Origin of the sequence: Tenacibaculum soleae (assembly GCF_030549005.1) — a bacterium.
In the GTDB taxonomy this organism is placed as follows: Bacteria; Bacteroidota; Bacteroidia; order Flavobacteriales; family Flavobacteriaceae; genus Polaribacter; species Polaribacter soleae.
The window spans coordinates 288,356-403,698 of record NZ_JAUOSW010000003.1 but is presented as its reverse complement, the minus strand read 5'-3'; the positions used below and the strand labels follow the sequence as shown (position 1 = coordinate 403,698).

General features: G+C 29.6%; 103 protein-coding genes and 1 other RNA gene (2 of these 104 running past the window's edge). 48 read left to right on the top strand and 56 right to left on the bottom strand.

Annotated features, from left to right (window positions below; all coding sequences use genetic code 11):
* The 5 genes from Q4586_RS06375 to Q4586_RS06355 form a co-directional block, all read right to left on the bottom strand.
* Nucleotides 1-99 carry the start of an SMODS domain-containing nucleotidyltransferase gene (locus Q4586_RS06375; RefSeq protein ID WP_303527457.1) on the bottom strand. It extends 870 nt beyond the left edge of the window, so the window shows 99 of its 969 coding nt (coding positions 1-99); its start codon is at nucleotides 97-99; its stop codon lies off the left edge, out of view.
* Nucleotides 100-330: 231 nt separating this feature from the next.
* Nucleotides 331-882: a hypothetical protein gene (locus tag Q4586_RS06370; RefSeq protein ID WP_303527455.1), complete on the bottom strand. Its 552-nt coding sequence runs from the start codon at nucleotides 880-882 to the stop codon at nucleotides 331-333.
* Between the two features lie 148 nt (nucleotides 883-1,030).
* Nucleotides 1,031-2,215 (bottom strand): tyrosine-type recombinase/integrase, encoded by a 1,185-nt coding sequence (locus Q4586_RS06365; protein WP_068705468.1) that lies wholly within the window; start codon nucleotides 2,213-2,215, stop codon nucleotides 1,031-1,033.
* A gap of 95 nt (nucleotides 2,216-2,310) precedes the next feature.
* On the bottom strand, nucleotides 2,311-4,752 hold the full coding sequence (locus Q4586_RS06360; protein ID WP_303527452.1) for a TonB-dependent receptor: 2,442 nt from the start codon (nucleotides 4,750-4,752) through the stop codon (nucleotides 2,311-2,313).
* Nucleotides 4,753-4,757: 5 nt separating this feature from the next.
* A complete protein-coding gene (locus Q4586_RS06355; RefSeq protein WP_303527450.1) occupies nucleotides 4,758-6,449 on the bottom strand; it encodes a M23 family metallopeptidase in 1,692 nt (563 codons plus the stop codon).
* Nucleotides 6,450-6,597: 148 nt separating this feature from the next.
* On the opposite strand from Q4586_RS06355, the gene Q4586_RS06350 reads away from it, so the two are divergent.
* From Q4586_RS06350 to rny, 4 genes are all read left to right on the top strand, one after another.
* Nucleotides 6,598-6,888 (top strand): coiled-coil domain-containing protein, encoded by a 291-nt coding sequence (locus Q4586_RS06350; RefSeq protein ID WP_068705475.1) that lies wholly within the window; start codon nucleotides 6,598-6,600, stop codon nucleotides 6,886-6,888.
* 12 nt (nucleotides 6,889-6,900) lie between these two features.
* Nucleotides 6,901-7,188, top strand: a complete 288-nt coding sequence (locus Q4586_RS06345) for a cell division protein ZapA (RefSeq protein WP_068705477.1) — start codon at nucleotides 6,901-6,903, stop codon at nucleotides 7,186-7,188.
* Nucleotides 7,189-7,243: 55 nt separating this feature from the next.
* Nucleotides 7,244-7,352, top strand: a non-coding RNA gene (gene ssrS / locus Q4586_RS06340) — 6S RNA.
* Between the two features lie 48 nt (nucleotides 7,353-7,400).
* On the top strand, nucleotides 7,401-8,966 hold the full coding sequence (gene rny, locus Q4586_RS06335) for a ribonuclease Y (RefSeq protein ID WP_303527443.1): 1,566 nt from the start codon (nucleotides 7,401-7,403) through the stop codon (nucleotides 8,964-8,966).
* A gap of 92 nt (nucleotides 8,967-9,058) precedes the next feature.
* Here the strand turns inward: rny and Q4586_RS06330 are convergent, their stop codons facing one another.
* From Q4586_RS06330 to Q4586_RS06305, 6 genes are all read right to left on the bottom strand, one after another.
* Entirely contained in the window at nucleotides 9,059-9,637 is a 579-nt protein-coding gene (locus Q4586_RS06330; RefSeq protein ID WP_303527441.1) for a hypothetical protein, read from the bottom strand.
* A gap of 155 nt (nucleotides 9,638-9,792) precedes the next feature.
* Nucleotides 9,793-10,563, bottom strand: coding sequence for a pentapeptide repeat-containing protein (locus Q4586_RS06325; protein ID WP_303527439.1), 771 nt, complete (start codon nucleotides 10,561-10,563; stop codon nucleotides 9,793-9,795).
* Between the two features lie 120 nt (nucleotides 10,564-10,683).
* Nucleotides 10,684-10,956 carry an HU family DNA-binding protein gene (locus Q4586_RS06320; protein ID WP_068705485.1) on the bottom strand — a complete coding sequence of 91 codons (273 nt, stop codon included), beginning with the start codon at nucleotides 10,954-10,956 and terminating at the stop codon, nucleotides 10,684-10,686.
* 187 nt (nucleotides 10,957-11,143) lie between these two features.
* The gene (gene fmt / locus Q4586_RS06315) at nucleotides 11,144-12,088 is read right to left on the bottom strand and encodes a methionyl-tRNA formyltransferase (protein ID WP_176714995.1); all 945 of its coding nucleotides are present in this window, start codon (nucleotides 12,086-12,088) and stop codon (nucleotides 11,144-11,146) included.
* A complete protein-coding gene (locus tag Q4586_RS06310; RefSeq protein ID WP_303527433.1) occupies nucleotides 12,089-13,975 on the bottom strand; it encodes a RecQ family ATP-dependent DNA helicase in 1,887 nt (628 codons plus the stop codon).
* A 4-nt stretch (nucleotides 13,976-13,979) separates the two neighbouring features.
* Complete coding sequence (locus Q4586_RS06305; RefSeq protein WP_068705489.1) at nucleotides 13,980-14,510, bottom strand: AAA family ATPase; 531 nt, start codon at nucleotides 14,508-14,510, stop codon at nucleotides 13,980-13,982.
* Between the two features lie 117 nt (nucleotides 14,511-14,627).
* On the opposite strand from Q4586_RS06305, the gene Q4586_RS06300 reads away from it, so the two are divergent.
* The 5 genes from Q4586_RS06300 to Q4586_RS06280 all read left to right on the top strand — a co-directional run bounded on the left by Q4586_RS06300 (nucleotide 14,628) and on the right by Q4586_RS06280 (nucleotide 18,680).
* A complete protein-coding gene (locus Q4586_RS06300; RefSeq protein ID WP_068705491.1) occupies nucleotides 14,628-14,912 on the top strand; it encodes a DUF493 family protein in 285 nt (94 codons plus the stop codon).
* Nucleotides 14,913-14,972: 60 nt separating this feature from the next.
* A complete protein-coding gene (locus tag Q4586_RS06295) occupies nucleotides 14,973-15,830 on the top strand; it encodes a hypothetical protein (protein ID WP_303527431.1) in 858 nt (285 codons plus the stop codon).
* Nucleotides 15,793-17,172, top strand: coding sequence for a peptidylprolyl isomerase (locus Q4586_RS06290; RefSeq protein WP_303527429.1), 1,380 nt, complete (start codon nucleotides 15,793-15,795; stop codon nucleotides 17,170-17,172). The genes Q4586_RS06295 and Q4586_RS06290 overlap by 38 nt, the downstream gene beginning before the upstream one ends.
* Before the next feature lie 106 nt (nucleotides 17,173-17,278).
* Nucleotides 17,279-18,232, top strand: a complete 954-nt coding sequence (locus tag Q4586_RS06285; RefSeq protein ID WP_303527428.1) for an AAA family ATPase — start codon at nucleotides 17,279-17,281, stop codon at nucleotides 18,230-18,232.
* Nucleotide 18,233: 1 nt separating this feature from the next.
* Nucleotides 18,234-18,680: a YybH family protein gene (locus Q4586_RS06280; protein WP_303527425.1), complete on the top strand. Its 447-nt coding sequence runs from the start codon at nucleotides 18,234-18,236 to the stop codon at nucleotides 18,678-18,680.
* 74 nt (nucleotides 18,681-18,754) lie between these two features.
* Here the strand turns inward: Q4586_RS06280 and Q4586_RS06275 are convergent, their stop codons facing one another.
* Both Q4586_RS06275 and Q4586_RS06270 read right to left on the bottom strand, forming a co-directional pair.
* Nucleotides 18,755-19,642, bottom strand: a complete 888-nt coding sequence (locus Q4586_RS06275; protein ID WP_303527422.1) for a 3-hydroxybutyryl-CoA dehydrogenase — start codon at nucleotides 19,640-19,642, stop codon at nucleotides 18,755-18,757.
* 18 nt (nucleotides 19,643-19,660) lie between these two features.
* Nucleotides 19,661-20,626, bottom strand: coding sequence for a Gfo/Idh/MocA family protein (locus Q4586_RS06270; protein WP_068705501.1), 966 nt, complete (start codon nucleotides 20,624-20,626; stop codon nucleotides 19,661-19,663).
* A 175-nt stretch (nucleotides 20,627-20,801) separates the two neighbouring features.
* On the opposite strand from Q4586_RS06270, the gene Q4586_RS06265 reads away from it, so the two are divergent.
* Nucleotides 20,802-21,443 carry a protein-L-isoaspartate(D-aspartate) O-methyltransferase gene (locus tag Q4586_RS06265; RefSeq protein WP_068705503.1) on the top strand — a complete coding sequence of 214 codons (642 nt, stop codon included), beginning with the start codon at nucleotides 20,802-20,804 and terminating at the stop codon, nucleotides 21,441-21,443.
* A 53-nt stretch (nucleotides 21,444-21,496) separates the two neighbouring features.
* Here Q4586_RS06265 and Q4586_RS06260 read toward each other — a convergent pair whose 3' ends face one another.
* The 9 genes from Q4586_RS06260 to rlmD form a co-directional block, all read right to left on the bottom strand.
* Nucleotides 21,497-21,658, bottom strand: coding sequence for a hypothetical protein (locus tag Q4586_RS06260; protein WP_176714996.1), 162 nt, complete (start codon nucleotides 21,656-21,658; stop codon nucleotides 21,497-21,499).
* Between the two features lie 18 nt (nucleotides 21,659-21,676).
* Nucleotides 21,677-22,537: a substrate-binding domain-containing protein gene (locus Q4586_RS06255; protein WP_303527417.1), complete on the bottom strand. Its 861-nt coding sequence runs from the start codon at nucleotides 22,535-22,537 to the stop codon at nucleotides 21,677-21,679.
* Nucleotides 22,538-23,407 carry a nucleoside phosphorylase gene (locus Q4586_RS06250; protein WP_068705508.1) on the bottom strand — a complete coding sequence of 290 codons (870 nt, stop codon included), beginning with the start codon at nucleotides 23,405-23,407 and terminating at the stop codon, nucleotides 22,538-22,540. It lies immediately after the preceding gene.
* Nucleotides 23,408-24,352 (bottom strand): DUF1835 domain-containing protein, encoded by a 945-nt coding sequence (locus Q4586_RS06245; RefSeq protein ID WP_367997989.1) that lies wholly within the window; start codon nucleotides 24,350-24,352, stop codon nucleotides 23,408-23,410.
* 138 nt (nucleotides 24,353-24,490) lie between these two features.
* On the bottom strand, nucleotides 24,491-24,814 hold the full coding sequence (locus tag Q4586_RS06240) for a translation initiation factor (protein WP_303527413.1): 324 nt from the start codon (nucleotides 24,812-24,814) through the stop codon (nucleotides 24,491-24,493).
* A gap of 2 nt (nucleotides 24,815-24,816) precedes the next feature.
* Nucleotides 24,817-25,764: an isopenicillin N synthase family dioxygenase gene (locus tag Q4586_RS06235; protein WP_303527410.1), complete on the bottom strand. Its 948-nt coding sequence runs from the start codon at nucleotides 25,762-25,764 to the stop codon at nucleotides 24,817-24,819.
* A gap of 60 nt (nucleotides 25,765-25,824) precedes the next feature.
* Nucleotides 25,825-26,523, bottom strand: coding sequence for a DUF6048 family protein (locus Q4586_RS06230; RefSeq protein ID WP_303527408.1), 699 nt, complete (start codon nucleotides 26,521-26,523; stop codon nucleotides 25,825-25,827).
* Nucleotides 26,504-26,983 (bottom strand): DUF6452 family protein, encoded by a 480-nt coding sequence (locus Q4586_RS06225; protein WP_068705517.1) that lies wholly within the window; start codon nucleotides 26,981-26,983, stop codon nucleotides 26,504-26,506. Before Q4586_RS06225 ends, Q4586_RS06230 begins: the two co-directional genes overlap by 20 nt.
* Before the next feature lie 6 nt (nucleotides 26,984-26,989).
* On the bottom strand, nucleotides 26,990-28,441 hold the full coding sequence (gene rlmD / locus Q4586_RS06220) for a 23S rRNA (uracil(1939)-C(5))-methyltransferase RlmD (protein ID WP_303527404.1): 1,452 nt from the start codon (nucleotides 28,439-28,441) through the stop codon (nucleotides 26,990-26,992).
* 169 nt (nucleotides 28,442-28,610) lie between these two features.
* Here rlmD and rocD point away from each other — a divergent pair, with 169 nt between their 5' ends.
* Nucleotides 28,611-29,855, top strand: coding sequence for an ornithine--oxo-acid transaminase (gene rocD, locus Q4586_RS06215; protein WP_068705521.1), 1,245 nt, complete (start codon nucleotides 28,611-28,613; stop codon nucleotides 29,853-29,855).
* 184 nt (nucleotides 29,856-30,039) lie between these two features.
* Here the strand turns inward: rocD and Q4586_RS06210 are convergent, their stop codons facing one another.
* Nucleotides 30,040-33,015 carry a DEAD/DEAH box helicase gene (locus Q4586_RS06210; RefSeq protein ID WP_303527401.1) on the bottom strand — a complete coding sequence of 992 codons (2,976 nt, stop codon included), beginning with the start codon at nucleotides 33,013-33,015 and terminating at the stop codon, nucleotides 30,040-30,042.
* Nucleotides 33,016-33,263: 248 nt separating this feature from the next.
* Entirely contained in the window at nucleotides 33,264-33,980 is a 717-nt protein-coding gene (locus Q4586_RS06205; RefSeq protein ID WP_303527399.1) for an RDD family protein, read from the bottom strand.
* 118 nt (nucleotides 33,981-34,098) lie between these two features.
* Here Q4586_RS06205 and Q4586_RS06200 point away from each other — a divergent pair, with 118 nt between their 5' ends.
* Genes Q4586_RS06200 through Q4586_RS06170 form a run of 7 tightly spaced genes read left to right on the top strand, consistent with a single transcriptional unit; the run spans nucleotide 34,099 to nucleotide 41,426 of the window.
* A complete protein-coding gene (locus tag Q4586_RS06200) occupies nucleotides 34,099-35,073 on the top strand; it encodes a stage II sporulation protein M (RefSeq protein WP_303527397.1) in 975 nt (324 codons plus the stop codon).
* Nucleotides 35,066-35,917 (top strand): hypothetical protein, encoded by an 852-nt coding sequence (locus Q4586_RS06195; protein ID WP_303527396.1) that lies wholly within the window; start codon nucleotides 35,066-35,068, stop codon nucleotides 35,915-35,917. Before Q4586_RS06200 ends, Q4586_RS06195 begins: the two co-directional genes overlap by 8 nt.
* A 52-nt stretch (nucleotides 35,918-35,969) precedes the next feature.
* Entirely contained in the window at nucleotides 35,970-36,656 is a 687-nt protein-coding gene (locus tag Q4586_RS06190) for a DUF4129 domain-containing protein (RefSeq protein ID WP_303527394.1), read from the top strand.
* Between the two features lie 4 nt (nucleotides 36,657-36,660).
* Entirely contained in the window at nucleotides 36,661-37,896 is a 1,236-nt protein-coding gene (locus Q4586_RS06185; RefSeq protein ID WP_303527391.1) for a DUF4350 domain-containing protein, read from the top strand.
* A 58-nt stretch (nucleotides 37,897-37,954) separates the two neighbouring features.
* Entirely contained in the window at nucleotides 37,955-39,031 is a 1,077-nt protein-coding gene (locus Q4586_RS06180) for a hypothetical protein (RefSeq protein ID WP_303527389.1), read from the top strand.
* 59 nt (nucleotides 39,032-39,090) lie between these two features.
* Nucleotides 39,091-40,092: an AAA family ATPase gene (locus Q4586_RS06175; RefSeq protein ID WP_303527387.1), complete on the top strand. Its 1,002-nt coding sequence runs from the start codon at nucleotides 39,091-39,093 to the stop codon at nucleotides 40,090-40,092.
* Between the two features lie 2 nt (nucleotides 40,093-40,094).
* Nucleotides 40,095-41,426 carry a DUF58 domain-containing protein gene (locus Q4586_RS06170; RefSeq protein WP_303527482.1) on the top strand — a complete coding sequence of 444 codons (1,332 nt, stop codon included), beginning with the start codon at nucleotides 40,095-40,097 and terminating at the stop codon, nucleotides 41,424-41,426.
* Nucleotides 41,427-41,478: 52 nt separating this feature from the next.
* Here the strand turns inward: Q4586_RS06170 and Q4586_RS06165 are convergent, their stop codons facing one another.
* Genes Q4586_RS06165 through Q4586_RS06155 form a run of 3 tightly spaced genes read right to left on the bottom strand, consistent with a single transcriptional unit; the run spans nucleotide 41,479 to nucleotide 42,445 of the window.
* Nucleotides 41,479-41,805 (bottom strand): CCC motif membrane protein, encoded by a 327-nt coding sequence (locus tag Q4586_RS06165; protein ID WP_068705538.1) that lies wholly within the window; start codon nucleotides 41,803-41,805, stop codon nucleotides 41,479-41,481.
* A gap of 17 nt (nucleotides 41,806-41,822) precedes the next feature.
* Nucleotides 41,823-42,116 carry a DUF2752 domain-containing protein gene (locus tag Q4586_RS06160; protein ID WP_068705540.1) on the bottom strand — a complete coding sequence of 98 codons (294 nt, stop codon included), beginning with the start codon at nucleotides 42,114-42,116 and terminating at the stop codon, nucleotides 41,823-41,825.
* Nucleotides 42,117-42,121: 5 nt separating this feature from the next.
* Nucleotides 42,122-42,445, bottom strand: coding sequence for a YbaB/EbfC family nucleoid-associated protein (locus Q4586_RS06155; protein ID WP_303527380.1), 324 nt, complete (start codon nucleotides 42,443-42,445; stop codon nucleotides 42,122-42,124).
* 73 nt (nucleotides 42,446-42,518) lie between these two features.
* On the opposite strand from Q4586_RS06155, the gene Q4586_RS06150 reads away from it, so the two are divergent.
* The 3 genes from Q4586_RS06150 to Q4586_RS06140 all read left to right on the top strand — a co-directional run bounded on the left by Q4586_RS06150 (nucleotide 42,519) and on the right by Q4586_RS06140 (nucleotide 46,351).
* Nucleotides 42,519-44,681, top strand: a complete 2,163-nt coding sequence (locus tag Q4586_RS06150; protein ID WP_438273381.1) for a S9 family peptidase — start codon at nucleotides 42,519-42,521, stop codon at nucleotides 44,679-44,681.
* A gap of 112 nt (nucleotides 44,682-44,793) precedes the next feature.
* Nucleotides 44,794-45,792, top strand: coding sequence for a cysteate synthase (gene capA, locus Q4586_RS06145; protein WP_068705544.1), 999 nt, complete (start codon nucleotides 44,794-44,796; stop codon nucleotides 45,790-45,792).
* Between the two features lie 124 nt (nucleotides 45,793-45,916).
* Nucleotides 45,917-46,351 carry a hypothetical protein gene (locus Q4586_RS06140; protein ID WP_068705546.1) on the top strand — a complete coding sequence of 145 codons (435 nt, stop codon included), beginning with the start codon at nucleotides 45,917-45,919 and terminating at the stop codon, nucleotides 46,349-46,351.
* Nucleotides 46,352-46,427: 76 nt separating this feature from the next.
* Here the strand turns inward: Q4586_RS06140 and Q4586_RS06135 are convergent, their stop codons facing one another.
* The 6 genes from Q4586_RS06135 to Q4586_RS06110 all read right to left on the bottom strand — a co-directional run bounded on the left by Q4586_RS06135 (nucleotide 46,428) and on the right by Q4586_RS06110 (nucleotide 53,934).
* Entirely contained in the window at nucleotides 46,428-48,665 is a 2,238-nt protein-coding gene (locus tag Q4586_RS06135) for a M1 family metallopeptidase (RefSeq protein ID WP_303527372.1), read from the bottom strand.
* 168 nt (nucleotides 48,666-48,833) lie between these two features.
* Nucleotides 48,834-50,954, bottom strand: coding sequence for a M1 family metallopeptidase (locus Q4586_RS06130; protein ID WP_303527369.1), 2,121 nt, complete (start codon nucleotides 50,952-50,954; stop codon nucleotides 48,834-48,836).
* 67 nt (nucleotides 50,955-51,021) lie between these two features.
* A complete protein-coding gene (locus Q4586_RS06125; protein WP_303527366.1) occupies nucleotides 51,022-51,513 on the bottom strand; it encodes a DUF6702 family protein in 492 nt (163 codons plus the stop codon).
* A gap of 33 nt (nucleotides 51,514-51,546) precedes the next feature.
* Complete coding sequence (locus Q4586_RS06120) at nucleotides 51,547-52,338, bottom strand: carboxypeptidase-like regulatory domain-containing protein (protein WP_303527364.1); 792 nt, start codon at nucleotides 52,336-52,338, stop codon at nucleotides 51,547-51,549.
* Nucleotides 52,335-53,150: a carboxypeptidase-like regulatory domain-containing protein gene (locus Q4586_RS06115; protein WP_303527362.1), complete on the bottom strand. Its 816-nt coding sequence runs from the start codon at nucleotides 53,148-53,150 to the stop codon at nucleotides 52,335-52,337. The genes Q4586_RS06120 and Q4586_RS06115 overlap by 4 nt, the downstream gene beginning before the upstream one ends.
* A 4-nt stretch (nucleotides 53,151-53,154) precedes the next feature.
* Nucleotides 53,155-53,934 carry a carboxypeptidase-like regulatory domain-containing protein gene (locus tag Q4586_RS06110; protein WP_303527360.1) on the bottom strand — a complete coding sequence of 260 codons (780 nt, stop codon included), beginning with the start codon at nucleotides 53,932-53,934 and terminating at the stop codon, nucleotides 53,155-53,157.
* A gap of 70 nt (nucleotides 53,935-54,004) precedes the next feature.
* Here Q4586_RS06110 and pepE point away from each other — a divergent pair, with 70 nt between their 5' ends.
* Together pepE and Q4586_RS06100 are read left to right on the top strand one after the other, a co-directional pair.
* The gene (gene pepE, locus Q4586_RS06105) at nucleotides 54,005-54,712 is read left to right on the top strand and encodes a dipeptidase PepE (protein WP_303527358.1); all 708 of its coding nucleotides are present in this window, start codon (nucleotides 54,005-54,007) and stop codon (nucleotides 54,710-54,712) included.
* 184 nt (nucleotides 54,713-54,896) lie between these two features.
* Complete coding sequence (locus Q4586_RS06100) at nucleotides 54,897-55,097, top strand: hypothetical protein (protein ID WP_303527356.1); 201 nt, start codon at nucleotides 54,897-54,899, stop codon at nucleotides 55,095-55,097.
* Nucleotides 55,098-55,266: 169 nt separating this feature from the next.
* Here the strand turns inward: Q4586_RS06100 and folD are convergent, their stop codons facing one another.
* The 6 genes from folD to Q4586_RS06070 form a co-directional block, all read right to left on the bottom strand.
* Entirely contained in the window at nucleotides 55,267-56,142 is an 876-nt protein-coding gene (gene folD / locus Q4586_RS06095) for a bifunctional methylenetetrahydrofolate dehydrogenase/methenyltetrahydrofolate cyclohydrolase FolD (RefSeq protein WP_068705561.1), read from the bottom strand.
* A 72-nt stretch (nucleotides 56,143-56,214) separates the two neighbouring features.
* On the bottom strand, nucleotides 56,215-57,543 hold the full coding sequence (ffh, locus tag Q4586_RS06090) for a signal recognition particle protein (protein ID WP_068705563.1): 1,329 nt from the start codon (nucleotides 57,541-57,543) through the stop codon (nucleotides 56,215-56,217).
* 107 nt (nucleotides 57,544-57,650) lie between these two features.
* Nucleotides 57,651-58,175: a DinB family protein gene (locus Q4586_RS06085; protein WP_068705564.1), complete on the bottom strand. Its 525-nt coding sequence runs from the start codon at nucleotides 58,173-58,175 to the stop codon at nucleotides 57,651-57,653.
* A complete protein-coding gene (locus Q4586_RS06080; protein ID WP_068705565.1) occupies nucleotides 58,175-58,729 on the bottom strand; it encodes a DUF1572 family protein in 555 nt (184 codons plus the stop codon). The genes Q4586_RS06085 and Q4586_RS06080 overlap by 1 nt, the downstream gene beginning before the upstream one ends.
* Nucleotides 58,730-58,777: 48 nt before the next feature.
* On the bottom strand, nucleotides 58,778-59,245 hold the full coding sequence (msrB, locus tag Q4586_RS06075; RefSeq protein ID WP_068705566.1) for a peptide-methionine (R)-S-oxide reductase MsrB: 468 nt from the start codon (nucleotides 59,243-59,245) through the stop codon (nucleotides 58,778-58,780).
* Nucleotides 59,246-59,247: 2 nt separating this feature from the next.
* Nucleotides 59,248-60,114 carry an alpha/beta hydrolase gene (locus Q4586_RS06070; RefSeq protein WP_303527349.1) on the bottom strand — a complete coding sequence of 289 codons (867 nt, stop codon included), beginning with the start codon at nucleotides 60,112-60,114 and terminating at the stop codon, nucleotides 59,248-59,250.
* Nucleotides 60,115-60,239: 125 nt separating this feature from the next.
* Here Q4586_RS06070 and Q4586_RS06065 point away from each other — a divergent pair, with 125 nt between their 5' ends.
* Nucleotides 60,240-61,043, top strand: a complete 804-nt coding sequence (locus Q4586_RS06065) for a M48 family metallopeptidase (protein ID WP_271405185.1) — start codon at nucleotides 60,240-60,242, stop codon at nucleotides 61,041-61,043.
* A 74-nt stretch (nucleotides 61,044-61,117) separates the two neighbouring features.
* Nucleotides 61,118-62,413: an MFS transporter gene (locus tag Q4586_RS06060; RefSeq protein ID WP_303527342.1), complete on the top strand. Its 1,296-nt coding sequence runs from the start codon at nucleotides 61,118-61,120 to the stop codon at nucleotides 62,411-62,413.
* Between the two features lie 2 nt (nucleotides 62,414-62,415).
* On the opposite strand, the gene Q4586_RS06055 is transcribed toward Q4586_RS06060, so the two are convergent.
* The 5 genes from Q4586_RS06055 to Q4586_RS06035 all read right to left on the bottom strand — a co-directional run bounded on the left by Q4586_RS06055 (nucleotide 62,416) and on the right by Q4586_RS06035 (nucleotide 69,592).
* On the bottom strand, nucleotides 62,416-64,044 hold the full coding sequence (locus Q4586_RS06055) for an RluA family pseudouridine synthase (RefSeq protein WP_303527339.1): 1,629 nt from the start codon (nucleotides 64,042-64,044) through the stop codon (nucleotides 62,416-62,418).
* Between the two features lie 43 nt (nucleotides 64,045-64,087).
* The gene (locus Q4586_RS06050) at nucleotides 64,088-65,860 is read right to left on the bottom strand and encodes an AMP-dependent synthetase/ligase (protein WP_068705574.1); all 1,773 of its coding nucleotides are present in this window, start codon (nucleotides 65,858-65,860) and stop codon (nucleotides 64,088-64,090) included.
* Nucleotides 65,861-65,933: 73 nt separating this feature from the next.
* Complete coding sequence (locus tag Q4586_RS06045; RefSeq protein ID WP_068705576.1) at nucleotides 65,934-67,706, bottom strand: AMP-dependent synthetase/ligase; 1,773 nt, start codon at nucleotides 67,704-67,706, stop codon at nucleotides 65,934-65,936.
* Between the two features lie 58 nt (nucleotides 67,707-67,764).
* Nucleotides 67,765-68,469 (bottom strand): LytR/AlgR family response regulator transcription factor, encoded by a 705-nt coding sequence (locus Q4586_RS06040; protein ID WP_303527328.1) that lies wholly within the window; start codon nucleotides 68,467-68,469, stop codon nucleotides 67,765-67,767.
* Nucleotides 68,462-69,592, bottom strand: a complete 1,131-nt coding sequence (locus Q4586_RS06035; RefSeq protein ID WP_303527325.1) for a sensor histidine kinase — start codon at nucleotides 69,590-69,592, stop codon at nucleotides 68,462-68,464. Before Q4586_RS06035 ends, Q4586_RS06040 begins: the two co-directional genes overlap by 8 nt.
* Nucleotides 69,593-69,801: 209 nt before the next feature.
* Here Q4586_RS06035 and Q4586_RS06030 point away from each other — a divergent pair, with 209 nt between their 5' ends.
* The 3 genes from Q4586_RS06030 (at nucleotide 69,802) to Q4586_RS06020 (ending at nucleotide 76,198) form a co-directional block, all read left to right on the top strand.
* Nucleotides 69,802-71,478 carry a serine hydrolase domain-containing protein gene (locus tag Q4586_RS06030; protein WP_303527322.1) on the top strand — a complete coding sequence of 559 codons (1,677 nt, stop codon included), beginning with the start codon at nucleotides 69,802-69,804 and terminating at the stop codon, nucleotides 71,476-71,478.
* A 268-nt stretch (nucleotides 71,479-71,746) separates the two neighbouring features.
* Nucleotides 71,747-72,631: an ABC transporter ATP-binding protein gene (locus Q4586_RS06025; RefSeq protein ID WP_303527319.1), complete on the top strand. Its 885-nt coding sequence runs from the start codon at nucleotides 71,747-71,749 to the stop codon at nucleotides 72,629-72,631.
* A gap of 3 nt (nucleotides 72,632-72,634) precedes the next feature.
* The gene (locus tag Q4586_RS06020; protein WP_303527317.1) at nucleotides 72,635-76,198 is read left to right on the top strand and encodes an ABC transporter permease/M1 family aminopeptidase; all 3,564 of its coding nucleotides are present in this window, start codon (nucleotides 72,635-72,637) and stop codon (nucleotides 76,196-76,198) included.
* 707 nt (nucleotides 76,199-76,905) lie between these two features.
* Here the strand turns inward: Q4586_RS06020 and murB are convergent.
* Together murB and Q4586_RS06010 are read right to left on the bottom strand one after the other, a co-directional pair.
* Nucleotides 76,906-77,913 (bottom strand): UDP-N-acetylmuramate dehydrogenase, encoded by a 1,008-nt coding sequence (murB, locus tag Q4586_RS06015; protein WP_068705588.1) that lies wholly within the window; start codon nucleotides 77,911-77,913, stop codon nucleotides 76,906-76,908.
* Nucleotides 77,914-79,104 carry a pyridoxal phosphate-dependent aminotransferase gene (locus Q4586_RS06010; RefSeq protein WP_303527312.1) on the bottom strand — a complete coding sequence of 397 codons (1,191 nt, stop codon included), beginning with the start codon at nucleotides 79,102-79,104 and terminating at the stop codon, nucleotides 77,914-77,916.
* 428 nt (nucleotides 79,105-79,532) lie between these two features.
* On the opposite strand from Q4586_RS06010, the gene Q4586_RS06005 reads away from it, so the two are divergent.
* Both Q4586_RS06005 and Q4586_RS06000 read left to right on the top strand, forming a co-directional pair.
* On the top strand, nucleotides 79,533-79,976 hold the full coding sequence (locus tag Q4586_RS06005; RefSeq protein WP_303527311.1) for a hypothetical protein: 444 nt from the start codon (nucleotides 79,533-79,535) through the stop codon (nucleotides 79,974-79,976).
* Between the two features lie 210 nt (nucleotides 79,977-80,186).
* Nucleotides 80,187-80,531, top strand: coding sequence for a PDZ domain-containing protein (locus tag Q4586_RS06000; protein WP_303527309.1), 345 nt, complete (start codon nucleotides 80,187-80,189; stop codon nucleotides 80,529-80,531).
* 119 nt (nucleotides 80,532-80,650) lie between these two features.
* Here Q4586_RS06000 and Q4586_RS05995 read toward each other — a convergent pair whose 3' ends face one another.
* A complete protein-coding gene (locus Q4586_RS05995; RefSeq protein WP_068705593.1) occupies nucleotides 80,651-81,046 on the bottom strand; it encodes a DUF1573 domain-containing protein in 396 nt (131 codons plus the stop codon).
* A gap of 185 nt (nucleotides 81,047-81,231) precedes the next feature.
* Between Q4586_RS05995 and Q4586_RS05990 the strand changes: the two genes are divergently transcribed.
* Both Q4586_RS05990 and Q4586_RS05985 read left to right on the top strand, forming a co-directional pair.
* Nucleotides 81,232-83,868, top strand: a complete 2,637-nt coding sequence (locus Q4586_RS05990) for a valine--tRNA ligase (protein WP_303527305.1) — start codon at nucleotides 81,232-81,234, stop codon at nucleotides 83,866-83,868.
* Nucleotides 83,869-84,003: 135 nt separating this feature from the next.
* Complete coding sequence (locus tag Q4586_RS05985) at nucleotides 84,004-84,660, top strand: lysoplasmalogenase family protein (RefSeq protein WP_068705597.1); 657 nt, start codon at nucleotides 84,004-84,006, stop codon at nucleotides 84,658-84,660.
* Between the two features lie 45 nt (nucleotides 84,661-84,705).
* On the opposite strand, the gene Q4586_RS05980 is transcribed toward Q4586_RS05985, so the two are convergent.
* Nucleotides 84,706-85,434, bottom strand: coding sequence for a head GIN domain-containing protein (locus Q4586_RS05980; protein ID WP_068705599.1), 729 nt, complete (start codon nucleotides 85,432-85,434; stop codon nucleotides 84,706-84,708).
* A 37-nt stretch (nucleotides 85,435-85,471) separates the two neighbouring features.
* On the opposite strand from Q4586_RS05980, the gene Q4586_RS05975 reads away from it, so the two are divergent.
* Nucleotides 85,472-86,125 (top strand): lysoplasmalogenase, encoded by a 654-nt coding sequence (locus Q4586_RS05975; protein WP_068705601.1) that lies wholly within the window; start codon nucleotides 85,472-85,474, stop codon nucleotides 86,123-86,125.
* On the opposite strand, the gene Q4586_RS05970 is transcribed toward Q4586_RS05975, so the two are convergent.
* Genes Q4586_RS05970 through Q4586_RS05960 form a run of 3 tightly spaced genes read right to left on the bottom strand, consistent with a single transcriptional unit; the run spans nucleotide 86,122 to nucleotide 88,274 of the window.
* The gene (locus Q4586_RS05970; RefSeq protein WP_141677708.1) at nucleotides 86,122-87,198 is read right to left on the bottom strand and encodes a hypothetical protein; all 1,077 of its coding nucleotides are present in this window, start codon (nucleotides 87,196-87,198) and stop codon (nucleotides 86,122-86,124) included. The genes Q4586_RS05975 and Q4586_RS05970 overlap by 4 nt on opposite strands.
* A complete protein-coding gene (locus Q4586_RS05965; RefSeq protein WP_303527296.1) occupies nucleotides 87,182-87,709 on the bottom strand; it encodes a hypothetical protein in 528 nt (175 codons plus the stop codon). The genes Q4586_RS05970 and Q4586_RS05965 overlap by 17 nt, the downstream gene beginning before the upstream one ends.
* Nucleotides 87,702-88,274 (bottom strand): RNA polymerase sigma factor, encoded by a 573-nt coding sequence (locus Q4586_RS05960; RefSeq protein WP_303527293.1) that lies wholly within the window; start codon nucleotides 88,272-88,274, stop codon nucleotides 87,702-87,704. Before Q4586_RS05960 ends, Q4586_RS05965 begins: the two co-directional genes overlap by 8 nt.
* Before the next feature lie 191 nt (nucleotides 88,275-88,465).
* Here Q4586_RS05960 and Q4586_RS05955 point away from each other — a divergent pair, with 191 nt between their 5' ends.
* The 10 genes from Q4586_RS05955 to Q4586_RS05910 all read left to right on the top strand — a co-directional run bounded on the left by Q4586_RS05955 (nucleotide 88,466) and on the right by Q4586_RS05910 (nucleotide 101,494).
* Nucleotides 88,466-89,323 (top strand): hydroxymethylglutaryl-CoA lyase, encoded by an 858-nt coding sequence (locus Q4586_RS05955; protein WP_303527479.1) that lies wholly within the window; start codon nucleotides 88,466-88,468, stop codon nucleotides 89,321-89,323.
* 6 nt (nucleotides 89,324-89,329) lie between these two features.
* Entirely contained in the window at nucleotides 89,330-90,133 is an 804-nt protein-coding gene (locus Q4586_RS05950) for a hypothetical protein (protein ID WP_303527290.1), read from the top strand.
* A gap of 33 nt (nucleotides 90,134-90,166) precedes the next feature.
* On the top strand, nucleotides 90,167-91,717 hold the full coding sequence (locus Q4586_RS05945; protein WP_303527287.1) for a bifunctional metallophosphatase/5'-nucleotidase: 1,551 nt from the start codon (nucleotides 90,167-90,169) through the stop codon (nucleotides 91,715-91,717).
* A gap of 100 nt (nucleotides 91,718-91,817) precedes the next feature.
* The gene (locus Q4586_RS05940) at nucleotides 91,818-92,990 is read left to right on the top strand and encodes a DUF4856 domain-containing protein (protein ID WP_068705615.1); all 1,173 of its coding nucleotides are present in this window, start codon (nucleotides 91,818-91,820) and stop codon (nucleotides 92,988-92,990) included.
* Nucleotides 92,991-93,103: 113 nt separating this feature from the next.
* The gene (locus tag Q4586_RS05935; RefSeq protein WP_068705617.1) at nucleotides 93,104-94,201 is read left to right on the top strand and encodes an imelysin family protein; all 1,098 of its coding nucleotides are present in this window, start codon (nucleotides 93,104-93,106) and stop codon (nucleotides 94,199-94,201) included.
* Entirely contained in the window at nucleotides 94,194-95,561 is a 1,368-nt protein-coding gene (locus Q4586_RS05930; RefSeq protein ID WP_068705619.1) for an HTTM domain-containing protein, read from the top strand. Before Q4586_RS05935 ends, Q4586_RS05930 begins: the two co-directional genes overlap by 8 nt.
* On the top strand, nucleotides 95,536-98,037 hold the full coding sequence (locus Q4586_RS05925) for a TonB-dependent receptor domain-containing protein (protein ID WP_303527279.1): 2,502 nt from the start codon (nucleotides 95,536-95,538) through the stop codon (nucleotides 98,035-98,037). The genes Q4586_RS05930 and Q4586_RS05925 overlap by 26 nt, the downstream gene beginning before the upstream one ends.
* Nucleotides 98,038-98,078: 41 nt before the next feature.
* Nucleotides 98,079-99,116, top strand: a complete 1,038-nt coding sequence (locus tag Q4586_RS05920; RefSeq protein ID WP_303527278.1) for a Fe(3+) ABC transporter substrate-binding protein — start codon at nucleotides 98,079-98,081, stop codon at nucleotides 99,114-99,116.
* Nucleotides 99,117-99,152: 36 nt separating this feature from the next.
* Nucleotides 99,153-100,769, top strand: a complete 1,617-nt coding sequence (locus tag Q4586_RS05915) for an ABC transporter permease (RefSeq protein WP_303527275.1) — start codon at nucleotides 99,153-99,155, stop codon at nucleotides 100,767-100,769.
* The gene (locus Q4586_RS05910) at nucleotides 100,769-101,494 is read left to right on the top strand and encodes an ABC transporter ATP-binding protein (protein ID WP_303527272.1); all 726 of its coding nucleotides are present in this window, start codon (nucleotides 100,769-100,771) and stop codon (nucleotides 101,492-101,494) included. The genes Q4586_RS05915 and Q4586_RS05910 overlap by 1 nt, the downstream gene beginning before the upstream one ends.
* Nucleotides 101,495-101,542: 48 nt before the next feature.
* Here Q4586_RS05910 and Q4586_RS05905 read toward each other — a convergent pair whose 3' ends face one another.
* The 3 genes from Q4586_RS05905 to Q4586_RS05895 all read right to left on the bottom strand — a co-directional run bounded on the left by Q4586_RS05905 (nucleotide 101,543) and on the right by Q4586_RS05895 (nucleotide 105,310).
* Entirely contained in the window at nucleotides 101,543-102,601 is a 1,059-nt protein-coding gene (locus Q4586_RS05905) for an imelysin family protein (protein ID WP_303527268.1), read from the bottom strand.
* A 1-nt stretch (nucleotide 102,602) separates the two neighbouring features.
* Nucleotides 102,603-104,000, bottom strand: a complete 1,398-nt coding sequence (locus Q4586_RS05900) for a di-heme oxidoreductase family protein (protein WP_303527266.1) — start codon at nucleotides 103,998-104,000, stop codon at nucleotides 102,603-102,605.
* A gap of 83 nt (nucleotides 104,001-104,083) precedes the next feature.
* Nucleotides 104,084-105,310: an imelysin family protein gene (locus Q4586_RS05895; RefSeq protein ID WP_303527264.1), complete on the bottom strand. Its 1,227-nt coding sequence runs from the start codon at nucleotides 105,308-105,310 to the stop codon at nucleotides 104,084-104,086.
* Between the two features lie 182 nt (nucleotides 105,311-105,492).
* On the opposite strand from Q4586_RS05895, the gene guaB reads away from it, so the two are divergent.
* From guaB to Q4586_RS05875, 4 genes are all read left to right on the top strand, one after another.
* Nucleotides 105,493-106,968 (top strand): IMP dehydrogenase, encoded by a 1,476-nt coding sequence (gene guaB, locus Q4586_RS05890; protein ID WP_068705958.1) that lies wholly within the window; start codon nucleotides 105,493-105,495, stop codon nucleotides 106,966-106,968.
* 111 nt (nucleotides 106,969-107,079) lie between these two features.
* Nucleotides 107,080-108,936 carry a DNA topoisomerase IV subunit B gene (locus Q4586_RS05885; protein ID WP_303527260.1) on the top strand — a complete coding sequence of 619 codons (1,857 nt, stop codon included), beginning with the start codon at nucleotides 107,080-107,082 and terminating at the stop codon, nucleotides 108,934-108,936.
* A 237-nt stretch (nucleotides 108,937-109,173) separates the two neighbouring features.
* Nucleotides 109,174-111,882: a DNA gyrase/topoisomerase IV subunit A gene (locus Q4586_RS05880; protein ID WP_303527258.1), complete on the top strand. Its 2,709-nt coding sequence runs from the start codon at nucleotides 109,174-109,176 to the stop codon at nucleotides 111,880-111,882.
* A 133-nt stretch (nucleotides 111,883-112,015) separates the two neighbouring features.
* Complete coding sequence (locus Q4586_RS05875; protein WP_303527256.1) at nucleotides 112,016-112,870, top strand: mechanosensitive ion channel family protein; 855 nt, start codon at nucleotides 112,016-112,018, stop codon at nucleotides 112,868-112,870.
* A gap of 14 nt (nucleotides 112,871-112,884) precedes the next feature.
* On the opposite strand, the gene Q4586_RS05870 is transcribed toward Q4586_RS05875, so the two are convergent.
* Complete coding sequence (locus Q4586_RS05870) at nucleotides 112,885-113,190, bottom strand: DUF6787 family protein (RefSeq protein ID WP_068705644.1); 306 nt, start codon at nucleotides 113,188-113,190, stop codon at nucleotides 112,885-112,887.
* A gap of 72 nt (nucleotides 113,191-113,262) precedes the next feature.
* Nucleotides 113,263-113,910 carry a DUF937 domain-containing protein gene (locus Q4586_RS05865; protein WP_303527250.1) on the bottom strand — a complete coding sequence of 216 codons (648 nt, stop codon included), beginning with the start codon at nucleotides 113,908-113,910 and terminating at the stop codon, nucleotides 113,263-113,265.
* A gap of 122 nt (nucleotides 113,911-114,032) precedes the next feature.
* On the opposite strand from Q4586_RS05865, the gene Q4586_RS05860 reads away from it, so the two are divergent.
* Nucleotides 114,033-115,343 carry the 5' portion of a dicarboxylate/amino acid:cation symporter gene (locus Q4586_RS05860; protein ID WP_303527248.1) on the top strand. Its footprint extends 15 nt past the window's final position, so the window shows 1,311 of its 1,326 coding nt (coding positions 1-1,311); it begins with the start codon at nucleotides 114,033-114,035; its stop codon lies beyond the right edge, outside the window.

The following is a 115,343-nucleotide window of genomic DNA, read 5'->3' as shown; positions in this document are numbered from 1 at the left end:
GTCTAAATAGTCTGTTGAAGTTTGAATACTCTCTTCTTGTCTATCTGTTACTGAAACATTATCAATCAGTTTTTTTATCGCTTGTAATACTGTCGGCATATCTTAAAATTTTCTTAAAATGTTCAATTAATATGCCGAGTTTTTATTCAGACATTCTGTCAGTTTGTTGATAGCGAGATGTTTATTCGCATTGCAGGTAACGTTTTTGTGTAAGGAAAGTTGCGTGTTTTAAGTAATAAAGCTAGTAAATAAATCACAGATAGAATGTCCGCGAGGACATTCGTAAGTAGACTAAAACCAGCAATTTTTTTTACACGGTGTTGTACATAGTTATTTTTTCATTCTTAAACCATAAATTATCCCTCCAATTCCTATTATTAGAAATATATAAGAGAATTTTATATCCGTTTTCCTATTTTGATTATAATTTTTTAAGTCAAAATATTTTCGGTTTTTTGAAGCCAAGTATTTAATCCCTACCTCATTTTTAGAGTTCTTAATTGATTTTTCATAAAATTCTCTATCTACTTTCACAGTAACTTCCGACTGATTTGTTTCTGTTTTTTTAAATAATTTTGAATCAAAACTTGGTTTTGCATATCCACCAATTGAAAATTTTATTGGTTGGTTTTTTATTAAAAAAGTCCAAAAATATATTTTTCGAGTTCTACCAGTAGATTCTTGAATTAATTCAGAGTTAAGTTTACCACTTATAGTTAATAATTCAGACTCATTAATGTCTCCACTATTTGTAAATTGACCCAATAAAAAAAATAAAATCATAAATATTCCAAATCCGAAAACGAATGGTTTATCAGACTTTTTGATTTCCTTAACATTCTTTTTTTTTCGGTTATTTCGTATATTTTTTCTTTTACTCACTTTTTGTTTTGAGTTCGGTTTTTAATTATGTACAACTCGTTATATTAAGAGATAAATTCTCTTTAATTCTTTTTATTTCCCTGATAAAAGGAGTTTTTGTTCCTGATTATCGGTTAACAATATATAAAATAAATAAAAAATAGTAAGTTTAAATCTTACTTTTATTTAAAAATAATGGTGGTAACGGTTCTTTTTGTAAATTGATTAAAATTGTATCTAATGGACTCTTTATTTCTAATAAATCTTTTTTAGCAACATGTGTGTAAATCATCGTAGTTTCTGGTTTTGCATGGCCTAATAGTTCTTGGATATGCCTAAGTCCGATACCGTTTTCTAGTAAATGTGTAGCGTAACTGTGTCGAAGTGTGTGCGGAGTTACATGCTTTTTTATACCTGCTAGTCGAGTAGAGGTGTGCAAAAATTTACGAATACTACTTTCGGAGTATCTTTTGCCATTCGGATTTTCTACAAAATATCGTTTTGGTAGGTATGTTTTTAAGTAATTATCTAACAAGGTTAAAAAGCTATCTGCTAAAATAACATATCGGTCTTTTCTACCTTTTCCGTTTCTTATAAATAATTGCCGCCTAGCGATATCAATATATTGTAACTCTAAATTTACCAACTCTCCAATTCGCAATCCAGCAGAATATAATAAGGCTAAAACGGCTCGATGTTTTAAGTTTTTGGTAACTTGTAATAAAGCAATTATTTCTTGTTGTGATAATACTGATGGTAATATTTTAGATCGTTTAGGTCTTTCTAATGAAAGTGAGTTGATGGTGCAATCAGGATAAAAAACAATAAATAATTTTAAAGCGCTTATAAATTGTCGTTGTGAACTAATACTATAATTTCGGGCAATAAAAACAGTTTCAATAAATAGCTCAACATTTTTATTTGTAAGAGATTTTATTGGAGTTGGTTGAGCAAAATTAATAAAATCAGCAATAAAAGTAAAATAGGTCATTATGGTGCTTTCGCTATAACGTTTACCGCGTAAATATTTTACATAATTTCTAATAATTTCTTTATTACCTTCGGTAAGTGTGCGCTCAGTTTTTATGCCTCTGTGATATAGTTTTTTATAAACAGATGCGTCTACTTTTAAATCAGAAACATCTTTTAATAATTGTTGTATTTCACTAAAAGTTTCATCAGTAAAAACACTAACCCAACCACGTAAAGTTTTGCTCCAAGTAAATTTTTTTAAACTTCTTATTTTATTAATAATAACAGTGTCATATTTAAAAGTAAGTAATAAAACTACTTTTTTTCTATGCAATGTTTTTTTAGCAATAACAATAATTTTTTTAGATAGTAACTTTTTCATATCATATCAAAGATACAAAAAAATGATGAGTTAGTGTGTTGATTTTTAATTGAGTATATCTGTGTTTAGTACGCTGTGAAATCAAAAATAGATGCTTAAAATTGCATTTCTATTTTAAGGTTTAATACTCTTCCTGTCATGTAATTTGGTATTCCGTATTGTTGTTTGCTATAAGCGTCTCTAACCCAAGTATTGGTTATAGAGTTTCTGATGTCAAAAATATTAAATAACTCTAAACCAGCAGTTAATTCCTTAAAATCCTTAAAGAAACCTGTTTGATTTTTCTTACTAGCATCGGTAAAAATATATGAAACGCCAATATCGGCACGTTTGTAGTCATTTAATCTATTTTGATATTGATATACATTTGAATAAGCAGGCGAACCTCCAGGAAGGCCAGTGTTGTAAACTAAATTCAAGTATGCTTTTAAATCTGGTAAATTAGGTACATAATCTTGAAATAAAACACCAAATTTTAAACGTTGGTCGGTAGGTCGAGCAATATAGCCTTGGTTATTAATGTTTTCTTTAGTTTTTAAATACCCAAAACTAACCCAACTGTCATTACCTGGTACAAATTCTCCATTTAAACGAATATCTAATCCGTAGGCATATGCATTAGTAATATTGTCTGCCCTGTACCTAATACGAACATTATCTACCGAGTACGAGTTTACATCTGTTAAATCTTTATAATATAATTCGGTAATTAATTTAAAAGGACGTTGCCACATGGTAAAACTGTACTCATTACCAGCAACTATATGAATAGATTTTTGGGCTTTTACCTTCGGATGAATTTGACCATCATAATCGCGTAATTCTTTGTATGATGGCGGTTGTGAATACCATCCACCAGAAATTCTGAAAAGTATATCTTTATCCCAATCTGGTTTTATTGCAAATTGTGCTCTTGGGCTAAAAGTAAATTGATTTTTAGAATTTAAAGAAGCTGATTTTAAACTCCAATTTTGTGTTCTAACTCCAATATTCATCCAAATTTGATGATTTTTCCAAAATGTTTTTCTACTAAACTGTAAAAAGCTCGATATTCGATGAATATCAATATCATTTTCTACTCTGATGTTATTAAAAGGTTCAATAGGATGTGTAAATGGTTGGTAAGGTTGGTTGTTTGAATGGTGTGGCGGGCGCACAGAAAAACCTAACGAATCGATAACTTCCCATTCGCGAATACGATTTTTAATATTTTCAGTTTGGTATTTTACGCCTGCTTTCCATTCATTTTTTCCGTCTTTTAAAGTTGCCTTTAATTGAATATTGCTTATTAGAGCATCTAAATCGTTTCGAGCATGATTTATTTGTGATCCAATACCTTGTGAAAAAGTTACTTCGCCAAAATTTTCTGAACCAATATTACTGTCAACTTCACCTAAATTATATGAAGCAGCAATGTCAAAATATTCTTCTTCTTGTGTGTTAAATGAAGAGATAGTTCCTGTAATTGTTAAATTATCATTTAGTTTATAATCTGTAGAAAATGCACCAAAAAGTGTTTTAAATTGATCTTTTTCTTGTCCTTGATAATAAACAATTAGTTCTAACGGATTTGCAAGTGTACCAAAGCGTGTTTTTCTAGTTAATGGTTCGTAATTGTAATTGTTTAAAGAAAAATTACTTAAAAAATTTAAGGTTAGTTTTTCGTTTGCTTTATATGATAAAAATGATTGTACATCTGTAAACGTTGGTTTAAAATTAACTTCAACCTGTTTGCTATTAACAAACAAACTATTATCACGATATCTAACACCAACAATGGCACTTAATTTATTATTTAAAAAAATATCTTCAAAAGTTAAACTACCGCCTAATAAACTTAAATCTATTTTAGTGTTATTTTTAGTTGGTTTTCGATAAGTAATGTCTAAAACAGATGAAAGTTTATCGCCGTATTTTGCTTGAAATCCGCCTGCGGAAAAATCAATATTTTGAATCATTTGAGGATTGATGAAACTTAAGCCTTCTTGTTGACCTGATCGTATTAAAAACGGACGGTATACTTCAATACCATTTATGTATACTAAGTTTTCATCAAAATTACCACCACGAACATTGTATTGTGTGCTTAACTCGTTGTTGTTACTAACGCCAGGTAAGGTCATTAAAATATTTTCAACTCCGGCATTAGCACCAAGTACATTTTTGACTTTTTGAGTTTTAATTTTAGTAATTCCTTGGGCTTCCTTTTTGCGGTTTTTAACAATAATTTCTTCTAACTCTTGCGATTTAAATTTTAAAGTAGGTGAGAAGTTAAATTTTTTTTTTCCTCGAGATGTAAATTTTTTAGTGACAGTTTTGTAAGAAATATGGCTAAAAGTAACGGTAACAGTTTTACGCATTGGTATGGTAAAAGAATAGTTTCCGTTAGTATTAGTTGTTGTTCCTTCTGATAAAAAAGATATGGTAACACCTTCTATGGGCATATTAAACTTATTGCTGATAACTCCTTTTATAATTGCAGTTTTTTGAGCAAAAACTATTGAAGGAAATAGTATTAATAGGAGTATTTTTTTCAATTTTTTTATTTTTTAAAAAAGGTAGAAGTCATTGTTTTTTTATTACCAACATTATCAGCAACTATAATTTTAAATATATGCTTACTTCCTACTAGTTTATTATCTGAAAAATTATAAGTAAGGATTCCTTTTTTATGATTAAATTCCATTAAAATCCATTTCCCATCAATAGTAGCGGTATAGTTTTTTATACCTGATCCTTTGTCTTTAATTTTTACTTTTAAGGTACTGTTTTTTGATATCCATTGCTTGTCTTTAAAGTTGTAACGATTAATGATTGGTTTAACAGTGTCGTAAAGCAAGGTGTATTTTCCTAATGTTTTAGTTGTTGTATATACTTTATCTATTTTCTTTTTAGTGCTGGTGTACCTTGGGTATTTTGGGTTGGTAACATTTGCGATATATACTTGTTGTTTTTGTTTATCATTTAAAAAAGAAGTACCAAAAGTTAAGGTATACCTTTTATCTAAAGGAACTGTTTGGTTATGAACTTTTACAACTCCATTATTCATAGAAAAATCTAAAAAACAATCGTTATAAAAAGTATTTTTAGGAAAAGCAACTGTAACATTATTTAACGTAAATTTTTGAAAATTTTTAGCAATAATTTTATAATTAGTAGTGTCTTTTTGTTGATAAACTAAATTGCTTGCTACTCCTTTTATAGGTATTTTAATGGAGGTGGTATTGTTTTTTAAATCTTTTGCAATTATTTCAACATTATAATTTAAACCATTTTCAACCGTAATTTTACCATTATTTACTAAATCTTCATATAAACTTAATCGGTTAGCAGTAACTTTGTGTGTTTTTTGAACCCTTTTTTTATAAGTTTTATAATGTTTGTAGTCAATTAATAAATTTATGTATTTGCTTTCGGCAAATGAAAAAGTTTCAACATCATGGTAATACACCCTGCTACCGTTTACTTTCATTTCAAGGCTATAAATTCCATTTTTATTTAAAGCTTCATCTAATCTGTCAAAAACACTTACTCCAAAACCAATAACACCACTTGCGGTAATTTGTTCGCTTATAAAATTATTAGCACTTAATTTCTTAAAGGAAATAGTAGTTTTTAAACTCGAATTATTTATTCTTGATTGTTCGTTTAAAGGATAGGCAATTAGTTTTTGTAGTGTTGGAGGTGTAGCATCTTTAGGATTCATTCCAAAAAATAAGGGATTTATAATATGCTCCGTTTTGGTATCTCTAATTTCATAATGTAAATGAGGTCCGCCCGAACTTCCTGTGTCACCAGTATACCCAATAAGTTGCCCTTTTTTTACAGGGAATTTTTGAGAGTCTGGAAATAAGTTTCCTGTTTGATAGTTTTTCTTCTTATACTGAATATGCTTTACATATTTTTGAATGTTAGGAGCAAATTTTTTAAGATGTGCATACACAGTAGTGTATCCGTTAGGATGTTTTACATACATAGCTTTACCAAAACCGTATTGCGATACTTTTATACGAGAAACATATCCGTTAGCAGGAGCATAAATAGGAATGCCTTGTTTTCCTTGGGTTTTAATATCTATGCCAGAATGAAAATGATTACTTCTTAGCTCGCCAAAAGTACCCGATAAAATAATTGGTATTTTTAAAGGAGAAGAAAAATAGTTTTTAGGATATTGCTTTTGCGCGTTTCCTATATAAAAAAATAGTAAAAAAATAGTAGAAAAGTAAAATTTCAAATCACAGCGGTTTTATACAAAATTACTAAAAATATACGAAATACTTATAAGGTTTAAAATCAGTACTTTGTTAAAAAACAACAAAAGAGTTGCTATTTAAAATCTATATTAATAACTTTGTAAATATAGTTTTATTCTCAAAAAATAAATGAGTAACCCTTTAGAAGCAATTCATTTACTGGAAGATAAGTTAAAAAAGCTACTATCTAGGTACGAGTTTTTAAAAGAAGAAAACCAGGTATTGCTTCAAAATAATGCTAGGTTACACGTTTTATTACAAGAGAAAGCGCAAGAATTAAATACAAAGCATGAACAATATAAATTGCTAAAACTTGCTAAAACTATAGAAGGCAGTAATGAAAATACAAGAGAAACAAAACTCAAAATAAATACATTAGTTCGAGAGATTGATAAATGCATCGCTCTTTTGAATTCATAAAAAGTTCTTTACATGGCAAAAATAAAAGTTAATGTTGTAATTGCAGGAAGAACGTATCCGTTAAGTGTTAATAACACCGATGAAGAGCAAGGGATGCGTACAGCAGCAAAAAGCATTAATGATTTAATTGCTAAGTTTGAGCAAAATTATGCGGTAGCTGATAAACAAGATGTACTAGCAATGAGCGCATTGCAATTTGCATCTAAATCAGAAATAGTATCTTTAAACAATACTAAAGAAACTACCGAAATATTAAATAAAATAAGTGATTTAACTAACTTGTTAGATAAACATTTATAACGTTCTTTAAAATACATTATTAATATACTGCCTACATTAGTACATTGTTTGTTAAACTCAACACTATTTATTTAGAAAGGATGAGTCTTGGTTAGTAAAGCATGCCGATTTAATTTCGGATCCTTGATAAACCAGTTAGTCCTAAACCTGTTTTTTTGGAGTTTATAAAACCCTATTGATGTAGGCTTTTTTTATACAATCAAATTAAAATTATGGATGGAATATTATTTCCTGTGTTGGCAGGAATTATAGGGGTAGCAATAGGTTTTTTTATTGCTAAAATATTAGAAAAATCAAACGCTAATAAATTAATACAAGAAACAAGAAAAACAGCTCGAAATATTGTAAAAGAAGCTAAGATAGAGGCAGATGCAATAAAGAAAGATAAAATATTACAAGCTAAAGAAAAGTTTATTGAATTAAAATCAGAGCATGAAAAGGTTATTTTTTCGAGAGAAAAAAAAATGTCTGATGTTGAAAAAAGAATAAGAGATAAAGAAAGTCAAGTTTCTTCTGAATTAGATAAAAATAAAAAATTAAATAAATCCGTTGAAAAGAAAGCATCAGATTTTGATTATAAATTAGATTTTTTAGATAAGAAAGAATCTGAATTAGAAAAATTACATAAACGTCATGTAGATATGCTAGAACAAATTTCTGGTTTATCTGCTGAAGATGCAAAAACAGAATTAGTATCATCTTTAAAAGATGAAGCTAAAGCAGATGCTATGTCGTTTGTACAAGACACAGTTGAAGAAGCTAAAATGACAGCACAGCAAGAGGCACGTAAAGTTGTTTTAAATACTATTCAAAGAGTAGGAGTAGAGCAAGCTGTTGAAAATTGTGTGTCAGTTTTTAACTTAGAATCAGATGATGTTAAAGGGCGTATTATTGGTCGTGAAGGACGTAATATTCGTGCCTTAGAGGCAGCAACAGGAGTAGAAATTATTGTAGATGATACTCCAGAAGCAATTATATTATCTTGTTTTGATCCTGTTCGTAGAGAAATTGCTCGTTTATCAATGCATAAATTAGTAACTGATGGTAGGATTCATCCGGCTCGAATTGAAGAGGTTGTTAAAAAAACAGAAAAACAAATTAGTCAAGAAATAATAGAAGTAGGTAAACGCACGGTTATCGACTTAGGAATACATGGATTACATCCTGAATTAATTAAAATTGTAGGTCGTATGAAGTATCGTTCTTCATATGGTCAAAACTTATTACAGCACTCTCGTGAAGTTGCAAACTTATGTGGTATTATGGCTGCCGAAATGGGCTTAAATGCAAAAGCAGCTAAACGAGCAGGTTTACTACACGATATTGGTAAAGTACCAGAAACTGAAAGTGAGTTGCCACATGCTTTATTAGGGATGCAGTGGGCTGAAAAATTTGGCGAAAAGCCAGATGTATGTAACGCTATTGGTGCTCACCATGATGAAATCGAAATGAAAAGCTTATTATCACCAATCGTACAGGTTTGTGATGCTATTTCAGGGGCAAGACCAGGGGCGCGCCGCCAAGTATTAGACTCTTACATTCAACGTTTAAAAGATTTAGAAGATATTGCTTTCGGATTTAATGGAGTACAAAAAGCGTACGCCATTCAGGCAGGACGTGAGTTAAGGGTAATGGTAGAAAGTGCTAAGGTAAACGATACTAAAGCGGCAGAATTATCATTTAATATTTCACAAAAAATACAAAATGATATGACTTACCCAGGTCAAGTAAAAGTTACTGTTATTCGTGAAACAAGGGCTGTTAATGTAGCTAAGTAATCATAAGTAAAAAAACCTTATCAAGATGGGGATGATACATTAAAAATAAACCGCTGTAATAAACTGCAGTGGTTTTTTATTTGTAAATAAAATTATTTTACTATTTTTATTAAAGGGTCTATATCTTTTATTAGAAAAGGATTAGGTTCCCAATTTCCCTGTATAAAACTTTGTGGAATTTCTTTTCCGGTCACTTTATCAATGTGATAAATTATAAAATATATATCATTACTAGTTGATATAATGTATTTATTGTGGTCTTCAAAGACTTCATTGTCAAAACCAGGTTTTAGGGTAATTATTTTTTTTATAAAGTTTATTTTTTCTATGTCTTGTTTTGTAGGGGTATAAAATTTAGAGGTTCCAGATATATCAAAATAAGGTATTTCTTTGGTAATTATGTTTACAGTAAAATTATAATTAAAACACTCTCTTTTATAGCCTAAAGGGATGAATTTAAGAGTTTTGTTATAGTAAACTAAAGTGTCATTTTTATTAGCCCAAGCAGTTATTTCATAACTACTTAAGTTAATTTTTAATGCTGGATATTTATTCTTTAAAATAGTATTTGCTATTTTGATTATTGTTTTTTTTCTTGTTTTAATTAAGTTATTTTCTTTTTTATTTTTTTGGCAAAAGACAATATTTGTATTAATTATAAGTATTAACACAAACCAAATTTTTCTTTGTGACAATGTTTTTTTTAAATACACAACAATCTAAATTAATGGCTTTACAAAGTCATTTTAATAAATATAAGATTAATTTTCTTAAAAAGAAAAGCTCACTATAATATAGTGAGTTTAAAAATAAGAAACAATAAAAATTAATCATTTTTTAATGCATACTTACTAAAATTTTTGCCATTTATTTTTGTGTATTTAGCGTCTATATCATAAGCTACATCCATATTATTAATATTAAAATCGCCAGATACTTTAGTGTATTTTATATTTAAATCTTCTTTAAATTTTACATTTTCAAAAGACACTCCATTGTTAAATTCAGTGTATTTAAAAATAGCACTTTCATTAAAGATTGAATTATAAAAACTTACAAACTTTTTAAATTCAGCATATTTAAAAGTTGCTGTTTTATTAAAAAAGGTGTTTTTAAAAGCAATACCCTTATCAAACTTAGCATATTTAAAAGTTGTGTCATCATTAAACTTAGAGTTTGTAAAATCAGTATTTTTATCAAAATAAGAATATTTAAACATTGCTTTTTCATTAAAAGTACATTCTTTAAAAACTACTTCTTTTTCAAAATTAGCTATAAAGGTATAGCCACTTTCTTCGTGCGGTATATAAGCCAAAACATCGTCGTTAAATGTGCAATTAATAAATGAAATTTTAGAGATGATTTGTTTTTCAATTGTATTTGAGCCACCATTATTCCACCATTTTTTTCTTTTAGGTAACTTAGGTAAAGCATCTTTCATAAAAGTAAAATCTAAAACACCACTTATGGTTGCATTAGTAATAGTAATATCCTTACCATTTTTTATGTCTTTAATAATAGTCTTAGCGTCTACAGTTTTTTGTGCATAAATATTTAAGTAAAATAAAAAGGCAATGAACATTATGGTGTTTTTCATGTATTTTGTTTTATGTTATGTTTAATAGACATGCTTTATTTATTTTTGTGACACTTATATAAGTAAAAACAGCATTTAGTTGCCTAAATGCTGTTTTAAATATGTTTAAAGAAGTAAAATTTAGTTTACTGAATCAGCTAAACCAGCTCCTGCTTTAAATTTCACTACGTTTTTAGCGGCAATTTGAATTTCTTTTCCAGTTTGAGGATTTCTTCCAGTTCTAGCAGCTCTTTCAGAAACAGACCAAGTTCCCCATCCAACTAATGCAACTTTGTTACCTGACTTTAAAGACTTAGTAACGTTAGAAGTTAAAGAGTCTAATGCAGCTTTAGCAGAAGCTTTAGAAATTCCTGCGTCAGCAGCCATTGCATCGATTAAATCTGATTTGTTCATAATTTTAATAAGTTTTAAAAATTAATTATTGTTTATTTTGCTAAATAGCTCAACAAATATAGTAGGAATGCGGTACCGTGCAAGTTTTGATCTTAAAAAACACGGTATTTGTTAATAAAATAGGTGCAATTGTTAATAACCACAGTTGTTTTTTATTAAAAAACTATAAAACCTTATAAATAAAGGGCTACAGCGCTTTTGCTTCTTTGTCGAATTGAAAACCGTTTAATAAACTTTTGGCGTCCATTAATTTTTTACCAGAAATCTTAATTTGATCTACAATAAGAAAACCTCCTTTTACTGCAATTTTTAATTCCTTTTTAGAAGTAATAACTGTTCCGTTAATATATTCATGCTCAGAATAGTCTTTTGTTACACCATATATTTTAGCTGAAATTTCCTCCTCGCCATTTTGTATTGTTGTCCAAGCAGCGGGGTATGGGTTTAACCCTCGAATATGATTGTAGATGTCGTTTAAAGACTTAGACCAATCTATTTTACAATTATGTGGGTACAATTTATGAGCAGATTTTTCTTCTAATTCAGGCTGTTTTATTGTTTTTACATCTCCTTTAGCAATTAAATCTAGTGTTTCTGCAACTAAATTTGCACCTAAATACATTAGTCGGTCATGTAATTGGCCAACAATTTCATCTTCTTTTACAGTAACTTCTTTTTGTAAAATAATTTCGCCTGTATCTATTTTATCATCAATGAAAAAGGTAGTAACACCTGTTTTAGTTTCACCATTAATAATGGCCCAGTTAATTGGCGCAGCTCCACGATATTCAGGCAATAAAGAAGCATGTAAATTAAAAGTACCATATGCTGGCATTGCCCAAACAGCTTTAGGTAACATTCTAAAGGCAACGACTATTTGTAAATTAGCATTCCAATTTTTTAAAGCACTCTGAAATTCTTCGTTTTTTAAATTAGTAGGCTGTAGGATTGGTAAGTTTTGAGACAGCGCATATTTTTTTACGGCAGATTCATTTAGCTTACGACCTCTACCAGCAGGTTTATCTGCCGCAGTAATTACGCCAACTACATTATAATCATTTTCGATAAGGTGTTGTAAAATGGTCACCGCAAAATCGGGTGTTCCCATAAAAACGATACGTAAATCTCTCATTTATAATAAAAAATATTTATTGTTAGTAACGCTGATTTTTTCTTCTGATAACAGCTCGCGCAAAAGTATTAAAATGTTTGCTTCTTTTTGATTTAACTGTGTGCAGATTTGTTGTACAGTTAAGGAAGTGTTTTTTTCTAATAGTTTGATAATAATATCGGGGTTGATGTTAATAATTTGTTTTTCATTTAAACAGACATCACAAATTCCACATTTTTTAGTGAATTTTTCATCAAAATAACGCAATAATTGTATACTTCTGCAAGTTTCATCATTTTTAATAAACTGCAACAAATCGTTGTTTTTTTGTTTTTTTTGGTTTAAATAAATTTTAATGTTTTTAGAAACTCGATTTATAGTTTTGTCGTCTTCACGTGGATGTAAAAAAAACAATTCAATATTATTTGTAGTTTTATTATACTCAGCCAAATTATGAGTTACCAAATTTTCAAGTTCTTTAAATACTTGTAAAGAAGTAATGCCTATTTTTTTAGCAATGTAAAATTCATCAATTTTTATTAAATTTTCAAAAACACCACCATATAAACGTAATAACGTTTGAATAAAGTTTTTTGAAGATGAGTTTTGCTGAGAGTATCTTATAACTTGTTTACTTGTTGCAATGAATTGAATGGTAGATTTTTGATTAAAATTTGAGTTTAATTCAATAATTCCATTACTATTTAATAGCTGTAAAATATTGTGACCTTTGTTAGGCACTAATTTGTATTTATTACAAAATTCTAATAAATTAAAACTAAAAGAAGTTTCTATAAATTCACCTTTTGCAATTTGAAAATGTTGATATAATTTTTGATGCACAAATTTTATTTCATCAATAGTAGGTAATGATTTTTCTAATAAATCCTTGCTAAATTTAAGGTCACTTTTGTTTGATAAAACAACAGAAAATGCTTTTTTACCATTCCTTCCACCACGGCCTGCCTCTTGAATATAGTTTTCTATTGATGCTGGTAAATTTAAGTGAATAACAACTTTAACATTAGGTTTGTCAATACCCATACCAAAAGCATTGGTAGCTACTATAATTGGTGTTTTTTCGGTTATCCAATTATCAAAAGAAAGTTGTTTTTCTGTATTTGATAATCCACCGTGGTAATAAGTACTTTTAAAACCATTTACATTTAAATAAGCACAGATATCCTTGGTTTTAGCTCTCGAATTTACATAAACAATTGCAGGAGCTTTTGTTTTTGTAAAAATTTGATGTAGTTTTCCTAGTTTGTCATCCGTATTAAAAATTTGATAGGCTAAATTTTCTCTAAAAAAAGATTTTTTAAAAATTGTAGGATTTTCTATACCTAAAGAAATTATAATGTCATCAATAACTTTTTTTGTGGCTGTTGCGGTTAAAGCAATAATATTTGTTGTTGGGTGTAGTTCTTTTAAAATAGCTATGTTTTGATAGGAAGGACGAAAATCATGTCCCCATTCTGAAATGCAATGAGCTTCATCAATAGCAATTAAATTTACATTTAATTGTTTTATTTTATCTTGAATAAAACGCGATTGTAAACGCTCTGGAGAAAGATAGAGAAATTTTATATTTCCAAACCGAATGTTGTCAAAAAGTGTAATTATAGCATCTTGTGAGCTTCCTGAAGGAATTGTGGTTGCTTTTATACCTTTATTAATAAGGCTATCAACTTGGTCTTGCATTAAGGCAATTAAAGGAGAGATAACAATACAAACACCTTCGTTTACTAATGCAGGTACTTGAAAACAAATTGATTTACCACCACCTGTTGGTAATAAAGCAATGGTGTTTTTACCGTTTAAAACGGTTGTTATAATTTTTTGTTGAGGCGCTCTAAAAGAGGTGTATCCCCAATAATGTTGTAATATTTTTAATGATTTTTCATACATCGTTTTATAACGATTGTAATATAAAGTTACAACGTTCTTTTACTGATCCGAAAGGAACCATTATAATTTCATAACCAATTTCTTCGTAAGCTTCTTTTAAAAAAGTATCAATCTTAACAGCTTGCTCAAAAGTTTCATAGCGCTCGTTATCTGATCTATAAATTTTTTCCCAAGGTGCGCACATAAATACTTTAGTGTATAAGTATTTACTGCTTTTTTCTTTATAAATAGGCGGGTATTCACTTGCTAAATAATTCATGTAAGCATGTACATCAGGAATTCCTCTATCAAAAAAAACAATATCATTATCGTTCTTTTCAGCCTCTAAATACTGCTGTTCTCTACCTTCCAATAACATTTGACTAAAAAGCAAAGGCTGCTCTAAAAACAATTGATCAATTCCATCCTTTTGCGCTTTAAGTGTTACTTCTCTTGAAATTTCAGGCATACAATTATACCCACGTTTTATAAACTCTTTTAAGATTGAAGATTTTCCTGTACCAGGGCCACCTATTAAAACTATTTTTTGTTGCATGCTGCAAAAATATAAGTTTCAAATTATATATGTAATAAATAGTGTAATTTTGTGTTTCATCATTTTAAGTTTTTTTAATGATTATTATTTTTTAGAAAAAAAGAGATAGAAAACATTATGTCAACAGATAGAGAAGCATTTTATATTAAATTAAAAGGACAGTTAGAAGATACTACAACCTTTCCAGCTAAATATTTATACAAGTTTATTGTGCCTACAGATGGAAATCAGGTAGAAGAAGTAAAAGATTTATTTAATAAAGGAGGGGCGGTTATTGAAACAAAAAAATCAAGAACAGGTAAATATAATAGTCTTTCAATACACTTAACAGTTAAAAATGCAGATGAAGTAATCGCTTATTATAAAAAAGCCGAAGCGATTAAAGGAATTATTTCTTTATAAGAAGCAATTTCAATTAACAGGAAATAAGAAAATATTTGTGTAAAATTAATTTATAATAACGTGAAAAAAAGTATCTTTTTATTAATAAGTGTTTTAATAATTTCTTGTGATTTAATTAGTTTAAAAACTGAAAAAGTTACGCAACATAGGCCTATTGCTACAGTTTATAATAAAAATCTATATAAAAAAGATATTGAAGAGTTGTTGCCAAAAGGAATTACAAAAAAAGATAGTTTGGTAATCGTAAAAGGACTAATTAACTCTTGGGCAAAACAACAATTATTATTAGCTAAAGCTGAAGAAAACATATCAGAAGTTAATAGTGAAAGGATTGAAAAATTAGTAAATACATATAAAAAGAGTTTATATATAAATGGCTACAAAGAGCGTTTAATAAAACAGCAACTGGATACTGTTGTAAATCGAGAAGATATAAAGCAATATTATCAAAAAAATAAAGAGAATTTTAAATTAAATGAAGAGTTATTACAGTTTGAATATATTCATTTTGGGAAAGATTTTTTAGATAAGGAAGAAACCATAAAAAGTTTTAAATCTTCTAAAGAAGAAGATCATGAAGATCTAGAAAGGCATTTGTTAAATTTTAAATCATACCGATTGCAAGATTCAACTTGGGTACCATTTTCTTATTTGCAACAAAAAATCCCACCATTTCAATCAGAAACAAAGGAAAATTTGTTAAAAATATCTAAATACATACAAAAAGAAGATAGTTTAGGAGTATATTTGGTCGCTGTAAAAAATAAGTTGTCAAAAAATGCGACAGCACCATTAACATTTGTAAGTTCGAGGATTAAACAAATAATTTTACACAAACGAAAATTAGAATTAATTAGAGAGATAGAAAAAACGCTAATAAATGATGCAATTCAAAACAAAAACTTTAAAGAATACTAGTATACTGTTCACCTTTTTCTTAGCAAGTTTAGGGGTAATAAATGCACAAGAAAATAAAATAGATGGTGTTGCAGTAGTCATTGGTAAAAACATTGTTTTAGATTCTGATATAGATAAATTTAAGCAAGAAGTAGAGTTAAGAAGCGAGGGTAAAATAAAAATTTCTAACTGTGAAATGTTAGAAGAATTAATGCAACAAAAATTACTAGCACATCATGCGGTAATTGATAGCGCCGTAGTATCTCAATCTGAAATAGATAGTAAGGTAGACAGAAGTATTGCTTTTTTTACCAATGAGTATGGTAGTGAAGAAAAGGTAATTAAAGCTTATGGTTTTAATGATATTGAAGACTTAAGAAAAGAGCTAGGAAAAGTTCAAAAAGAAAACCTTTTAATTGAAAAAGAACAATTAAAAATAACAGAAGATATTGATGTAACTCCAGAAGAAATACGCGTATATTTTAAAGGATTAGCTGATAAAAAAGAATTGCCAGAAATTCCTGCAGAAGTGCAAATAGCACAATTAGTTTTAAAAGCCGAACCTACTAAAGAAGAAAACGATCGTGTTATAAACAAGCTTAATGAAATTAAAAAACAGGTTGAAAACGGAGCAAGTTTTAAATTAAAAGCAATTATAAATTCAGACGATCCAAGTGCTGCTCAAAACAGCGGTAATATGGGAGTAATTACTAAAGAAACAGGTTTTGTAAAAGAGTTTAAGGAAGTGGCTTTTTCATTAGAAGAAGGTCAAATTTCTGAACCATTTAAATCTCCTTTTGGATATCATATTGTTTTATTAAATAAAATAAGAGGTAACGGACGTGATGTTTCTCACATATTAATACAACCTGAAATAGCAGACGAAAAACTAAAAGAAACAAAAGAAGCTATAGAAAAACTAAAAAAAGAAATAGAAGAAGGTAAAATTACTTTTGAAGAAGCGGTAAAAAAGTATTCTGAAGAAGAAGAAACTAAAAATAACGGCGGGCTATTAATAAACCCATATACGCAAGAAACCACTTTTGAGTTAACAAGAATGGCTCCTGATTTATTTGGAAGAATTAGTGAGTTAAATAAAGGAGATTTATCAGATGTTTTTTATGATGAAACTCGTGAAGGAGAAAAGATGTACAAAGTGATTTTATTAAAAGATAAAACAGATACTCATACAGCAGATCTTGTAGATGATTATGTAAGAATGCAGCAATTTGCTTTGGCTAAGAAAAAAGAGGAAACAATAACAAAGTGGACTAAAGAAAAAATCCAAGAAACTTATATAAAGCTAGGAAACGATTATAAAGATTGTACCTTTAAAAAAGATTGGAAAAAAGAAAACAAATAAGAACTAATAATTTTAGTATATTGTGATTCCCGCCTTTAGCGGGAATCTTATTTTAGAATAGTTTGTAAAATAAGGTTTTTAGATAAAAACATTTAAAATTTAATCCATGTCAGACGTAGCTGCTGTAAACAGTTTAGTAAAAAAATATAGTCAATTACAACAAGAAATAGGTAAAGTAATAATAGGGCAACAAGAAGCTGTTAATTATACATTGTTGTCTATTATTTGCGGAGGTCATTCACTTTTAATAGGAGTACCTGGTTTGGCAAAAACCTTATTAGTAAACACCATTTCTAGTGCTTTAGGTTTGCAGTTTAATCGCATTCAGTTTACACCTGATTTAATGCCTTCTGATATTTTAGGAAGTGAAATATTAGATGAAAATCGTCAATTTAAATTTATAAAAGGACCCATTTTTTCAAATATTATTTTGGCAGATGAAATTAATCGTACACCACCAAAAACACAAGCAGCTTTGTTGGAAGCAATGCAAGAAAAATCGGTAACAGTTTCTGGACATCATTATAAATTAGAATTACCTTTTTTTGTATTGGCAACTCAAAATCCGATAGAACAAGAAGGAACGTATCCTTTACCAGAAGCACAGTTAGATAGGTTTATGTTTTCTATTCATTTAGAATATCCAACATTTGAAGAAGAAGTAGCTGTTGTAAAAAGTACAACATCTACAATAAATCAAAAAGTAAATGCTGTACTTTCATCTCAAGAAATTATTGAAATACAACAGTTAGTTAGAAAAATACCCGTAGCTGATAACGTAGTAGAATATGCAGTTGGTTTGGTAGGGAAAACCCGCCCAAAATCAGAAAAATCAACAGAGCTTATAAAAAAATATATTGATTGGGGAGCAGGCCCAAGAGCTTCACAAAATTTAATTTTAGGAGCAAAAGCACATGCGGCAATAAACGGAAAATTTTCTCCTGATATTGAAGATGTTCAAGCGGTTGCTATACCTATTTTGTCACATAGAATTGTGAAAAATTACAAAGCTGAAGCTGAAGGAATAAATATTAAAGAAATAATTAAATCCTTATTTTAAAATGAAAAAGTTACTAATAAGGAGTATTTTGTTATTGTTAATTATGATTTCTTGTAAAAAAGAAGTAGTTAAAGTATCAGAAGAAACAGAAAAAAAAGAAATTTTATCAGTAATGAAAGCTCAAGAAGAGGCGTGGTCTAACCACGATTTAAAAGGGTTTATGCAAGGTTATTGGAAAAGTGATTCATTAAAATTTTATGGGAGAAATGGTATTACTTTTGGCTGGAATAAAACCTTAGCGAACTATGAAAAAGGATACCCAACAAAAGACCATTCAGGCGAATTAAAATTTAAAATTAATGATATTTCAAAAATTACTGAAGGAGCGTACTCTGTAATGGGAGAGTATTATTTAACAAGAAAAGTAGGCAATGCAAACGGTGTTTTTATGATTATCTTTAAGAAGATAAAAGGGCAATGGAAAATTATAGCAGATACTTCTTGTTAAAGATAGTTAATAATATAAAAAAAAGGACGTTTTAAAATAAAACGTCCTTTTTTTATGAAATATGATTTTCTTAGTTAAGAAAACATCTTCGCTACTTTTTCAGCTTTTCTACTTTCACTATAATCGTAAAAACCTTCGCCAGATTTTACTCCTAATTTGCCAGCGTTAACCATATTAACTAATAACGGACAAGGCGCGTATTTAGGATTTTTAAATCCGTCGTACATTACATTTAAAATAGATAAACAAACATCTAAACCAATAAAGTCAGCTAATTGTAAAGGTCCCATTGGGTGAGCCATTCCTAATTTCATTACTGTGTCAATTTCGGCAACACCTGCAACTCCGTTGTATAATGTTTCAACAGATTCGTTAATCATTGGCATTAAAATACGGTTTGCTACAAAACCAGGATAATCATTAACTTCTACAGGAATTTTATTGATTTTTTTAGTTAAATCAACCGTAAAGTTCATTACCTCATCCGTAGTATTATACCCTCTAATAATTTCAACCAATTTCATAATTGGCACTGGGTTCATAAAATGCATTCCAATTACTTTTTCAGGTCTGTTTGTAACAGCGGCTATTTGTGTAATAGAAATAGAAGATGTGTTGGTTGCTAAAATGGTTTCTTCAGGGCAAACAGCGTCTAAATCTTTAAATATTTTTAATTTTAAATCGACATTTTCAGTAGCAGCTTCAACAACTAAACTAGCATATTGCACGCCTTCTTTTATAGAGGTATGTGTTGAAATATTGCCTAAAGTTGTATTTTTATCTTCTTCAGATATTTTATCTTTAGCAACCATTCTATCCAAATTTTTGGTAATAGTGGCTAAACCTTTATCTAAAGCAGCTTGCGATATATCAATAAGTTGTACATTGTATCCAAATTGAGCAAAAGTATGCGCAATTCCGTTCCCCATAGTTCCTGCTCCAATTACAGCGATATTTTTCATGTTATTTGTGGTGTTATATTATTTTTTAAAGCAATCGATAATTAAGTGAGCTACACGTAACGCTTCTGTACCTTGGCTTAATGATACGATTGGTGTGGTATTATTATTTATTGCATCTGCAAATGATTCTAATTCATCTAAAATAGCATTGTTTTCAACTACCTGAGGGTTATCAAAGTAAATTTGCTTTTTAACACCTTCAGCATTTTGTAATATCATTGCAAATTCATCAGGGTTTTCAGGAACGTCTTTCATTTTAACAACTTCAGATTTTTTTTCTAAAAAATCAACAGAGATGTAAGCATCCTTTTGAAAAAAGCGACTTTTACGCATATTTTTCATTGAAATTCTACTTGAAGTTAAGTTTGCAACACAACCGTTTTCAAATTCAATACGAGCATTGGCTATATCTGGTGTGTCAGAAATAACAGAAACTCCGCTTGCATGCACATTTTTTACTTTTGATTTTACGACGGATAAAATAATATCAATATCATGAATCATTAAATCTAAAACTACAGGTACATCAGTCCCTCTAGGGTTAAATTCAGCCAATCGATGTGTTTCAATAAACATTGGCGTATCAATCATATCTTTTACAGCTGTAAAAGCAGGATTAAAGCGTTCTACATGACCAACTTGTCCGCGAATGTGGTTTTGACTTGCTAAAGTTCTAATTCCTTCAGCTTCTTGCAAGGTGTTGGTAATTGGTTTTTCAATAAAAATATGCTTTCCTTTTTCTATAGCTTGTTTCGCACAATCAAAATGAGATAAAGTAGGAGTAACAATATCAACAACGTCAACAGCGTTTATTAATTCATCAATAGAGTTAAATAGTTTGTAGCCAAATTCATTGGCTACTTTTTGTGCGTTTTCGGTAAAAGGATCATAAAACCCTACCAGTTCATATTTTTTTGATTGTTGTAACAAACGTAAATGAATTTTACCTAAATGACCTGCTCCTAAAACTCCAGCTTTTAACATAGTATATTTGAATTTATTTATCATTTTTATATAAAGAGTATCAAAAAATAATCTTTAAATAATCCTGTTTTTAATCGATTTAGCCATTCTTTTTTAGTTAGAAAAGCAATGCTAACAAAGATACAATTTTATACAGATTTATTACTACTTTTGATTTACCGAAATTTTATTATTTGTGATAGATACTACCAAACACCAAGGACTTAGAAATCAATTAGCTGCTGTTTTACAAGCTAAGGGTATTGTTGATAATAACGTGTTAAATGCGATACGTAAAATACCAAGACATTTGTTTATTGATAGTAGTTTTGAAGCACATGCATATCAAGACAAAGCGTTTCCTATTGCTGCTGAACAAACAATTTCTCATCCGTACACGGTAGCTTTTCAATCTCAGGTTTTAGAAGTTAAACATGGAGATAAAGTATTAGAAATAGGAACAGGGTCAGGATATCAAACCGCAGTTTTATTAGAACTAAAAGCAGAAGTATATTCTATAGAAAGACAGCATGAACTGTTTAAAAAAACTTCACGATTTTTACCTAAAATAGGGTATAGGCCTAAGCGATTTATTTTTGGAGATGGCTATAAAGGGTTGCCAGAAGAAGCGCCTTTTGATAAAATTATAGTTACAGCAGGTGCGCCTTTTGTGCCTAAAGCGTTATTGGGTCAAATAAAAATAGGTGGAATATTACTTATTCCGGTAGGAGATAAAGAACAAATAATGACATTATTTATTAGAAAATCGCCAAAAGAGTTTGAAAAACACGAATTGGGTGATTTTAAATTTGTACCAATGTTAGAGAAGAAAAACTAAAAAATCCGCTTGAGAAAGCGGATTTATTGAATTTGAATAAAAGAAACATCAATTTATTCAGCAATCACAGTTGCATCAGCAACAACAATTTCTGATTGATGTTGGTTTTGTTTTGTTTGGTCAGTTTTTGATAAACCACAAGGTGCTGTACTTCCACAAGAAGAAAAACCTATTAAACTAACAACACAAATTGCAATAAATACTACTTTTTTCATTTTTTTGGTTTTAAAAAATCAAAGATACATATTTCTAATTAATTCATTAGAGTCTTTCTTCGAATCAATAACGTTAAACCCTATCATTTTATTTTGTATGGAAGTGATTAATTTTTCGTTTACAGGCTCTCCATCATTCCATTCGGTAATAGATAGCCATTCTTGAATATCTTCTAGTTGTTGTTCGTATCTGACTGCTAGTGTTTTATCAATATTATCAATGTTTTTAAAATCGCTTGTACAGTTGTTAACGATGTCTAAAACTTTTTTAACTTCATCAAAATTATTTTCTAATATTTCATTGCGTACCGCAACCACAAAACATGGCCAAGGAGTAGGGCAGTCACCTAAACGTCTAAAAGTATTATTATCAACTAAAGGTTTGGTGGTAAAATGTTCCCACATAAAATAATCAGCTTCATCGTTAGTTAATGCGTCTATACCTCCTTGAAGATCACCAACAACTTTAAATTTTAAATTATTGATATTCCATCCGTTATTATGTGCATTTACAATTGCCATTAAATGTGACCCAGAGCCAAAACGGCTTATAGCAACAGTAGCATTTTCTAAATCTTCAATTTTTTTAAATTTAGATTTAGCACTTACATGAATTCCCCATATCAAAGGACTTTTTACAAAGGTTTGTGTTATTTTAGAAGGATTTCCATTAATAATATCTTTAATAATTCCTTCGGTTAAGACAATAGCAATATCAACTTCTCCAGCTCGTAAAGCTTTACACATTTGACCAGTACCACCAGGGTAGTCTTGCCAACGTAAGTTAATGTTCTGATTGGTAAATTCTTTATTTTTTAATGTGATGTACCAAGGATAATTAAAATGTTCTGGTACACCACCAATTTTTAAGTTTAACATTTACTCAACTAATTTATTTAATGTATATGAAATTAAATCAGCAACTACTTTGCTAGGGTTTTCACTAAAAGTACCGTTTGCTCTATTGGCAATTATAGCGTTCATAGAAGCGGCATTGTGTCCTAATAGTTTTGATAAACCATAAATTGCAGAAGTTTCCATTTCTAAATTGGTGATTTTATTTTCTTTATAACTAAAAGAATCTATTTTGTTGTTTAAGTTACTGTCTTGCAAAGCTAAACGTAATACTCTTCCTTGCGGACCATAAAAACCTCCAGCGGTAGCTGTGATTCCTTTAAAAACAACATCAGACATTAATTTGTTCTCCAATTTTTTTCCATTAGAAACAACAATTGGGTAGGCTTTTTTAGCACTCCAATTAGTATGTGCTATAAAAGCTTGTTCAATTTCAGGGTGCTCAATTTCTTCTGTTTGATATGATAATAACATTCCGTTTAAATCAATAGCATGTGAACTTAGCAAAAAGCTATCTACTGGAATGTCAGCCTGTAACGATCCTGAGGTTCCAATACGAGTAATATTTAATTGGGTATGTGTTTCTTTTACTTGACGTGTTTGTAAATTGATGTTAACCAAAGCGTCTAATTCATTTAAAACAATATCAATATTATCGGGTCCAATTCCGGTAGAAATAACAGTTAAACGTTTTCCTTTATAAGTTCCAGTAGCGGTTTTAAATTCACGTTTTTGAGTTGTAAATTCAATATTGTCAAAATGTTGGGTAACTTTATCTACACGGTATTGATCGCCAACAAAAATAATATCGGTAGCAATATGTTCTGGTCTTAAATTTAAATGGTAAATACTTCCATCGGGGTTTAAGATAAGCTCAGAATGTTCAATGTTCATTTATGATGTAATTTTTAGCAGCTTATTTGTAGTGTTTACATATAAGTAGCTGTATTTTTTCGCCCCGCCAAGATACGAAAAATCAGAACGGATTTTACCATAATAATTTGTTTGTTGGTGTAACACTTGTTTTCCTATTCTGCTTAATTTGACAGGGTTAAAAGAAGTAAACATTTTTTTAAGTTGCTCTACTTTATTAAGGTATTGAGAGTCACTAAACCCGTAATTTTCTTGATTACTTAATAGGTTGGTAATGAGTTGGTTTTTGTTGTTAAATTGGTTATTTTTAACAGTTTTTAGAATGTTGTTTTCTATATGATTCAATCCATTTTCAATAGAAGGAAAACGTAATAAGTGATGTTTTATAGCTTCTTCTAAGTACTTAAAGGTTGTGTTTGTAGGTAATTTGTAGGCGTTTTCTATTTGTAATGGACTTTCAGAACAATATAATTGCCACATATAATCCGCATATTCAATATCATCTTTGGTTAAGGTAATTTTGTTAGCGTAGTGTTCTTTTAATTGTTGGTCAGAAAGCTCACCTAAACCAACTAATTTGTCTTGATTTTCAATTTTACCGCTACAGACTAATGATATTTGGCGGCCTTGTCTATAACGTTTTAACCAACTAATTATCGCAAGCATGTTTATTTGACAAAACAAATCGTACTCAAACCATAATATAATTTCATCCTGTGCTTTTTCATTACAAAGGTTACGATATTCTTTTACAGTATAATCTATAAATTTTTGTTTAGAAATTTTATAGGAAGATTTTAAAAAGTCGAAACGTGTTCTCCAAAAAATTTCACTACCAACATCGGCAGTAGTTTTACCTTCACATAGCATTTCTCGCCAGGTAATTATTTTACCATCAAGGTTTAATTTTTGAAGTTTTTTGGTTGCTACATCTCCGTTTGTAATATGCAATTTAGGGGAAATCATATTTAAAGGAATTTAATTAAGTTTGATTTTTATACATACTAAACGTTGTTTTTTTTACGTTATTATTAATTAGTTGTTTTTTTATTATATAACAATAACAAAGCGTAAAGAAGAAGTATTCTTTACGCTTTGTTATTGTTAGCCTCCAACACGTTTTACGTTGAATCCTTTATTTTTTAAAATTTCCATTATTTTGTCACGATAATCTCCTTGAATAATTATTTTATCATCTTTAAAACTACCACCAACACTTAATGTTGTTTTTATTTCTTTCGCTAATTTTTTAAAATCTTTTGTAGCTCCATTATAACCATCTAAAATTGTGATGGGTTTTCCTTTTCGTTTTTCATATTTACAAAGTATAGGATCATCTTGTAACCAAATTTCTGATTTTGGTTCTTCCACTACTTTAGTTTCTTTATGGTCAGGAAATAAGTTTTTTAATTGATCGTGTAAATCCATTTTTATTTTTTTAAACCTAATTCACGTAAACGCTCATCTAAAAACTCACCAGCCGTAATGTCTTCAAATTGTTTAGGGTTGTTTTCATCGATACAATTTTCTAACACGTCTAATTTCATATCTGAAACAGGGTGCATGAAAAAAGGAATTGAATAACGAGAAGTTCCCCAAGATTCTTTTGGAGGATTGGTAACTCTATGTATGGTAGACTTTAATTTGTTATTACTATGACGCGACAACATGTCACCTACATTAATCATCAATTCATCAGGTTGTGCAACAGCATCAATCCAATCACCATTGTGGTTTTGAACTTGTAGTCCTTTTCCTTGTGCTCCCATTAATAAGGTAATTAAATTGATATCACCATGAGCAGCCGCTCTTTCGGCTCCTTTTGGTTCTGTTAAAATAGGAGGATAGTGAATAGGACGTAAAATACTGTTTCCGTTTTTTATATAATTGTCAAAATAAGCTTCTTCTAAACCTAAATGTAGTGCTAATGAACGTAATACGTATTTTGCTGTTTTTTCTAACATTTGATAGGTTTGTTTACCTACTTTATTAAAGTTAGCAAGCTCATTAACAGTAACGTTTTCAGGATATTCGTTTGCGTATTTAGAGTCAGCATCTACATATTGACCAAAATGCCAAAATTCTTTTAAGTCCCCTTCTTTTTTTCCTTTAGCACTTTCTTTACCAAATGATACATAACCTCGTTGTCCTCCAATTCCAGGAATTTCGTATTTTTCTTTTATGTTAGTAGGTAAATCAAAAAAGTTTTTAATCTCGGTATATAAATTATCAACTAATTCATCATCTAAAAAGTGCCCTTTTAAAGCTACAAATCCGATATTCTCATAAGCGTCACCAATTTCATTGATGAATTTTTGTTTTCTGTTTTTATCATCAGATAAAAAATCTTCTAAATTTACGCTTGGAATTTTATTCATTGTTAATAAGTTTAATTATTTAAAGTGTAAAGTTAGTGAAATCAACTGTAAGCTTTAAAATTACTTATTAACAAATGGGATTAAGTACGAAATAGTGTAATTAAAACCAAAACCTGTATTGCTTTCAAAAACACGATTAAAACCAGGAGCGTATAAGGTTTTAAAGTTTTTTTGATCGTCTAGGCTTAGCATTATTTTATATGAAAAACCTGCGCTTAAAAAAAGGTTTTTAAATGTTTCTACTTTTATACCTAGTTGAAATTCGGTCCAGTGAGCGGTTAATCCGGTTTCAGTTAAAGGTGTTTGAGCTGTGTTTGATGGGAAGTATGGCGTGCCAACATTGGTTTTATAACTATTTAAAGTATGGTCAAAAAGAGCAAAACCGTAACGCATCCCTATATAAATTTCATTATTCATGTCTAACCAATTTTGGTAGGCATTAAAGTTGGCTCCTAATCGAATAAAACTTCCTTTAGAGGTTGATGTAGCAAAATCTTCAAAAGTTTTTTCTTCCTCATACCCTAATTCGGTAGCGATATACCATTTTTTAGAAATACGATAATCACCAACTAACTCTAATCCACTATAACTTTTATCTACAATTGCTAAAACAGGTCTACTGATGTCAACTCCTAAACGAAGTCCATATCCAGTTTTATAGGTTATACTATCTTTTTTAGTTTGAGAATTTTCTTTTTTTTGTGAGTATCCGATTGCACAAACAAATAATAAACAGATACTAATAATATACTTGTACATGCGCTTTTGTTTGATCGTTAATGTTTGAAATTGTTGAAGTAGATAAATTATCAATCCAGCTAGTATGCGTAATATCTATGTCATTAAATACAACTCTGTAACCACAAGAGCGAGAAACATAATCGTCTTCAGTATTGTACTTTATAGTTAACGTAGCTGTTTTATTGTTGCTAGCTAAATTATCATCAGCATTCATTTTTAAAGTATAAACAGTTTCAGAGGCTAAACTATTTAAAGGTATTGCAATACTATCTGTAGTTATACTCGTAAAAAGACTATCTGTTTTACCTTGTGCAATCATAGAAAAACGTTGTACTTTTTTTAATTCAAACACATCGTCTTTGTCATAAAAAGTTAGTATTAAACTAGGTGTTACAGGGTTTTGAACGCAAAAATCATCTCTTTCGCAAGATGAAAACCCAATTAAACTGATTAATAAGATAAATAAGTATTTTTTCATTTAATTTTATTTTTCAAATAAAACAACAGTTTCGATATGTGCTGTGTGTGGAAATTGGTCTACTAAACTAATCTTTTTTAATTGATAACCACAATTTATTAACTCTTCAGTATCGCGCGCTTGTGTTGCAGGATTACAAGAAACATACACCATTCTATCAGCGTTTAAATTGATGATTTTTTTAAGTGTTTTAGGTGCAATTCCAGCACGAGCAGGGTCTAAAATAATTGTTCTTATTTTGTTTTGAAATTGTGGATGCTCGTTTAAAAACTTACCAACATCTGCAGCATAAAACTCTAAACCTTCAATTTTATTTCGTTTGGCATTCTTTTTCGCATCTTCAATTGCCGAGGCAACAATATCTACCCCAACTATTTTAGCGTTTTGACTTCTTGAAGCTAAAATTTGCCCTATGGTTCCTGTACCACAAAATAAATCCATTACCACAGTATTATCAATAGCTTCCTTGTTTTCTAAAGCATAATCAATAACTTTTGTGTATAATTTTTCGGCAGATTTAGGGTTTGTTTGAAAAAAGCTTTTCATACTAATTTCAAAGTTTAAGGCTAATAGTTCTTCAACAATTTTATCTTTTCCAGCAATCAGTTCGATACTTCCAGAAGTAGCAATGGTTCTATCACCAACTTCATCATTTATAGTATGCAATAAACCAGCTAAACGTTCGCCAAAAATATCTTTTAATAATGTAGCAAATGCTTGCATATCAAATTTAGGTAAATCGTAAGATGTAGTTACTAAATTGAATAGCAATTCGTTTGTTTTATATGATTTTCTTACAACAAAATATCTGAAAAAACCTTCTTTTTTAGGGCCGTGCCAAGGAGCCAAACCCGTTTTTTCACAATATTCACGAATTACTTTTAAGTTGTCTTCAACTTGTGCATCAAACAATCCAGAATCTTTATTTAAATTATCTCCCATCCACCAAACACCACGACGTTTAAAGCCTAAGGTAAAAAAATCAGCATCAGTTTTATTTACTCTATCATAACCGATGGCAGAAAAACCATATTCCATTTTATTTCGGTAATGAAATACATTTGGTGAGGTAATAAATTCATCAAATAAATCGTCAATATTTGCTACTTTACCAATACGTTTAAATAATGATAGCGTACTTTCTTTTTTATATTGATGTTGTAAATCAATCGGTAATTGAATATACGGAGCTCCAGGAATGTCTTGAAAAGGTACTGTAACTTCATCATCAGATGCTTGTAAAACATCTATTAATTTTGCCTCAGCATATTTTTTGCTCGATTTTTTAATCTGTGCTTTTACCAATTGTCCTGGCAATGTATTGGGTACAAAGACAACAAAACTTCCTTCTTCAGAATGGATTCTTGCAATTCCTTTTCCGCCAAAGGCGTAATCTTCAATTTTTAATTCTAAAACTTGATTTCTTTTAACAAATTTGTTTCGTTCTCTACGTGGCATTTTGTATCATTTATAGGCTTGCAAAATTAGGAAAAGATATTTTATATTTAGTAAATTGCAGCAATTTTAGGGATGATTTCTTTCCCACGCTGAATTTTCGACACTTTTCGAAAGGATAAAGGTAGATAAGGAATGGATTTTATATTCATTAATTAAAAACTTATTAAAAATGGCTGTTTTAGACCAATTAACTTCGCAACAAGCGATTGAACTAGAAAACAAATACGGAGCACACAATTATCACCCATTACCAGTGGTGTTAAGTAAAGGAGAAGGTGTTTATGTTTGGGATGTTGAAGGTAAAAAATACTACGATTTTTTATCGGCTTATTCTGCAGTAAACCAAGGGCATTGTCATCCTAAAATTGTTGGAGCAATGGTAAACCAAGCGCAAACATTAACCTTAACATCGCGTGCTTTTTACAACGATATGTTAGGTAAATATGAAAAATTTGCTACTGAACTTTTTGGTTTTGATAAATTATTACCAATGAATACAGGAGCTGAAGCGGTAGAAACTGCTTTAAAGTTGTGTAGAAAATGGGCGTATGAAGTTAAAGGAATCGATGAAAATGATGCACAAATAGTAGTTTGTGAAAATAACTTTCACGGACGTACAACAACAATTATTTCTTTTTCAAACGATCCGGTAGCGCGTAAAAACTTTGGACCGTTTACAAACGGATTTATTAAAATAGAATACAATAACTTAAAAGCTTTAGAAGAAGCTTTAGCGAGTGATAAAAATATTGCAGGTTTCTTGGTTGAGCCGATTCAAGGTGAAGCAGGAGTGTATGTTCCGTCTGAAGGATATTTAGCAGCGGCAAAAGCGTTGTGTGAAAAACACAATGTATTATTTATTGCTGATGAAGTACAAACGGGAATTGCACGTACTGGTAAAATGTTAGCAGTAGATCATGAAAATGTAAAACCAGATATTTTAATATTAGGAAAAGCATTAAGTGGAGGAGCATATCCAGTTTCTGGTGTATTAGCTAATGATAATATTATGAATGTTATTAAACCAGGAAATCATGGGTCTACTTTTGGAGGGAACCCTGTTGCAGCAGCAGTTGCAATGGCAGCCTTAGAAGTTGTGCAAGAAGAAAGTTTAGCTAATAATGCTGAAAAATTAGGGCAAATTTTTAGAAAAGAATTAGCAGCATTTGCTGAAACAACTGATTTAGTAAAGTCGGTAAGAGGTAAAGGGTTATTGAATGCTGTTTTAATTAATGATACTGAAGAAAGCTCAACTGCTTGGGATATTTGTATACAATTACGTGATAACGGATTGTTAGCAAAACCAACACATGGAAACATTATACGTTTTGCACCACCTTTAGTAATGACAGAAACAGAATTAATGGAATGTATTGCAATTATTAAGAAAACAATTTCGGAGTTTAAAAAATAAATTCTTAAATTTTATATATGAAAAAGGAACGGTTTTTAAATCGTTCCTTTTTTATAGTAAATAAAAACTGTTTATTAAAAAAGTAAAAAACATTATTAATAGGTATAGCCCCGATTGTAGCGTTTGTTTGAGCTCCTTGCAAAGAGCGAGTGCGAAAAGCGGGAAATAGCTTCAAATAATTATGTTACTTTACCATTTCGTATACGTTTAAGTGCTTTTTTAAGATTCCTGAAGGGGTGTTTTTGGTTTCGTCAAAAATTCGAGTGTCGCCAAATAAAATAAAACTTTCTTTAGCTCTAGAAACGGCAACGTTTAACATATTGGGTTTGTTATCTTTTTCGAAAAATAAGGTGCCTTCATCTTGGTTAGAATATACCGAGCTAAACAAAATAATGTTTCGTTCGGCGCCTTGTAAAGCATGCACGGTACCTAATTTAATATCGTTTACTTTAAAGCCGGCTTCGGTTAATGCTTTTGATAGTTCTCCTTTTTGACTGGCAAATGGCGTAATGATACCTAAAACACTTTCAATAGTATCAACATTATAGGCTTCTTGTATGGTTTCTTTGTTTTGTTGCAGCCAAGTTATAATAGCATTTACTTCGTTTATATTGCAACGACTGTTAAATTTACGTTCGCTAAAACCTTCTACATGATACGCCATCATTGATGGAAAAACTTGGGTGTCTTTTGCTTTTCCTTTCATTGGTTTTAAAATACCGTTATAGGCTAGTTCGTTGCAAAAATTAATGATTTCATCGTTACATCTTCGGTGTTCTAATAAAACCAAACCTTGTTCTTTTTGATTGGCTAATGGGGTTTCAAATTCGCAAGCATTTTGTGCCATTTTCATAATGCTTCCGCTAGAAGCTAAAAAGCCCATTTGATTTAAATAATGCTGATCGTTTTCATTTTGTAGCATGTTTAAACTGGTTAAATTACCTACATCGATTTTAGGCGGAATAGACCAGATGGGTTCTATTTGTTTTAAATCGCCAATTACAAAGGCTTTTTGAGCTAATGAAAATACAGGAATACTAACTTCGGGTGTTACTTGACCAGCTTCATCAATAATTAAAAGATCTAAAAAGTTATATAAAGGTAGGTATTCGAAAATAGGTTTTCCGTTTTCGTTTTCTCCCTGAAATTGGCTATATAAAAAATGGGTTGGCGCCATGTAAAAAGTGGCAACAAAACATGGTGTAAGCATGGCTCTGCGTTTCCATTTTGCTTTAATGGCGTTTTCACCTGTTCCTTTTTCGGTGTTATTTTCAATAACATTTCTTGTTTCGAGTAACCAACGAGCTTCCCAATAATGAACAGCTAAAAGAAAGGATTTATGGCGTAACTCGATATCTAACTCATCATAAAAAAAACGTTGCGTAGTATTGTTGGAGTTTAATTTTTCGTACTCGTTTTGCCACATTTGGGCTTCGGATACAAAAGGAAACCCTTTGATATTATTTTTTACTTTCCAGTTTTTTAATTTTAAATTGGCTTGTAATGCTAAATTTACATTTGCAAGACATTCTTTTATAAAGTTATTTGTTTTTTGATTGTTACTGATAGTACCTTCAGTAATTTTAAAGATTACCTTTGAATCATTGTTTTGATCTTCATTACTGGTAGTAAAATAAAGCTTTACTTGATTGATAAAATCTGTTTGCTTTGCGGCTGATTTTAAATTGGTAAGTATGGTGCGCCACTCTTGAAGGTTTCCAATTTTAAACGCATCTTTTTTTATGTAATTATCTTCATTTAAAATGATGTTATTAAGATAATCAATAGCGCTTATATAATCGCTTGAAAATTGAACACCATCAATTAAAGTATCTTCAATTTTAATAATTTCATCTTGTAAAAATTCACAAACATCTTCTAGTGAATTTGTTTCGGTAGCATAGTAATTACAATATTGGGTTAAAAAATAATATTCAGCTTCGTCTACATATTTTTCATTTTCTAAATTACACAAAGTACCTTCATTACCAAACATGTTTCCTTTTAAAAAGTTAATGTTTTTTAAGGCTTTTTCACTTTTAGAGTTTGAAGGTAAGTAGGTAGCGTAACCGTTAAAGTCAGGTATCCAACGGGCAGCTAAATCTTTTTCGGTGCTTTTAGAATTAATAAAACTATCAATAATATTGGTTACCGCTTGGTTATTGTTAGAGCAGGCCAATATTATGGGAGCATCTTCTCCTTTAATGGCAGCTTTTACAAACTCGGTGGCAACTAAACTTTGTAATAATGTTGTTTTTCCGGTACCTGGAGGACCATTTACGGCTGTAACCGCATTTTCTTCGGCAGTTAAGTATGATAATAAAGTTTTTCGTTGACTAATAGATAAGGGAAACTCGTTAGACATTTGCCCTAAGTGTAAATGATTATAGTTTAAAAAACCTGTATCGGTAACAGCTTCTATTCGGTTTTTAGCAGCCGGATTTATTATTTTTGATAGTATTGGTAATGTTTCTTCGTTTTTTAATAAGTTTTCATACAAAAATAAAATACTTTTTGCAGTAGAAATTTTTGAACTGATAGCAAAATAAGTAAGTTGAAATTTAGTAGTATATTTTTCTACATTATAACTGTATAAATTATGATGGGTAATTGCTGAGAAAATATGATTTATATAATCCCAATATTCGTTCCAAGGTATGGTTTCATCTTCGTACTCAGCCTCTGGAGCTTCCATTTCTTTGGCATCTAAAATAGTATCGATGGCAGCAAAAATAAAATCATTTTTAACATCGGCTATTGGCGTTAAGTAATTACGAACAATTAATGGAAATATATCTTTTGGAGCCGATAATTGTCCAGATCTATTTACAACAGCAGTAATCCAAAAAGGGTGAATAGGGCGTTTATAAGCGGGATTGTCTGTTTGATATTCTAAATAAAAAGGGGCAATTAATATTTTAGTTTCTTCAACTTTATGCCATTTATTACTATCCTTTTTTGTGACTCCTTTTAATCGATTAATGCGACGTTCTTCAACATCTAACAATTCATTTGCTTGCTTAGTATTAATAAGGGCATTACTTAAATCGGTAGCGTTTTGATGAAATAAATTCTTGATTTTAGCAATATCGATGGCTAAATTTTCGCTATCTGATAAGCTGTTTTTATAGTATTGTAACCAGTTTTTTTCGTTTTGCATGCGTTGAAGAAATCCTGAATTTATAGGTTGATAAAGAAGGCGAAAATAGGATATTAATCAACCGAAAAAGGACTTTTAATTGTCTTTTTATCAACCAAAAATAAACAAGTTTTTAACTAATTCGTATTTAGTGAAATAGCAAAAGCGATTTGAAAACAGAGAAACATAAAATTTATCTGTTCGAAGATAATCGAAAATTTTGACAGTGTTCTACCTAGCAACAAATGTTTTTAATAATAAAAAGTTATTTACTGCTGCGCGTAATAATGATAATCTTTAATTACTGTGTCTATAAAATCCATTGGAGTTTGCTCAGTAGTAATGTTGGTTATCTCTTTAACTTTTTTGCTGAGCTTTACTATTACTTGATGATTTCTTTTTTTTCGAGCATCATGATATACTTTTTTAATGGTATGAATATCATTGTCGGTTAAAAGAGTTACTTGTGAATATATTGGTGTATAATTATCAAGAATATCATTAGCAATGGTATTGCTTAGGGTGATTCTTTTCTTTTCAGAAATGACAGTTGTACTTGCTGCTAAATCGCCTAATCGTTGCCCTTTTCCGTTTAAAAGAATGGTTAAAACAGCAACCGATCCACCAGCCAAACTAAAATCTATAATGCGTAATAACCAGCGCATTAAGTAGCTGCCAAAAGTAGGTTTAGATCCGTCAATTTTTACAACTCTAGTTTGATTAAAGTACTTGCCAGGGGTTTGCCCATTCATTAAAACTTCAAAAAGTAAACTATAAAAAAAAACGGGTAAAGATAATAGCATGTATAAACTCATATATTCCATACTAGGTGCTATATCTAGCATTCCCATTATAAAAAATATGATGATATAATAGCCAACAATGAATAAAAAATCTATTAGGTATGAGCCAATTCGAGTGGTAATATGTGCTACATTTTGATGTATTGAAATATTTTGAGCAGTTTCTATTTGAAAATTGTCCATGAATTAGTTTTCTCTTTTTTTATTGATAGTTCTTATAACTTTTTTTAGTTTAGCGAAGATAAAAATATTCTATGATTAGAGAAGTTTCTTGTAATAATTGCTATAATTTTTTTTCTGAATGAGAGAAGCTGCTTTTGTAAAGAAAAATAAAGAAAAATGGCAGTTGTTTGAAGCTGTTTTATACAATAAAACAGCTATTTCGCCAGACAAATTATCTGAACTATATGTTGAGTTAACTGATGATTTAAGTTATGCAAAAACCTTTTACCCGAAAGGAAATACGTTCGTATATTTAAATTCGATTGCTTCTATTGCTCATCAAAAAATATATAAAACAAAAAAAGAAAGTAAAAATAGATTTATCAGTTTTTTTAAAACTGAGTTTCCGTTATCATTTTACAAACATCAAAAACAACTATTAATTGCGTTTGTTGTATTTGCTTTTTTTAGTTTGGTAGGTGCTTTTTCTTCAGCAAACGATATTGATTTTGTGCGCCTTATTTTAGGAGATAGTTATGTAAATATGACGCTTGAAAATATTGAAAAAGGCGACCCGATGGCGGTTTATAAAAAAGCTAATGAGGTAGATATGTTTATCGGAATTACCATAAATAATATAAAAGTAGCCATGTTTGCTTTTGTTTTAGGTATGCTATTTTCTGTAGGAACGTTATATATAATGATGCAAAACGGTATTATGTTAGGTTCTTTTTTGTATTTTTTTTATGATAAAGGATTGTTATGGGAATCATCGCGAACTATATGGATTCATGGTACCATAGAGATATCAGTAATTGTAATTGCAGGCTGTGCCGGTTTGGTTTTGGGAAATGGATTATTATTTCCTAAAACCTATTCTCGATTAGAATCTTTTAAAAAAAGTATGAAAGACGGATTAAAAATTATGGTAAGTACCATTCCTTTTTTTATCATTGCTGGTTTTTTAGAAGGTTTTGTAACACGTCATACTGAAATGCCAGATTGGTTGGCTATTACCATTATTTTAGTTTCATTAGCCAGTATTATCTTTTATTACGTAATTTATCCAATTCAACTACATAAAAAATTAATTATCAACCAAACTTATGAATAAAGAATACATACAATTTAAAAAAGAAAGAGATTTAGGAGCCATTATTACCGATGCTTTTAAGTTTATACGATTAGAAGGAAAACAGTTTTTTTTAACAATTTTAAAAACAGCAGCAATTCCTATGTTAATAGCAGTGGCAGCAATGATATATTACATGATGTCTATGTCATCATTAATGTCGCAAGAAGTAAGTGGTGCTTTAGGAATGTTGGCATCAGCATTAATAATGATGTTAGCTTATTTAGTAGCATTTGTGTTTATTAATTTAGCAGGAATGCATTATATAAAGTCGTATATTGATAATAATGGAGTTGTAAACCAAGAAGAAATAGCACGCAATACAAAAGAACGTTTTTGGTCGTTTATGGGCTTTGGTGTTTTATCAGGAATCATACTTTTTGTAAGTGTAATGTTATGTGTGTTTCCTATATTTTATACATGGACAGTTTTATCGTTGGGTGCTTCGATTTTAGTATTTCAAAATGAATCGGCAACTGATACAATTGGTAAATGTTTTAGCTTTGTTAGCGGGCATTTTTGGGAAACCTTTGGGGTTATTTTTGTTGTGAGTCTTTTAGTTGGAGTTTTAGGCTATATTTTTCAAATACCAGTAATGATATATCAATTTATACAAATGGGTATTGGAATGAGCAGTGAAGATCCAACGGCGATTTTTAGTATTTTTAGCGATCCTATTTATTTGTTATTAAATTTAATATCTATCGTAGGGCAATTAATGTTTTATGCAATAACATTAGTTACCAATGTGTTTATATATTTTGATATTAATGAGCAAAAAAACTTAACAGGAACCATTGAAACCATTGATAGTATAGGTCAATAATATTTTGAAATATTTATTTTTTTACATAGCATTTTTTTTACTTTCTTTTCAGATGTTTTCACAAACATCTGAAAAGAAAAAGGTTCAGTTTGATACAGAATTTATCGAATTAAAAAAGTTCGACAATAAAAAGATTGAAGCTTATAAACAGCAAGATGCTTTTATATATATAGTAGAAAAAAGAGAACCAACAGTTATAGAAAAAGTATGGAATTGGTTTAAAAGAACAATCAAAAAAGTATTGTCTTATCTTTTTGATGATATTTCGCCAGCTATGGGGTTTTTAAAATGGGTTTTAAAAATTTTACCATATATAATTGCTGGTTTGGTTTTATTTTTAATTATTAAATTCTTTTTAAAAGTAAATGCTCGTAATATTATTGATGGTAAAAAAGCTACAGCAATGGTAAGTTTATCAGACGAAGAAACTTTAATAAAAGAAAAAGATTTACCAGCATTAATTAAAATAGCCATAACGGATGGTAATTTTAAATTGGCTACTCGTTATTATTATTTATTATTATTAAAAAAGTTATCAGAAAAAGAATTGATTTTTTGGCAGCAAGAAAAAACAAATGAAGATTATATAAAAGAGTTAGCCTCAAATAAAAACTTATATAAAGAGTTTGAAACACTAACGCATTTATATGATTACGTTTGGTATGGTGAGTTTTTAATTGATAAAGAAAAGTTTTTAAAAGCTGAAATAAACTTTAAAAAAATGATTGCTAAAATTTAATAGGTTGGACAAAAAACTAAAAGTATATATTGGTTTATTGGTATTTATAATACTGGGCATTGTTTATGTTGAGTTAATAAAACCAAAAGAAATTAATTGGTTTCCGAGTTATGATGCGAAACATAAAATACCATACGGAACTTATGTGTTGCACAAAGAAATGACGTCTTTTTTTACTGATAAAAAAGTAAGAGATGTATATCAATCTCCGTATGTGTTTTTAAAAGATTCAACCAATGCAGGAACTTATTTTTTTGTTGATGGAAAATTAAACTTCGGAGAAGAAGAATTTAATGAGTTACTCAATTTTGTAGCCAGAGGAAACGATGTTTTTATAGCATCAAATGGGGTAAATATTGATACTTTAAATGTTCGTTCAAAACAGTTAAGTACAACAGTTTTTGAAGAAAAAGCATATCAAATATTGGTTAATAAACATGTAAATATTAATGAATATTATTTTGATAGAGATTTTTCGAAAGCCTATTTTTCAGAAATAGATACTTTAAACACAACTATTTTAGGCGAATTATTAATTAAAAATGAAAAAGATTCAATTATAAGTCGTAAACCAAATTTTATTAAAACAAAATTCGGAAAAGGTACTTTCTATTTGCATACATTTCCACAAGCATTTACCAATTATAATATGCTTTTAAATGATAATTATAAATACGTAGCAAGTGTATTATCATATTTAAATAATACATCAAAAAACAAAAAAAAATCAGGTATTGATACTGTTGGTAATGATGCTATTATTTTATGGGATGCCTATTATAAAACAGGAAAAAGCGGAATATCAACGCCAATGAAATATGTTTTAGGTTCTAAACATTTAAAATGGGCATATTATATTGCATTGATAGGAGTGTTGTTTTTTGTAATTTTTAAAGGAAAAAGAAGCCAGCGATTTATACCTGTAATAACACCTTTAAAAAATCAAACATTGGCATTTACACGCACGATTGCGAATATGTACTATGAAAAATCAGATCATAAAAACATAGCCACACATAAAATAAATTATTTTTTAGAATACATAAGAATTACATACCGATTATCAACCTTAAAAATTGACGAACCTTTTTACAGTAAACTAGCCAGCAGAAGTGGTAATTCGTTAGAAAAAGTATCAGAGTTATTTAAGAAAATTGATAGCATAAACGATAAAGATAAAATTTTAGAAGAAGATTTAATTGCGCTTAATAAAGCAATTGAAGCGTTTAAAAAGAATTAAAAATAAATTTAATAAAAAGAGTAAACCTCAAATTAGTTTAATAATTATATTAAAAAAAATGAAAAGAATAATAAATGCAATAGCAAGTTTATTACTTGTAATTTTAATAGCAGCTTGTAGTAGTAATGAACCAACCTCTAAAGAATTTCGTTATTTAGGTTTTGAAAAAAATGTATTATTACCAGCGTTAAATGAAAGAGATATAATATTTTACGCTTTAGATTTTGATAGTGATAAAAATAATTGGGAATTAAATTTAAATGATGGAACAAAAGATATTCCTGTAAAATTAACTTTAGTTGAAGAAACTCCTTATGGTTGGGTAACTGTTAGTGGAAATTTACAAAAAATATATTTTAAAGCACCCGCTTTTGGTACAGGTAATTATACATTAACCATAAAAAATAAAGTAACAGGTCAGGTACTTAGTGATACTTTTTTAGTCCGTGATAGTAATTTTGATAACATAAAATCGGCGTCAGACGCATCGTTTGAATTAGCCGAGACAGAAAATTTACTATACTATCAAAATACAACTAATACTATATTAAGCGATATAAACACTACTAGTATTGAAAAAATAGTATTAGAAAACGAAACGACATTTAGTACTATTTTATTAGAACATGAAGTTAATAATGAAGGGAAAATAAATTTTACAATCCCCCAAACAACACCATTAGCAACGTATTATTTAGCCGTTTACTATAACAGCGGAGTCAATAAATATTTTGATAAAAAATTAATTGTTTTAGAAGCGCAAGAACCAGTAATTGAAAATGTAAATAAAACAACAATTAATTCAGGTGAAACGTTAATTTTAAAAGGGAGCAACTTTAGATATATTGTAAATGAGGATTTTATACCAACAAAAGGCTTAGGGTATATAGCTAACGAAACGAAGTTAATATTTAATGATGGTAATAATGAATATCAGCTTCATATGGGAAGATATAAAGACGATGAAATGTACACTAGTATAAACGAAAGTTTTACTGAACTAACCTTTAAGATACCTGCAAAAGATGATTTTTATATCTTTTCAGATAATGATAGAACTTATTTTGAAGGAGAAGTATACCTAACAAACGGTCCTTATAAAACAGCACCGTTTACATTGAGAATAGATTATTAAATAAAAAGAGTAAAAAGTATATAAAATGTTTATACTTTAATATAAAAGGATAAAAATTTATGAATACAGAAAATAATCCAACAGAAGAAAACGAACTATTTTCAAGCAGAATAGACTTGTCAAAGTTAAAAGAAGCGGTTGGTAAAATAAAAGAACAATTAGCAAAAGTAATTGTAGGGCAAGAAGAGTTTATTGAGCTGTTATTAGTTTCTGTATTGGCAGACGGGCATGTATTAATTGAAGGAGTACCTGGAGTTGCAAAAACAGTAACCGCAAAATTGTTAGCAAAAACAATAGCGACCGATTTTAGTAGAATTCAGTTTACACCCGATTTAATGCCTTCAGATGTTTTAGGAACGTCTGTTTTAAACATGAAAACTTCAAATTTTGAGTTTAAAAAAGGACCAATTTTTTCTAACATTGTTTTAATTGATGAGATAAACAGAGCGCCAGCAAAAACGCAAGCAGCTTTGTTTGAAGTAATGGAAGAAAAGCAAATTACTATGGATGGTGAACGTTATGTTATGAATCCGCCATTTATGGTTTTAGCAACCCAAAATCCAATAGAGCAGGAGGGTACTTATGCATTGCCTGAAGCACAGTTAGACCGTTTTTTATTCAAGATAAACGTTGGCTATCCGAATTTAGAAGAAGAAATTAAAATTATCACCGCTCATAATGACAGAAAAGGAGCATTGCCACAAACTAAAGTAAAAGCAGTTTTAACAGAAGCCGAATTATTAGAATACAGAAGTAAGGTTTTTGAAGTGTTGGTTGAAGAAAAAATAATAAAATACATCGCTCAATTAATATCAAATACACGTAATAACACACACTTATATTTAGGTGGTTCGCCAAGAGCTAGTATTGCCGTTTTAATGGCTTCAAAAGCTTTTGCAGCCATAAACGGACGTGATTTTGTGATTCCTGAAGATGTAAAAAAGAGTATTTATCCAGTATTACGTCATCGAATTATGTTAACGCCTGAACGAGAAATGGAGGGTATGACTACTGATAAGGTTATTGAAATGATTGTGCAATCTGTAGAAGTTCCAAGATAGTGATCAAGTTTTTTAAATCCCTATACATTCACAATCGCTTTTTTAGTTATATAAGCGTTTTTTCAGCATTGTTTTTAATATCGTTTTGGCTGCCTGTTATTTACAATGCAACATGGTTATTGGTATGGCTATTTTTAATAACCATGTGTATAGACCTAGTGATTTTATATCGATTTAAAAATGGATTTTCATCAAAACGTATAGTGTCAGATAAATTATCAAATTCTGATGAAAATGAAATAGCTATTACGTTAGAAAATAAGTATCCTTTTCAGGTTTTTATATCGTTGATTGATGAACTACCAACGCAGTTTCAAAAAAGAGATTTTGATTATAAAACAATGTTGCAATCTGCCGAAAAATCAACATTTACATACAGCGTTCGCCCTGTAGAAAGAGGTGTGTATAATTTCGGAAGCATACATGTTTTTGTTTCATCAATTTTACAAATTTTTTCCAGAAGATATACTTTTTCAGATGCTAATGACGTAAAAGTGTATCCGTCGTATGTTCAAATGAAAAAGTATGAATTTTTAGCGATGCACAATAATTTAACAGAATTTGGAATGAAAAAAATCCGTCGTATTGGACATACAATGGAATTTGAGCAAATTAAAAATTACATTCCAGGCGATGATGTGCGAAATGTAAACTGGAAAGCAACTGCCAAAAGAGGTGCCTTGATGGTAAATCAATATCAAGATGAAAAATCGCAGCCCATTTATTCAATTATCGATTTAGGACGTGTTATGAAAATGCCTTTTGAAGGATTAAGTTTGTTAGATTACGCAATAAATTCGGCCTTAGCTTTTTCAAATATAGCCTTATTAAAAAATGACAAAGCAGGAATGCTTACGTTTTCTAAAAATGTAGAAAAAATTATAGCAGCGAGTAATAAAAAAACAAATTTATCGGTAATTAATGAAGAGTTGTATAATATTACAACCAATTTTACTGATGCTAATTTTGCGTTGTTATATGCAACGATTAAAAGAAAAATAAATCAACGAAGTTTACTTATTTTATATACAAATTTCGAGCATATTTCAGCCTTAAAAAGACAGCTACCGTATTTAAAAGCAATCGCTAAAAAACATTTATTAGTAACGGTTTTCTTTGAAAACACTGAACTTGATAGTTTGGTAAATGAAAATTCGGAAGATTTACAAAGTATTTATCATAAAACAATAGCCGAAAAATATGCATTTGAAAAACGTTTAATTGTAAAAGAGTTAGAACGGAATAGTATTCACGCTATTTTAACCAAACCACAACAATTATCGGTAAACGTAATCAATAAATATTTAGAGTTTAAAGCAAAAGGAATGATATAAAAAAAGCAACCAAATTTGGTTGCTTTTTTTATGTTTATTTTCTAAGATAAAATTACTGCATGTTTTGTAATTGCTCTTGAAATAATTCAGGATTTTGTATTGTTTCTAACCCAAAATAAGCAATCATACCTATTATTAATATAAGATATAAAGCACTTAAAATAATACCTACAATAGCTAACATTTTACCTGTTTTAACATTCTTAATTCCATCGTATTCATCAGGATTATTAGCATGTAAAGTAGTAGCTTTTTTTGCTAAAACTAATGCAACGATTCCTAAAATTAACCCAATAAAACCGTAACAACAACATGATAGTATTGAAAGTATACCTAATACTAAAACCCCTGTTGAATTTGGTAATTTTTGTTTTTCCATAGTTTTTTTACTAAAATTTAAATTAATTGATTCATTTTTATAAAGTAACTTATTACAATAATAAGTACATTAATAACCGCCAATATACTAATTATTTTTTGCGCATATTTTACTTTATATAGTAAATTTACTACAATAAATACCGCTAAAATTAACAGTGTATAAATAGCTGGATACATTTTAAAAGCAGCAATAAATTCGCCATGCATAAGTAAACTTAAAGCACGTTGTGTACCACAACCTAAGCAATCAACTCCAAAAAGTTTTTTGTTTAAACAAGGCAGCATGTAATTATCTAATTGTAATAACATAGTATTTATTTAAACATATCCATTCCTGGAATATTTGGCATGCCATCTTTGGCAGCAATTGCTAATTCTTGTTCGTTAATTTCACCTGCTCTTTTTAAAGCTTTGTTAAGTGTTAAAACTAAATAATCTTCCAGTTCTTCTTTATCTTGTAGTAAACTTTTATTTATAGTAATAGCTTTAACCTCTCTATTAGCTGTAACAGTAATATTAAGAGCTCCATTGGCTGCACTTTCGTCAATTAAAACGGTGTTTAAACGGTTTTTAGTTTCTGCCACTTTTTTTTGGGCATCTTTTAATTTATTCATCATTCCTGAAATATCTCCAAACATATATCGTTATATTTTATAATATTAACTAACAAAAATAATATTTTCAAAAGAAAATTAATCAAACTAAATAAAAATGAAAAAATTAATGTTAACTGCTATAGCTTTTAGCCTTATTTTTGCTTCTTGCAAAAAACAAGAAATGAAGAAAGATATTATAGCTCCAGTTGCTGAAAAGCAACCAACAACTTTAGAAAAACATGGAGACAAACGCACTGATGATTACTTTTGGATGCGTTTAACAGATGCGCAAAAAAATGCGGATGTTAAAGATGAGCAAACTCAAAAAGTGTACGATTATTTAAATGCCGAAAACGCTTATTATGAAGAGCGAACTAAAGAAACAAAAGAGTTTCAGGAGCATTTATTTGAAGAAATGAAAGGGCGTATTAAAGAGGATGACCAATCAGTACCTTATAAAAGTAACGGTTATTTTTACATAACGCGTTTTGAAAAGGGACAACAATATCCTATTTATAGCCGTAAAAAAGAAACATTAAAGGCACAAGAAGAAATATTATTTAATGTAAATGATGAGGCAAAAGGTTTTGATTATTTTCAATTAGGAGGTTTAAGTATTTCACCAGATAATAAATTAGCAGCCTTTGCTACAGATACGGTAAGCCGTCGTCAATATTTTATCAGAATTAAAAATTTAGAAACAGGTAAACTGTATAAGGATATTATAGAAAATACCACTGGTGGATGTGTTTGGGCAAATGATAATAAAACATTATTTTATACAAAAAAGGATCCAGTAACCTTACGATCATCAAAAATATATAAACATGTATTAGGGTCAGACTCAAAATTAGATGAATTGGTTTTTGAAGAAAAAGATGAAACTTTTGGCGCTTTTGTAACAAAAACTAAATCTAAAAAATACATAGTAGTAGGTTCTTATAGTACGGTTTCAACAGAATATCAAGTTTTAAATGCTGATAATCCGAAGGAAGAATTAAGGATGATTCAACCTCGTGAGCGCGATTTAGAATATGATATTGCACATTACGAAGATCATTTTTATATTAAAACCAATAAAGACGGAGCAACAAACTTTAAGTTGATGAAAACTCCTGAAAATAAAACTGAAAAAGAAAATTGGGTAGATGTAATTCCGCATAGAGAAGATACTTTATTCGAAGATTTTTCAATTTTTAAAGATTATTTAGTTTTAGAAGAAAGAAACAATGGGTTAAATAAAATTCGTATCAAACGTTGGGATAACACAGCAGATTATTATTTACCTTTTGATGAAGAAACTTATTCGGCAGGTGTACACGGTAATCCTGATTTTGATACTGAAATTATCCGTTATTCATACAATTCGATGACGACTCCTAGCTCTGTAATTGATTTTAATATGAAAGATAAATCTAAAGAAGTCAAAAAAGAACAAGAAGTTTTAGGAGGTAAATTTGATAAAAATAATTATGTAAGTGAGCGTATTTGGGTAACTGCTCGCGATGGTAAAAAGGTAGCCTTATCAATTGTACATCATAAAAACACTAAGTTAACTAAAGATACGCCGGTTTTACAATATGCCTACGGATCATACGGACATACTATTTCAGACGGATTTTCAACAACGCGCTTAAGTTTGTTAGATAGAGGTTTTGTATATGCATTAGCGCACATCCGCGGAAGCGAATATTTAGGACGTGATTGGTATGAAGACGGTAAAATGCTTAATAAGAAAAATACTTTTAATGATTTTGTAGATTGCTCTAAATATTTAATAGATAACAATTATACATCACCAAAACATTTATATGCCATGGGAGGATCTGCTGGTGGATTATTAATGGGGGCGATTGTTAATATGACCCCAGAATTATATAACGGAATTATAGCAGCTGTGCCTTTTGTTGATGTAATTTCTACAATGTTAGATGATACAATACCATTAACAACAGGTGAATACGATGAGTGGGGAAATCCGAATGATAAGGAGTATTATGATTATATAAAATCATATTCTCCATACGATCAGGTTAAGGCTCAAAAATACCCAAATATGTTAATTACCACAGGGCTACACGATAGCCAAGTACAATATTGGGAACCTGCAAAATGGATTGCTAAACTTAGAGATGTAAAAACAGATGATAATATGCTTTTTTTACATACAAATATGGAAGCAGGTCATGGAGGAGCATCAGGAAGGTTTAACGCATTGAAAGAAACCGCAGAAGAATATAGCTTCTTTTTAATGTTAGAAGGTAAGTTAGAAAAATAATTATATTTTTGCACTCGATTTGAGTGTAAGCGTCATTGTAATAATGAGTAAATCTCAAAAAGATAAATTTGTGCTCATTGATACAATGACGCTTTCTTAGTTTTTAATAAAAATGAATAGACATAAAGGTATTACCAATTCAATTTTAGATTTAATAGGGCAAACCCCAATGATAAAGTTAGATAAAATTACTAAAGATTTTTTAGGAACTTATTACGCAAAAATTGAGGCTTTTAATCCAGGACATTCAGCTAAAGACAGGATAGCATTACATATTATAGAAAGTGCAGAAAAAAAAGGTATTTTAAAACCAGGAGATATAATTGTTGAAACAACATCAGGAAATACAGGTTTTTCAATAGCAATGATTAGTGTAATAAAAGGGTATAGATGTATTTTGGCAGTAAGTGATAAATCATCACAAGACAAAATTGATATGCTAAAATCAATGGGAGCAGAGGTGCATGTTTGCCCTGCATATGTTGCTGCTGATGATCCTCGTTCATATTACGAAGTAGCCAAAAGATTGCACAAAGAAAACCCAGGTTCTATTTATATTAACCAGTATTTTAATGAGTTAAATATTGAAGCGCATTACAAAAGTACAGGTCCCGAAATTTGGAAACAAACCAAAGGTAAAGTTACACACGTTGTTATTGCTAGTGGAACAGGAGGAACTATTTCAGGGACTGGTAAGTATTTAAAAGAAAAAAATCCGAAGATAAAAGTGTTAGGAGTTGATGCCATTGGGTCGGTATTAAAAAAGTACCACGAAACAGGTGCTTTTGATGAGAATGAAATTTCACCCTATAAAATAGAAGGACTAGGTAAAAATTTAATTCCAACCGCAACTGATTTTGATGTTATTGATGTTTATGAAAAAGTATCAGATAAAGCAGCAGCTTTTAAATCAAGAGAGTTGGTAAAAACAGAAGGGTTGTTTTGTGGATATACATCGGGGGCTGTTTTGCAAGCTACTCAGCAATATGCAGCTAAAGATTATTTTGATAAAGATAGTGTAGTAGTTGTCATTTTACCAGATCATGGCTCGAGATATATGAATAAAATTTATTCAGATGCTTGGATGAAAGAGCAAGGTTTTTTAGAGTAGTTTTTATTTGGGTAACATAGTATCTTTTGTTTTTATAATAAGTATAATTTTTTATTTAATAAAACGTTATTCTTTCTAATTAGAATCAAATATATTTATAGCAAACTTTTAAACCCTAATATTTATGAAAAAACTATTTTTTATAGCAACGTTATTTCTTTCTGTTGCTTCGTATTCACAAATTGAATTTATTGAAACAGCAAAGATTGAAATTGTTGGTAGAGTAGAGTTTGTTTACCTAGAAAAATTAGGAGACGAAGCTTATAACTTATTTTACAAGAATATTAATAACCCTATTAATGAATATGTGTCTTTTACATTTAAAAATGTAGACAATGATGCAGATAAGCTACATGAAATTATGACAAGAGGTTTTTCTGAAGCAGCAGGACATAAGTACCAAATAAAAGCAAATGGAGATGTAGTTTATTTAAAATATGAAAGAGATGAGGGAGAAATTAAATTACAAATTGAACAATATGTAAGTAGAGATCCAGACGTTCTTACTGAGTCTAAATTATTAACATTAGAAGAAATTAATAAGTTATTTAGAAAATAATAAAACCAACAAAATTTATATATAAATAAAAACCCGCTTTTTACAGCGGGTTTTTTATATAAACGAGTATAATTTATTAATTTCTTACTTTACTCTTAAACTTATCAAACTTATTTGTTGTTTTCTTAGGCCAACTATTGTTTGCTGTATCTATATCCGCAGTTTCTAAATCTGGATCAACAACAATACTTTTAACTTCTTTTTGTGAAGTAAAAACTCTAAATACTTTGGCATCATTTTTCATCCAAATTTGAGCAGGGAAAGTTTCACGCTTTTTGGTACCATCAACATAAGTTAATTCTACAATAATTGGCATTGGTAAACCTCCTGGCTTTTCAAATTCAACTTGATACATGTATTTAGGAATTTCTTTTAAATTAGCCTTTTTATCAGCAGATAACCCATCAACATATTTTTTTACTCCAGATGCATTCGCATTTTCTTTTTTATCCGTTAAATAAACTAACTCTCCTAAAGAATCAAAATAAGCTTTAGCTCTTGGATTTGTTTTAATTATTTCTTTTACTCTATCAGATTTTTTATCTGTAAGATATAAAGGTTTAACTTCTTTTATTCCGATATCTGAATAATCAGTTGTGTAAAACCATCCTCTCCAAAACCAGTCTAAATCCATTCCAGAAGCATCTTCCATTGTTCTGAAAAAATCAGCTGGAGTAGGATGTTTAAACATCCATCTTTTAGCGTACGTTCTAAAAGCGTAGTCAAATAATTCTGGCCCCATAATTGTTGTACGTAACATGTATAAACCAGCTGCGGGTTTAGTATAGGCATTAGGACCAAAGTTTTTTACATAATCACCTTGCGACATGATCGGGCTTAATTTACTTTGATCTAAACTCATATACCTTACAATATCCTTAGGTAGGTTACCAGTATTAAAGTTTGGGTCATAATCTAATTCTGCTAAAATTTCAACAAATGAATTTAAACCTTCATCCATCCATGTCCATTGACGTTCATCAGAATTTACAATCATAGGGAAAAAGTTGTGCCCTACTTCATGTGTAATTACACCAATCATTCCGTTTTTTACTCTGTCAGAGTAAGTTCCATCTGCATTTGGTCTACCGTAGTTAAAACAAATCATAGGGTATTCCATACCTTGTCTTTTGGCATGTACAGAAATTGCTTTTGAGTATGGGTAATCGAATGTCATTTTAGAATATTCCTCTAATGTGTTAGCAACAACTCTTGTTGAGTGTTCTTCCCATAATGGATTTCCTTCTTTAGGGTATAGTGAAACAGCCATAATGTTTTTACCATTAATTTTAACAGCCATTGCATCCCAAATATACTTTCTAGATGAAGCAAACGCATAATCACGTACATTATTTGCTTTAAAGTGCCATGTTTTTGTTTTTGATGAACGTCCTTTTTCAGCTTTTTCAGCTTCTTCTTGTGTTACAATAAAAACAGGGTCTTTATACGATTTTCTAGCTTTTTCCCAACGTTTGCGTTGTTCTTTAGTTAAAACATCTTTTTCGTTTTGTAATTCACCAGTTGCATCAACAATATGATCAGCAGGTACTGTTAATTTAACATCATAATCTCCAAATTCTAAAGCCCATTCACTACGACCCCAAAATTGCATGTTTTGCCATCCCTCTACGTTATCATAGACAGCTAAACGAGGAAAGAATTGAGCGATTGTATAGTTTTTATTTCCATCAGGAAATAATTCAAAACCTGAACGACCACCATCATCAACAGAGTTATTGATTAAATAATTCCATTTAATACTAAATTTAAAAACCTCACCAGGTGCAAGTGCTTTTGGTAGGTTAATACGCATCATTGTACGGTTAATAGTGTGTGATAAATCAGTACCATCAGCATTCTTTACTTCTTCTATTTTGTAACCAAAATCTTTTGGTTTTCCCATGTTGTCGGTAACAAATTTTTCAGGTGTTTGAAAACCGTTAGCTCCTTTAGACTCTGCTAATGGAGTTTTAGAGTCAGGAGCACGCATGTTTTGATCTAATTGCACCCACAAGTAGTCTAACTGATCATTAGAGTTATTATGATATGTAATAGTCTCATCACCATATAATTTATTTGAAGCTTCATCTAAACGTAAATCCATTACATAATCAACTTTTTGTTGCGTATATGCATGACCAGGTGCACCAGAAGCGGTATGTTGATCGTTAGGAGTAGCTAATACATCTTTTAACTGACGAAACTTGTTTTGATCGATGTGACCTTTTTGTGGTTCATTTTTTGGTGCTTCTTGTGCAAAAATAGATGCAGATACAAAAAGAGCAGAAAATAGTAGTGTTGAGTACTTTCTCATTGTTTGTTTAATTGAGTTTTATAATATTTGGAAAGTTACTAAATTTTGTGAAAGAGAGAAGATGATTTGTTAAAGTTTTAACAAATCTTTATCTTTTTTATTTAAATATGTAAACAAAAAAAGCGACACAGTTTTTTTGTGTCGCTTATATTTTTCGATAAAAGAAGATTATCCTTTTACTTTACGCTTGAATTTGTCAAATTTAGTTGCTCTTTTTTTAGGCCAGCTATTATTCGAGGTATCTACATCGGCAGTTTCTAAATCAGGATCAATAGTTATGTTTTGTATTTGTTTTGATGAAGAAAACACTTTAGTTATCTCTTTATCATTATATCTCCAAATTTGAGCTGGATATGTTTTTCTTTCTTTTGATCCGTCTTTATATGTAAACTCAACAATAATAGGCATTACTAATCCACCTGGTTTATTGTAAGTAATTTCATAATGATATTTACTTTGTTTTTTAGAAAAACCTAATCCATTACTCGTGTCTTCAATAAAGTTTACTGATGCATCTTTATTTTTAGTTGTATAGAATTTTTTAACACCTTTTACACCAATATCAGTAACATCGGTTGTGTAAAACCATCCTCTCCAAAACCAATCTAAATCCATTGCCGAGGCATCTTCCATCGATCTAAAGAAATCGGCAGGAGTAGGGTGTTTAAATTTCCATCTTTTGGCGTAAGTAGCAAAAGCATGATCAAATAATTCTTTACCCATTATGGTTTCTCTTAATATCCATAAGGCAGTAGCAGGTTTACCATAGGCATTGTTACCAAAACTATACACATTATCTCCTTTAGACATAATTGGTGCAATTCTTGATTGATCACCACTCATATACTTTACAATATTTTTCGGATACCCTCGTGTAATAGGAAAATCTTTATCGTAATCTAATTCAGCTAACATCTCCATATAAGAGTTTAAACCTTCATCCATCCATGTCCATTGGCGTTCATCTGAATTTACAATCATCGGAAAAAAGTTATGACCAACTTCGTGAATGGTAACTTTAACCATTCTATATTTTATTCTGTCTGAATATCCTCCATCTGGAAGATCTGGTCTTCCTGGATTGAAACATATCTGTGGATATTCCATTCCCATTTGCCCATCAACAGAAATTGCTTTATGATATGGATAATCAAAAGTGTATCTAGAATACGTTTTTAACGTTTGTGCTACAGCTCTTGTAGAATGATCTCCGTATAATGGATTTGCTTCTTTTGAGTATAAAGATTCTGCCATTACGGTTTTACCGTTAATGTCAACAGCCATTGCATCAAAAATAAATTTTCGTGAAGTTGCAAAAGCATAATCTCTTACGTTTTCGGCATAAAATTTCCAAGTTTTTGTTTTTTTAGAACGATTTTTCTCAATTTTTTCAGCCTCTTTTTGAGTTCTAATAATCACTGGATTATCAAACGTTTTTTTAGCTTTTTCAATTCTTTTTAATTCAGTTTTAGAAAAAACATCTTTTGGGTTTTGTAAAACTCCAGTTGCACCTAACATATGATCGGCCGGTACGGTTATATTTACGTTAAAGTCTCCAAATTCTAAAGCAAATTCACTTCTTCCCCAAAACTGATCGTTTTGCCATCCTTCTACATTATCATACACACACATACGAGGATAAAATTGTGCGATTACGTAATTGTTGTTTCCATCTTTAGGAAAATGTTCGTAACCAGATCTTCCTCCTTGGGTTCTGTGGTTATTGATGTTATACCACCAAGAAATATTAAATTTAAATGTTGCGCCAGATGCTAATGGTTGCGCTAAATTAATACGCATCATTGTTTGATTAATGGTATATGATAATTTACTTCCGTCTGTATTAGTTACGCTCGTAATTTTAAAGCCACCATCAAAAGCCTTTTCAGGGAAAGCTCTATCATAAAAACGTTTTGGTAATTTTTTACGAATTTTTGTTGGAGCAATATCTGGTGTTTTAGAATCTGCTGCACGCATGTTTTGATCTAATTGTACCCATAAATAGGTTAGTTCATCAACAGAGTTGTTGTGATAAGTAATTGTTTCGTTACCAGATATACTACGTTTATCGTCATTTAAAACAATATCCATCGTGTAGTCAACTTTTTGTTGGGTATAATCTTTCCCAGGAGCCCCAGAAGCTGTGTGCTGGTTATTTGGTGTTGGTAGTTCTTGTTTTAATTGTCGAAATTTGTTTTGATTCGTGTGTCCTTCTTTAGTAATTTGTTGAGCAAAGGCAGAGGTTGCTATTAAGAAAAGAGAAAAAACGAATAAAATAGTTTTTTTCATTATGTATAAAGTTGTTGTTAAATAGGTTTTAAATGTAAGGATAAGATGTTGCTTTTGTTAATAAATGTTAAAATTTTAACAAACCTTTATCATTTTTTTTATCTAAAAATAGGCTTTTACGAGTTTTTTTTATTGAAGCCTTAATTAAGTTTTGTTGTTCTGGAAAATGGTTTATTAAAACATCATTTTTTATTTCAAGAGTATTTAAACTAGCAACGTTTTCTATTTCTAAATAAAAATATACTATATCTCCATCGTATTCTTTTCCTATAAAACGATATTCTACTTTTTTATTATTGATGCTAACTTTAAAATGTTTTTTTAAATAAGTTATAAAGAGTTCATCTACTTTTTTTAACTCATTTTTTGTAGTTAGTTGTAGGTTAACATTATAATCTTCATTTATAGCCTTTTCAATATCATCCATAAAAACATTCATAATCATTTGTACAGATTGTGTTGTTTTTTTGTATGCTATTTCAGTTAATGAAATGTAATATTTATGAACACTAAATGAAAAGAGTGGAAGTATAAATAAAAGTAGAATTAATTTTTTCATAATTTTTAAATAACCAATTATTGCGCCAAAATACTAATTATAATCGCTTGAATATAATTTTTTAAATGCTTCAGATTTATTTTTCAAGAAAAGAATCATGTTTATTTCACTTGAGTTATAAATTTGATTAAATTTTTTGTCATTGGTACAAAAATAAATGAACTTATAAACGTCAGATTTTTTGATGTTGTACTCTTTTACTATATGTTTCGAGTAGGTGTTTTTTATTTTAGTTACTTTTATTTCTAAACTTTCAATTGTTTTCAATTTTCGAAGTTTTGTTATTCTTCCCGAAATACTATTTAATATATAGTCTACAGAAACTGAGGTTAATCCTATTGGATGACTACCTCCCATGGCGGTATGTAATTTTCTTTCGGCAGGAGTCATTATTTTTGAACCGGCAAATGGTAGTTTTAATGTTTTTGCATTAATTTCTTTTTCGGTTTTAATGTTTTTACTATCAGAAGTTAAGTAGCCTAATAAATTATTTTTTTTTAAGTTCACTTCATCTAACTCATAAGCTATTTTTAATAAGTTAAAAGTATTTTTGTGTATGCTAAAATGATTTTCGGTTACTTTAAAAATTGTTGTTTTATAGCCCACAAATGATATTTGTATAGCATCATTTTTTTTAGCTAAAATTCTAAATTCACCACTTTCATTGGTGAAAGTACCTTGTTTTGTAGATAAATTTATTACGTGCGCATTGTAAACCGCTCCAATTTTATCTTTAACATCAGCATATAAAAATTTTCGATGTTTTTGAGCAAACATCGTTAAAAATGAAAATAAAAAAATAAAAAAGAGTAATTGTTTTATCATTCGGGTAAATTTATAATCTTTAAATAACTTTTGCTTTCTTGTTTTAATATTTTTATTACCAGTAATACGTTTCCTTTTTTATAAAGGTTTTCTATATCTAACGGATTGCAATATTCTAAAAAGTGATAATATTTTTCTTTTGGGATTTTTAAATCTACAAAAAAGAATTTTTTACCAAATTCTGAAATTAACATTTTAGGAAATGCTTCTTTAAATTTAATTTCTTTTCTTAATCTCCTTTTTGCGGCACCATATTGATCAATGCCTTCAGTATAACCGACTCCAATCCCTCCAAATTTAGCAGTAGGATCGGTTTGTTTTTGCATGTTTGGAGCTTTAGAGCGATCAATGGCATCAATTTGGCTAATAACCTTTTCTTCAAAATTTATCATTGAAAAATCTAAAGCACTTTCTGATCTATCTTTTCCAATATTTTTAGGTGTTTTTTTTGCGTCAATAGTTAAAGCTCCTATTAAATTGTGTTTTTTTAAAATTATTTCATTTAACTCAATAACTTCTTTATTTAAATGAATGGTATTTTCAAACAATCCGAAATGTTTTGTTGTTACCTTAAAAACTGTAGTTTTATAACCTACAAACGATATCTGTAAACAATCGGTTGTTTTTGCTAAAATCCTGAACTTTCCTTCTTGATTTGTAAAAGTTCCTTGTTCTGTATTAAGGTTTATTATATGTGCATTATATACAGCGCCTAATTTGTCTTTTAAAGTAGCATATAAAAATTTTCTTTTTTTTTGTGAAAAGGTTTTTAAAGAAATGCATATAAAAATTAAAAGTAGTAGTTTTTTCATATGCTTATTTTTGAGTAAGACGTGTGTTTTCTTTATTTAAAAGAGATGAAGCGTTTTTACTGTTATCTAATAAAACCGTGGTAAGCTCTAAAAATTTATCTTTTTTATATAAATTAATAATACCTTTTGTAATGCAAAATTCTAAAAACGGATTAATGTTTTCTTTTGTTATTTTTAATTGATTTATAAAAAAGCCATCAGTAAAGTGTTTTCTTATTTTGGCAATATTCTTATCCTCAGTTTGTAATTTTTTTAATAATTTTTTTTGTTTAGTTTTTCCGTTTAAAGTGTTTAAAAACCCAGTTAAATTAACCGAAACTCCTGATTTAATGCTGATTGTTTTTTCGTTGTTTGCTTTTTTTGTATTTGCATAAGGTAGTTTTAATGTTTGTGCATTAACAACAGGACCTTTATAAATAAGTATATCTTTATCTACCTCAAAAATTCCTTTCTTTTTTTTTAGAACAACTTCATCTAACATATAAGTTTTACTATCTAAATAAATATTGATTTGTATAGATTTTAAATTATCAGCAGTAATAATATGTTCTTTATACTCGACATTTAAATGAGAAATAATTAACACATCTCCTTTGGTAGCTAAAATTTCAAAAAAACCATCCTTGTTTGAAATAGTACCTAAATCAAGTTTAGTGTTAATGATATGTACATCTTGTATGGCTACACTGTCTAAATAAACAGTACCTGTGATAATTTTAGGAGTAGTTTGTGCAGTAACTATTACGGTTATCAAGTTGAATATTATAAATAAAATCTTCTTCATATTACAAATAAACCACCTATTGGTCTTAAAAATGTTTTAAAAGGATGGTAAATTTTTGTTAATTTGATGTATGAAAAAAATAATTATAGCCAGTACATCAACAATTCACGGAAGTGGATATTTAGAATATATATTGCCAACTCTTGCTACTTTTTTTAAAGAAGCTAATACTATTTTATTTATTCCGTACGCACGACCAGGCGGAATTAGTTATGACGAATACACAGCTATTGCTAAAAAAGCCTTTGCTACCATTGGTAAAGATGTAAAAGGAATTCATGAATTTGAAAATCCGAAGGAAGCATTACAGCAAGCTGATGGAGTTTTTACTGGTGGAGGAAACACGTTTGAGCTGGTAAATCAATTATATAAAAATAACGTAATCGATATTTTAAAAGAAACTATTGAAAAAGGTACTTCATATTTAGGAACCAGTGCAGGTAGTAATATTTGTGGTGTAACTATGATGAATACTAATGATATGCCAATAGTGTATCCGCCAAGTTTTAAAACGCTGGGACTTATTCCTTTTAACATTAACGCACATTATTTAGATCCTATCAAAGGATCTACGCATATGGGAGAGACTCGTGAAACTAGAATTAAAGAGTACCATGTATTTAACAAGACTTCAGTTTTAGGTTTACGTGAAGGAAGTTGGCTAGCAGTAAACGATAAGTCGATTGTATTAAAAGGAAATTTACCTGCACGACTATTTAAAAAAGATACAGCTCCTACAGAAATAGTAACTGAAACAGAAATAAGCACGTATTTTTAAGTTGATAATTAAACTGTGGTTATTTTGTAAGTTTCTCTAAAATTATTAAAATCAATTTTTTATGAAAAATAATTTACTGCTAATTATTGCTTTATTTGTTGTCTTTAACAACATTTTATCAATTTGATTATAATGTAAGTAAAGAGTAATGGTACTGCTGTGCAGGATTTAAATTTAAAAGAAGATGGAAGTCAATCAGACAGTATCCCGACAATATAATAAAGATAGTTTAAATTGGTATGTGCATTATTACAGCGCTAAGCAAGCTACACCAAATGGAACCGAATATTTTTCACGAATAACTTTTTATGACATTAATAAAAAAGGGTATAAATGGATTGGCGAATGGGTAGATAAAACAGGAAAAGTAGTTTTTCCTTTTTAGAAAATATCCTGTGTTAAATGAAAAAAGAGAGAATAAATATTCTCTCTTTTTTTATAATATATTTCCCCCAAAATATATTACATGTGTGTTATATTGCTAATTTATAGGTTTTTAATTGTTTTAAATTGTAAAAAATCGTAATCCTACAAAATTAATAGGTTTTGTTAATTTATGCCGACCTTTTACAGGCAAGTAGTGTGTTTTTTAGCAACATAGCTATAGTCATTGGTCCTACACCACCAGGAACCGGTGTTATAAATGCTGATTTTTGAGCAACTTCGTTAAAAGCAACATCACCAACTAAACGAAATCCACGTTTTTTAGAAGGATCTGCTACACGGGTAATACCTACATCAATTACGGTTACATCTTCTTTAACCATATCAGCTTTTAAAAATTCAGGAATTCCTAAGGCAGCAATAATAATATCGGCTTGTAAAGTAATTTCTTTTAAATTTTTAGTTCTACTATGGGTTAAGGTAACAGTGGCATTACCAATAGTTCTTTTTTGACCTAATAAAATACTCATAGGGCTACCTACAATATGGCTACGACCAATAACCACCACGTGTTTTCCTGATGTTTCAACTTTGTAACGATCTAATAATTCTAATATTCCGAATGGAGTTGCAGAAATAAAAGTAGGTAAGTTTAAAGCCATTTTACCAACATTTGTTGGATGAAATCCATCTACATCTTTATCAGGGTTTACAGCCATTAATACTTTTTGTTCATCAATATGGTCGGGTAGTGGTAATTGTACGATAAAGCCATCAATATCATTGTCAATATTTAAAATAGCAATTTCATTTAATAATTCTTCTTCAGTAGTTTCTTCAGGTAATCTAATTAAAGAAGATTCAAATCCTACACGATCACAGGCTTTTACCTTGGCATTAACGTAGGTTAAACTAGCACCATCATTACCAACAATAATTGCTGCTAAATGCGGTGTTTTTTTGTCGTTGTTTTTTAACTCTAATACTTCAAGAGCTATTTCTTCTTTAATATCTGCAGATGTTTTTTTACCGTCTAGTAAAATCATTTTATTGTTGTGTTGGTTGTTGTTAACAGTTGTATATATAAAAAAAGAGAAGCCACAGCTTCTCTTTATGAATTATCTCATTCCTTTCATCATTTGCATCATTTTTCTTCCACCACCACCTTGCATCATCTTCATCATTTTGCTCATCTGATTAAATTGCTTCATCAGTTGATTTATTTCCTGAACAGAGGTACCAGATCCTTTTGCAATTCTTTTTTTACGACTTGCGTTTATGGATGATGGGGTACTTCTTTCATGCGGAGTCATAGATTGTATAATTGCTTCAATACCTTTAAAGGCATTATCATCAATATCAACATCTTTTAAAGCTTTACCAGCACCAGGAATCATACCTACTAAATCTTTCATGCTTCCCATCTTTTTGATTTGTTGAATTTGACTTAAAAAGTCATCAAAACCAAACTGATCTTTTGCAATTTTCTTTTGTAGTTTTCTGGCTTCATTTTCGTCGTATTGTTCTTGAGCACGTTCTACTAACGAAATAACGTCTCCCATTCCTAAAATACGATCGGCCATACGATCTGGATAGAATACATCAATAGCATCCATTTTTTCACCAGTACCAATAAATTTAATTGGTTTATCTACTACCGATTTAATGGTTAGTGCGGCTCCACCACGAGTATCACCATCTAATTTGGTTAATACTACACCATCAAAATTTAAAATATCATTAAAGGCTTTTGCTGTGTTTACGGCATCTTGCCCTGTCATAGAATCTACAACAAATAAAGTTTCTTGTGGTTTTACAGCTTTGTGAATGTTAGAAATTTCTGTCATCATTTCTTCATCAACAGCTAAACGACCTGCGGTATCAATAATAACTACATTTTTACCGTTTGCCTTCGCATGTTTAATTGCGTTTTCAGAAATTTCAACAGGATTTTGGTTTCCAACTTCAGCATATACTTCTACACCAATTTGCTCACCAACAACTTGTAACTGATTAATAGCGGCAGGACGATATACATCACAACCAACTAATAAAACCTCTTTAGATTTTTTTGTTTTTAAGAAGTTAGCCAATTTACCAGAAAAAGTAGTTTTACCAGATCCTTGTAAACCAGACATTAAAATTACGCTAAGTGAACCTCCTAAATTAATACCAACAGTGTCTCCACCCATTAATTCGGTTAACTCATCTTTAACTAATTTTACCATTAATTGCCCAGGGTTTAACGTAGTTAATACGTCTTGTCCTAAAGCTTTTTGTTGTACTCTTTTGGTAAAATCTTTAGCAATTTTAAAGTTAACATCGGCATCTAATAAAGCTCTACGAACTTCTTTTAGCGTTTCAGCAACGTTAACTTCGGTAATTTTTCCGTGTCCTTTAAGCGTATGTAACGCTTTATCTAACTTTTCACTTAAATTATTAAACATGTATCGGCTTCATTTTTAGAGGCACAAATATAATAATTTAGTTGTTAGTTAGGTAGTTTTTTTATAAGCAGTTTTAGAATAATTATATTTTTATGAGGATGAATATTTTAATGATTTTCTTTTAATATATCTGCATGATGTTGAGTGTGGTAAGCTGTCCACATAATAATTTCACGCACAGGCATTTTTCCCATCAATGGATGTGGAAGAATTATAGTATTTAAATCTTTATCTCTCCAACGCTGAGTTTTATCTTGTAATTTTTTGTTTTGTATCTGAAGTGTAGATAATAATTGTTTAAACTTTTTTTCTGATGGAGTTTTTATATGGATATTGAATTGTTTGGCTCGTTCTTGATTTTTAGAAAGTTTATCTTGATATCTTTTTACAGTTTCATCATATGAACGCACTGTACGATTTGCAACTCCAAATTTGTATTTTAAAATAAACTTAGGATAACTCAAGGCTTTATTTACTTGTTTTATTGAGTTTACAAGATGATCAATATGTTGTCCTGTAGTCCATTTTTGTTCAGGGCCTTTTTCAAAAATATCTTCGGGTTGATTTTTTAGCCAACTAAATAATTGTTGATGCTTTTCTTCTAGTAAATTAACGACTGCTTCTTTTTCCATTATAAATCTTCTGTAAAATGTTTACGTGTTTTTTCTTTACTAAATTTTTCAGTATTGTATTCTTTTGATGTTCCTTTGGCTACGGATAAAGTTTGCCATTTATCAGCAGTTAAAAACTTACCTAAAAATACTATTTGGCCAATATGATATGAATAATGACATAACTGCCTATTTATAGCTTCGGTTATAGTGTGTCCTTGATTTCGTATATAAACAATGGTATTAGCATTTTGAGTGTTTATATTATTAAGGGCATCAAATAAACATTTCCAACCTATTTCCCAATAGGTAATGACTTCTTCTTTGGTGGTAAACGAATTTATAAATTCATCATCTCTATTTCGCCATTCTTTTTCTCCATCTTCAGTTAAAAAATGAGTCCAACGAGAAAGCATGTTTCCTGCAATATGTTTTGTTATGGTAGCGATGGAATTTTCGTTTTTACTAGAAAACAAAAAAAACTGATCGGTAGTTAATTGCGCAAATGTTTTATCGCCTAAAAGCTTATAATATTCAAATTGCTTTTTTACGCTAGGTAAGTAAGATTCATCCATAAAAAAGAGCTGATTATAGTCAGCTCTAAGATACAATATTTATAGGGATTATTTTTTAGGAATAAATTGTAAAGCAGCACCGTTTATACAATGGCGTTCTCCAGTTGTTTCTACAGGACCATCGTTAAAAGCATGCCCTAAGTGCCCGCCACAAGTATTGCATTTTAATTCGGTACGTGCATATCCAATTTTATAGTCTACATCTAATTCAATATTTTTTTTTATAGCACGGTCAAAAGCGGGCCATCCTGATCCAGAATCGTATTTGTGAGCCGATTTATATAAAGGTGTTTTGCAAGCAGCACATACATAAACTCCTTTTTTATAATTTTTGTTTAACGGACTTGAGTTTTGACGCTCTGTACCAGCTTCTCTAAGAACATAGTATTGCAAGGGTGTTAAAAGAGTTTTCCATTGAGTATTTGTTTTTAAAACGCGATATGTTTTTTTGTTTTGAGTATTGGCCGTAAAACAAATAAATAAGGTTAAAATAAAAGTAAGTATGTTTTTGTTCATGTTTATTGAATGATAAAATCTACAATTTGAGAAGTTACTTTTTTATCACGTAATATTTTAGTGTGACCTAAACCTTTTGTGATTAAAAGTTTTCCATCTTGTAAGCTTTGACGAATATTTATGGCACAACTTACAGGAACATCGCCATCATTTGAATCATGAACGATTAAAGTAGGAATTGATATGTTTTTAGCTACAATACTTGATGAATGTGCATCAATATCCATATGCCATTGTTTGTCAAAAATAATTTTCATTTTTTTAGCAACAATTGGTTTTACCTTTAAATTATTAGTGAAATTTAATATTACATCTGATATTTTATCAGCAGCACCAACAGTAATTAATTTTTTAATATTGAAATTAGTAGCAACGCTATTATACAAACACATACCACCAAAAGAATGTCCAATAGCAGCTTCAAAAGGGCCAAATTGCTTATCTATTTCTGTAATGGTATCTAAAAATTCAGGCATCATGGTTGTTTTTCCTTCTGATTTTCCATGCGCTGGTCCATCAAAAGAAATTACCATATACCCTTTTTCTAATAATTTATCAGCAATCATAAATAATTGCGTGCTTCTGCCTGCCCAGCCATGAACTAGTAAAACTTTCTTTTTAGAATATCCATAAGATAGGACGTGAATTTTTTTAGAAATCGAAGGTATATTTATTGTTTTTTGCTGTGCACTTTTTAACATTACAAGCTCTCTTTTTGGAGTTGAAAACTTTATTGGAGTAATAAAAAGTTTAATACCAAATTTAGCGGTTAAATAAGTTGAGAAATACTGAATTGATTTTGCAATAAAAATAATAGGTTTAGGAACAACTAAACTAGGTGGAAAAAGTATTGAATTTTTAAAATTCATGAAATTTATTTTTAAGATAAAGATTGAAATTGTAAATTTAAACATACAATTTGTTTATTACTTTTGTGACTATCTTTTTTTTAACGTGTCATAAATAATAACCAAGATAAATAAAAACATTAAAGATGAAAAAAATTATAGCTTTAGCAATTGTTGCTGTATTTTTAATACAATGTAGTACAGTACCAATTACAGGAAGAAAAAGATTAAATTTTGTAAGTGACGCCGAAGTATTACCTGCTAGTTTTGCACAATACAAAGGTTTTTTAGCAGAAAATAAATTATCTAAAGATGCAAGTAAGTCAGCTCAAATTAAAAAAGTTGGTAAAAATATTTCTATGGCTGTAGATAAGTTTATGAGAGCTAACGGAATGAAAACGGAGGCAGATTCATATAAATGGGAATTTAATTTAGTAGAAGATAAAACTGTTAATGCTTGGTGCTTACCTGGAGGAAAAGTAGTTTTTTATACAGGTATTTTACCAATTTGTGCTAATGAAGACGGTATTGCAGCCGTTATGGGGCATGAAGTTGCACATGCCTTTGCTAAACATGGTCAAGAGCGTATGTCTACAGGTCAGTTACAACAACTAGGAGGAGCTGCTGTAGCGTTGGGTACAAAAAACAGTAAAAATGCCGCTATTTTTAATACCGCTTATGGTTTGGGTACGCAGGTAGGAGTAATGTTGCCTTTTAGTAGAAGTCATGAAACTGAAGCTGATAAGCTAGGTTTAGTATTTATGTTGATGGCTGGTTATAACGGTGAAGAAGCTGCCGAAGTATGGGTAAGAATGAGTAAAAGAACTAAAGGAGGAAAATCATCGCCAGAATTTATGAGTACACACCCCTCTAACGAATCTCGCATCCAAACGCTTAGAGCATATTTACCTGAAGCTAAAAAATTAGCAAAGAAATTTAATGTCTCTTAAAAAATAAGTAGTAAATTATTTATATTATATTGCAAACCGTTCATTTTTTTGAACGGTTTTTTTATTTAAGATATATGTATAAAAGAGGAGATAAAAAGTTAATAAAAGCTTGGGCATTTTACGATTGGGCAAATTCAGTCTATTCATTAGTAATTAGTACAGCTGTTTTTCCGTTATATTATAGCGCAGTAACCAAAGGGCAAACAGTTCGTTTTTTAGGAATGGATTGGGAGCATCCTGATAGTTTATACAGCTATGCATTATCATTTTCTTTTTTAGTTGTGGCACTTATTTCTCCAATTTTATCTGGTATTGCCGATTACACAGGAAGTAAAAAGAAATTTATGAAATTTTTCTGTTGGATGGGTGGTTTGTCAGTAAGTGCTCTCTACTTTTTTGATGGAGTAGACACTGTATGGATTGGTATATGGTTTACTATTTTAGCTAGTATTGGTTTTTGGGCAAGTTGGGTATTTTATAATGCATATTTACCAGAAGTAGCATTGCCAGAACAACAAGATAGGGCAAGTGCAAAAGGTTTTATTTATGGTTACATAGGATCGGTTATTTTATTGATAATAAACTTAGCAATGATTATGTTTCCTGATGCATTAGAAATAACATCAGGCATGGCTTCACGATTGTCTTTTGTAATGGTAGGTGTTTGGTGGATTGGTTTTGCACAAATAACTTTTCGTAAATTACCTGGTGATATATATAATAAAAAACCTGAAAAAGATTATATATGGAAAGGCTATAAAGAGCTAAAAATAGTATTTAAAGAAGTTTTAAATTATCCTACTTTAAGAAAGTTTTTATTAGCATTTTTCTTTTTAAGTATTGGAGTACAAACCATAATTTTAATGGCAGCCATTTTTGGTTCTACAGAGTTAGGCTTAGAGTCTACCAATATGATTATAACCATATTATTAGTGCAAATTGTAGCTATTTTTGGTGCTCTGATATTTTCAAGATTATCTGATAAATACGGAAATTTTAAAGCTTTAAAATTAACAATAGGTATATGGATGTTGGTTTGTTTTTGTGCTTTTTTATTAGATGAAGAGCAAGAAAATGTGGCTACTTATTTTTATGGATTAGGAGCAATGTTAGGTTTGGTACAAGGAGCTATACAATCATTAACCCGCTCTACATATTCAAAATTATTACCCGAAACAGAAGATCATGCTACTTATTTTAGTTTTTATGATGTAACCGAAAAAATAGCAATTGTACTTGGAACAGCTGTGTATGGTGCTTTGTATGCAATTACAAATTCTATGCAATGGTCAGTACTTTGCTTGGCAGTTTTCTTTTTAATAGCTTTTATTATTTTAAGCACTATGAAAAAAACAAAATATGTAGCTTAATATTAAAAAGGAGTAGGAGAAATAAAACTTAGTTGTTTTGCTGTTTTCGGATGAATAAAAGTTATTTTTTCAGCATGTAAATACAACCTGTCGGCTTTAACTCCATATAAATCATCTCCTAAAATAGGAGTGTTTAAACCTAAATTATGTGCAGCATGAACACGTAGTTGATGTGTGCGTCCTGTAATAGGGTAAAGATGTATTCTAGTTTTATTATTTTTAACTTCAATTATTTTCCAATTAGTTCTTGCTAATTTTCCATGTTCATAACAAACAAGTTGTTTTGGTCTATCATTTAAATCAACACGAAGCGGTAAATTAATTTCTCCTTTATTTTTATCTAAAACCCCATCTAATAAAGCTACATATCGTTTTTTAATAGTTTTGTTGATAAATTGAGCTTGTAAATGTTTGTGAGTACTAGCATTTTTAGCAATTAATAAAATTCCAGAAGTAGACATGTCTAAGCGATGTACTATTAAAGGACCAGTTGCAGTTGGGTACATTTTTTTGATACGACTATAAACAGAATCTTCAATTTCTTTACCTGGCACAGATAATAGCCCATTAGGTTTATGAATCACCGCTAAATAATCATCTTCAAATATAATTTTAATAGCTGTTTTAGATTGTAGTTGTAATAATACAGGGTTTTTATCAACCGACAAACCTTGTAACATGTGCTTTAAAATAGGTTTACATTTTCCAGTACATGCAGCATAAAAATTTTGATGCTTTCGAATAGAAGTAGTTAATGATTTTCCCCACCAAAACTCAGCCATACAAATAGGGGTAAGGTTATTTAAAAAAGCGTATTGTAATAATTTTGGAGCACAGCAATCACCAGCACCAGCAGGTATGTTTTGTTTTGAGCTTTTAAAAATAGCTAACAAATTTTTTGCTTCTTTTTTACTATTTAAAAACTGATAATTTTTAAATATTTCCTGTTGTACCCTTGCCGAAAGTTTTTTTCTTTGTTCTTGTAACTGTTGTATTTGTTGCTGGTAATAGGTGTATTCTTTTTTTATAGGATGTATTTTTGTGTTTAAGTACACTTCATACTCACGTAAATAAAACTCTTCATTAATATTTTGCTGATTGCTTTGAACGCTTTGTTGTTTTCTAGCCTTTCGTCTTTTTTTTATTTTAACTTTTTCGTTTTCTAATAAATTATTGTTTATGGACCTAATGTTTAAATACTTTTTTTCTGTTTTTAAAAAAACAGTATTATTTTTTAAATCAGACAAATTGGAATTTATTTGATTTAGTTGCTCTTCTGTTTTTAAATAACATCCATTTTCTGATAAAACATTATACACAGGAGGAACAAAATTTTTAAGTAAGGTTGAGTTATTAATTTTACCAGAAAAAGCAGCTAAATAGCCTAATTCCCCGTTTTTATTCTTAACAACTAATACACCAAACATTTTACCTAGCGGTTCACTCTTTAAATATTTTTGATTATTTAACCCAAAGTTATGTATAAAATCTGTTTGTTTTTTTAAGTATGCTTGTAATTCGTTAGCAGCTGTTTTTGCTAACGGATGTGGTATATAGTTATGTGGATAGTCAAATTTATTTGGTAGTGGTAAACTATTTATATCTGTGGTAAAAGAAATGAATTTATTCATAATAAAAAGAAAAAGTGCTGCTTTCACAACACTTTTAAAATAGTTAGTTTATATAAATTTTATCGTATAAATCTTTGTAAATTTCTTTAATTATTTTACGTTTCATTTTCATGGTTGGAGTAAGGTGTCCTGCATCAATAGACCATTCTTCAGGTGTTAGCTCAAAACGCTTAATTTGTTCCCACTTTCCAAATTTAGAGTTACAAAGTGTAACCTCTTCTTGAATACGTTCAATTACCTTTGGATTATTGATTAAATCAGTGTTAGTTTTAAAATCAAGATTATGTCTTTTTGCCCATTCTCTCACAAAACTGAAATTTGGCTGAATTAAGGCTGCTGGCATTTTTTCACCTTCACCAATAACCATAATTTGTTCAATAAAACGTGATTGCACTAATTCTCCTTCTAATAATGGTGGAATAACATATTTACCACCAGAGGTTTTAAACATTTCTTTAGTACGCCCTGTAATTTTTAAAAAACCATCTTTATCTAATTCTCCTTTATCACCAGTATAAAAATAGCCATCCTTTAAAACTTCGGCAGTTTTTTCTGGATCTTTGTAGTACCCTAACATTACATTAGGTCCTTTTACTAAAATTTCACCAGTTTCTGCAAATTTTAAGTCTAAACCATGTATTAATTTACCTACAGTACCAGGTTTAAAACCATTGTTTCTTACATCATTTACTGTAATAACAGGAGATGTTTCAGTTAAACCATAGCCTTCCATAACAGGCATTCCAGCTGCAGCAAACATTCTTGTTAAGCGAGGTTGTAAAGCTGCCGAACCAGAAACCATTAGTTTTAAATCTCCTCCTAAAGCAGCTTGCCATTTAGAAAATATTAATTTACGGGCAATACTTAACTGTTTTTCATACCACCATCCGTTAGCTTTGTATGGTTCATATTTTAATCCTAAATCAATTGCCCAAAAGAATAGTGCTTTTTTAATACCAGTTAAATCAGCTCCTTTTGCGTAAATTTTATCGTAAATTTTTTCATATAAACGAGGCACTGCTGTCATTACATGAGGTTTTACTTCTTGTGCATTTTCACTTAATTTATCTATCGCTTCAGCAAAATAAATAGAAACTCCACAGTATTGATATAAGTATAATATCATGCGTTCAAAAATATGGCAGATTGGTAAAAAACTCAATCCACGTTCTTCTCCATATAATAGAGGTACTCTTTTTTCACTTGCTAATACATTAGATACAATATTACCATGAGAAAGCATAACGCCTTTTGGCCTACCTGTAGTACCTGAAGTGTATATTAAAGTAGCCAAACTGTCAGAAGTAACAGCTTTTTTTCGTTCTTCAACGTCATTTTGATTACTGGTATCTTTACCAAGATTTAAAATTTCGTTCCAATTTTTTTCATTTGCGATGTCTTCAAAAGTATAAACCTCTTTAAGTTTTGTATTTCCTTTTATTTGATTTAGTTTTTCTAAAATAGTTTTATCAGAAACAAAACAATAAGTAGCTTCAGAGTGATTTAAAACGTATTCGTAATCTTCTTTCGAAATTGTTGGATAAATAGGTACATTTTGTGCACCTGTTTGTAAAATACCGATGTCGCAAATATTCCATTCAGTACGATTATTTGTTGAAATTACTGCAATTTTATCGTTGGGCTGTACACCTAAACGTAATAAACCTCTACTAATGGTGTTTGCTTTATCAATATATTCTTGGGTAGATATTGACTCCCACTTGCCATTGTATTTGGTTGTAAAAGCTTTTTTTAAATTATAGGTTTCTTGTTGATAGTAAGGAAAGTCAAAAAGACGCGTAATTTCAATCGGCATAAAGTTCATATTTTTGGGTCATGCAAAGTAGGAAAAATACCTTGATTGCACAAGTTTAACCTTAAAGGTTGATTTATTGTGAATTATATATTTTTTGATAGAGATTATTGTATTTTTCTAAGACAATTTTACGTCTCATTTTTAATGTTGGTGTTAAATGTCCAGCTTCTACTGTCCATTGATCTGGCGTAATTTCAAATTGTTTAATTTGTTCCCATTTGCCAAATTTTTTATTATAGTAATCTATCTCTTTTTGAAGTCTATTTATTAATATTTTATCTGTTGAAAAATTACTTATTGTATAGTTATGTCTTTTAGCCCATTCGTTTACAAAATCGAAAGAGATTTGTAGAATTGCAGCAGGCATTTTTTCACTTTCTCCAATAACCATTACTTGCTCTATAAACCTTGATTTTTTTAGCTCGCTTTCTAAAACAGCAGGAGCGATGTATTTACCACCTGATGTTTTAAATATTTCTTTTTTTCTATCAGTGATTTTTAAAAAACCATCATCATCTAATTCACCAATATCGCCTGTATGTAAGTATCCGTTTTGAATAGTTTCTGTCGTTTTTTCTATGTTTTTATAGTAGCCCATCATTATGTTTGGTCCTTTCACTAAAATTTCTCCATCGTTGGCAATTTTTACAATTATATCTTTAATAACTTTACCAACAGTGCCTATTTTAAAGCCTTTGTTTCGCATATCGGTTACCGAAATAGCTGGCGATGTTTCTGTCATTCCGTAGCCTTCGAAAACAGGAATTCCGGCAGCAGTAAAAATTTTAATTAACCTAGGTTGCATTGGAGCGCTTCCGGCAAGCATAAAATCTAATTGTCCTCCTAAGGCTTTTTTCCATTTAGAAAAAATGAGTTTTCTGGCAATTTTTAATTTAAACTCATACCAAATTCCGTTTTCTTTATAGGGCTTGTATTGTTCGGCAAGTTCTATCGCCCAAAAGAATAGTCTTTTTTTGATGCCAGATAAATCACTTCCTTTATCTACAATTTTATCAAATACCTTTTCTAATAATCGAGGCACTACAGCCATAAAGTTTGGTGATACTTCTTTAAGATTATCACTTATTTTATCAATGCTTTCAGCAAAATAAATCTCAAATCCCATGTATTGGCAATAATATGAGGCAGCTCTTTCAAAAATATGCGAAACAGGTAAGTAACTAATTGCTCTTTTTTTATTACTATGTAAATTTAAAGAGTTGCCTACAGCGAAAATATTACTCACAATATTTTGATGTGAGAGCATTACTCCTTTTGGAGTTCCGGTAGTACCAGATGTGTAAATTATGGTTGCTAAATCAGTAGCGTGTACTAATGCTTTATTTTTATCAACAAGAGATTGTGTTGCTTCATCGTTTCCTAAGGATAAAAAAGAACTCCAGCTGTAATCGGTATCAATATCTTCAAAAGTAAATACTTTTTTTAGTTGTGTTTTATCTTTAACAGCTGCTACTTTTTTATACAAATCGTTATCAGAAACAAAGCAATAAATACTATCTGAATGATTTAAAACATAAGCATAATCTTTTTGAGAAAAAGTAGGATATAAAGGAACGTTAATAGCACCTATTTGCAATACACCAATATCTAAGATATGCCATTTTGGTTGGTTGGTATTGGTAATAACGGCAATTTTATCTCCAGGTTTGATACCTAAATTTAATAAGGCTCTACTTACAATATTAGCCTTGTTGATATATTTTTTTGTTGAGATACTAATCCAAGTATTCTTTTCTTTTGAAACTAAACATTTTTCTTGTGGATATTTATTTAGTTGATAATAAGGAAAATCGAAAAGACGTGTAACTTGTATAGATTTATGCATATAAGTGTGTTTGCTATAAATCTATAAAAAAATCTATAAAGTAAAGGATAAAATAATATTATTGATTTAAAAGCTCACTTACACGACTTTTATACGTTTGTCCAATTGGGATCTTATGTTCGTTTATTAAAATACGGTTGCCTTCGATAAACTTAATTTTATAAATAGCTACAATAAAAGATTTATGTACTCGTAAAAAGTTACCATCGGTTAAAATAGTTTCGTAATGCGATATTTTTTCATGACTTACAATCATTTCATCTTGTAAAAATAGTTTTGTATAATTTCCGTAAGCTTCAATGTATAGCAAGTCGGTTAAATCTATTTGATGGTGTTTTTTATCACCTTTTACAAAGAATCTAGTTGCGGTTTCTTCTGAATTCGAAACTTCTTTAACAATAGTTTTTGAAGGTTCTTTTTCTGAAACTTTATTTACTGCTTTTACTAAACGATCAAAACTAAATGGTTTTAAAATATAATCAACAACATTTAATTCAAACCCTTCTAAAGCGTGTTCTTTATAGGCTGTGGTAATAATGGCTTTTGGCGGATTGGTTAATGTTTTTAAAAAATCTAAACCTTTTAATTTTGGCATATTAATATCTAAAAACATAAAATCAATTGTGTTTTCATTTAAAAACTGCATAGCTTCCATTGCGTTGTAACAGTTTTTTTCTAGTTGAACATGTGGTAACATGCTACAAAACTCTTCAATAATTTCGTGTGCTAAAGGTTCGTCGTCTATGATGATATATTTAAGCATGTTTCGCAATTTTTAAAGTAGTTTTATAAATGTTGTTTTGAGTATTTACGTGTAACTCATGATTGTTTTTATAGACTAAAGATAGTCTTTTCTTAAGATTTTTTAACCCAATGCCACTAGATTCGGTTTGTTCTTTCGCTTCAAAATTGTTCTCTAATTCAAAATAAATAGCATGTTTATCTTCATATAAATTGATATGAATAAATGCGTTTTCGGCAAGACTTTCTACACCATGTTTAAAAGCGTTTTCTAAAAGATTGATGTAGAGTAAAGGTGAAATTGTTAAGTTGGTATCTATTGTATGCTTAAAAGAGATTTCTACCGTTTTTTTATAACGGATTTTGTGTAATTCTATATAATTTTTTAAATATTCAATTTCATCGGCAATTTTCACCTTCTCTTTTTCACCTTCATAAATAGTATAACGCATCATATCCGATAATTTTAAAATAACCTCTGGCGCTTGCTTAGAGTTTTTAATGGTTAAAGCGTATAAATTATTGAGTGTGTTGAAGAAAAAATGCGGATTTATTTGCGCTCTTAACAAAGACAATTCAGCATTCGATTTTTCGGCTTTTAAGTTTTGTAACCATTTCCATTGTTCAAAAAGCCATAAGGCGAATAAGATAGGTATTGATATAAAGAAAACGGCAAAAGGAATTTTTTTTTTGATTTCTAAGTAGGATTCTAAATCACCAGAAAAAAGCCTTAAATAGATGAAATAAATGAATAATGGAACATAAAAAACAGCGATTAACTTCCAATATTTTTTAAAAAATTTGGGAGAAAGTAAATAAGCGGTTCCAACCCAAAAACCAATCAATAAAATAAAAGTAATTGGGTTATCTGGTAGTTGCATAAAAGTATCAATCGCTAATGCTACAAAAAATAAGACAAATAAAACTAGTACACTAAGTGCTGTTTTCTTATTTCTTTTTAAATATTTGTAATTATGTATAGGCAAAGCAATTACCAATCCCCAAATAAAGGCAAAAATATATATACCAGATGCTTCTTTATCTGGTATAATAATTAACCCTAAATAGTCTAATAAATAGAATATTGGTATAATAATAGAAAATCCAAAAATAAAGGCTTTGTACTTTTTTAAAAACTGAATCATAGGTCAAAATTACTATTGTTAAAGCGTTTACACAACAAAATTGATATACACTATTCATTTTATGTCCAACTAGACACTTTTTTAGTCATACACGATTCAGTGTGTTTTTTTGACCATATAACTTCATAAATACTATGTATAACATATAAGTTTTAAAGTGTTTTATATCTCATATATGTTTGCCTCAAGTTAATCTTAAATCAATAAAAATGAAAAATTTAAAAATATTATTACTTATGGCAATGAGCGTATTCTCAATGTATGCTCAAGATAAAATTCCACAACAATCTAAAATAGATGCCATTTTTTCTAAATGGAATAAACCAAACTCTCCTGGTGGTTCGGTAGGAGTTATTAAAGATGGTAAGTTAATTTTTACAAAAGGATACGGAATGGCAAACTTGGATTATAATATTCCTAATGGACCAGAAACTGTATTTACTATAGCTTCAACCTCAAAACAATTTACAGCAGCGAGTATTATTTTGTTATCACAACAAGGAAAACTTTCTTTAGATGATAAGTTGAGTACATTTTTTCCTAAGTTTCCTTCGTATGCTAATGATATTACCATTCAAAATTTATTAAATCATACAAGTGGTATTAGAGATTATATTATTCTTGCTAGACTTTCTGGTTTAGGCGCAAATGATAACTATACTGATAAAACGGTTGGTAAGTTATTAATGAATCAGCAAGAATTAAATTTTAATCCAGGAGAAGAGTTTGTGTATAGTAATTCTGGTTATTGGTTGTTGGGTCAAATTGTCGAAAAAGTAAGTGGTGAAAGTTTGGCTGTTTTTGCAAAGAAAAATATTTTTGATCCTTTAGAAATGAAAAATTCTCGTTTTCATGATAATTTTGTTGAGGTTGTAAAAAACAGAGCAACTGGCTATAGATCAAATGGAAAAGATGGGTTTTACGAACACATGACCACGCTTAATATGGTTGGCGATGGTGGATTATTAACCACTATTAATGATCTTGCTAAATGGGATGCTTCATTTTATGATACTTCCCTTTTTAATAAAGGTTTTTGGAATCAAATGTTACAATTAGGAACTTTAAATAATGGAAAAAAAATACCCTATGCTTCTGGTTTAGCATTTAGGAATTATAAAGGATTAAAAGTAATTCACCATAGTGGATCTTTTGTTGGATATAGAACGCAGTTTATTCGATTCCCAAAAGCAAAGTTTTCTGTTATTGTTTTAGCCAACAGAACTGATACTGATCCGTCAAAATTGGCTTACCAAACTGCTGATTTGTTTTTAAAGGATCAGTACAAATCAAATAACACGATTAAAACAGAAAAACCTGCATCAAAAAAGAGCAACGAAAAAGCAGTATTTGTTACGTTATCAGAAAAAGAATTGAAGGTTTTTGAGGGAGATTATTGGGATAATAAAAGCAAATCTAGTCGTAAACTTGTTGTACGTGATGGTATGTTAAATTATGTAAGAAGTAATGGAAGAGCTACTAAAATGCGCCCAATTGCTAAAAATAAATTTCAAATGATTGGACCACGTGTACCTGTAATATTAACGGTTAACACTAAAGCGAAAAATTTTAGCATTAAACTCCCGAATGCAGCGCCAACAAAATTTGTTGCTTATCAACCAGAAACAATTTATAGTAAAGAAGATTTAAAAACATATGTTGGCGAATATTATAGTGTTGAATTAAACGTTGTTTATTCGCTAAAAATGAAAAAAAATAGTATTGTCCTCTTTGTAAAAGGTAATTCAGTTGGAGAAGTAACACCTATCAAAAAGAATTTATTAAACATAAACGGAAGACAAATGTTTGAGTTTAATAAAGAAAGAAATGAATTTAGATTGTCTATGTTAGGAAGAGTTAAAAATATAAAATTTGTAAAGAAATAGAATTTTTAAAATACAATCTAGTTACTTAAAAGTCCCTTAATTGGGACTTTTATTATTTCATAAACATATACAAAATAACTTAATCATCTTTTAAAGGTTAAAACTGACAAACAACGCTGAATTTTATACAAACAAACCATTTTTTTAGTTGAATTTAATATAGCTCAAAATTCAAGTTATCTGAATTGAAAAAAGCCTTGTTTATCATCTTTAATTTAAGAAAGAGTTATAATATTTCATATTTGTGTATAATTTAAAAAATCAGACAATGAATACTTTAAGAATAAATAATTTAACAAAAACATATCCTAATGGTGTGAAAGCATTAAACGGAATTAGCTTAGAAATAACTAACGGAATGTTTGGTTTACTAGGGGCAAATGGTGCCGGAAAATCATCATTAATGAGAACTATTGCTACTTTGCAAGAACCTACTTCTGGAAGTATTTCATTTAATAATGTAAACATTATTGAAAAGCCAAATAACGTTAGAAAACATTTAGGATATTTACCGCAAGAATTTGGTGTGTATCCAAAAATATCAGCAGAAAAATTGCTAGATCATTTGGCTGTTTTAAAAGGAGTTTTAAATAAAAAAGAACGCAAAGAACAAGTTACAGCTTTATTGCAGCAGGTAAATTTATATCAGCATCGTAAAAAATCGGTATTTACTTTTTCTGGCGGAATGCGTCAGCGTTTTGGTATTGCACAAGCATTATTAGGCGACCCACAAATTATAATTGTAGACGAACCAACTGCAGGATTAGATCCAGAGGAAAGCAATCGTTTCTTAAATTTATTAAGTGAAATTGGCGAAAATGTAATTGTAATTCTTTCAACTCATATTGTTGAAGATGTAAGGAATTTATGTCCGAAAATGGCAATATTATCAAATGGAGAAATTATTTCTGTAGGAAGTCCAAATGATTTAGTAGCTAGTATTGATGGGAAAATTTGGACAAAAATTATTCCAAAGAAAGACGTTGCTATCTACAAAAAAGCATTTGATATTATTTCTACAAAACTAATAGCAGGAGAAACTCAGATTAGAGTTTTATCAGATAGTAAACCTGAAGAAGGATTTGAGAAAATCACTCCTAATTTAGAAGATTTTTACTTCACAACGTTATTTAATCAAACTTTAAAATCGTAAATTATGTTTAATAAATTATTACAATTCGAAGTTTTTTATCAGTTAAAACAAAGAGCTTTTCCTTTATTAGCATTGTTGTTTTTGGTGTTAGGAGTTTTTGTTGGTAGACAAGGTTTTGCTCAACAAGGCGTAAATTTTAACGCAGGATATCAAGTATATTTTCATGTTAGTTTATTTACTATTGGAAGTTTATTTGTGATTATGTTTTTTGCAATTAGCGCAATGCTTAGAGACAAACAATATAAAATGGAAGGCTTAATATATAGCTCTGCAATTAAAAAAAAGCATTATTTTTGGAGTCGTTTTTTAGGAACATTCTTTTTTAGTTTATTAGCCTTTTCTCCTTTTATTATAGGATATGTTTTTGGGAATTATACTGGAGATTTAGATCCAGAACGTGTAGCTGATTTTCAATTAATGACGTATTTACAACCTTGGCTATATATTGTTGTGCCTAATATTTTTGTGTGTTCTTCTATTATTTTTTCTGTTGCAACAATAACTAAAAATAGCACTGCAACGTATGTAAGCGCTGTATTTATTTATATGTTATACCTTGTGTGTTCTATATTTTTTAATTCACCATTATTAGCACAAGCAGCGCCAGCTTCACCAGAGAGTATGGCTATAGCAACACTTGTAGATCCATTTGGAATCTCTGCCTTTTTTGAACAAACTCAATTTTGGACACCTTATGAAAAAAATACACAATTGTTATCTTTTTCAGGTTCATTTTTATGGAATAGATTGATTTGGTTATCTATTGCTTTTGTAATTTTATTAGGAACATTTAAGTTGTTTTCATTTAGAAAGATCACTAAAAAAGTAAAAAAAGAAAAGAGCGTAGCTACAACAAAAAAAATGTTGTTAAGTTATAAACCTTTAAAAGTAGTATCAAATTTTAAAGCGCAAAAAATAGCATTATTATCTTTAATAAAAGTAGAATTAAAAAGTGTTTTTAATAGTCTGCCTTTTATAGCGGTTTTATTGATGTGGGTTTTTATAGTTTTTTCAGAATTGTATTCAACACTAATTAGTGGTGGTGAATATGGCGTAAGTATATATCCGTTTACCAATAAATTAACCGAATTAATTGTTGGTCCTTTAACTATTTTTAGTTTGATATTAATTATTTTTTATAGCTCAGAAATTGTTTGGAAAGAACGAAGTCTACATTTTAATTTGATAATTGATGCGACACCTGTTAAAAACAGTACATTCTTTTTTTCAAAGTTTAGTGCTTTGATATTGCTTCCAATAATTTTAATAACGGTTGGAGTTGTTCTTTGTATTGGATTTCAAATGGCTTTAGGATATTTTAATTTTGAACTCGGTTTATATGCTTCATTATATTATCATTATGGATTGCAATTAGTAGTTTTTTGTATGGTTGCTTTATTCGTTAATAGTTTGGCAAAAACCAAATATATGGGAATGGGAATTTTTGGATTTATTGTATTATTAACACTAAAATCTGGTATGTTAGGATTAGAACATCCTTTAACAAGTTTAGGATTTTTACCAAGAATTAGCTCCAATAATATGGATGGTTTTAATGGAGTTTCAAATTTATATAATCATTTAGCAGTATATTGGTTGGCTTTTGGTTTATTATTAACTGTATTTTCTTTCAAAATTTGGAATCGTGGAATTGTAACTAGTTTTTTAGTAAAAATAAAGCAGTTTTTTACAAATTGGACCAAGATTCAGAAACTGAGTATATCTTTTTTAATGATTATTTTCATCGGTTTTGGTAGCCTTGTTTTTTACAATTTAAATATTGTTACAGAATATAATACGATAAAAGATGATTTAGATTTTAGTGAAAACTATGAACGTAACTTCAAAAAATATGAAAAAATAGAAAGGTTATATCCAGCTTCAATAAAAACAGAAGTTGCTATGTACCCTAAAGACAGAAAGTATACCGTTGATGCTAATTATGTAATGATAAATAGAAGTAAAAAACCGATGAAACATGTATTTATAACGGAAAGAAAAACATTAGATACCGTTTCAATTGAAAATGCAGATTTAATAAAACATGATGCAGATTTTGGAATTTACCTTTTCAAATTTAAAAAAGCATTACAACCGCAAGATTCTGTTGAGTTTAAATTTCAATTAACAAATAGTGTTGTGGGATATGAAAGAGATAAATCAATCATAAATAATGGAACTTATATAAATCGTTTTAGCAAATTTGATCCTATTTTAGGATATACCAATAGTTTTGAAATTGCAAATGCAAGAGAGCGTAAAAAAAGAAATTTGCCATTACGAATTAAAGAAAAAGAAACTTCGGATGCGCATATTGCTTTTGAAAATGTTAAATATGAGAAAGTAAATTTCGAAACTATTGTTTCTACTTCAAACGACCAAACAGCCATTAGTTCTGGTAAATTACTGAAACAATGGACCGAAAATAATAGAAACTACTTTCATTATAAATCTTTAAGAAAAATATCACCTGAAGCGGGTTATTTTTCAGCAAAATATAAAACTAAGAAAACAAATTATAAAGGAGTTTCTATTGAGCAATATTATGATGTAAATCACAATTTTAATATTGATGCTATTGAAAAAAGCATCAAAGAAACATTAGATTATTGTCAAGATAATTTTGGAGCATATCAGTTTGATTATCTTAGAATGGCAGAAGTTCCTGCACATTGGCCATTTGGTGGATTTGCACATCCTGGAGTTATCAGTATGGTTGAAGATCGATTGTATTTATCTGATGTAAGTGATGAAAATGTTTTTAATGTAGTTGCAAAAAGAACTATTCATGAAGTATCGCATCAATGGTGGGGACACACATTATCTTCTAAACCAGTTGCTGGGGGTGCTTTTCTTGTTGAAGGACTTGCAAAATATACAGAAGCTATGGTGATGGAAAAAATGTATGGAAAAAGTGCATTGTACACTTTAGCAGAAAATGCAAGAAGCCGTTATTTTTCTGGAAGATCTTTTGCTTCTAATATTGAACCACCAGTATATAAAGTAGATGGACAAAGTTATATTTCGTACGGAAAAGCATTAAATACTTTGTTAGCTTTAAGAGATTTAATAGGAGAGAAGCAAGTGAATTTGGTATTAAAAACCTTAACAGATTCTTTTAGAAATAGTAATAAGTTAGAAGTAACTACTTTAGATTTTTTAACTGAAGTTTATAAAGTAACTCCAGTAAATCAACACGATTTAATAAACGATTGGTTTAAAAAAGTAATTACTTATGATTTAGGGATTGAAAATGCAATAACTAAAGAATTAGCAAACGGAACTTATGAAATTACAGTAAAAGTAAAAGCTAAGCGTTTTGAAACATTAGAAAATGGAGAAGTAAAACAAATCTCAATTGATGAACCAATTAAAATTGGGTTGTTTACTACGCATCCATCCATGGTAAAAGATAATAAATCTGTATTGTATTATGAGTCTAGTCAAATCAATAAAGAGATATCAGAAATTAAGATAATTATAAAAGAGCAGCCAACATATATTGCTATTGATCCTTACGGAACTAGAAGTGATGAAAATTTAGTTGATAATGTATTTTCTCTATAAAGAAACCCCAAAAGAAGACTAGAAGAAGTTTTTTTAGTCTTCTTTTTTAACTATAAGTAGCTTTAAAATGGCTATTAATCTTTTATTTTTTTCTTAAGGAGATAAAAAGAATTAAGAATATCATTATTGGAAAAAATATTTAAAAAATTCTAAGGTTTTAGATTAAGATAGAGAAAAAGTTGTTTATATATGTTAATAAATAATTTAAAATTATATTTTTTCTTAGTTAACAAAAAAAATCTTTGTGTCCATTGCTTTTTTGGATCCGATATTTATTATATAGGTTTGTTATTAATATTTTATTTGGCTTTGATGTATCATTAGTATCAGCAGCAAAAGAAAACGTGTAATTAACGATTGAAGAGTTATCAATTTATTACGTTCATTATTGTATGTAAAAAGATAAAAACTTAATCTCTATTAAAGAAGAACAATTTTTAGTAAAAAATTATATTGAGTTAGAAAAAATGCGTTTGAAGAGCGTTTGTAACTAGATGTATCTATTGATGAAAAAATTGAGTAAATTCAAAGTTCCAACATTAAATACTCAATCATTAGTAGAAAAAGCGATTAAACACGGAATTAATTTAATTGTTAAAATAGGAGTCAATAATATTACAATTAAAAAGTAACAAGGTTTTATTAAAAAATGTCATCCTATTCTATAGGGTACAAACTTTTAATTTGTTTTTTTTAAGAAGATAGTCTTAAATTACATTAACCTCAATTTCTAAATTAATAGAAAATTTATCTAAAATAGTATCTTGAATTTTTTGAGCTAAATTATAAATTTCTTTCCCAGTTGCTTTTCCGTAATTAACTAAAACTAATGCTTGTTTTTCATGTACACCAAAATTACCAAAACGTTTTCCTTTAAATCCACATTGTTCAATTAACCAGCCTGCCGGTATTTTAATTTCAGATTCTGAAATAGCGTAACTAGGTATTGTAGAAAATTCTTTTTGAAGTTTATCAAAATCAGCTTTAGAAATTACTGGATTTTTAAAGAAACTTCCACTATTACCAATTTTTTTAGGATCTGGGAGTTTGCTTTGTCGAATAGTAATTACAGCATCTGAAATGTTTTTAAGAGTTGGGTTTGTTATCTTTTTTGACGCCAATTCAGTTTCAATAGCCCCGTAAGAAATAGTTGTTTTATGTTTGTTTTTTGTAAGTTTAAAACTTACAGATGTTATAATGTATTTTCCTTTTACTTTGTTTTTAAAAATAGAATTTCGATAGCCAAAATTACACTCATTGGCAGCAAAAGAAACTAGTTTTCTTGTTTCAATACATACTGCTTCAACTTTAGTTATTGTATCTTTAACTTCAACACCATAGGCTCCAATATTTTGAATAGGGCAGGTACCTACGTTTCCAGGAATAAGAGATAGGTTCTCTAATCCTCCATAATTTTCAGAAATACACCAAAGTACAAAATCATGCCAATTCTCGCCAGCATTAACGGTTAAATGAACATTATTGTTGTTTTCGCTATCAATTGAAATTCCTTTCAAATTAATATGTACAACAAGTTTTTCAATATCTTTTGTTAGTAACATGTTACTTCCGCCAGAAATTAAAAAAATGTCTTTTTCTGTTTTTAAAAGTTGTTGCAAACTATAAAGAGAATCAACAGAAACAAAACGTTTGGCATTAACATCGATGCCAAACGTATTGTACTTTTTTAAGGATATGTTTTCTTGAATATTCAATTAACTATTATATTGTTCTATAGCTATTTTTAAAATTTCAACCGAACGTATTAAATCAATTTTATTTAATACATAAGCAATACGAACTTGGTTTTTACCTTCTCCTTTTGTAGAATAAAATCCGCTTGCAGGAGCCACCATAATCGTTTCATTATCATGATTGAACTTTTCTAAAATCCATTGAGCAAAATCATCAGCATCAGCTACAGGTAGTTCAGCAACACAATAAAAAGCTCCTTTTGGGTTGGCAACTTTTACGCCTTCAATTTTTTGAAGTTCAGTAATTAAAGTATTTCTACGATCTTGATATTCTTCAATAACTTCATCAAAATAACTTTGTGGTGTGTCTAAAGCTGCTTCACTAGCTAATAAAGCATAGGTTGGCGGACTTAAACGGGCTTGTGCAAATTTAATAGCAGTGTTTATAAACTCTTCGTTTTTAGAAACAATACATCCAATTCTTGCTCCACACATACTATAACGTTTAGAAACAGAATCAATCATAATTGCATTTTGCTCTAACCCTTCTAATGCCATAATCGAGTTATGTTTTGCACCATCATAGGTAAACTCACGATACACTTCATCAGCAATTAAAAATAAATCGTGTTTTAATACAATTTGTTTTAGTTTTTCAATTTCTTCTGGACTGTATAAATATCCGGTAGGATTACCGGGATTACAAATTAAAATTGCTTTAGTTTTAGGGGTAATTAGTTTTTCAAAATCTTCAATAGCAGGCAAAGCAAAATTATCTTCTATTTTAGAAATTACAGGAACGACTGTTACTCCAGAGGCTGTTGAAAACCCGTTGTAATTTGCATAAAATGGTTCAGGAATTATTATCTCATCACCAGGGTCAGTAATACTACCAATGGTAAATAATAAAGCTTCAGATCCTCCAGTAGTTGCAATAATATTATTAGCTGTTACATGAATATCATTATTAGCATAATAGTTAGCTAATTTAGAACGATATTCCTCTGAACCTTCAGAACGTGCGTATGATAACACTTCAATAGTATTATTTTTTACAGCATCTAAAGCCACTTGAGGAGTTTTTATATCGGGTTGACCAATATTTAAATGAAAAACTTTAGTTCCTTTTTTTTTAGCAGCCTCAGCAAAAGGCACCAATTTACGTATTGGTGATTGCGGCATAGAATTACCTTTGTTTGATATTAATGGCATTGCAAATTGAATTAGTTATTTTAAAAAGCAAATTTGCAATTTTTTTTTGATAAAATAAACTTGTTTTAATGAAAAACAAGGGGTGAAAAATCATAAAATACCTGAATACTAAATAGAAGATTGTATATTTAAAGGTAACCACTAAATTATCAGTTGTTTGAAAAAAAGATACCTTACATCACCGCTTTTTTTATGTTCGTCTGTTTATTCACAAAGAGGTTTCCAGTTTTAAGGAAAGAATAAAAACAAACAAGAATTATCTTTCAAATTAATAAATAATTTAATTGTACTCCCTTTAGAGATAAACAATCATTATTTATCTTTTATTTTAGATACAGGAGTAAGTAAAACGATTTTATTTAACTTAACTGAAAATGATAGTATTGGTTTAAATAATATTAAGAAAGTTTTTATAAGAGGTTTAGGAGATGGAGAGCCTATTGAAGCATTATTATCAAAAGAAAATAAATTTAGAATTAAAAAATATTTTAAGTCCAAACCAAGAACTTTATGTTATTTTAAAAGATGCCTTTAATTTATCTGCAAAAATGGGCACAACTATTCACGGAATTATAGGATATGATTTACTTAAAGATGTTATTGTAAAAGTAAATTGTAACACTAAAAAAATTGTTTTTTATAATCCAAAAACTTATGTGGCTTCGAAGTGTCGAAAATGTGAAGTGTTTCCGCTTCGGTTTTATCGAAAAAAACCATATATAGACGTTGATGTAAATATAGATACAATTGGTATTGTTAAAACACCTGTAAAGTTGTTAATTGATACAGGAGGAAGTGATGCTATGTGGTTGTTTGAAGGGACAAAGAAAAATATAAAAACACCAATAAAACATTTTAAAGATATTTTATGAGAGGGACTTAGTGGAACTATTTATGGTAATAGAAGTAAAATACCTTCTATATCTTTAGGTAAGTTTTATATAAAAGAACCTACTGTATCTTTTTTAGATTCAATTTCTACTTTTAACGCTCGTAAATTTAAAGAAAGAAATGGAAGTATAGGAGGGAATATCTTAAAACGATTTAAATTATGGATAGATTATCCTAATAAAAAAATTAGATTGAAAAAGAATGCTTCTTTAAAAGATGGATTTTATTATAATATGAGCGGTTTGTATTTAATTTATGATGGGCAAGAATTAGTAAAAGAAAAAGCGGTAACGGGACAATTAGAAACATACGGAAATATTCAATCAAATAAAAAAAATAGTGTTTCATTTGTAGAAACATACCATTATAGATTTAAAGCAAAGTATAAAGTAGATAGAGTAGTACCAGAGTCTCCAGCGGCAAAAGCAGGATTTTTAAAAGATGACATTATAAAGTCAATAAATGGTAAGCCAGCTTATAATTTTACGTTGGGTGAAATTATACAAATGTTTAAAAAAAAACTAACAGAAAGATAAAAATGATAGTAAAAAGAGGTATAACCGATTTGAAATTAGAATTTCGTTTAGAGAAAAGGATATAAAAAAAGCGTTCGTTTGCAAACGAACGCTTTTTTTATATTGCAAGTTATAAATAACTATTCACTATCAGTTGTTTTTTTAACAGCAGTATTCTTAGATATAAAACCTTTAATTTTAAGCATAGTTCTTGGTCTTTTAGCATTAGAAAGTACTGTTATTTGTTTTGAAAAACCTCCTGGTCTTTTAGTATCATAAGAAACTTCAATCTGACCTTTTTGTCCAGGCATAATAGGAGCTTCAGGTTTTTTTGGTACAGTACATCCGCAAGTAGATTTAATATCTTTAATAATTAAAGGAGCGTCACCTACGTTTGTAAATTCAAAAGTACGTGTTCCTTCAGAACCAAGGGCTACTTTACCGTAGTCTATAGTTTCATTTTCAAATTTAAATTCTTGAGCGTTTACTGTTAATGTAATAAAACAAACAGCGATAATTGATAAAATTGTTTTCATAATTGATAAATTTAATTTTAGGGCTTAAACTACCACAAATTTAGGATTAATTTTTTAGTTCTAAAAAAATCAACATCTTATTTTCTGTACCTCAGAGATAGTTGTATTTTTGCTTAATTGAATTTCAAAAATAATGCCAAAAAGCAATAAGCTTATTAATTTGGTTATAAAGATACAAAAAACAGATGAATATTCCATCAAAATATAATTCGAGCGAAGTAGAAGGGAAGTGGTATGATTACTGGATGAAACATAATTACTTTCATTCAGAAGTAGATGAAAGAGAACCTTATACCATTGTAATTCCACCGCCAAACGTTACTGGAGTGTTACACATGGGACACATGTTAAATAATACTATTCAAGATGTATTAATTCGTCGTGCCCGTTTACAAGGTAAAAACGCATGTTGGGTTCCTGGTACCGATCACGCCTCAATTGCTACTGAAGCTAAGGTTGTTGCGAAACTAAAAGAGCAAGGGATTGATAAAAACGATTTAACTCGCGAAGAATTTTTAGCACATGCGTGGGAGTGGAAAAATGAATATGGCGGAATTATTTTAGATCAATTAAAAAAGTTAGGAGCTTCTTGTGATTGGGAGCGTACTGCCTTTACTATGGATCCTGCTTTGTCTGAATCTGTAATTAAAGTTTTTGTTGATTTATACAATAAAGGATTAATTTACCGAGGGTATAGAATGGTAAATTGGGATCCAGAAGCAAAAACAACCTTATCTGATGAAGAAGTAATCCATGTTGAAAAACAAGGAAATCTTTATTATTTAGAGTATAAAATTGAAGGTTCAGATGATAAATTAACGATTGCGACTACCAGACCAGAAACTATTTTTGGTGATAGCGCAATTTGTATCAATCCAAATGATGAACGTTTTACACATTTAAAAGGTAAAAAAGCAATTGTTCCGCTTTGCGGAAGAGTTATTCCGATTATTGAAGATGAATATGTTGATGTAGAGTTCGGAACAGGATGTTTAAAAGTAACACCTGCACACGATGAAAATGATAAAGTTCTTGGTGATAAACACAAGTTAGAAGTAATTGACATTTTTAATGAGGATGCTTCATTAAACTCTTTTGGATTACATTATCAAGGAAAAGATCGTTTTGTAGCTCGTAAAGAAGTAGTAAAAGAATTAGAAGAAAAAGGAATTTTAATTAAAACAGAAGTTCATACCAATAAAGTAGGAACATCAGAAAGAACCAAAGCTGTTATTGAACCAAGATTATCAGATCAATGGTTTTTAAAGATGGAAGATTTAGTAAAACCAGCAATCAAAGCGGTTTTAGGTGATGATACCGATATTAATTTATACCCGAAAAAATTCGAAAATACCTATCGTCATTGGATGGAAAATATTCGTGACTGGAATATTTCTCGCCAATTATGGTGGGGGCAACAAATTCCTGCGTATTTCTATGGAGACGGAAAAGAAGATTTTGTAGTTGCAACAACTATTGAAGAAGCAGTAAAATTAGCGCAAGACAAAACAAAGAATACTTCGCTGTCCGCATCCGACTTAAAACAAGATGAAGATGCTTTAGATACTTGGTTTTCATCTTGGTTATGGCCAATGAGTGTTTTTGATGGAATTAGAAATCCTGAAAATGAGGAAATTAAATATTATTATCCAACAAACGATTTAGTAACTGGTCCAGATATTTTATTCTTCTGGGTAGCTCGTATGATTATTGCGGGTTATGAATATAAAGAAGAGAAGCCTTTTGAAAATGTATATTTAACAGGTTTAGTACGTGATAAACAACGTAGAAAAATGTCAAAATCATTAGGTAACTCACCAGATGCTTTAAAATTAATTGAAGATTATGGTGCAGATGGTGTACGTGTAGGGTTGCTTTTAAGCGCTGCTGCAGGTAACGATTTAATGTTTGATGAAGATCTATGTCAGCAAGGAAAAGGTTTTGCAAACAAAATATGGAATGCTTTCCGTTTAGTAAAAGGGTGGGAGGTAGATGCTACAATTGAACAGCCAGAGGCTGCAAAAATAGGATTAGAATGGTACAATGCTAAGTTTCAAACAGTATTAGCCGAAGTTGAAGATCATTTTTCTAAATACCGATTATCAGATGCTTTAATGGCTATTTATAAGCTGATTATGGATGATTTTTCTTCATGGTTATTAGAAACAGTAAAGCCAGCTTACCAGCAACCAATTGATAAAAAAACTTTTGATGCGGTAATTGCAATTTTTGAAGATAATTTAAAAGTATTGCATCCGTTTATGCCTTTTTTATCAGAAGAGATTTGGCAATATATTGCAGAAAGAACTCCAGAAGAAGCATTAATTATAGCTAAATATCCTGAGTTTAAAAAAGTGGATACTTCAATTATCAATGAATTTGAGTTTATAACCAATGTAGTTTCTGGAATTAGAACCATCAGAAAAGATAAAAATATATCATTTAAAGATGCTGTTGAGTTATCAGTTGTAAATAATGAAAATTTTACTCAAAAGTTTGATGTTATTGTTCAGAAATTAACAAATACATCTGAGATTAATTACGTTACTGATAAGGTTGATGGAGCTTCGTTTAGAGTAAAATCAAACGAGTATTTTATCCCTGTTGCTGTTGAGGATATTGATGTAGCAGCAGAAACTGAAAAATTAGAAGCTGAATTAAAAAGAGCTGAAGGTTTTTTGTTTGGTATTCAAAAAAAATTATCAAACGAACGTTTTGTAAGTAATGCTCCTGAACAAGTTATTGTTTTAGAGCGTAAAAAAGAAAGTGATACTATTGCTAAAATAGCTACAATAAAATCTAGTCTAGCATCTTTAAAATAGCTATAAAAAAATAAAAAGCAAAAAAACCGTTGTAATTTTACAACGGTTTTTTTGCTTTTTTAATATATTATGCTCTAAAAAGAAGCTTTATTTATTATGTAAAATGTTATATATTAGGATCTTTAATTTTTATTTATGAATCATATCTCATCGTTTAAAATATATAGTGTAATTTATTTTATTACCTGTATTGTTTCGTTATTATTTATTGATAATAATGAATCGATTATTGAAATGATTTTAAAAATACTTACCATAGTATTAACTTCCTTTTTGTACTTAGCATATACAACAAAGATTAATTATTGGTATTTATTATTATTAATGTTTTGTATTGTTGCTGATGCACTACTCATATTTGATCAAGATTTTTTAAAAGGCGGTATATTATTGTTAATGTTTACTCGAGTTATTTATCTGATCATTTTGCGTAAAACAATTTTAACCATAAAACTAAAGGTTATTTTACCGTATATAATACCAGGCTGTTTTGCTTTTTTTATTATGTCTTACTTGTTGTACTCATTTGTAGAAAACATGTTGTTATCTATTTTTATGATTTGTCTTTTAAATTTAATTGTTATAGGTGTTTCTTTTTATCAATATTTATATAACATGACAAAAGATAATTTGTACTTTATGCTAGGAATATTTTTAATTACTATAGCAGATTTTATAATTGCTTTTAATAAGTTTTTAGATTATCAATTGTATTACGTTGTTTTATATACTGTAATGTATTACGTAGCTCGTTATTTAATTTGTATTGCTATGATTAAAGAAAAACGTTAATCATAATATTTCTGGTATCATGATTAACATTTATTATTAGTAAAACTAATTTTTATCAACTACATCACCAGATCCTACTGATTTATTATCGATGTTACTCGGGTTTCCTTTATAATAAACGCTTCCAGAGCCTACTATACTTGCTTTTATTTTTTCAGTAACAGTAGTTTGCACATTTCCTGATCCAGCAATACTTGCTTTTACAGTTTTAACATTTAAATTATAAGCTTTTACACTACCAGAACCTGCGATAGAGCATTTTAAATTTTCAGATTTACCTTTTAAATTAATACTTCCTGAGCCACCAATAGATGTTTTTACTGTGTTTGAATTAACACTAGCACTAATATTTCCTGAACCACCAATATTAAAAGAAATATCATTAGAGTTTAGTTGTTTATGAACAGTTACTTTTCCTGAGCCACCTAATGAAACCGCATCAATACTTTTAAAAGGAATAGTAACTGTTAAACGTTTGGTTGTTTTAATATTAGCATTTTCTTTAAATTGTACTTTTAGTTTTCCCTTTTTAACTGTTGTTTCAAGATAAGGTAATAAGTTTTCTTCTCCGTTAATAGTTATTTTACCTTCAGTACCAGCTACTAAATTGACATCAAATGAACCACCGATGTTTACTTTGTCAAAATTGTTGATAGATCTAGTTTTGGTAATAACGTTTCCATTGCCTTTAATTTTTTTAGAATTTGACCAGTTTTGAGCTTGACTATTAAAAGTTAATAAGGCTACTACTACTGTAAAAAAAAGTTTTTTCATTTTATTTATTTATTTGAATGATTTATATTTACTTATTATGGGGTTAAAATTTAAGATATACACAACTATTTATTTTTTAGCATGTTTTGTGTCATTTTTTTTTATTGATGCAGGAACTTCACTGGAAGAAATGGTTGTTAAAATATTGTCATTAGTTTTTTTGGCTTTTTTATATATAAGTGTATCAAAAGAAATAAATTATTGGTATATTTTAATATTAATGTGTATCATAGGTTCAGATTCTTTTTTTGTTTTTGATCCTGATTTTCTTACAGAAGGAGTAATTTTGGTACTTATAGAGCGATTTTTATATTTTATAATTTTAAGAAAAACATTATCAAAAATTAAAATAGTGTCTTTGTTAACTTATATGATACCAGGTATTTTAATTTTTGGAACACTATTATATATATATTTACCTTATTTAAAGGATATGCTGGGTACTCTTTTTGTTATATGTTTTTTTAATATTACGTTAATAAGTGTTGCATACCTTAATTTTTTGCAAAAAAATGATCAAAAAAATTTATTTTTTCTATTAGGTATTTTCATGATTAGTGCTGTTGATTTCTTAATGGTGTATAATAAATATTTAGACTATAATTTTTACTACGTAATAGGGTATACGTTAACATACTATACAGCTCGTTATTTAATCTGTTATTCAATTATTGAAGAAAGATACCGTTAATCATTAACCTTTAAAGAAACACTACCATATTTAGATTTTATATTTATAGTTGAGTTGTTGTTTGTTTTTCCAAAAGATCCTTCATAATATTTTTTGGTATTCTTTTTAATACTTTTAAAGAACTTTATTTTGTTTTCAGGATAATTAAATCCGGCGTAGCCTAAATCGACAATAAGGTTAAAATTATTATTACTATGAGTGCCTAGTTTTATACCTGTATAACTTCCGTCGATTGTAATGTCTTCAAAACCTTTTAAAATGTTGGCTACTTTAACACTTCCGTAATCAGTATTAATTTTTAAGTTTTTACTTAAGGTTCCTATTTTTATAGCAGCGTAATCTGAATTACCAATAATAGTACCTCCATTGTTTACATTGACACTACCATAATCGCTATTAAACCTTAAGTAGTTGGTATTGCCTATTTTTACTGTAGTATAATCGGCATTTATATTTAATGTTTCAGATTTTTCGATTTTAATTTTAGAGTAATCAATATTTATAGTTCCTGCTTTTATAAAATTAATTTCAGAGCTACCACAATAGTCTAACTCTATAGTGTTGGTGTTGTTTAATAAAGCATCAACAAAAATATTTCCATAATCACAATTTAAATTAGCTTTACCTTTAAGTTTATCTAATTCGATTGTACCATATTGATTGTTTAAATCGGCATTGTTGGTTATTGGCATTTTTATAAAATAGTTGATTTTGTAATTAATATTACTATTACTCCAAAATGACCAATTAGATTTTATACTTTCTATTTTAGTACGTGCTTCAACCAAGTTGCTTGAAGCCTCAAAAAGAACATTAATTGCATTTAATTTTTTAGTAACTGTTTTTAAATCATTTCCTTTTACTATAATTTTAACATCAATTTCAATACGGTTCTGATCCCATGTGGTTACATTTACATTTCCGTACTTATTATTGATATATAAGGTTGCATTTTTAGTAACATTAAAGCTTTTGTTAATAGTTTTACTTTTTTCGTGTTTCTTTTTATCGGTAGCCATCATAATGGTGGGTAATAAGATAAAAAGGAATAATAATTTATATAATTTCATCATTTAAAAACTTTAAGGTTATTGATTTATTTTGTTCTAACTGTAATAATAAACTGTTTAGCACAGTTAGTCGTTGTTGGTAATTGTTAATTATTTTTTGAATAACTAAACGTTTGTTTTCTTGTTTTGTTAGTTCGTCAATTAATAATTTATAATGATCTTCTAATTCTTCTATATTTTCTAAAGCATCTTCAATCATTGCCTCAGTTTGAATATTTCTATATTGTTCAACCTCTTTTAATTCCTGATTTATTGTTGTTACAAAAAAACTTTGAGCTTCTGCCATTTTTGGAGAAACATCAGCTAAATCATACATTGTTTTTTGTTGATAATTACCAAGGTAAAAACCAATTATTAATGTAATTGAGGCAGCAATACTTATCCAAAATATTTTTGGTTTTTGTTGTTTTTGAGGTGTTTTTAATTTTTTGTGAAAACGTTTTGAATGATCTGAATGTGGTTCGAGAATATCAAAATCATTGTCATTAAAAAATTGCTGTAATTTATCATCCATATACTTGTGATTGATTAATGTCAGTAAGCAAAAGTTGTTTTAATTTCTTTTTTGCTCTTGATATTGTTGTACGAACATTTTCGTTTGTATAATTTAATATTTGAGATATTTCTTCATAATCATAACCTTCTATTAAATTTAAAGTTAACACTATTCGGTAATTATCTTTTAAGTTTGATAAGCTTTTTAGTACTTGTTTTACATTTAAAGTAGTGTAATCAATTATATTTTCATCAATTTCATAATCTGGTATAATATCCATTTTTACTTCTTCATATCGGTTGTTTTTTTTAAGTTGCGTAAGGCTTTTGTTTATTACGATTCTTTTTAACCAAGCTCCAAAGGCAACTTCACCTTTAAAGGTATTTAGTTTAGTAAAAGCGGTTAAAAAAGCTTCTTGAATTAAATCTTCGGCCTCAAACTCGTCTTTTAAAATACGATAAGCAGTATTGTACATTGCTTTATAGTAATTATTATACACCTGCATTTGTGCAGTGCTATCGTTTTTTTTACAGCGTTCGATTAGTTGGTTGATATGTGTGGTTTTAGATTCCAAAGAAATCATTCTATACTAAAGACAAATTAACTTTTAAATTGTGACAGTTTTTTAGATAAAAATAAGAATATATTTAATAAAAATAATTGAATTACTTTTAATTGCTTATTTTTCAGTTAGGTATGTTTAGGGGCGAGTTGTAAAAGAATCAAAAATAGACTAGAGGAGTAAAATGAATGAAAATACGTATATTTGGCATAATGATTGACAGTATAAAAATTATTGAGTGCCCAAGGGATGCAATGCAAGGAATTAAGAGTCATTTTATTCCTACAGAGGCTAAAGCAAAATATATAAACTCGCTTTTAAAAGTAGGCTTTGATACAATAGATTTTGGAAGTTTTGTGTCACCAAAAGCAATTCCTCAAATGCGAGATACAGCGGCAGTTTTATCTAAATTAGATTTAACAACAACTAGTAGTAAATTATTAGCAATTGTAGCCAATGTAAGAGGGGCAAATGATGCTTCGCAGTTTGAAGAAATAGATTATTTAGGGTATCCTTTTTCGATATCAGAAAATTTTCAAATGCGTAACACACATAAAACAATAGAGCAATCTATTGACACTTTAAAAGAAGTATTAGCAATAGCAAATAGAGTAAATAAAGAAGTGGTAGCATATTTATCAATGGGGTTTGGAAACCCGTATGGAGATCCTTGGAGCGTTGAAATAGTTGGAGAATGGACAGAAAAATTATCAAAATTAGGAGTTAAAATACTATCTTTATCAGATACAGTTGGTACATCAACTCCTGAAGATATACACTATTTATATTCAAATTTGATACCTAGCTATCCGCAAATAGAGTTTGGTGCACATTTACATACTACGCCAGCAAAATGGCATGAAAAAGTAGATAGTGCTTTTAAAGCAGGATGCCGTCGTTTTGATGGTGCTATTAAAGGTTATGGAGGTTGTCCAATGGCAAAAGATGAGTTAACAGGTAATATGCCTACAGAAAAATTATTGTCGTATTTTACAGCCAATAAAGTAACAACAAATATAAAACCAATGAGCTTCGAAAGCGCTTACAATAAAGCACTCGAAGTATTTTAATTAGATATGAAGTTTAAATTTATTATACTCTTTTTCTTTACAACTATTTTTTGTCAATCTCAGATTGATGAAAGAATAGGGGTATGGCAAATTAGAAATGGAGTATTAATTAAAAATGGGTCTAATAAAAATGACTTAGCCAATGATTATTGGAAAGAGTTTTACCGTATTTTTCCTAAAGAACTAACTACAAAATATATTAAACGCATTATTTTAATGACTGATGGTGTAGATGAAAAGGTAGGCGCATTAGTATCTTTAAATTCTCGAAACGATAAATGGCAACTAGAAATTGATATAAAAGACGTTAATTTAAAGTCGAGAAATAAAAAAAGATTATACGAGTCTGTTTATACAATGACTCATGAGTTTGGGCACTTATTAACATTAAATAAAACACAAATAAGACCTACCTCAAAAAGTAAACAAGAGGAAGGAGAATTGTATTTAACTTTAGAAGGTGAAGCATACAAAAATAGCTATATAAATAAATTTGTAAATATTTTTTGGAAAGGTGCTTTATTAGATAATTGGGACGTTATACAAAGAGATTTTTGTTATACAGAAGCTAATTGTGTAGAAAAGTTATACGATTTATATCAAGATAATTCATCAGAGTTTTTAACTGATTATGCAGCCATAAGCCCTGAAGAAGATATTGTAGAAAGTTGGACAGCCTTTGTATTACGGTCTAAAGTTAGAAATCCAAGAACGATTGCCCAAAAAAAGATAAACTTTTTTTATCAGTTTCCAGAATTAGTAGCTTATCGAAAAATGATACGATTAAATACTCGTAAATATCTTCATTAGAATATGTAAATTTGTTGCATTAAAAAAAATGTAATGAAATCAATTAAAACTCTTTGCCTTCTTATAGTAACTATTTTTATAAGTGGTTGTACTTATCAAAAAAATAAAGCAAACTCAATACCTGATCATCACTTTAAAAAAGTAGCAGGAAAAACATATTTTAATATACTTCAATTAAATGATGTTTATGAAATTGCCCCTATTCAAGGTGGTAAGTATGGCGGAATGGCAAGGGTAGCAACAGTACACGAAAATTTATTAAAGGAAAATAAAAATACAATGCTTGTTTTAGCGGGCGATTTTTTAAATCCATCCTTAATAGGTACCATGAAAGTTAATGGTGAAAGAGTTAGAGGTAAACAAATGGTTGAAGTTATGAATGCCATGAACTTTGATTTGGTAGCTTTAGGTAATCATGAATTTGATTTAAGTTATACGAGTTTACAAAAAAGACTTAACGAAAGTAAATTTGATTGGATTTCAGCAAATGTATTGCATCATAAAGATGGTAAGTATGAACCTTTTTATAAATTAGTAAATGGAGAAAACGAATATTTAAAAGATTCCTATATTAAAGAATTTATAAATTCTGATGGAACCAAGCTAAAAGTAGGTTTTATAAGTGCTTGTATACCATCAAACCCAAAAAGCTATGTTTTTTATGGTGATATATATGATGAAATTAAACGATCATATAATGAGATTAAAAATAATGTAGATATAGTAATAGGATTAACACACTTAGGGTTAAGTCAGGATAAAAAAGTAGCTGAATTATTACCAAATGTTCCATTAATTATGGGAGGTCACGAGCATGTTAATAGTTATGATACGGTTGGTAATGTACATATAGCGAAAGCTGATGCTAATGCAAAAACAGCTTATATTCATCGTTTTGAGTATGATCTTAAGACAAAAGAAGTACAATTAAAATCAGAATTAAAAGAAATAAATGATCAAATAGCACCAAATAAAACAGTTGGTAATATTGTTGATAAATGGCAGCTTATTTTAAAGAATAAAATTAACGAAATTGTTAAAAACCCATATGAGGTAATTTATAAAGCACCAAAACCATTGGATGCTACTGAGGCATCAATTAGAAGTATTCAAACCAATATGGGAGATATTATTACAAAAGCAATGAGTTATGCTTATAATGATAAAGTTGATTGTGCACTAGTAAATGGAGGTTCAGTTCGTATTGATGATAAATTAGAAGGAAACATTAATGTTGTTGATGTTTTTAGAGTTTTACCCTATGGTGGTGCAATACTAAAAGTTGATATAAAAGGAAGCCTTTTAAAACAAGTACTAGAATATAGTGAAAAATCAGTTGGTACAGGTGCTTATTTACAGCGTTATAATGTTGATAAAAAGAACGGAAATTGGAGAGTGTCAAACAAATTGATTTTAGAAAACAAAATATACAAAGTTGCTTTTTCTGATTATTTATTAAAAGGATTAGATATACCGATGTTATCAAAAAATAGTGAAAGTGTAGATTCTATTTACATACCTAAAAAAAATGAAATCAGTTTTGATATTCGAAAAGCTGTCATCTCTTATTTAAAAACAATATAACCTTATTTTTAATTAAAATAAATCTAAATAAAATTTGCTTATTTAGAATAGTTCTATAAATTTGCATAAGTTTATTAAAATTAAATCTAAATAAAATATAATGAAAAGAGTAATTCTTTCAATGTTAGCTGTTGCAAGTTTAATGGTAACTTCTTGTTCAAGTAATGAAGATCCTGTAGTAGATGTTATAGCTCCAGCTACTTATGCCTTTGTAGGAAAAGATGGTAATAGTAATGTTAGTTTTTCAGGACAAGTTGCTAGATTAAAAATGGCAGGCGAATTAAAATCAGCATTAGGGTCAAACACTAAAACAGAAGCTGAGTTAATTAAAATGTTTAAAGACGGAACAGGTTTTGCTGGAGAAGGTTTAGATGCTTCAGGAAAAAAATTAAGAGGAACTGTATCTTCTGCACCTAACTCTAACACAAATGCAGTTGAAGTTGATGCTTTAAGAACCAAAATGGATGGTTGGATTGCAAATCATACAGCTATTTATGGTGATTGGGATACTGATGCTTCAAACGGTCAAAAAGGTAAAGTTGTTACAGGTACAAGAACAGCTTATGTTGATGCTAAAGGTTTTGAATACAACCAAGTAATGGCAAAAACATTAATAGGAGCTGTTATGGTTGATCAAATGTTAAATAAATACATATCTCAAAAATTTATTGAAGACAACAAAGCTGATCATGAAGCAGGAGCACCATATAAGGGTGATGCAACTAAAAATTACACAGCTTTACAACATGGTTGGGATGAAGCTTACGGATACTTATTTGGATTAGAAGATGTTACTGCTACTCCGGTAAATTCAATTGATGATAGAAAAGGGTTTTTAAATTCATATTTAAAAAGTGTAGATAACGACACAAAATTTAAAGGAATTTTTGATGATATTTACAAAGCTTTTAAATTAGGTAGAGCTGCGATTGATGCTAAACAATATGATATTGTTAATAATCAAGCAGAAATTATTAGAAAATCTATATCTAAAGTGATAGGTGTAATGGCAACTCATTATTTATTAAAAGGTAAAGGAGTTAAAGATGCTAACACATTACATGCTTTATCAGAAGCATACGGATTTGTTTTATCATTACGCTATGTAGAAATTAATGGAAATCAAGTAGAAGCAAACCAAATTGCTGGTTCTATTGCAACTTTAGAAGCAGGTTTATGGACCGTTTCTGATGAAGATTTAGATGCAATTGCTGGAGCCTTAGCTGGTTACTTTAAATTTGATGTAGCAGATGCAGTAAGTTTAAAAGACTAAAACAAATTTTAATTTATAATATTAATAAAAAAAATAGCTATGCATTAATACATAGCTATTTTTTTTTATTTTTGCAGCTTTATTTAGATTAATAAAAAATTAATTTTCAAAAAATGAAAAGAATTATATATATATGTGTGTTAAGTATACTGGTTGCTTGTAGTTCAAGTAATGATGATCCAGGAACATCTAATCCAGATAGTTTTAACAGAAAAGAAATGTTAACATTTTGGGCAAATCAAATAATAGTACCAGGATATACAGATTTTAAGAGTGAAACTATTCTGTTAAACAACGCAGTAATAAAATTTACAAACGATGTAACAGCCCCAAACCTAGCAGAAGTAAGAAACGCATGGGAAAAAGCTTATGTTACTTGGCAAAAAGTTGCGATGTTTCAAGTAGGTAAAGCACAAGAATTAAACATGGTTGGTAGTATGAATACAGTTCCAACAAATGTACCTTTAATTAAATCATATGCCGAATCTGGAAATTATAATTTAGAATCACCAAATTTATCAGCAGTACAAGGTTTTCCAGCAATTGATTATTTATTAAATGGTCAAGGAAATGATACTGAAACAATAACATTTTACACAACAGCAACAAATGCTAATAAATATAAAGAATACTTAAAAGACGTTACTGAAAGACTTGCTAGTTTAACAAAACAAGTATTAGACGATTGGAATGGGGGGTACACACAATCTTTTATTGATAATGATGGTTATGCTATATCTAGTAGTGTAGATAAAATGGTAAATTTTTATGTAATTCCTTTTTACGAAAAACAATTAAGAGACGCTAAAATAGCAAACGCATCAGGAGCAAGAACGGGTACTGCCGATGTAACATTAGTAGAAGGTTATTATAAAAAAGATATTTCAAAAAAATTATTTACAACAGCCTTATTAGCAACTAAAAACTTTTTTAAAGGAGTTAGTTATAACGGAGGAACAGGTAAAAGTCTACAACAGTATTTAGAGTTTTTAAATAGAAAAGACTTGGCCGATTTAATAAATACGAAATTTACTACAATCGATGAAAAAGCAAGTTTATTAGAAAACGATTTTACAAGTCAAATAACAACTGATAAAGTAAAGTTTTTAGAAACCTACGATGCAATGCAAGCATTATTAAAAAGCTTTAAACCAGATATGTTTAGTGCTATGAGTGTTACAAATACCTCTACTGATTCAGATAATGATTAAAACATTTCAAAAATATTTTAAAAAAAATACGGAAGCTGCTCCACTTGCAGTATTTCGTATTTTTTTTGGTTTTATGATGTTATGTAGTATTATCAGGTTTTGGTTAAAGGGATGGATTGAAGAACTCTACATAAAACCAAAATATTCTTTTTCATTTTATGGTTTTGAATGTATAAAACCACTAGGTAATTATACATACATCATCTTTTTAATATGCGGTATTGCAGCTTTTTTTATAATGCTAGGTTATAAGTATAGGCTAGCAGTAATAACCTTTTTTTTAAGCTTTACATATATAGAGTTAATGGATAAAAGTTATTACTTAAACCATTATTACTTTGTAAGTTTAATAGCATTTATCTTACTTTTTTTACCAGCAAACGCTTATTTCTCTGTTGATGCAAAGCAACATGAAAAAATAGCAAATCAAAAAATACCAAGTTGGACTATTGATAGTATAAAACTGATGTTAGCTATTGTATATTTTTATGCTGGTTTAGCAAAATTAAATTCCGATTGGTTATTTAAAGCAACACCTTTAAATATATGGCTGCCTGTACAATACGATTTACCTCTGGTTGGTTTTTTAATGCCAAAAACATGGTTTCATTTTGCTATGAGTTGGTCAGGAGCAATTTACGATTTAGCAATTCCGTTTTTATTATTTTATAAAAGAACACGATTTTTAGCATTTATAGCCGTAGTTGTTTTTCATATTTTTACAAGAATATTATTTCCAATAGGAATGTTTCCATATATAATGATTGTATCTACAATTATATTTTTCAATCCAAAAGTGCATCATAAAATATTGAATGTAATCGCATCAATATTTAAAATTTCTAAAATTTATTTCGACCAAGGAAAAACATTAGTGAGCAATCAAAAACTTCAACTATCAAGAAATATTTTAATAGTATTTTTTGTCTTACAAATTATAATTCCTTTCAGGTATTTATTATATCCAGGAGAATTATTTTGGACAGAAGAAGGCTATCGATTTTCATGGAGAGTGATGTTAATTGAAAAAGCAGGATTTGCAGAATTTAAAATAGTTGACCCAAAAACTAAAAAACACTTCTATGTAACAAATACTGATTTTTTAACTTTACAACAAGAAAAACAAATGAGCTTTCAACCTGATTTTATTTTAGAATTTGCTCATTTTTTAGGAGATACTTATAAAAAAAGAGGTATAAGAAACCCACAAGTATATGTAGATAGTTATGTTACACTTAACGGAAGGTTAAGTACACAATTTATAGACCCAAAAGTAAATTTATACAAAGAAAAAGAAAGTTTTAAACACAAAAACTGGATTACACCATTTAATCATGAAGTTAAAATTAAAGGATTATAATATAATTTTTATAGCAATTTTATCAATTCAAACAATAATTGCGCAACACACAATTTCTGGAAAAATTACAAACCAAAAAGGGAAGCCTATTAACAATGTAGAAATTTTTAATGCCAAAGGCGGGCTTTTAACAAAAAGTAAAAATGACGGAACCTTTATTACAGAGAAACAAAAAAAGGGAAACTATAAGATAGTATTTTTTTCTCATAATTATGAAATATTAGAAAAGAATATCACCTTAAAAGATGAAAATTTAGAGCTAAATATTACTTTATCAAGTTTAAACGAACAACTTTCAGAGGTAGTCATTAATCAAAGAAAAAGAAAAATTTTTGCAATAAAACGATTAAAAGAAGTTGAAGGAACAGCCATTTATGCAGGTAAAAAAACAGAAGTAGTTTTATTAAGCGAAACGGTAAGTAATAAGGCAGCCAATAATGCCCGTCAAATATATAGCCAAGTCGTTGGGTTAAATATTTATGAAAATGATGATGCTGGTTTACAATTAAATATTGGGGGTAGAGGTTTAGACCCAAACAGAACAACAAATTTTAACACACGTCAAAACGGTTATGATATTAGTGCTGACGTTTTAGGATATCCCGAAAGTTATTATACACCACCTGCCGAAGCGTTAAAAGAAATTCAAGTTGTTAGAGGAGCTGCTTCTTTACAATACGGAACCCAGTTTGGAGGCTTGTTAAATTTTAAATTTAACGAACCAAATAAAAACAAAGAATTCGAATTAATTACAAGGCAATCTACAGGATCTTATGGATTGTTTAACACTTTTAATAGTGTAAGCGGAACGGTTGATAATACAGGTTATTACGGCTACATAAATTACAAACAAGGTGATGGATTTAGACCAAATTCTGAGTTTAATTCTGTAAATATTTACGGTCATGTAGATCATAAATTATCAGAAAATACTACATTAACAGTTGAGGCAACGTATTTAAATTATTTGGCAAAACAAGCTGGGGGACTTACAGATAAGATGTTTAATGAAGATCCTTTACAAAGTAATCGTACAAGAAATTGGTTTCGTGTAAATTGGAATTTATGGGCAGTTAAATTAGATCATGATTTTACAGAAGATACTAAATTAAGTGTAAATGTATTTGGTTTAGATGCCTCTAGAAAAGCTGTTGGCTTTAGAGGTAACTATAAATCAAGATCTGTAAACTCGATAACTTATGTTGATGAAATACTTGCTGATGGTAATTATGCAACAAGAGATTTAGTAGTAGGAAATTATAAAAACTGGGGAGCTGAAGTTCGATTTTTATCAAAATATGCTTTTAAAGATAATAAAAACACTTATTTAGTTGGATTAAAATATTACAGCGCCAATAATTCTGAAAAACAAGGTCCAGGTACAAAAGGGATAGATGCTAACTTTAATTTTACAAATGAAGAAGAATATTTAGCATCTAACTTTACTTTTCCAAATACAAATGTAGCCTTGTTTGGAGAGCATATCTTTAAATTTTCAGAAAAATTTTCAATTACACCAGGTTTCCGTTTAGAATATATAAAAACAGAAAGTAATGGAAACTATAAAAATATTTTATGGCAAAATGGCGATTTACAATCTGGTAACCCATTACCAAACGGAATAATTGATGGTAGAGATGATAGAACAAAAGAAAGAAGCTTTGCGTTATTAGGTATTGGGGCAAGTTATAAGCCTAATAAGTCATTAGAGCTTTATGCAAATGCGTCTCAAAATTACAGGTCAGTTACTTTTAATGATATTCGTACAGTAAGTCCAACATTTAAAGTTGATGAAAATATTGATGATGAAAAAGGAGGAACTGCAGATATTGGAGTAAGAGGTAAGGTAAATAATGTTTTATCTTATGATATTAGTAGTTTTGCGTTGTTTTATAACAATCGTATTGGGGTGTTTTGGGTAACTAGCGGACCAGATGCAGGTGATAGGTTAAGGACCAATATAGGAGATGCTTTTATTTACGGATTAGAAAGTTTCGTAGATGTTAGTTTATCTAATTTGTTTAAATTTTCATCAAAAGATTTTTCGTTAAATTACTTCGCTAATATTGCGTTAACCGAGTCAGAATACACTAATTCATTAGAAAACTCAGTAGTAGGTAATCAAGTGGAGTTTATTCCAAAAATTAATTTAAAAACAGGAATTAAATTTGGATATAAAAACTTTTTGAGTAGTTTACAATTTACACACTTATCAGAACAACAAACCGATGCCACTCATGCAAATCAAAGTAATTTAGAAGGAACACCAAGTTTTGGTTCGGTAGGAACAATACCAACTTATTCTATTTTAGATGCTTCTTTTTCTTATGCATATAAAAACTGGAAATTAGAAACAGGAGTTAATAATTTACTAAACGAAAGTTATTTTACACGAAGAGCAACAGGATATCCTGGTCCAGGAATTATTCCGTCTTCACCAAGGAGTTATTATGTAACATTACAGTTTAAACTTTAAAGTTATTTATAACACATATAATATTAAATTAAATAATCAGAATGAAAAAAATAATCACCATTTTAGTTTTAGCAGTAATTTTTACATCATGTAAAAATGAAGAAAAAAAGAAAGAAGAAAAAAAACAAGAGGTTGTAAATGTATACACACATCGTCATTATAAAGCAGATCAAGAATTATTTGCGAAATTTGAAAAAGAGACAGGCATAAAAGTAAATGTAGTGAACGCTAAAGCTGATGAGTTGATGCAAAAAATGACTGTTGAGGGAGAATTATCTCCAGCAGATGTTTTAATCACTGTAGATGCAGGTCGTTTAGTAAGAGCAAAAAATAAAGGATTATTGCAATCGGCAGAATCTGAATTTTTGAATAAAACAATTCCGACTCACTTAAAAGATGTAGATAATAATTGGTTTGCCTTAACAAAAAGAGCTCGTGTAATTGTTTACAATCCCGAAAAAGTAAAATCAGAAGAATTATCTACGTATGAAGCTTTAACAAATGATGAATGGAAAAATAGAGTATTAATCCGATCATCATCAAATATTTATAACCAGTCACTATTAGCTTCAATTATAGCAAATGTAGGGGAGGAAAATGCAACGAAATGGGCTAAAGGAATGGTTGCTAATATGGCACGTTCACCAAAGGGTAATGATAGAGATCAAATAAAAGCAGTAGTTGCCGGAGAAGGTGACGTAGCAGTAGTAAATACCTATTATATTGGTAAATTACTAAATTCTAAAAATCCTGAAGAAGTAAAAGCAGGAGAAGGCATAAAAATATTTTTCCCGAATCAAGCAAATCGCGGAACGCATATTAATGTAAGTGGAGCAGGGGTTGCTAAATATGCTCCAAACAAAGCAAATGCAATAAAGTTTATTGAGTTTTTAGCTAGTAAAGAAGCGCAAGAAATATTTGCAAAAGCTAATTATGAATATCCAGTAAATAAAGAAGTTGTTTCATCTGATTTATTAAAATCTTGGGGTAATTTTAAAGAAGATACCCTGTCTTTAACTAAATTAGGGGAAAATAATAAAAAAGCTGTTATCGTTTTTGATATAGCTCAATGGAAATAATCAATACTTTTGTTGTATTAATTTAGATGAATTTTAGTGATAAATAAATTACAAAACATACAAAGAGACACTAACAAATGGTCAATAATTTTATTGACCATTGTTTTGTTTATAGCAATTCCTGTTATTACTATTTTTATAAATTTATTTTACGGGCCAGGTGAAACATGGAATCATTTAGTAATCAATTTACTACCTAATTATTTATTAAATTCTCTTTGGTTAATATTAGGTACTAGTTTACTTACTTTATTTTTTGGCATTTCATCAGCTTATATTGTTTCTAGATATCATATTCCTTTACGAAAACAGTTAGAATGGTTATTAATTTTACCGTTGGCAATACCATCCTATATTACCGCCTACGCTTATGCAGGAATATTTGATTATGGAGGCGTGGTTGAAAAATTATTCAGCACTAAGGTAGATGTAATGAATCACTTGGGACTTGTTATTGTTTTAAGTGTTTCTCTATATCCATATGTGTATGTTGCCTCAAGGGCTTTTTTTTTAAATCAATCAAATAATATTATTGAAGCCTCAAAATTATTAGGAGCAAGCGAGTTAAAAACCTTTTTTAAATTAATATTACCGTTATCTCGACCAGCATTTGTAGGTGGACTTACGTTGGTTTTAATGGAGGTTTTAAATGATTATGGGGCAGCAAAATATTATGGAATAAATACCTTTACCACAGGTATATTTAGAGCATGGTTTTCTTTAGAAGAGCCAGAGACAGCAATTTATTTATCAGCGATATTGGTTGCTATTATTTTTTTAATTATTAGTTTAGAAAAATGGCAAAGAAGAAGAATTGGTTATGCAAATACGACCAAAAATCATCAAAAAATAAAAAGAGAAGAAGCTAAAGTGAATAAAAAAATGATATTATTTATCATTGCATTTATTCCTGTTTTATTTGGGTTTTTATTACCATTATTACAATTAATATACTGGGCTTTTTTAACTTATAAAGAGGTTTTTACGCAAAGTTTTATAACTATTTCTTTACAAAGTTTAGGGATTGCTGTAATTTCAGCACTTGCAACGGTAATTTTTGCACTGTTATTAATTTTTTTAACAAAATGGAATCGTCTTAATTTAGTTAAACCAATAGCAAAAATAGGAGTGTTAGGTTATGCCATTCCTGGAGCAGTAATAGCCGTGGGAGTTTTAATTCCCACACTTTTTATTGATAAAGGGCTAGTCCTATTTTTTAAAGAGGTATTTGATTATAAAATTAGTTTTATACTTAACGGAACTGTTTTAGCATTATTATATGCATATATAGTGCGTTATATGGCAGTGGCATATAACCCTATAGAAGCAAGTACTTTAAAATTTGGAAAATCATTATCAGAAGCGTCTAAATTATTAGGAAAAGGAAATTTATTTACATTTAAAAAGATTGAATTTCCTTTATTAAAACCTGCTATTTTGAGTGCTTTTATTCTGGTTTTTGTAGATGTTATGAAAGAATTGCCATTAACATTAATTTTAAAGCCATATGATATTAATACCTTGGCTGTAAAGGCATATGAATATGCAAGTGATGAGATGGTAGCAGAAGCATCATTACCTTCGTTATTTATAATTTTAACAGGAATTATTCCTATATTATTTTTAAATCGATTAATAGCTAAAGAAAAGTAATGAGTACAAAACTATTAGAAATACAAAACTTATATAAAACGTTTAACTCAGGTAAAGTAAAAGCGTTAAATAATGTTGGTTTTTCCTTAAAAAAAGGAAATATATTAGCTGTTGTAGGTGAAAGCGGAAGTGGTAAAACTACATTAATACGCTTAATTGCAGGTTTAGAAACTATAGATGAAGGAAAAATAGTAATAAATAGTAATATCGTTTCATCTAATTCTGTGTTTATTGAGCCGCAGCAAAGAAATATAGGAATGGTGTTTCAAGATTACGCGTTGTTTCCTCATTTTACAATTTATAAAAACATTGCTTACGGACTATCTAAACATGAAAATAAAGTAGAAAGAGTAGGAGAAGTATTAAAATTGGTAGGTTTATCTGGAATGGAGAAAAGATATCCACATGAATTATCTGGAGGTCAACAACAACGTATTGCTTTAGCAAGAGCATTAGCACCAAAACCAGCGCTTTTAATTTTAGACGAGCCTTTTAGTAATTTAGATGTTGTTATGCGAAATCAATTACGAAAGGATATTTTAAAAATTTTAAAAAAAACAACTACAACAGCTATTTTTGTAACGCATGATATTAATGACGCTTTAGAGGTGTCAGATGAAATAATTGTTTTAAAAAACGGTATTGTTTTACAACAAGGAAAAACTATTGAAATTTTTAATAGCCCCGAAAGTAGTTATGTGAAATTATTGTTTGATAACATATAACATCTTTTTTATCTAAAAGATGTTATATGTTGTTTAATTAAATCATTTTTAATCACCGTCATTATCGGTAAAAGTGACGGTTACAGATAATGTGCTGGCAACATCTGTTTTAATTAATATCAATAATTGTTTTACTTGGTCATAAAGTGTTTTAACCAATTCTTTTTTTGTATTAATAGCTGTTTTTAATGGTGTAGTGTTAAATTGTAAAATTGTATTCTCAATTGTTTTTATTTGGTTTTTTATTTTAGTGTTTAATGTTTGGTTTTTGGTGATAGCGCTAACTAAATCATCAATACCGTTGTTATTACCAAAATAAAGGTTTTTAATACCATTTATGTTACTATTTACAAGGGATAAAGAATTATTACTCATTTGAGCTTGTAAAATATTAGGATCAGCAATAGTTGTTTTTTCAATACCAGCAGGTTGTCCTATTTTATAGCTTTTAATATCTTCTAATAAAGCATACATTTGATTAACAATTTGATTTACGCTGCCATTTATACCAGTAGCATTATTTTCAATAAATGCATTTCTAAATGTATTCCATTTAGCATTAAATAGATTAGCTTTTGATGTTAAGTTTAAAGAAACAGTATTTAAATATTGTTTGCGTCTGCTGTTCGAAAAATTATTGATTGTTTCAGTAATATTATCTTTAAAAAGTAAGTATTCAATGGTAGCTAAACCTCTTAAATTTGTAGAAATAGCATTTATATTACTTTCTGTAATTTCTTTATTAGACGAAATATAATCTTCAATTCCATTTTTGTTGGCTACCCAGCTATAAAAAGAAGTTTGAATGTACGAAGTTTTAATTTCACCAATATTTAAAACTTCAATTAAAGAATAGTTTTTTGCTGCTACTTTCCAGTTATTTTTTGCAATTAAAAGGTTGTTTTCATTAGGTGTATTTGTGAAGTTTTGAATTGAAGTATTTAAAAGATCAATACTTTCAATAAAACCATTTGTGTAAGGGGTTTCAATATCGGATATAATATCAGCACGAAGTTTTTGAATATCAAAATCGGGTATAGTTTCTGTGTTACTATTACAAGTTATAAGTAATAGCGCTGTTATTGTTATTGCTATTTTTTTTATCATGTTATAATGAATTTATAAAGGCTAAAACAGCGGTTCTATCCTCTTTTATTAAGTTTTTGTATTTTTCTTTAGAATTTTTAGCCTCACCACCATGCCATAAAATGGCCTCCTCAATATTACGCGCTCTACCATCATGTAAAAAAAAAGTATGATTATTAACGTCATTAATTAACCCAATACCCCATAAAGGTTGTGTGCGCCATTCTTTACCTGTTGCTTTAAAATCAGGTCTGTTGTCAGCTAAGGCATCTCCCATATCATGTAGTAAAAAGTCACTAAAAGGTCTTATAGTAATATTCTGTAGTGTTTTATTTGCAGGGTAATTATTTGACGTTGTAAAAGTTTCAGTATGGCAACTGTTACACTTCATACTTTTAAAGAGTGATTTTCCCTTTAAAACAGTATCATTTTTATAGTTTCTTCTGATAGGGACAGAAAGAGATGAGGAGTAAATCATTATATCATGTAAAGCATCATCTGTTACTTCAGGAGCACCACCATTAGGGGCGTCTTTACAATCTTGTTGAGGGGATGGGCAATTTTGGTTAGGAAATAAAGAAGTAGTTAGCCCCATATCGCCACTAAAAGCCCCAGCTACTTGTTGTTTTAAGTTTGGTTGATTTGCTTTCCATCCAAAACGACCCAAAACTGTTTGTTGTTTTACAACATCCCAAACGTAATTTGCTTTTCCTGAAATACCATCATTATTACTATCAAATTCATCAGCATTTAATAAAATGTCAGCATTAGCTATTGCATCAACAAGTCCTAGGCCAATAACTTGTTGCCCCACTCTTGGCGATGTTAATACATTTTGTAATGATCCAAATTGTTCATTACTAATAGTGTAAATAGGTTTTCTTAGTTCATAGGTATTTCCATCAGCAAAAGCTCCTTTAATGGTTTCAAAACTTACAGACACTTTTGCTTCATTTGGCACACCTAAATTACTATGTTCTTGTATTTGATCTCCATAGCCAGCGACGGTATTAACACCACCATGTATACCTGTACCAGGATTACTTATTCTCATTAAAAATCCTGCTGAAAAATTTTGATTTTCATCTAAAGGTTTACCTCTACCGTCTTTGTTATGGCAAGCACTACAAGCTCTAGCATTAAAAGTAGGGCCTAAGCCGTCTCTAGCAGTAGTTGAAGCTGGTGAACTAACCCAATTTTGACGGAATAATGAATTTCCAACAAAAAACAAACGCCTGTCTAGTTCTTTTAAACCTGGAACAGGTTGATCAAAAGCATTTACCCCAAGTATTGTAGTTGTTAATTTTCCGGCAGACAGTTCTTCATTTGTTTCGTAACTAGGTATTAAGGTATACGTTTCTTTTTTATTACAAGAAAAAAATAAAAGAATTGTTAGAGAATAAAAAAGAGTTTTATTCATTTATATAGTTTTATAATTTATACAAAAACCAAACCACCTAATTAAATAGATAGTTTGGTTGATATTTTATTTATAATAAAGTTTTATACTTCAGAATCTATATTCTTACCAGTAATCGTTTTGCCAGCTTGTGCTAATTCAATACCTTGTTTTTCTAAAGAAGTTACAGCACTCATTACAGGTTTGTTATTATTATCAATAGTTTCACCTATTATTTGATAATCAAAAAATTGATTGTTAGCAATAACTTTAACCTTAGTCATAACAGTAGCTGCAGTAGTTTTTAAACTTACAGCTTCGGTAGTATTAACTAAAGTTAAAACATCTAATAGTGATGTACCCGAAATAACACTACCATCAACTTTTGTGTAACTACCATTAATAATATTATTGATAGATTTAGCGTTTAAGTAAATATCATTATGTGTATTGTCAGAGAAACAAGAATGTTCATCTTCTTGATCCTGATTTTTTACAGCAACTAACATTCTTTCACCAGCAAGTTCACCATTACTTAATTTAGCAGCACCAGTTAAAATTTTATCAATGGCATCATTTTTAGAAAGACTTAAAAATTCATTTCTATAAGCAGCACCGTTTTTCCAATTATTAGTTACAGTTTGCAAATCATCTACTAAAATTTCGGCAGCCAATTGTAAATACTGTTTTCTTCTGCTAGCATTTGTATCAGTAGTATAATCTGTGTACATACGTTGTCCAGCTTTTTTTTCAGCAGGGGTAGTAGTGTCTTGTCCCCATAATAAAAATTCGATAGCATGATAGCCCATGGTTACATTTGATTCATTTTCACCATATCCCGATAAATTTTTTAAAACATCTTTAGTTAAAGTTGGGTATTTATCTGTATTATTAACTAAGTTTTGTCTAGTGTCTGAAACCTCTTGACCTCCAGTACCATCAGCAACATAATCAATTAATGCCTCATCTAAAGGCCAAGCATTTAAATTACCTTCAATTTCACCAAAAGCTACTCCATCAATAGGGCCGTCGTAAAAACGGTATGCTTCGGTTTGTCCATAAGGCTCACGTGAAGCTAGCCAAGCATCTTTTGCAGCTTGAAATTTATTTGCATCTGGAGCAGCTACAAAAGCATCAATTGCAGTTTTTAACTCTTTCGTTTTTGCTAAAGCATCATTATAGTTTGCGGCTACAATATTTACATAATTAGTTACAAATTTAGTTTTTGCAGCTGTTATTTCAGTTTCAGGATTAATATCTGTGTTGTTGTCTGAGCAACCAATAAAGACCGAAGATGTTATCAATAATGATAAACCTAATATTTTTTTCATTTTAATTTATTTAGATTAATTTTAAATAGTTTTGCAAATTTATATTAGTTTTGAAACTATGCAAGTTTTATTTAGATTAATTTTAAATAAAAAAATACCTTAACTTTAAATTAAAATATGATTTGAATTATTTATAGTATATTTGCACGTAATTAATTAACAACACACAAAATTAATTGCACATGCAAGCTCACCAATCAAAAATTGTAGGCGAAGGTTTAACGTATGATGACGTTTTACTAGTACCAGCTTATTCTGAAGTACTTCCAAGAGAAGTTTCTATTCAAACAAAATTTACCAAAAATATAACAATCAATGTTCCTATTGTATCAGCAGCAATGGATACAGTTACCGAATCTGCAATGGCAATAGCAATGGCTAGAGAGGGAGGAATTGGTGTTTTACATAAAAATATGACCATTGAGCAACAAGCTCAAGAAGTTCGTAAAGTAAAACGTGCAGAGAGCGGTATGATTATCGATCCCGTAACTTTACCATTAACAGCAATAGTATTAGACGCTAAAATGTTAATGAAGGAACATAGTATTGGTGGTATTCCGATTGTTGATGAAAAAGGTACCTTAGTAGGAATTGTTACCAATCGTGATTTACGTTTTGAAAAAAATAACGAACGCCCAATTATTGAAGTAATGACAGCTGATAATTTAGTTACAGTTGCAGAAGGTACTTCATTAAAAGATGCTGAGGTAATTTTGCAACAAAACAAAATAGAAAAGTTACCTGTTGTTAATAATGATGATAAGCTAGTAGGTTTAATTACTTTTAGAGATATAACAAAGTTAACACAAAAGCCAACCGCTAATAAAGATACTTACGGACGTTTACGTGTTGCAGCAGCATTAGGAGTAACAGCTGATGCTGTTGATAGAGCAGCAGCTTTAGTAAATGCAGGCGTAGATGCAGTAATTATTGATACAGCCCATGGGCACACAAAAGGTGTAGTTGCGGTTTTAAAAAATGTTAAAGAAAAGTTTCCTAAATTAGATGTAATTGTAGGTAATATAGCAACACCAGAAGCAGCAAAATATTTAGTAGAGGCAGGAGCAGATGCTGTAAAAGTTGGTATCGGACCAGGCTCAATTTGTACAACTCGTGTAGTTGCAGGTGTAGGTTTTCCTCAGTTTTCAGCAGTATTAGAAGTTGCTGCAGCTATTAAAGGATCTGGTGTTCCGGTTATTGCTGATGGAGGAATCCGTTATACAGGTGATATTCCTAAAGCAATTGCCGCAGGAGCTGATTGTGTAATGTTAGGTTCATTACTAGCAGGAACAAAAGAAAGCCCAGGAGAAACAATTATTTTCGAAGGAAGAAAGTTTAAATCATATAGAGGAATGGGATCTGTTGAAGCAATGAAACAAGGTTCTAAAGATCGTTATTTTCAAGATGTTGAAGATGATATCAAAAAATTAGTACCAGAAGGTATTGTAGGTCGTGTACCTTATAAAGGTGAATTAGTAGAAAGTATTCATCAATTTGTAGGAGGTTTACGTGCAGGTATGGGATATTGTGGGGCTAAAGATGTTGAAACACTTAAAAATACTGGTAAATTTGTACGAATTACTGCAAGCGGAATTAATGAAAGTCATCCGCATGATGTTGCAATTACTAAAGAAGCACCAAATTATAGTAGAAGATAATTTACTGATAAACATTATATTTGAAACTCTGTTAATAACTAAATTAACAGAGTTTTTTATTTTTACATAGTAAATACTATTTTAGCTGAGACTTCAATTTCCTTAAACTTTATGGCTCAAGAAACAAAATATACCGAAGATAATATACGCTCGCTCGATTGGAAAGAACATATTCGAATGCGTCCAGGAATGTATATTGGAAAGTTAGGAGATGGTACCTCACCAGATGATGGAATTTATATTTTGGTAAAAGAGGTTTTAGATAACTCTATTGACGAATTTGTAATGGGTACAGGAAAAACGATTGAGGTTTCTGTGCAAGGCGAAAAAGTAATTGTAAGAGATTATGGTCGTGGTATTCCGTTAGGTAAAGTAGTAGATGTTGTATCTAAAATGAATACAGGTGGTAAGTATGATTCTCGTGCCTTTAAAAAATCGGTAGGATTAAACGGGGTAGGAACAAAAGCAGTAAACGCTTTGTCTACTTTTTTTAGAGTAGAGTCTACTCGTGATGGAAAATCAGCATCTGCAGAATTTGAAAAAGGTGAGTTAGTTAATCAAGATTTACTAGAAGAAACTTCGCGAAGAAGAGGAACCAAAGTTACCTTTATTGCCGATAACTCAATCTTTAAAAATTATAAATACCGTCCTGAATATATTATTCGATTATTAAAGAATTATGTATACTTAAATCCGGGGTTGACAATTGTTTTTAATGGCGAAAAATTTCACTCTAAAAACGGATTAAAAGATTTATTAGAAGATAACAATAATCAAGATGATATGTTGTATCCAATAATACATTTACGAGGAGATGATATTGAAGTTGCCATTACACATAGTAAAACACAATATTCAGAGGAATACCATTCGTTTGTAAACGGGCAACACACTACGCAAGGAGGTACACATCAAGCAGCATTTAGAGAAGCAATAGTTAAAACCATCCGTGAGTTTTATGGTAAAAACTTTGATGCTTCTGACGTTCGTAAATCAATAATTTCGGCAATTGCAATTAAAATAATGGAACCCGTTTTTGAAAGTCAAACAAAAACAAAGTTAGGTTCTACCGAAATGGGAGGTGATTTACCAACAGTTCGTACTTATATTAACGATTTTATAAAAACAAAACTTGATAATTTTTTACACAAAAATGTAGAAATTGCTGATAAACTTCAGAAAAAAATCATTCAAGCAGAAAAAGAAAGAAAAGAACTTTCGGGTATTCGAAAACTTGCAAAAGACAGAGCAAAGAAAGCAAGTTTGCACAATAAAAAATTACGTGATTGTCGTATTCATTTAGGCGATATTAAAAAAGAAAATCATTTAGATACTACGTTGTTTATTACCGAGGGGGATTCGGCTTCTGGTTCTATTACAAAATCACGAAACGTAAACACTCAAGCAGTTTTTAGCTTAAAAGGAAAGCCGCTAAATTCTTACGGGCTAAGTAAAAAAATAGTATACGAAAACGAAGAATTTAATTTATTACAAGCCGCTTTAAATATTGAAGACGGATTAGAAGATTTGCGGTATAATAATATTGTAATAGCTACCGATGCCGATGTAGATGGTATGCATATTCGTTTATTATTAATTACTTTCTTTTTACAGTTTTTTCCTGAAGTAATAAAAGAAAGGCATTTGTATATTTTAGAAACGCCGTTATTTAGAGTTCGAAATAAAAAAGAAACGATATACTGTTATTCTGAAGATGAAAAACGAGCAGCGATTGATAAGTTAAGAGGAAAACCAGAAATAACGCGATTTAAAGGATTGGGTGAGATTTCGCCAAATGAGTTTGTGCATTTCATTGGTGATGATATTCGTTTAGATCCTGTAATGTTAGATAAAGAAATGTCGATAGAGCAAATGCTAGAATTTTATATGGGAAAAAACACCCCTGATAGACAAAAATTTATCATTGAAAATTTAAAAGTAGAGTTAGATGCAATTGAAGAAGTGTAAAAAGAACGTTTTAGTTATCTAAAAAAGAAAATGAATAAAGAACGAAGAGTAAGAATATACTTAATAATAGCTTTTACAATCTTTTTTATTAATTTATTAAATGTTGATGTAGCAAATTTAAGCTGGGAAAGTAATAGTAAACATTATATAAACATGCTAGTAGCGGCATTAGTTTTTACGACCATTTTTATCCTTAATAAAAAAAACAATAACTCTTAAAAGAATCCCCACTGTTAAATGAGTGAAGAAAATAATAATTACGAACACGACGAAGAATTAAATCAACCAATTGAAAATACAGAAACGATAACCAAAGTTACCGGAATGTATAAAGAATGGTTTTTAGATTACGCTTCGTATGTAATTTTAGAAAGAGCTGTTCCGTCGTTAGAAGACGGTTTAAAACCGGTACAACGTAGAATAATGCATTCTATGAAAGACCTTGATGATGGGCGTTACAATAAAGTAGCTAATATTGTAGGGCATACCATGCAGTACCACCCGCATGGAGATGCTTCTATTGCCGATGCGATGGTGCAAATTGGTCAGAAAGAATTACTGATTGATATGCAAGGTAACTGGGGAAATATCTTAACAGGAGATAGGGCGGCAGCATCAAGATATATTGAAGCACGTTTATCAAAATTTGCCTTAGATGTTGTTTTTAATCCAAAAACCACCGAATGGAAACAATCGTATGATGGTAGAAGAAAAGAACCGATAGATTTACCCGTAAAATTTCCTTTATTACTAGCACAAGGTGCAGAGGGAATTGCAGTAGGTTTATCAACCAAAATATTACCGCACAATTTTAATGAATTAATTGATGCTTCTATAAAATATTTAAAAGGAAGAAGCTTTACCATAGTCCCTGATTTTTTAACAGGCGGAATTGCAGATTTTACCAATTATAATGATGGTAAACGAGGAGGGAAGGTTCGAGTGCGTGCAAAAATATCTCAATTAGATAAAAAAACATTAGTCATTACCGAGGTGCCGTTTGGTACTACAACTTCGTCATTAATAGATAGTATTTTAAAAGCAAATGATAAAGGTAAAATCCGTATTAAAAAAATAGAAGACAATACGGCTGCAAATGTTGAAATTTTAGTGCATTTACCACCAAATGTATCGCCAGATAAAACAATTGATGCTTTATATGCATTTACAAATTGTGAAAATTCTATTTCGCCTTTATGCTGTACAATTCAAAATAACACGCCTGTTTTTTTAGGAGTATCAGAATTGTTAAAACACTCAACCGATTTAACAGTTAATTTATTAAAAAGAGAACTTGAAATTCAATTAAATGAATTACAAGAACAATGGCATTTTGCATCATTAGAGCGAATTTTTATTGAGAATAGAATTTATCGTGATATTGAAGAGGTTGATACTTGGCAAGGGGTTATTGAAGCTATTGATGCAGGTTTACAACCACATATAAAACATTTAAAACGTGCCATTACTGAAGAAGATATTGTTCGATTAACAGAAATTAGAATAAAAAAAATATCAAAGTTTGATATTGATAAAGCAAAGCAGTTTATTGAAAGCTTAGAAGATAAAATAGCAGTAGTTAAAAATCATTTAGCTAATTTAATCGAATTTGCAATCGATTATTTTAAAGACTTAAAAACGAAATACGGGAAGGGAAAAGAACGTAAAACTGAAATTAGAATATTTGATGATATTGTAGCTACAAAAGTAGTAATGCGTAATACCAAACTGTATGTAAACAGAGAAGAAGGGTTTATAGGGACTTCACTAAAAAAAGACGAATATGTTACCGATTGTGCAGATATTGATGATGTAATTGTTTTTAGAGATAATGGATCAATGATGGTTACCAAAGTAGCCTCTAAAACCTTTGTAGGTAAAGGAATTATTCATTTAGCTATTTTTAAGAAAAAAGATAAACGTACCGTTTTTAATATGATTTATATAGATGGGGCTAAAGGACCATCGTATATGAAGCGATTTAATGTTACCTCGGTTACTAGAGATAAAGAATACCTGTTAGCAAATAACAATCCAAAATCAAAAGTATTATATTTCACAGCAAACCCTAATGGAGAAGCTGAGGTTGTAACTGTAAATTTACGAGCAGTTGGAAGTGTAAAAAAACTAAAATGGGATATTGATTTTGCAGATTTATCTGTAAAAGGTCGTAGTGTACGAGGTAATTTAGTTAGCAAATACAGTGTAAAAAAAATAGATTTTAAAGAAGCAGGAGTATCAACATTAAAACCACGTAAAATTTGGTTTGATGATGCCGTACAGCGTTTAAATGTTGATGGTAGAGGTGAATTACTTGGCGAGTTTAAAGCAGAAGATAAAATTTTAATAGCTACACAATCAGGTAAAATTAAAGCAGTATCTCCAGACTTATCAATGCATTTTGATAATGATATGATTGTGTTGGAAAAATGGAAACCTAAAAAACCGATTTCAGCAATTTATTTTGATGGAGAAAAAGAACGTTACTATGTAAAGCGTTTTTTAATTGAAACAGTTGATAAAGAAGAAATTTTTGTTTCTGAAAGTGAAAAATCGAAATTAGAAATCATAGCTACTGATTACAGGCCAATGGCTGAGGTTATCTTTTCAAAGCGTAGTTTGGATAAGTTAACAGTAAACTTTGAAGATTTTATCGCTATAAAAGGTATTAAAGCACAAGGTAACCAGTTAACTACAGATAAAATTCGAACGGTGAATTTATTAGATTCTTTACCTTACGATGAGCTTGAAAAAGAAAAGGTTGAAGAAATTGAAGTAAAAGAAGAAGAGGAGATTGTAGAAAATAGTTTGCCGCTTGATATTGAAGAAGTGTCTCAAAAAGAGTTTATAAACTCAAAAGAAGATAAAGCAAAAAAAGCTTTAGCAAGAGCACTTCAGAAAAAGAAGCAAGCGAAAGAAGATGATAGTCAAGAAAGCTTATTTTAAATGAAAATAATAGGCTGTAAATATCTATTACAAGCAGTAAACCCTAACTTCTTGGTTTAAGAAGTTTGTTAATTTTTTAGATTTTTATGTAAAAACTATTCATGCAACAAAAACATTTAAATTATCAATATAAATGAAAGATTTATTTAAATATCAATTTAACCTAAACTCAATACTAGGCATTTTAGCATATGTATTATTGGTGGTATTTATAGCATGGATTCTTTCTAGAGTTATAAGATACATTATAGTTCAAATTATCAAACGAAGAAAAATAGACCGTTATGGTAAAACAAGTATTTTGTTTTTACGAAATTCGGTAAAATTCTTTCTAGGGTTATTTGGTATTATATACATTATTATGACAGTGCCAGCTTTTAGAAGTCAAGCAGCCTTAATTTTTTCAGGAGCCGGTATTTTAGCAGCCATTATAGGTTTTGCAGCACAAGCAGCTTTATCTAATTTAATAGCAGGAGCATTCATTGTTATTTTTCGTCCGTTCCGAGTAGGAGATTATATTAAATTAGATGATACACGTGTAGGTATAGTTGAAGATATTACTTTGCGACATACAGTAATTAATAATTTTGAAAACAAACGTTTAATTATTCCTAATTCTGTAATCAGTACTGATTCGGTATTAAATCATACTATTGAAGATTCTCATGTTTTAAGTTTTAATAATTTTAAATTAGGCCTAAAGGCGGATATTGATTTAGCACGACAAATTATACAAGAAGAAGCAATAAAACTACCTACCGTAATCGATTTTAGAACACCAGAGCAAGTAATGGCAGATGCACAACAGGTAGATGTTCGTGTAATTGATGTTGCTACCGATCATATACATATGCGTGCATACGTATGGTTAAATGAACCTTTTCAAGAATTTAAAACTAAATGTGCTTTAAAAGAAGCTGTACACAAGCGTTTTTTAGCTGAAGGCGTAGCATTACCAATTCCTATATATAAAGTGGTAAAAGTGTAAGATTGTTTTTAAGGTTATTTTTTAAATAAAAAACCAAAACCTATTCTACTTAAAAACTTTTTTTCAAAAGCCCAAAAGAATTTAAATTGCCCAAATAACCAGCCAACTATAGGTAAGGTTGTTTGGTAAATAGGAAAAATAAGTAAAATACGCAGTGGCCAGTATATCCAAGGAGAAGTGGTTTCGAGCGATAGTCCAAAAAAGGCAGTAATTGGTTTTGCAACCCAAGAAGCAAACGATCCGTTAATTGAAAAAACAATTAATACAGCAATTACATCCCAAGTAGTTTCTAAACCCCAACGTTGTTTTAATTTTTCCATGAACGCAAAAGTAATTAAAAGAAAAAAGGCAAACAAATGTTTACCCTTTTTGATATTATAGAAAAGTAAAATTTATTTTTTTCCAAAAACACTACCTAATAAACCACCCAATAATCCACCGCCAGATTTTTGCTGACTTGCGCCACCTAAAACCATACCAGCCACATCATCAACAATACTTCCGTCACCATCAGCATCTAAAATTTGTTCTAAGAAACTTTGTTCCTTATCAGCCGAATTTCCTCCAAGTAAACCTCCCAACAATCCACCTATATCACTAGAGTTATTTACATTGTTTTGACGTGATTGTTTACCTAAAACACCCATTAAAATAGGAGCAGCAGTTTTTAAAATATTTGCAACAGATCCAGCATCCATGCCAGATTTTTGACTTATAACTTTCTCAACCCCCTGTTGTTTACTTCCTAAAACATGCTTTAATATATTACCACCATCTTGTAAAACATCATCATTTACACCTCCATCAAATAAATCACCTAAATTATCTAAAATACCACCATCATGTTTGTTTAAAGCACCCATTAAACCTTCGGCACCTTGTGGTGAAGTAGAGTTTCGTTGCATTGCTTTCATTAAAACAGGTAAAGCCATGGTTAAAACATTACTTGTTTTATTAGTATCTTGTCCTGTTGATCCTGCTACTCCAGATATAATTGATTTACCTAAGTCACTGTTTAATAAGTCTAAAATTCCTGCCATTGTGTTGTGTTGTTATAATTTATAATTAGTTTTCAATAATTAAGACACAAGTTACGAATTAAACGTCACATTTTTTTAAATATTTATTTTACCTTACAGCCTTTAAAAATTAAATCAATTAAATGAGAAAATTAGCGTTACACTGGCAAATTTTAATAGGAATGATTCTGGGAATATTATTCGGAGTTGGAATGACTTTTACTGAAGGAGGAGCAGATTTTGTAGGAAATTGGATAAAACCATTGGGTACCATTTTTGTAAAATTATTAAAATTAATCGCTGTACCTTTAATTATTGCCTCATTGGTAAAGGGAATATCAGATTTAAAAGATATTTCTAAATTTAAAAATATGGGGTTAAAAACCATCATTATATACATTGGTACTACTGTAATTGCTATAACAATAGGTTTAGCTTTGGTGAATGTTGTGGAGCCTGGTAATGGAATTTCAGAAGAAACAATTACTAAATTAACAGAAACATATGCTAATAGTGGTGGAGTACAATCTAAAATAGCAGAAGCAAATAAGCAACAGTCAAGTGGAAAATTACAATTTTTGGTTGATATGGTGCCTGATAATGCTATAAAGGCAATGGGAAGTAACAAATCGATGTTACAAGTTATTTTCTTTACTATTTTTTTAGGAATATCAATGTTGTTGGTAGGTGAAAAACGAGCGAAACCGTTAAAAAAGTTTTTTGATTCTTTAAACGAAGTAGTTTTAAAAATGGTAGATTTAATTATGTTATCAGCACCTTATGCAGTTTTTGCTTTGCTTGCAAGCGTGGTGGTGTCATCAAATGATCCAGATTTATTATTAGCTTTACTAAAATATGCATTAACTGTTGTGGGAGGATTAATACTTTTAGTATGTTTTTATATGCTTTTGGTAAGTATTTATACAAAGAAAAATCCATTATGGTTTTTAAAACAAATAAGCCCAGCACAATTATTAGCATTTTCAACAAGTTCAAGTGCAGCAACTTTACCTGTAACTATGGAGCGAGTTGAGGAACATGTAGGGGTTGATAAAGAAGTATCAAGTTTTGTATTACCAGTAGGCGCTACCATTAATATGGATGGTACAAGTTTATATCAAGCAGTAGCAGCGGTGTTTATAGCACAAGCGTTGAGTTTTGATTTATCTTTTGCAGATCAATTAACAATTATAGTAACAGCATTATTAGCATCAATAGGTTCAGCAGCAGTGCCAGGAGCAGGTATGGTAATGTTAGTAATTGTATTAGAATCGGTAGGTTTTCCTGCGGATAAATTAGCTATAGGATTGGCTTTAATTTTTGCGGTTGATAGACCACTAGATATGTGTAGAACCGTTATTAACGTAACTGGTGATGCTACGGTAGCTACGTTGGTAGCAAAATCGGTAGATAAATTGCACGAACCAAAACCAAAAAATTGGGATGATAATTAC

What these genes read in the sequence shown, in the direction of transcription:
- Q4586_RS06365 (WP_068705468.1), bottom strand. Translation starts at nt 2,215, where the DNA reads ATGAAAAAGTTACTATCTAAAAAAATTATTGTTATTGCTAAAAAAACA.
- Q4586_RS06350 (WP_068705475.1), top strand. Translation starts at nt 6,598, where the DNA reads ATGAGTAACCCTTTAGAAGCAATTCATTTACTGGAAGATAAGTTAAAA.
- Q4586_RS06345 (WP_068705477.1), top strand. Translation starts at nt 6,901, where the DNA reads ATGGCAAAAATAAAAGTTAATGTTGTAATTGCAGGAAGAACGTATCCG.
- rny (WP_303527443.1), top strand. Translation starts at nt 7,401, where the DNA reads ATGGATGGAATATTATTTCCTGTGTTGGCAGGAATTATAGGGGTAGCA.
- Q4586_RS06325 (WP_303527439.1), bottom strand. Translation starts at nt 10,563, where the DNA reads ATGAAAAACACCATAATGTTCATTGCCTTTTTATTTTACTTAAATATT.
- Q4586_RS06320 (WP_068705485.1), bottom strand. Translation starts at nt 10,956, where the DNA reads ATGAACAAATCAGATTTAATCGATGCAATGGCTGCTGACGCAGGAATT.
- fmt (WP_176714995.1), bottom strand. Translation starts at nt 12,088, where the DNA reads ATGAGAGATTTACGTATCGTTTTTATGGGAACACCCGATTTTGCGGTG.
- Q4586_RS06310 (WP_303527433.1), bottom strand. Translation starts at nt 13,975, where the DNA reads ATGTATGAAAAATCATTAAAAATATTACAACATTATTGGGGATACACC.
- Q4586_RS06305 (WP_068705489.1), bottom strand. Translation starts at nt 14,510, where the DNA reads ATGCAACAAAAAATAGTTTTAATAGGTGGCCCTGGTACAGGAAAATCT.
- Q4586_RS06300 (WP_068705491.1), top strand. Translation starts at nt 14,628, where the DNA reads ATGTCAACAGATAGAGAAGCATTTTATATTAAATTAAAAGGACAGTTA.
- Q4586_RS06290 (WP_303527429.1), top strand. Translation starts at nt 15,793, where the DNA reads ATGATGCAATTCAAAACAAAAACTTTAAAGAATACTAGTATACTGTTC.
- Q4586_RS06285 (WP_303527428.1), top strand. Translation starts at nt 17,279, where the DNA reads ATGTCAGACGTAGCTGCTGTAAACAGTTTAGTAAAAAAATATAGTCAA.
- Q4586_RS06280 (WP_303527425.1), top strand. Translation starts at nt 18,234, where the DNA reads ATGAAAAAGTTACTAATAAGGAGTATTTTGTTATTGTTAATTATGATT.
- Q4586_RS06275 (WP_303527422.1), bottom strand. Translation starts at nt 19,642, where the DNA reads ATGAAAAATATCGCTGTAATTGGAGCAGGAACTATGGGGAACGGAATT.
- Q4586_RS06270 (WP_068705501.1), bottom strand. Translation starts at nt 20,626, where the DNA reads ATGTTAAAAGCTGGAGTTTTAGGAGCAGGTCATTTAGGTAAAATTCAT.
- Q4586_RS06260 (WP_176714996.1), bottom strand. Translation starts at nt 21,658, where the DNA reads ATGAAAAAAGTAGTATTTATTGCAATTTGTGTTGTTAGTTTAATAGGT.
- Q4586_RS06255 (WP_303527417.1), bottom strand. Translation starts at nt 22,537, where the DNA reads ATGTTAAACTTAAAAATTGGTGGTGTACCAGAACATTTTAATTATCCT.
- Q4586_RS06250 (WP_068705508.1), bottom strand. Translation starts at nt 23,407, where the DNA reads ATGAACATTGAACATTCTGAGCTTATCTTAAACCCCGATGGAAGTATT.
- Q4586_RS06245 (WP_367997989.1), bottom strand. Translation starts at nt 24,352, where the DNA reads ATGATTTCCCCTAAATTGCATATTACAAACGGAGATGTAGCAACCAAA.
- Q4586_RS06240 (WP_303527413.1), bottom strand. Translation starts at nt 24,814, where the DNA reads ATGGATTTACACGATCAATTAAAAAACTTATTTCCTGACCATAAAGAA.
- Q4586_RS06235 (WP_303527410.1), bottom strand. Translation starts at nt 25,764, where the DNA reads ATGAATAAAATTCCAAGCGTAAATTTAGAAGATTTTTTATCTGATGAT.
- Q4586_RS06230 (WP_303527408.1), bottom strand. Translation starts at nt 26,523, where the DNA reads ATGTACAAGTATATTATTAGTATCTGTTTATTATTTGTTTGTGCAATC.
- Q4586_RS06225 (WP_068705517.1), bottom strand. Translation starts at nt 26,983, where the DNA reads ATGAAAAAATACTTATTTATCTTATTAATCAGTTTAATTGGGTTTTCA.
- rlmD (WP_303527404.1), bottom strand. Translation starts at nt 28,441, where the DNA reads ATGCCACGTAGAGAACGAAACAAATTTGTTAAAAGAAATCAAGTTTTA.
- rocD (WP_068705521.1), top strand. Translation starts at nt 28,611, where the DNA reads ATGGCTGTTTTAGACCAATTAACTTCGCAACAAGCGATTGAACTAGAA.
- Q4586_RS06210 (WP_303527401.1), bottom strand. Translation starts at nt 33,015, where the DNA reads ATGCAAAACGAAAAAAACTGGTTACAATACTATAAAAACAGCTTATCA.
- Q4586_RS06205 (WP_303527399.1), bottom strand. Translation starts at nt 33,980, where the DNA reads ATGGACAATTTTCAAATAGAAACTGCTCAAAATATTTCAATACATCAA.
- Q4586_RS06200 (WP_303527397.1), top strand. Translation starts at nt 34,099, where the DNA reads ATGAGAGAAGCTGCTTTTGTAAAGAAAAATAAAGAAAAATGGCAGTTG.
- Q4586_RS06195 (WP_303527396.1), top strand. Translation starts at nt 35,066, where the DNA reads ATGAATAAAGAATACATACAATTTAAAAAAGAAAGAGATTTAGGAGCC.
- Q4586_RS06190 (WP_303527394.1), top strand. Translation starts at nt 35,970, where the DNA reads ATGTTTTCACAAACATCTGAAAAGAAAAAGGTTCAGTTTGATACAGAA.
- Q4586_RS06180 (WP_303527389.1), top strand. Translation starts at nt 37,955, where the DNA reads ATGAAAAGAATAATAAATGCAATAGCAAGTTTATTACTTGTAATTTTA.
- Q4586_RS06175 (WP_303527387.1), top strand. Translation starts at nt 39,091, where the DNA reads ATGAATACAGAAAATAATCCAACAGAAGAAAACGAACTATTTTCAAGC.
- Q4586_RS06165 (WP_068705538.1), bottom strand. Translation starts at nt 41,805, where the DNA reads ATGGAAAAACAAAAATTACCAAATTCAACAGGGGTTTTAGTATTAGGT.
- Q4586_RS06160 (WP_068705540.1), bottom strand. Translation starts at nt 42,116, where the DNA reads ATGTTATTACAATTAGATAATTACATGCTGCCTTGTTTAAACAAAAAA.
- Q4586_RS06155 (WP_303527380.1), bottom strand. Translation starts at nt 42,445, where the DNA reads ATGTTTGGAGATATTTCAGGAATGATGAATAAATTAAAAGATGCCCAA.
- Q4586_RS06150 (WP_438273381.1), top strand. Translation starts at nt 42,519, where the DNA reads ATGAAAAAATTAATGTTAACTGCTATAGCTTTTAGCCTTATTTTTGCT.
- capA (WP_068705544.1), top strand. Translation starts at nt 44,794, where the DNA reads ATGAATAGACATAAAGGTATTACCAATTCAATTTTAGATTTAATAGGG.
- Q4586_RS06140 (WP_068705546.1), top strand. Translation starts at nt 45,917, where the DNA reads ATGAAAAAACTATTTTTTATAGCAACGTTATTTCTTTCTGTTGCTTCG.
- Q4586_RS06135 (WP_303527372.1), bottom strand. Translation starts at nt 48,665, where the DNA reads ATGAGAAAGTACTCAACACTACTATTTTCTGCTCTTTTTGTATCTGCA.
- Q4586_RS06130 (WP_303527369.1), bottom strand. Translation starts at nt 50,954, where the DNA reads ATGAAAAAAACTATTTTATTCGTTTTTTCTCTTTTCTTAATAGCAACC.
- Q4586_RS06125 (WP_303527366.1), bottom strand. Translation starts at nt 51,513, where the DNA reads ATGAAAAAATTAATTCTACTTTTATTTATACTTCCACTCTTTTCATTT.
- Q4586_RS06120 (WP_303527364.1), bottom strand. Translation starts at nt 52,338, where the DNA reads ATGATAAAACAATTACTCTTTTTTATTTTTTTATTTTCATTTTTAACG.
- Q4586_RS06115 (WP_303527362.1), bottom strand. Translation starts at nt 53,150, where the DNA reads ATGAAAAAACTACTACTTTTAATTTTTATATGCATTTCTTTAAAAACC.
- Q4586_RS06110 (WP_303527360.1), bottom strand. Translation starts at nt 53,934, where the DNA reads ATGAAGAAGATTTTATTTATAATATTCAACTTGATAACCGTAATAGTT.
- pepE (WP_303527358.1), top strand. Translation starts at nt 54,005, where the DNA reads ATGAAAAAAATAATTATAGCCAGTACATCAACAATTCACGGAAGTGGA.
- Q4586_RS06100 (WP_303527356.1), top strand. Translation starts at nt 54,897, where the DNA reads ATGGAAGTCAATCAGACAGTATCCCGACAATATAATAAAGATAGTTTA.
- folD (WP_068705561.1), bottom strand. Translation starts at nt 56,142, where the DNA reads ATGATTTTACTAGACGGTAAAAAAACATCTGCAGATATTAAAGAAGAA.
- ffh (WP_068705563.1), bottom strand. Translation starts at nt 57,543, where the DNA reads ATGTTTAATAATTTAAGTGAAAAGTTAGATAAAGCGTTACATACGCTT.
- Q4586_RS06085 (WP_068705564.1), bottom strand. Translation starts at nt 58,175, where the DNA reads ATGGAAAAAGAAGCAGTCGTTAATTTACTAGAAGAAAAGCATCAACAA.
- Q4586_RS06080 (WP_068705565.1), bottom strand. Translation starts at nt 58,729, where the DNA reads ATGGATGAATCTTACTTACCTAGCGTAAAAAAGCAATTTGAATATTAT.
- msrB (WP_068705566.1), bottom strand. Translation starts at nt 59,245, where the DNA reads ATGAACAAAAACATACTTACTTTTATTTTAACCTTATTTATTTGTTTT.
- Q4586_RS06070 (WP_303527349.1), bottom strand. Translation starts at nt 60,114, where the DNA reads ATGAATTTTAAAAATTCAATACTTTTTCCACCTAGTTTAGTTGTTCCT.
- Q4586_RS06065 (WP_271405185.1), top strand. Translation starts at nt 60,240, where the DNA reads ATGAAAAAAATTATAGCTTTAGCAATTGTTGCTGTATTTTTAATACAA.
- Q4586_RS06060 (WP_303527342.1), top strand. Translation starts at nt 61,118, where the DNA reads ATGTATAAAAGAGGAGATAAAAAGTTAATAAAAGCTTGGGCATTTTAC.
- Q4586_RS06055 (WP_303527339.1), bottom strand. Translation starts at nt 64,044, where the DNA reads ATGAATAAATTCATTTCTTTTACCACAGATATAAATAGTTTACCACTA.
- Q4586_RS06050 (WP_068705574.1), bottom strand. Translation starts at nt 65,860, where the DNA reads ATGCCGATTGAAATTACGCGTCTTTTTGACTTTCCTTACTATCAACAA.
- Q4586_RS06045 (WP_068705576.1), bottom strand. Translation starts at nt 67,706, where the DNA reads ATGCATAAATCTATACAAGTTACACGTCTTTTCGATTTTCCTTATTAT.
- Q4586_RS06040 (WP_303527328.1), bottom strand. Translation starts at nt 68,469, where the DNA reads ATGCTTAAATATATCATCATAGACGACGAACCTTTAGCACACGAAATT.
- Q4586_RS06035 (WP_303527325.1), bottom strand. Translation starts at nt 69,592, where the DNA reads ATGATTCAGTTTTTAAAAAAGTACAAAGCCTTTATTTTTGGATTTTCT.
- Q4586_RS06030 (WP_303527322.1), top strand. Translation starts at nt 69,802, where the DNA reads ATGAAAAATTTAAAAATATTATTACTTATGGCAATGAGCGTATTCTCA.
- Q4586_RS06025 (WP_303527319.1), top strand. Translation starts at nt 71,747, where the DNA reads ATGAATACTTTAAGAATAAATAATTTAACAAAAACATATCCTAATGGT.
- Q4586_RS06020 (WP_303527317.1), top strand. Translation starts at nt 72,635, where the DNA reads ATGTTTAATAAATTATTACAATTCGAAGTTTTTTATCAGTTAAAACAA.
- Q4586_RS06010 (WP_303527312.1), bottom strand. Translation starts at nt 79,104, where the DNA reads ATGCCATTAATATCAAACAAAGGTAATTCTATGCCGCAATCACCAATA.
- Q4586_RS06005 (WP_303527311.1), top strand. Translation starts at nt 79,533, where the DNA reads ATGGAGAGCCTATTGAAGCATTATTATCAAAAGAAAATAAATTTAGAA.
- Q4586_RS05995 (WP_068705593.1), bottom strand. Translation starts at nt 81,046, where the DNA reads ATGAAAACAATTTTATCAATTATCGCTGTTTGTTTTATTACATTAACA.
- Q4586_RS05990 (WP_303527305.1), top strand. Translation starts at nt 81,232, where the DNA reads ATGAATATTCCATCAAAATATAATTCGAGCGAAGTAGAAGGGAAGTGG.
- Q4586_RS05985 (WP_068705597.1), top strand. Translation starts at nt 84,004, where the DNA reads ATGAATCATATCTCATCGTTTAAAATATATAGTGTAATTTATTTTATT.
- Q4586_RS05980 (WP_068705599.1), bottom strand. Translation starts at nt 85,434, where the DNA reads ATGAAAAAACTTTTTTTTACAGTAGTAGTAGCCTTATTAACTTTTAAT.
- Q4586_RS05975 (WP_068705601.1), top strand. Translation starts at nt 85,472, where the DNA reads ATGGGGTTAAAATTTAAGATATACACAACTATTTATTTTTTAGCATGT.
- Q4586_RS05970 (WP_141677708.1), bottom strand. Translation starts at nt 87,198, where the DNA reads ATGATGAAATTATATAAATTATTATTCCTTTTTATCTTATTACCCACC.
- Q4586_RS05965 (WP_303527296.1), bottom strand. Translation starts at nt 87,709, where the DNA reads ATGGATGATAAATTACAGCAATTTTTTAATGACAATGATTTTGATATT.
- Q4586_RS05960 (WP_303527293.1), bottom strand. Translation starts at nt 88,274, where the DNA reads ATGATTTCTTTGGAATCTAAAACCACACATATCAACCAACTAATCGAA.
- Q4586_RS05955 (WP_303527479.1), top strand. Translation starts at nt 88,466, where the DNA reads ATGATTGACAGTATAAAAATTATTGAGTGCCCAAGGGATGCAATGCAA.
- Q4586_RS05950 (WP_303527290.1), top strand. Translation starts at nt 89,330, where the DNA reads ATGAAGTTTAAATTTATTATACTCTTTTTCTTTACAACTATTTTTTGT.
- Q4586_RS05945 (WP_303527287.1), top strand. Translation starts at nt 90,167, where the DNA reads ATGAAATCAATTAAAACTCTTTGCCTTCTTATAGTAACTATTTTTATA.
- Q4586_RS05940 (WP_068705615.1), top strand. Translation starts at nt 91,818, where the DNA reads ATGAAAAGAGTAATTCTTTCAATGTTAGCTGTTGCAAGTTTAATGGTA.
- Q4586_RS05935 (WP_068705617.1), top strand. Translation starts at nt 93,104, where the DNA reads ATGAAAAGAATTATATATATATGTGTGTTAAGTATACTGGTTGCTTGT.
- Q4586_RS05930 (WP_068705619.1), top strand. Translation starts at nt 94,194, where the DNA reads ATGATTAAAACATTTCAAAAATATTTTAAAAAAAATACGGAAGCTGCT.
- Q4586_RS05925 (WP_303527279.1), top strand. Translation starts at nt 95,536, where the DNA reads ATGAAGTTAAAATTAAAGGATTATAATATAATTTTTATAGCAATTTTA.
- Q4586_RS05920 (WP_303527278.1), top strand. Translation starts at nt 98,079, where the DNA reads ATGAAAAAAATAATCACCATTTTAGTTTTAGCAGTAATTTTTACATCA.
- Q4586_RS05910 (WP_303527272.1), top strand. Translation starts at nt 100,769, where the DNA reads ATGAGTACAAAACTATTAGAAATACAAAACTTATATAAAACGTTTAAC.
- Q4586_RS05905 (WP_303527268.1), bottom strand. Translation starts at nt 102,601, where the DNA reads ATGATAAAAAAAATAGCAATAACAATAACAGCGCTATTACTTATAACT.
- Q4586_RS05900 (WP_303527266.1), bottom strand. Translation starts at nt 104,000, where the DNA reads ATGAATAAAACTCTTTTTTATTCTCTAACAATTCTTTTATTTTTTTCT.
- Q4586_RS05895 (WP_303527264.1), bottom strand. Translation starts at nt 105,310, where the DNA reads ATGAAAAAAATATTAGGTTTATCATTATTGATAACATCTTCGGTCTTT.
- guaB (WP_068705958.1), top strand. Translation starts at nt 105,493, where the DNA reads ATGCAAGCTCACCAATCAAAAATTGTAGGCGAAGGTTTAACGTATGAT.
- Q4586_RS05885 (WP_303527260.1), top strand. Translation starts at nt 107,080, where the DNA reads ATGGCTCAAGAAACAAAATATACCGAAGATAATATACGCTCGCTCGAT.
- Q4586_RS05880 (WP_303527258.1), top strand. Translation starts at nt 109,174, where the DNA reads ATGAGTGAAGAAAATAATAATTACGAACACGACGAAGAATTAAATCAA.
- Q4586_RS05875 (WP_303527256.1), top strand. Translation starts at nt 112,016, where the DNA reads ATGAAAGATTTATTTAAATATCAATTTAACCTAAACTCAATACTAGGC.
- Q4586_RS05870 (WP_068705644.1), bottom strand. Translation starts at nt 113,190, where the DNA reads ATGGAAAAATTAAAACAACGTTGGGGTTTAGAAACTACTTGGGATGTA.
- Q4586_RS05865 (WP_303527250.1), bottom strand. Translation starts at nt 113,910, where the DNA reads ATGGCAGGAATTTTAGACTTATTAAACAGTGACTTAGGTAAATCAATT.